Annotated in this window: 108 protein-coding genes, 1 tRNA gene and 2 pseudogenes (1 of these 111 cut by a window edge); 68 read left to right on the top strand and 43 right to left on the bottom strand. The window is 73.2% G+C overall.

Going from position 1 to position 113164, the window contains the following annotated elements:
• The first annotated feature begins 183 nt into the window (after positions 1-183).
• Both KDN32_RS13395 and KDN32_RS13390 read left to right on the top strand, forming a co-directional pair.
• Entirely contained in the window at positions 184-945 is a 762-nt protein-coding gene (locus KDN32_RS13395) for a hypothetical protein (protein ID WP_211732752.1), read from the top strand.
• A gap of 48 nt (positions 946-993) precedes the next feature.
• A complete protein-coding gene (locus KDN32_RS13390; RefSeq protein WP_211732751.1) occupies positions 994-1773 on the top strand; it encodes an alpha/beta fold hydrolase in 780 nt (259 codons plus the stop codon).
• An 18-nt stretch (positions 1774-1791) separates the two neighbouring features.
• Here the strand turns inward: KDN32_RS13390 and KDN32_RS23355 are convergent, their stop codons facing one another.
• Complete coding sequence (locus KDN32_RS23355) at positions 1792-2328, bottom strand: CGNR zinc finger domain-containing protein (RefSeq protein WP_211732750.1); 537 nt, start codon at positions 2326-2328, stop codon at positions 1792-1794.
• A gap of 32 nt (positions 2329-2360) precedes the next feature.
• On the opposite strand from KDN32_RS23355, the pseudogene KDN32_RS13380 reads away from it, so the two are divergent.
• Positions 2361-3278 (top strand): annotated as a pseudogene (locus KDN32_RS13380) (EamA family transporter); the annotation flags it as partial.
• A gap of 33 nt (positions 3279-3311) precedes the next feature.
• Here the strand turns inward: KDN32_RS13380 and KDN32_RS13375 are convergent.
• From KDN32_RS13375 to KDN32_RS13360, 4 genes are all read right to left on the bottom strand, one after another.
• The gene (locus KDN32_RS13375) at positions 3312-4403 is read right to left on the bottom strand and encodes an AI-2E family transporter (protein WP_211732749.1); all 1092 of its coding nucleotides are present in this window, start codon (positions 4401-4403) and stop codon (positions 3312-3314) included.
• Positions 4404-4606: 203 nt separating this feature from the next.
• The gene (locus KDN32_RS13370) at positions 4607-5875 is read right to left on the bottom strand and encodes a coiled-coil domain-containing protein (RefSeq protein WP_211732748.1); all 1269 of its coding nucleotides are present in this window, start codon (positions 5873-5875) and stop codon (positions 4607-4609) included.
• Between the two features lie 139 nt (positions 5876-6014).
• A complete protein-coding gene (ccrA, locus tag KDN32_RS13365; RefSeq protein WP_211732747.1) occupies positions 6015-7355 on the bottom strand; it encodes a crotonyl-CoA carboxylase/reductase in 1341 nt (446 codons plus the stop codon).
• A 127-nt stretch (positions 7356-7482) separates the two neighbouring features.
• Entirely contained in the window at positions 7483-8214 is a 732-nt protein-coding gene (locus KDN32_RS13360; RefSeq protein ID WP_307854080.1) for a GntR family transcriptional regulator, read from the bottom strand.
• Positions 8215-8285: 71 nt separating this feature from the next.
• On the opposite strand from KDN32_RS13360, the gene KDN32_RS13355 reads away from it, so the two are divergent.
• Genes KDN32_RS13355 through KDN32_RS13335 form a run of 5 tightly spaced genes read left to right on the top strand, consistent with a single transcriptional unit; the run spans position 8286 to position 12562 of the window.
• Positions 8286-9521 carry an NRAMP family divalent metal transporter gene (locus KDN32_RS13355; protein ID WP_211732746.1) on the top strand — a complete coding sequence of 412 codons (1236 nt, stop codon included), beginning with the start codon at positions 8286-8288 and terminating at the stop codon, positions 9519-9521.
• A complete protein-coding gene (locus tag KDN32_RS13350) occupies positions 9518-10282 on the top strand; it encodes a LamB/YcsF family protein (protein WP_211732745.1) in 765 nt (254 codons plus the stop codon). The genes KDN32_RS13355 and KDN32_RS13350 overlap by 4 nt, the downstream gene beginning before the upstream one ends.
• The gene (locus KDN32_RS13345) at positions 10279-10908 is read left to right on the top strand and encodes a 5-oxoprolinase subunit B family protein (RefSeq protein WP_307854079.1); all 630 of its coding nucleotides are present in this window, start codon (positions 10279-10281) and stop codon (positions 10906-10908) included. Before KDN32_RS13350 ends, KDN32_RS13345 begins: the two co-directional genes overlap by 4 nt.
• Positions 10905-11768 carry a 5-oxoprolinase subunit C family protein gene (locus KDN32_RS13340; RefSeq protein ID WP_211732744.1) on the top strand — a complete coding sequence of 288 codons (864 nt, stop codon included), beginning with the start codon at positions 10905-10907 and terminating at the stop codon, positions 11766-11768. The genes KDN32_RS13345 and KDN32_RS13340 overlap by 4 nt, the downstream gene beginning before the upstream one ends.
• Complete coding sequence (locus KDN32_RS13335; RefSeq protein ID WP_307854078.1) at positions 11765-12562, top strand: putative hydro-lyase; 798 nt, start codon at positions 11765-11767, stop codon at positions 12560-12562. The genes KDN32_RS13340 and KDN32_RS13335 overlap by 4 nt, the downstream gene beginning before the upstream one ends.
• Here KDN32_RS13335 and mce read toward each other — a convergent pair.
• Complete coding sequence (mce, locus tag KDN32_RS13330) at positions 12547-12999, bottom strand: methylmalonyl-CoA epimerase (RefSeq protein ID WP_211732743.1); 453 nt, start codon at positions 12997-12999, stop codon at positions 12547-12549. The two genes, KDN32_RS13335 and mce, sit on opposite strands and share 16 nt — an antisense overlap.
• Before the next feature lie 160 nt (positions 13000-13159).
• Between mce and KDN32_RS13325 the strand changes: the two genes are divergently transcribed.
• Both KDN32_RS13325 and meaB read left to right on the top strand, forming a co-directional pair.
• A complete protein-coding gene (locus KDN32_RS13325) occupies positions 13160-14344 on the top strand; it encodes an acetyl-CoA C-acetyltransferase (RefSeq protein ID WP_211732742.1) in 1185 nt (394 codons plus the stop codon).
• Between the two features lie 56 nt (positions 14345-14400).
• A complete protein-coding gene (gene meaB / locus KDN32_RS13320) occupies positions 14401-15315 on the top strand; it encodes a methylmalonyl Co-A mutase-associated GTPase MeaB (protein WP_307854077.1) in 915 nt (304 codons plus the stop codon).
• On the opposite strand, the gene KDN32_RS13315 is transcribed toward meaB, so the two are convergent.
• Entirely contained in the window at positions 15308-16036 is a 729-nt protein-coding gene (locus KDN32_RS13315) for an SDR family oxidoreductase (protein WP_211732740.1), read from the bottom strand. The genes meaB and KDN32_RS13315 overlap by 8 nt on opposite strands.
• Before the next feature lie 102 nt (positions 16037-16138).
• Positions 16139-16726, bottom strand: a complete 588-nt coding sequence (locus KDN32_RS13310; RefSeq protein ID WP_211732739.1) for a GtrA family protein — start codon at positions 16724-16726, stop codon at positions 16139-16141.
• 58 nt (positions 16727-16784) lie between these two features.
• Between KDN32_RS13310 and KDN32_RS13305 the strand changes: the two genes are divergently transcribed.
• A complete protein-coding gene (locus KDN32_RS13305) occupies positions 16785-17717 on the top strand; it encodes a tetratricopeptide repeat protein (protein WP_211732738.1) in 933 nt (310 codons plus the stop codon).
• 3 nt (positions 17718-17720) lie between these two features.
• On the opposite strand, the gene ppdK is transcribed toward KDN32_RS13305, so the two are convergent.
• The 7 genes from ppdK to KDN32_RS13270 all read right to left on the bottom strand — a co-directional run bounded on the left by ppdK (position 17721) and on the right by KDN32_RS13270 (position 29839).
• The gene (gene ppdK / locus KDN32_RS13300) at positions 17721-20384 is read right to left on the bottom strand and encodes a pyruvate, phosphate dikinase (RefSeq protein ID WP_211732737.1); all 2664 of its coding nucleotides are present in this window, start codon (positions 20382-20384) and stop codon (positions 17721-17723) included.
• Between the two features lie 15 nt (positions 20385-20399).
• Positions 20400-21422 carry an NUDIX hydrolase gene (locus tag KDN32_RS13295; protein WP_211732736.1) on the bottom strand — a complete coding sequence of 341 codons (1023 nt, stop codon included), beginning with the start codon at positions 21420-21422 and terminating at the stop codon, positions 20400-20402.
• A gap of 166 nt (positions 21423-21588) precedes the next feature.
• Positions 21589-22533, bottom strand: coding sequence for a type IV toxin-antitoxin system AbiEi family antitoxin domain-containing protein (locus KDN32_RS13290; protein ID WP_211732735.1), 945 nt, complete (start codon positions 22531-22533; stop codon positions 21589-21591).
• 241 nt (positions 22534-22774) lie between these two features.
• Positions 22775-24685 carry a 1,4-alpha-glucan branching protein GlgB gene (gene glgB / locus KDN32_RS13285; RefSeq protein ID WP_249217053.1) on the bottom strand — a complete coding sequence of 637 codons (1911 nt, stop codon included), beginning with the start codon at positions 24683-24685 and terminating at the stop codon, positions 22775-22777.
• Positions 24682-26064 (bottom strand): maltokinase N-terminal cap-like domain-containing protein, encoded by a 1383-nt coding sequence (locus KDN32_RS13280; protein WP_211732733.1) that lies wholly within the window; start codon positions 26062-26064, stop codon positions 24682-24684. Before KDN32_RS13280 ends, glgB begins: the two co-directional genes overlap by 4 nt.
• Positions 26061-27821 (bottom strand): maltose alpha-D-glucosyltransferase, encoded by a 1761-nt coding sequence (treS, locus tag KDN32_RS13275; RefSeq protein WP_211733181.1) that lies wholly within the window; start codon positions 27819-27821, stop codon positions 26061-26063. The genes KDN32_RS13280 and treS overlap by 4 nt, the downstream gene beginning before the upstream one ends.
• 23 nt (positions 27822-27844) lie before the next feature.
• Positions 27845-29839, bottom strand: a complete 1995-nt coding sequence (locus KDN32_RS13270; RefSeq protein WP_211732732.1) for an alpha-1,4-glucan--maltose-1-phosphate maltosyltransferase — start codon at positions 29837-29839, stop codon at positions 27845-27847.
• Positions 29840-29974: 135 nt separating this feature from the next.
• Here KDN32_RS13270 and glgP point away from each other — a divergent pair, with 135 nt between their 5' ends.
• The gene (gene glgP / locus KDN32_RS13265) at positions 29975-32557 is read left to right on the top strand and encodes an alpha-glucan family phosphorylase (RefSeq protein ID WP_211732731.1); all 2583 of its coding nucleotides are present in this window, start codon (positions 29975-29977) and stop codon (positions 32555-32557) included.
• 140 nt (positions 32558-32697) lie between these two features.
• Here glgP and KDN32_RS13260 read toward each other — a convergent pair whose 3' ends face one another.
• Entirely contained in the window at positions 32698-33252 is a 555-nt protein-coding gene (locus KDN32_RS13260) for a hypothetical protein (protein ID WP_211732730.1), read from the bottom strand.
• A gap of 127 nt (positions 33253-33379) precedes the next feature.
• Between KDN32_RS13260 and KDN32_RS13255 the strand changes: the two genes are divergently transcribed.
• Positions 33380-33979 (top strand): hypothetical protein, encoded by a 600-nt coding sequence (locus KDN32_RS13255; protein WP_211732729.1) that lies wholly within the window; start codon positions 33380-33382, stop codon positions 33977-33979.
• Between the two features lie 67 nt (positions 33980-34046).
• Positions 34047-34955: a helix-turn-helix domain-containing protein gene (locus KDN32_RS13250; RefSeq protein WP_211732728.1), complete on the top strand. Its 909-nt coding sequence runs from the start codon at positions 34047-34049 to the stop codon at positions 34953-34955.
• Positions 34956-34962: 7 nt separating this feature from the next.
• Here the strand turns inward: KDN32_RS13250 and KDN32_RS13245 are convergent, their stop codons facing one another.
• The gene (locus KDN32_RS13245) at positions 34963-35328 is read right to left on the bottom strand and encodes a hypothetical protein (RefSeq protein WP_211732727.1); all 366 of its coding nucleotides are present in this window, start codon (positions 35326-35328) and stop codon (positions 34963-34965) included.
• Positions 35329-35376: 48 nt separating this feature from the next.
• Here KDN32_RS13245 and KDN32_RS13240 point away from each other — a divergent pair, with 48 nt between their 5' ends.
• Positions 35377-35835 (top strand): MarR family winged helix-turn-helix transcriptional regulator, encoded by a 459-nt coding sequence (locus tag KDN32_RS13240; RefSeq protein ID WP_211732726.1) that lies wholly within the window; start codon positions 35377-35379, stop codon positions 35833-35835.
• A gap of 9 nt (positions 35836-35844) precedes the next feature.
• Here KDN32_RS13240 and glgX read toward each other — a convergent pair whose 3' ends face one another.
• Positions 35845-38019, bottom strand: a complete 2175-nt coding sequence (glgX, locus tag KDN32_RS13235; RefSeq protein ID WP_307854075.1) for a glycogen debranching protein GlgX — start codon at positions 38017-38019, stop codon at positions 35845-35847.
• Positions 38020-38125: 106 nt separating this feature from the next.
• On the opposite strand from glgX, the gene KDN32_RS13230 reads away from it, so the two are divergent.
• From KDN32_RS13230 to KDN32_RS13210, 5 genes are all read left to right on the top strand, one after another.
• The gene (locus tag KDN32_RS13230) at positions 38126-38902 is read left to right on the top strand and encodes an enoyl-CoA hydratase/isomerase family protein (RefSeq protein ID WP_211732725.1); all 777 of its coding nucleotides are present in this window, start codon (positions 38126-38128) and stop codon (positions 38900-38902) included.
• Positions 38903-38946: 44 nt separating this feature from the next.
• A complete protein-coding gene (locus KDN32_RS13225) occupies positions 38947-39246 on the top strand; it encodes a hypothetical protein (RefSeq protein WP_307854074.1) in 300 nt (99 codons plus the stop codon).
• Between the two features lie 46 nt (positions 39247-39292).
• Positions 39293-39952, top strand: coding sequence for an Ig-like domain-containing protein (locus KDN32_RS13220; RefSeq protein WP_249217114.1), 660 nt, complete (start codon positions 39293-39295; stop codon positions 39950-39952).
• A gap of 161 nt (positions 39953-40113) precedes the next feature.
• A complete protein-coding gene (locus tag KDN32_RS13215; RefSeq protein WP_307854073.1) occupies positions 40114-40899 on the top strand; it encodes an electron transfer flavoprotein subunit beta/FixA family protein in 786 nt (261 codons plus the stop codon).
• 13 nt (positions 40900-40912) lie between these two features.
• Positions 40913-41866, top strand: a complete 954-nt coding sequence (locus KDN32_RS13210; protein WP_211732722.1) for an electron transfer flavoprotein subunit alpha/FixB family protein — start codon at positions 40913-40915, stop codon at positions 41864-41866.
• A 54-nt stretch (positions 41867-41920) separates the two neighbouring features.
• Here the strand turns inward: KDN32_RS13210 and KDN32_RS13205 are convergent, their stop codons facing one another.
• Positions 41921-43477 carry a hypothetical protein gene (locus KDN32_RS13205; RefSeq protein ID WP_211732721.1) on the bottom strand — a complete coding sequence of 519 codons (1557 nt, stop codon included), beginning with the start codon at positions 43475-43477 and terminating at the stop codon, positions 41921-41923.
• 1 nt (position 43478) lies between these two features.
• Positions 43479-44966 (bottom strand): lysyl oxidase family protein, encoded by a 1488-nt coding sequence (locus tag KDN32_RS13200; protein ID WP_211732720.1) that lies wholly within the window; start codon positions 44964-44966, stop codon positions 43479-43481.
• 58 nt (positions 44967-45024) lie between these two features.
• On the opposite strand from KDN32_RS13200, the gene KDN32_RS13195 reads away from it, so the two are divergent.
• From KDN32_RS13195 to KDN32_RS13145, 11 genes are all read left to right on the top strand, one after another.
• Entirely contained in the window at positions 45025-46287 is a 1263-nt protein-coding gene (locus KDN32_RS13195; RefSeq protein WP_211732719.1) for a glutamate-5-semialdehyde dehydrogenase, read from the top strand.
• Positions 46288-46316: 29 nt separating this feature from the next.
• Positions 46317-46469 carry a hypothetical protein gene (locus KDN32_RS13190; RefSeq protein WP_211732718.1) on the top strand — a complete coding sequence of 51 codons (153 nt, stop codon included), beginning with the start codon at positions 46317-46319 and terminating at the stop codon, positions 46467-46469.
• Between the two features lie 5 nt (positions 46470-46474).
• Positions 46475-47104 carry a nicotinate-nucleotide adenylyltransferase gene (nadD, locus tag KDN32_RS13185; RefSeq protein ID WP_307854072.1) on the top strand — a complete coding sequence of 210 codons (630 nt, stop codon included), beginning with the start codon at positions 46475-46477 and terminating at the stop codon, positions 47102-47104.
• A complete protein-coding gene (rsfS, locus tag KDN32_RS13180; RefSeq protein WP_211732717.1) occupies positions 47101-47460 on the top strand; it encodes a ribosome silencing factor in 360 nt (119 codons plus the stop codon). Before nadD ends, rsfS begins: the two co-directional genes overlap by 4 nt.
• Positions 47457-48083 carry a histidine phosphatase family protein gene (locus tag KDN32_RS13175; RefSeq protein ID WP_211732716.1) on the top strand — a complete coding sequence of 209 codons (627 nt, stop codon included), beginning with the start codon at positions 47457-47459 and terminating at the stop codon, positions 48081-48083. Before rsfS ends, KDN32_RS13175 begins: the two co-directional genes overlap by 4 nt.
• Positions 48080-48550 (top strand): DUF4112 domain-containing protein, encoded by a 471-nt coding sequence (locus tag KDN32_RS13170; protein ID WP_211732715.1) that lies wholly within the window; start codon positions 48080-48082, stop codon positions 48548-48550. Before KDN32_RS13175 ends, KDN32_RS13170 begins: the two co-directional genes overlap by 4 nt.
• 75 nt (positions 48551-48625) lie before the next feature.
• A tRNA-Ala gene (locus tag KDN32_RS13165) sits at positions 48626-48698 on the top strand.
• A 66-nt stretch (positions 48699-48764) separates the two neighbouring features.
• Positions 48765-50390: an MFS transporter gene (locus KDN32_RS13160; protein ID WP_211732714.1), complete on the top strand. Its 1626-nt coding sequence runs from the start codon at positions 48765-48767 to the stop codon at positions 50388-50390.
• A 21-nt stretch (positions 50391-50411) separates the two neighbouring features.
• The gene (gene rocD / locus KDN32_RS13155; protein ID WP_211732713.1) at positions 50412-51668 is read left to right on the top strand and encodes an ornithine--oxo-acid transaminase; all 1257 of its coding nucleotides are present in this window, start codon (positions 50412-50414) and stop codon (positions 51666-51668) included.
• Between the two features lie 13 nt (positions 51669-51681).
• A complete protein-coding gene (locus KDN32_RS13150; protein WP_211732712.1) occupies positions 51682-52083 on the top strand; it encodes a VOC family protein in 402 nt (133 codons plus the stop codon).
• Complete coding sequence (locus KDN32_RS13145) at positions 52038-53069, top strand: DUF6226 family protein (RefSeq protein WP_211732711.1); 1032 nt, start codon at positions 52038-52040, stop codon at positions 53067-53069. The genes KDN32_RS13150 and KDN32_RS13145 overlap by 46 nt, the downstream gene beginning before the upstream one ends.
• A gap of 59 nt (positions 53070-53128) precedes the next feature.
• Here KDN32_RS13145 and KDN32_RS13140 read toward each other — a convergent pair whose 3' ends face one another.
• The 3 genes from KDN32_RS13140 to KDN32_RS22930 are packed head-to-tail and all read right to left on the bottom strand — an operon-like array spanning position 53129 to position 55716.
• Positions 53129-53890 (bottom strand): SDR family NAD(P)-dependent oxidoreductase, encoded by a 762-nt coding sequence (locus KDN32_RS13140; RefSeq protein ID WP_211732710.1) that lies wholly within the window; start codon positions 53888-53890, stop codon positions 53129-53131.
• Between the two features lie 9 nt (positions 53891-53899).
• Positions 53900-55150, bottom strand: coding sequence for an MFS transporter (locus tag KDN32_RS13135; protein ID WP_211732709.1), 1251 nt, complete (start codon positions 55148-55150; stop codon positions 53900-53902).
• Positions 55147-55716, bottom strand: a complete 570-nt coding sequence (locus tag KDN32_RS22930; RefSeq protein ID WP_211732708.1) for an ArsR/SmtB family transcription factor — start codon at positions 55714-55716, stop codon at positions 55147-55149. Before KDN32_RS22930 ends, KDN32_RS13135 begins: the two co-directional genes overlap by 4 nt.
• Positions 55717-55973: 257 nt before the next feature.
• Here KDN32_RS22930 and KDN32_RS13125 point away from each other — a divergent pair, with 257 nt between their 5' ends.
• A complete protein-coding gene (locus tag KDN32_RS13125; RefSeq protein WP_211732707.1) occupies positions 55974-56399 on the top strand; it encodes a DUF4870 domain-containing protein in 426 nt (141 codons plus the stop codon).
• Here KDN32_RS13125 and KDN32_RS13120 read toward each other — a convergent pair.
• The gene (locus KDN32_RS13120) at positions 56377-57174 is read right to left on the bottom strand and encodes a hypothetical protein (RefSeq protein ID WP_211732706.1); all 798 of its coding nucleotides are present in this window, start codon (positions 57172-57174) and stop codon (positions 56377-56379) included. The genes KDN32_RS13125 and KDN32_RS13120 overlap by 23 nt on opposite strands.
• A gap of 165 nt (positions 57175-57339) precedes the next feature.
• Between KDN32_RS13120 and leuS the strand changes: the two genes are divergently transcribed.
• Positions 57340-59850, top strand: a complete 2511-nt coding sequence (gene leuS, locus KDN32_RS13115) for a leucine--tRNA ligase (RefSeq protein ID WP_211732705.1) — start codon at positions 57340-57342, stop codon at positions 59848-59850.
• Positions 59851-59968: 118 nt separating this feature from the next.
• On the opposite strand, the gene KDN32_RS13110 is transcribed toward leuS, so the two are convergent.
• Positions 59969-60349 carry a protease inhibitor I9 family protein gene (locus tag KDN32_RS13110; protein ID WP_211732704.1) on the bottom strand — a complete coding sequence of 127 codons (381 nt, stop codon included), beginning with the start codon at positions 60347-60349 and terminating at the stop codon, positions 59969-59971.
• 88 nt (positions 60350-60437) lie between these two features.
• Positions 60438-61307, bottom strand: coding sequence for a helix-turn-helix domain-containing protein (locus KDN32_RS13105; RefSeq protein WP_211732703.1), 870 nt, complete (start codon positions 61305-61307; stop codon positions 60438-60440).
• A gap of 74 nt (positions 61308-61381) precedes the next feature.
• Between KDN32_RS13105 and KDN32_RS13100 the strand changes: the two genes are divergently transcribed.
• The 4 genes from KDN32_RS13100 (at position 61382) to holA (ending at position 66592) form a co-directional block, all read left to right on the top strand.
• Positions 61382-62248 (top strand): DegV family protein, encoded by an 867-nt coding sequence (locus KDN32_RS13100; protein WP_211732702.1) that lies wholly within the window; start codon positions 61382-61384, stop codon positions 62246-62248.
• A gap of 151 nt (positions 62249-62399) precedes the next feature.
• Entirely contained in the window at positions 62400-63302 is a 903-nt protein-coding gene (locus KDN32_RS13095; RefSeq protein WP_211732701.1) for a ComEA family DNA-binding protein, read from the top strand.
• A gap of 11 nt (positions 63303-63313) precedes the next feature.
• Complete coding sequence (locus KDN32_RS13090; protein ID WP_307854070.1) at positions 63314-65593, top strand: ComEC/Rec2 family competence protein; 2280 nt, start codon at positions 63314-63316, stop codon at positions 65591-65593.
• Between the two features lie 12 nt (positions 65594-65605).
• Positions 65606-66592 carry a DNA polymerase III subunit delta gene (holA, locus tag KDN32_RS13085; RefSeq protein ID WP_211732700.1) on the top strand — a complete coding sequence of 329 codons (987 nt, stop codon included), beginning with the start codon at positions 65606-65608 and terminating at the stop codon, positions 66590-66592.
• Positions 66593-66664: 72 nt separating this feature from the next.
• Here holA and rpsT read toward each other — a convergent pair whose 3' ends face one another.
• The 3 genes from rpsT to KDN32_RS13070 all read right to left on the bottom strand — a co-directional run bounded on the left by rpsT (position 66665) and on the right by KDN32_RS13070 (position 68985).
• Entirely contained in the window at positions 66665-66925 is a 261-nt protein-coding gene (gene rpsT, locus KDN32_RS13080; protein ID WP_211732699.1) for a 30S ribosomal protein S20, read from the bottom strand.
• Positions 66926-67075: 150 nt separating this feature from the next.
• Positions 67076-68029, bottom strand: a complete 954-nt coding sequence (locus KDN32_RS13075) for an aminoglycoside phosphotransferase/kinase family protein (protein WP_211732698.1) — start codon at positions 68027-68029, stop codon at positions 67076-67078.
• Positions 68026-68985 (bottom strand): phosphotransferase family protein, encoded by a 960-nt coding sequence (locus tag KDN32_RS13070; RefSeq protein WP_211732697.1) that lies wholly within the window; start codon positions 68983-68985, stop codon positions 68026-68028. The genes KDN32_RS13075 and KDN32_RS13070 overlap by 4 nt, the downstream gene beginning before the upstream one ends.
• 82 nt (positions 68986-69067) lie before the next feature.
• Between KDN32_RS13070 and KDN32_RS13065 the strand changes: the two genes are divergently transcribed.
• Complete coding sequence (locus tag KDN32_RS13065) at positions 69068-69595, top strand: GNAT family N-acetyltransferase (RefSeq protein WP_211732696.1); 528 nt, start codon at positions 69068-69070, stop codon at positions 69593-69595.
• Here KDN32_RS13065 and KDN32_RS13060 read toward each other — a convergent pair.
• Entirely contained in the window at positions 69574-70497 is a 924-nt protein-coding gene (locus KDN32_RS13060; protein WP_211732695.1) for a DMT family transporter, read from the bottom strand. The two genes, KDN32_RS13065 and KDN32_RS13060, sit on opposite strands and share 22 nt — an antisense overlap.
• 92 nt (positions 70498-70589) lie before the next feature.
• On the opposite strand from KDN32_RS13060, the gene lepA reads away from it, so the two are divergent.
• The 3 genes and pseudogenes from lepA to KDN32_RS23530 form a co-directional block, all read left to right on the top strand.
• Positions 70590-72464, top strand: a complete 1875-nt coding sequence (gene lepA, locus KDN32_RS13055; RefSeq protein ID WP_211732694.1) for a translation elongation factor 4 — start codon at positions 70590-70592, stop codon at positions 72462-72464.
• Positions 72464-72958: a HutD/Ves family protein gene (locus KDN32_RS13050; protein WP_211732693.1), complete on the top strand. Its 495-nt coding sequence runs from the start codon at positions 72464-72466 to the stop codon at positions 72956-72958. The genes lepA and KDN32_RS13050 overlap by 1 nt, the downstream gene beginning before the upstream one ends.
• Positions 72959-73208: 250 nt before the next feature.
• Positions 73209-73706, top strand: a pseudogene (locus tag KDN32_RS23530) (alpha/beta hydrolase fold domain-containing protein); the annotation flags it as partial.
• Between the two features lie 111 nt (positions 73707-73817).
• Here the strand turns inward: KDN32_RS23530 and KDN32_RS13040 are convergent.
• Together KDN32_RS13040 and KDN32_RS13035 are read right to left on the bottom strand one after the other, a co-directional pair.
• The gene (locus tag KDN32_RS13040) at positions 73818-74930 is read right to left on the bottom strand and encodes a DNA glycosylase AlkZ-like family protein (RefSeq protein ID WP_211732692.1); all 1113 of its coding nucleotides are present in this window, start codon (positions 74928-74930) and stop codon (positions 73818-73820) included.
• Positions 74931-74933: 3 nt separating this feature from the next.
• Positions 74934-75380 (bottom strand): XdhC family protein, encoded by a 447-nt coding sequence (locus KDN32_RS13035; protein ID WP_211732691.1) that lies wholly within the window; start codon positions 75378-75380, stop codon positions 74934-74936.
• A gap of 23 nt (positions 75381-75403) precedes the next feature.
• Between KDN32_RS13035 and KDN32_RS13030 the strand changes: the two genes are divergently transcribed.
• The 3 genes from KDN32_RS13030 (at position 75404) to hemW (ending at position 79575) form a co-directional block, all read left to right on the top strand.
• Positions 75404-76336, top strand: coding sequence for an aminoglycoside phosphotransferase family protein (locus KDN32_RS13030; protein WP_211732690.1), 933 nt, complete (start codon positions 75404-75406; stop codon positions 76334-76336).
• Between the two features lie 153 nt (positions 76337-76489).
• Positions 76490-78310, top strand: a complete 1821-nt coding sequence (locus KDN32_RS13025; RefSeq protein ID WP_211732689.1) for an AMP-dependent synthetase/ligase — start codon at positions 76490-76492, stop codon at positions 78308-78310.
• A 47-nt stretch (positions 78311-78357) separates the two neighbouring features.
• Entirely contained in the window at positions 78358-79575 is a 1218-nt protein-coding gene (gene hemW, locus KDN32_RS13020; RefSeq protein ID WP_211732688.1) for a radical SAM family heme chaperone HemW, read from the top strand.
• A gap of 109 nt (positions 79576-79684) precedes the next feature.
• Here the strand turns inward: hemW and KDN32_RS13015 are convergent, their stop codons facing one another.
• Positions 79685-80533: a DUF3097 domain-containing protein gene (locus KDN32_RS13015; RefSeq protein WP_307854068.1), complete on the bottom strand. Its 849-nt coding sequence runs from the start codon at positions 80531-80533 to the stop codon at positions 79685-79687.
• 46 nt (positions 80534-80579) lie between these two features.
• On the opposite strand from KDN32_RS13015, the gene KDN32_RS13010 reads away from it, so the two are divergent.
• Positions 80580-80843: a hypothetical protein gene (locus KDN32_RS13010; protein ID WP_211732687.1), complete on the top strand. Its 264-nt coding sequence runs from the start codon at positions 80580-80582 to the stop codon at positions 80841-80843.
• A gap of 4 nt (positions 80844-80847) precedes the next feature.
• Here the strand turns inward: KDN32_RS13010 and KDN32_RS13005 are convergent, their stop codons facing one another.
• Together KDN32_RS13005 and KDN32_RS13000 are read right to left on the bottom strand one after the other, a co-directional pair.
• Positions 80848-81207, bottom strand: coding sequence for a hypothetical protein (locus tag KDN32_RS13005; protein ID WP_211732686.1), 360 nt, complete (start codon positions 81205-81207; stop codon positions 80848-80850).
• Positions 81208-81260: 53 nt separating this feature from the next.
• Positions 81261-82112, bottom strand: coding sequence for an MBL fold metallo-hydrolase (locus tag KDN32_RS13000; RefSeq protein WP_211732685.1), 852 nt, complete (start codon positions 82110-82112; stop codon positions 81261-81263).
• Between the two features lie 70 nt (positions 82113-82182).
• Here KDN32_RS13000 and hrcA point away from each other — a divergent pair, with 70 nt between their 5' ends.
• From hrcA to KDN32_RS12985, 3 genes are read left to right on the top strand one after another with little or no spacing between them, the layout of a single operon-like run.
• Complete coding sequence (hrcA, locus tag KDN32_RS12995; protein WP_211732684.1) at positions 82183-83205, top strand: heat-inducible transcriptional repressor HrcA; 1023 nt, start codon at positions 82183-82185, stop codon at positions 83203-83205.
• On the top strand, positions 83202-84368 hold the full coding sequence (gene dnaJ / locus KDN32_RS12990; protein WP_211732683.1) for a molecular chaperone DnaJ: 1167 nt from the start codon (positions 83202-83204) through the stop codon (positions 84366-84368). The genes hrcA and dnaJ overlap by 4 nt, the downstream gene beginning before the upstream one ends.
• A gap of 3 nt (positions 84369-84371) precedes the next feature.
• On the top strand, positions 84372-85112 hold the full coding sequence (locus tag KDN32_RS12985) for a 16S rRNA (uracil(1498)-N(3))-methyltransferase (protein WP_211732682.1): 741 nt from the start codon (positions 84372-84374) through the stop codon (positions 85110-85112).
• Positions 85113-85250: 138 nt separating this feature from the next.
• Here KDN32_RS12985 and KDN32_RS12980 read toward each other — a convergent pair whose 3' ends face one another.
• The 3 genes from KDN32_RS12980 to KDN32_RS12970 all read right to left on the bottom strand — a co-directional run bounded on the left by KDN32_RS12980 (position 85251) and on the right by KDN32_RS12970 (position 87886).
• A complete protein-coding gene (locus KDN32_RS12980) occupies positions 85251-86309 on the bottom strand; it encodes a GerMN domain-containing protein (RefSeq protein WP_211732681.1) in 1059 nt (352 codons plus the stop codon).
• Entirely contained in the window at positions 86306-86836 is a 531-nt protein-coding gene (locus KDN32_RS12975; protein ID WP_307854065.1) for a SigE family RNA polymerase sigma factor, read from the bottom strand. Before KDN32_RS12975 ends, KDN32_RS12980 begins: the two co-directional genes overlap by 4 nt.
• A gap of 102 nt (positions 86837-86938) precedes the next feature.
• The gene (locus KDN32_RS12970) at positions 86939-87886 is read right to left on the bottom strand and encodes a Gmad2 immunoglobulin-like domain-containing protein (RefSeq protein WP_211732679.1); all 948 of its coding nucleotides are present in this window, start codon (positions 87884-87886) and stop codon (positions 86939-86941) included.
• Positions 87887-87958: 72 nt separating this feature from the next.
• Here KDN32_RS12970 and KDN32_RS12965 point away from each other — a divergent pair, with 72 nt between their 5' ends.
• The 5 genes from KDN32_RS12965 to KDN32_RS12945 all read left to right on the top strand — a co-directional run bounded on the left by KDN32_RS12965 (position 87959) and on the right by KDN32_RS12945 (position 92454).
• Positions 87959-88312, top strand: coding sequence for an HIT domain-containing protein (locus KDN32_RS12965; RefSeq protein ID WP_211732678.1), 354 nt, complete (start codon positions 87959-87961; stop codon positions 88310-88312).
• Positions 88309-89538, top strand: coding sequence for a hypothetical protein (locus KDN32_RS12960; protein WP_211732677.1), 1230 nt, complete (start codon positions 88309-88311; stop codon positions 89536-89538). The genes KDN32_RS12965 and KDN32_RS12960 overlap by 4 nt, the downstream gene beginning before the upstream one ends.
• Before the next feature lie 95 nt (positions 89539-89633).
• Positions 89634-90680: a PhoH family protein gene (locus KDN32_RS12955; protein WP_211732676.1), complete on the top strand. Its 1047-nt coding sequence runs from the start codon at positions 89634-89636 to the stop codon at positions 90678-90680.
• Positions 90677-91135, top strand: a complete 459-nt coding sequence (gene ybeY / locus KDN32_RS12950; protein WP_211732675.1) for an rRNA maturation RNase YbeY — start codon at positions 90677-90679, stop codon at positions 91133-91135. The genes KDN32_RS12955 and ybeY overlap by 4 nt, the downstream gene beginning before the upstream one ends.
• Positions 91132-92454 carry a hemolysin family protein gene (locus KDN32_RS12945; protein WP_211732674.1) on the top strand — a complete coding sequence of 441 codons (1323 nt, stop codon included), beginning with the start codon at positions 91132-91134 and terminating at the stop codon, positions 92452-92454. The genes ybeY and KDN32_RS12945 overlap by 4 nt, the downstream gene beginning before the upstream one ends.
• Here the strand turns inward: KDN32_RS12945 and KDN32_RS12940 are convergent.
• Positions 92435-93256 (bottom strand): class I SAM-dependent methyltransferase, encoded by an 822-nt coding sequence (locus KDN32_RS12940; protein ID WP_211732673.1) that lies wholly within the window; start codon positions 93254-93256, stop codon positions 92435-92437. The two genes, KDN32_RS12945 and KDN32_RS12940, sit on opposite strands and share 20 nt — an antisense overlap.
• 133 nt (positions 93257-93389) lie before the next feature.
• Between KDN32_RS12940 and KDN32_RS12935 the strand changes: the two genes are divergently transcribed.
• The 7 genes from KDN32_RS12935 to KDN32_RS12905 all read left to right on the top strand — a co-directional run bounded on the left by KDN32_RS12935 (position 93390) and on the right by KDN32_RS12905 (position 100672).
• Positions 93390-94070 carry a winged helix-turn-helix transcriptional regulator gene (locus KDN32_RS12935; protein WP_211732672.1) on the top strand — a complete coding sequence of 227 codons (681 nt, stop codon included), beginning with the start codon at positions 93390-93392 and terminating at the stop codon, positions 94068-94070.
• A 10-nt stretch (positions 94071-94080) separates the two neighbouring features.
• Positions 94081-94434, top strand: coding sequence for a cytidine deaminase-like protein (locus KDN32_RS12930; RefSeq protein WP_211732671.1), 354 nt, complete (start codon positions 94081-94083; stop codon positions 94432-94434).
• 94 nt (positions 94435-94528) lie between these two features.
• On the top strand, positions 94529-95857 hold the full coding sequence (locus KDN32_RS12925) for an FAD-binding oxidoreductase (protein WP_307854064.1): 1329 nt from the start codon (positions 94529-94531) through the stop codon (positions 95855-95857).
• Positions 95854-97131 (top strand): class I SAM-dependent methyltransferase, encoded by a 1278-nt coding sequence (locus tag KDN32_RS12920; RefSeq protein ID WP_211732669.1) that lies wholly within the window; start codon positions 95854-95856, stop codon positions 97129-97131. Before KDN32_RS12925 ends, KDN32_RS12920 begins: the two co-directional genes overlap by 4 nt.
• A gap of 20 nt (positions 97132-97151) precedes the next feature.
• The gene (locus tag KDN32_RS12915; RefSeq protein WP_211732668.1) at positions 97152-97928 is read left to right on the top strand and encodes a siderophore-interacting protein; all 777 of its coding nucleotides are present in this window, start codon (positions 97152-97154) and stop codon (positions 97926-97928) included.
• Positions 97929-97974: 46 nt separating this feature from the next.
• Positions 97975-99012 (top strand): GTPase Era, encoded by a 1038-nt coding sequence (era, locus tag KDN32_RS12910; protein ID WP_372446550.1) that lies wholly within the window; start codon positions 97975-97977, stop codon positions 99010-99012.
• 94 nt (positions 99013-99106) lie between these two features.
• Entirely contained in the window at positions 99107-100672 is a 1566-nt protein-coding gene (locus tag KDN32_RS12905; protein ID WP_211732666.1) for an alpha/beta hydrolase, read from the top strand.
• Here the strand turns inward: KDN32_RS12905 and KDN32_RS12900 are convergent.
• Complete coding sequence (locus KDN32_RS12900; RefSeq protein WP_211732665.1) at positions 100669-101571, bottom strand: LysR substrate-binding domain-containing protein; 903 nt, start codon at positions 101569-101571, stop codon at positions 100669-100671. The genes KDN32_RS12905 and KDN32_RS12900 overlap by 4 nt on opposite strands.
• Before the next feature lie 72 nt (positions 101572-101643).
• Between KDN32_RS12900 and glyA the strand changes: the two genes are divergently transcribed.
• Together glyA and KDN32_RS12890 are read left to right on the top strand one after the other, a co-directional pair.
• A complete protein-coding gene (glyA, locus tag KDN32_RS12895) occupies positions 101644-102990 on the top strand; it encodes a serine hydroxymethyltransferase (protein ID WP_211732664.1) in 1347 nt (448 codons plus the stop codon).
• Between the two features lie 42 nt (positions 102991-103032).
• Positions 103033-103476: a VOC family protein gene (locus KDN32_RS12890; RefSeq protein WP_211732663.1), complete on the top strand. Its 444-nt coding sequence runs from the start codon at positions 103033-103035 to the stop codon at positions 103474-103476.
• 68 nt (positions 103477-103544) lie between these two features.
• On the opposite strand, the gene KDN32_RS22920 is transcribed toward KDN32_RS12890, so the two are convergent.
• From KDN32_RS22920 to KDN32_RS12875, 3 genes are all read right to left on the bottom strand, one after another.
• Positions 103545-105191 carry a DUF222 domain-containing protein gene (locus tag KDN32_RS22920; RefSeq protein ID WP_211732662.1) on the bottom strand — a complete coding sequence of 549 codons (1647 nt, stop codon included), beginning with the start codon at positions 105189-105191 and terminating at the stop codon, positions 103545-103547.
• A gap of 336 nt (positions 105192-105527) precedes the next feature.
• Complete coding sequence (locus KDN32_RS12880; protein ID WP_211732661.1) at positions 105528-106361, bottom strand: septum formation family protein; 834 nt, start codon at positions 106359-106361, stop codon at positions 105528-105530.
• Entirely contained in the window at positions 106358-106843 is a 486-nt protein-coding gene (locus KDN32_RS12875) for a flavodoxin family protein (protein ID WP_211732660.1), read from the bottom strand. Before KDN32_RS12875 ends, KDN32_RS12880 begins: the two co-directional genes overlap by 4 nt.
• A 35-nt stretch (positions 106844-106878) precedes the next feature.
• Between KDN32_RS12875 and KDN32_RS12870 the strand changes: the two genes are divergently transcribed.
• From KDN32_RS12870 to KDN32_RS12845, 6 genes are all read left to right on the top strand, one after another.
• Complete coding sequence (locus KDN32_RS12870; RefSeq protein WP_211732659.1) at positions 106879-107637, top strand: class I SAM-dependent methyltransferase; 759 nt, start codon at positions 106879-106881, stop codon at positions 107635-107637.
• 298 nt (positions 107638-107935) lie between these two features.
• Positions 107936-109663, top strand: coding sequence for a 2-isopropylmalate synthase (gene leuA / locus KDN32_RS12865; RefSeq protein WP_211732658.1), 1728 nt, complete (start codon positions 107936-107938; stop codon positions 109661-109663).
• 67 nt (positions 109664-109730) lie between these two features.
• On the top strand, positions 109731-111128 hold the full coding sequence (locus KDN32_RS12860; RefSeq protein WP_211732657.1) for a ferredoxin reductase family protein: 1398 nt from the start codon (positions 109731-109733) through the stop codon (positions 111126-111128).
• A 5-nt stretch (positions 111129-111133) separates the two neighbouring features.
• Positions 111134-111682 (top strand): FMN-binding protein, encoded by a 549-nt coding sequence (locus tag KDN32_RS12855; RefSeq protein ID WP_211732656.1) that lies wholly within the window; start codon positions 111134-111136, stop codon positions 111680-111682.
• Positions 111679-112464, top strand: coding sequence for an FAD:protein FMN transferase (locus tag KDN32_RS12850; protein ID WP_307854062.1), 786 nt, complete (start codon positions 111679-111681; stop codon positions 112462-112464). Before KDN32_RS12855 ends, KDN32_RS12850 begins: the two co-directional genes overlap by 4 nt.
• A gap of 20 nt (positions 112465-112484) precedes the next feature.
• Positions 112485-113164, top strand: the 5' portion of a protein-coding gene (locus KDN32_RS12845) for an alpha/beta fold hydrolase (protein WP_211732655.1). The gene runs 184 nt beyond the window's last position; the window shows 680 of its 864 coding nt (coding positions 1-680); it begins with the start codon at positions 112485-112487; its stop codon lies off the right edge, out of view.

Raw genomic sequence — 113164 nt, 5'->3', positions numbered from 1 at the left:
AGATAGGTAGGACTACGGATGCTGGGCCGCAGCGTTCCGCGGGAGTGTTCTCCTACGCCGGGAGCAACGGGGCCGCACAGGGGATGGCCCCGAGCGCCGGCCGTGTCTCGGAGCGGGTCGCGCGTCGTCGGGGGTCGACGTGCGGCCCGCTCTGTGTTGCCGCCGCTGCGTACGCTGGGGGGCATGGAACTCGTGCTCGTGCTGGTCGTGCTCGGCGGTCTGACCGCGGTGGCGGTCGCGGCCGGGAGGTCGAGCAAGAAGCGCGAGCTGGCGCGCGTCGAGGCGGAGGTCGCGCCGGTCAAGAAGCTCGCGGAGGAGGACGTCACCGCCCTCGGCGTCGAGCTCCAGGACCTCGACATGGACCTCGCCGGGAGCGAGCTCGACGCGGGCGCGAACGCCGACTACCAGCGCGCGCTCGACTCCTACGAGTCCGCGAAGACGGCGGCTGCCGGGCTGACCCGCGCCGAGGACGTCAAGCACGTGACGGAGATCCTCGAGGACGGTCGCTACGCGATGGCGTGCGTACGGGCCCGGGTGGCGGGGGAGCCGCTGCCGACGCGGCGCCCGCCGTGCTTCTTCGACCCGCGCCACGGGCTCTCGGTCGCCGACGTCGCGTGGACCCCGCCGGGCGGGGCCCAGCGTGACGTCCCGGCGTGCGCGCTCGACGTCGAGCGGGTGCGTGCCGGCGCCGAGCCCGACATCCGCAAGGTGATGGTCGGCTCGCGCCGGGTGCCCTACTGGCAGGGCGGACGTGCCTACCAGCCCTACGCCCAGGGCTACTTCGGCGCCTTCTCGCCGATGGACTGGATGTTCATGGGCATGCTGTTCGGCGGCGGCTTCGACGGCCTGGGCGAGGGCATCGGCGCGATCGGCGAGGGCCTCGGCGACCTGTTCGGCGGCATCGGCGACGGCATCGGCGACATGTTCGACGGCTTCGACTTCTGACCGACCCCGGCCGGTCGCCCGCGCCCTCGCTGCTGGGAGGATGACCGGGTGAGCCTGCACCGCACCGAGCTCGGCGAGTCCGGGAGCCGCATCGTCTTCTGCCACGGCCTCTTCGGGCAGGGCAAGAACTGGACCCAGGTCGCGAAGGCGCTCAGCACCGAGCACCGGGTGACGCTGCTCGACATGCCCAACCACGGGCGCTCGCCGTGGACCGAGACCTTCGACTACGTGCACCTGGCCGACCTGGTCGCCGCCGACGTGTCGACCTGGGGAGGTGACGAGCCGGTCGCGCTCGTCGGGCACTCGATGGGCGGCAAGATCGCCATGTGCCTCGCGCTGCGCCATCCGCAGCTCGTCGAGCGGCTGGCGGTCGTGGACATCGCCCCCGCCGCCTACGACAGCGGGCGGGAGTTCATCGGCTACACCCGGACCATGCGCGGCATGGACCTCTCCTCCTTCGAACGACGCAGCGACGCCGACGCGGCCATGGCGGACGCCGTGCCCGACCCCACGGTGCGCAGCTTCCTGCTGCAGAACCTGCGCCGCACCGACGACGGCTGGCACTGGCAGCCCAACCTCGAGCTGCTGGCGCGGCACATGGACGAGCTCGCCGGCTGGCCCGACGAGGCGCTCGGCGACGCGTCGTACGACGGTCCGGTGCTGTGGATCGGCGGCTCGCGCTCGGACTACGTCACCGACGAGCACGCCCCGGAGATGGACCGGCGCTTCCCGCGCAACCGCCGGATCATCATCAAGGACGCCGGCCACTGGGTGCACTCCGAGCGCCCCGACGTCTTCCTCGAGGTGCTGCGCCGCTTCGTGTCCTGACCCGGTCCTCGGTTGGGTTCAGGACCGCTGGCGCGCGCGATAGGCGGCGACCGCCTCGCGGTTGCCGCAGGTGGTGGAGCAGTAGCGGCGCGAGCGGTTGCGGGACAGGTCGAGGACGACGTCCTCGCAGTCGTCGGCGGCACACCGCGCCAGTCGCGACATCTCGTCGGCGCGGACCACGTCGACCATCGCCATGGCGGTCTCGACCACGACGCGCTCGTCCAGCGGGCGGTTGGGGTCGACGGCGTGGAGGTGCCAGTCCCACTGGTCGTGGCGCTGGAGCTGGGGGAGCGCGCGCGCCCGCGCCAGCATCGTGTTGACCAGCGCGGCGGCCTCGTCGCGCTCGGCGAGCAGCAGCTCGCGCAGCGCCGGGCGCAGGCGACGTACGGCCTCGAGCTCGGCGGGCGTGGCGTCGTGGCGACCGGTGTAGGACCAGTGGGCGAGGAACGCGGACAGGTCGTCCACCGAGCCCAGCGGGTCGCCCGGGGTGTCGGTCGAGTTCGCGAGGGCGACCGCTGCCTGGAGGGCGGCGTCGGTGTCATCCGTGAAGAGCACGTTGACACATTACAGGACCGCCTCCTAGTGTCATGACCGTGACAGCCATGACCCATGACACCGCGACGCATCACACCCCGCGGTCCCGCACGTCGGCGGGGCTGGTCCTGGCGGTCGCCTCGGCGACGTCGTTCGGGCTGTCCGGTGCCCTCGCGCGCGGCCTGCTCGACACCGGGTGGAGCGCGGGCGCCACCGTGGCGCTGCGCATCTCGATCGCCGCCGCCGTGCTGCTCGTGCCGGGTGTCGTCGCCCTGCGCGGCCGCTGGCACCTGCTGCGCGCCAGCGCCGGGACCGTCGTGGTCTACGGCATCGCGGCCGTCGCGGGCGCCCAGCTGTGCTACTTCTACGCCGTCACCTACCTCCAGGTCAGCGTCGCGCTGCTGCTGGAGTACACCGCCCCGGTCGCGGTGGTGGTGTGGCTCTGGCTGCGCCACGGGCACCGACCCACCGTCCTCACCCTCGCCGGCGCGGCCCTGTCGGCCGCCGGCCTGGTGCTGGTCCTCGACGTGGTCTCGGGCGCGGACCTGAGCGCGGTCGGGGTGCTGTGGGCGCTCGGCGCGATGGTCGGGGCGGCGACCTACTTCGTGATCTCCGCCGACGAGGGCAACGGCCTGCCGGGCCTGACCCTCGCCGCGGGCGGGCTGCTCGTCGGCGCGGTCGTCCTGCTGGTCGCCGGTGCCGCCGGGCTGCTCCCGTTCCACGCCTCGACGCGCGACGCGGTCTACGACGGCCGCACGGTCGCCTGGTGGGTCCCGGTGCTGGTCCTCGGGCTGGTCACCGCGGCGTTCTCCTACGTCACGGGCATCGCGGCCGGGCGCCGGCTGGGCAGCCGGCTGGCGTCCTTCGTCGCGCTGGGCGAGGTGCTGGCCGCCGTGGTGTGGGCGTGGCTGCTGCTGGGTGAGCTGCCGCGACCGGTGCAGGTCGTCGGTGGCCTGCTGGTGCTCGCGGGCGTCGTCGCGGTCAAGCTGGGCGAGGGCGAGACCTCAGCGGGCGTCCTGCCGGCGGAGGAAGACCTCGCGGTGCAGGAGCAGGAGCGCGGCCGCGACCGGGACGGCGAGGAGCGCGCCGATGATGCCCATCAGGCTGCCGCCGACGAGGGCGGCGATGACCGTGATGGCGCCGGGGATGTCGACCGCCTTCTTCATGATCCGCGGTGAGATCACGTAGGACTCGAGCTGCTGGTAGGCGATGTAGTAGACGGCCGCGACCAGCGCCACCGTCGGCGACACGGTGAGGGCCAGCAGCGTCATGATCACGCCGCTGACCACCGCTCCGAGGACCGGGATCAGGCTCAGCAGCCCGACGATGAAGGCCAGCGCGAAGCTGTAGTCGCCCAGTCCGACGAGGAAGGTGAACACCAGCGTGCTGATGCCGGCGCAGGTGGCGACGAGGAACGCGCCCGAGACGTAGGCGCCGGTGCTGCGGATGATCTTGTCGCCGAGCTCGCTGACGCGCGGACGGCGCGAGGCGGGCGCCAGGCTGTAGCAGGCGTGCTTGATGCTCGGCAGGGAGGCGAGGAAGTAGATCATCAGCACCAGCACGATGAACGTGTTGGTGAGCGCCGAGAGCACGGCGAGACCCACCCCGAGCGCGCCGCCGAAGACCCGCTGGGTGAAGTCGCCGTCGCTGACGTAGTCGCGGGCCTTGTCGATGATCGAGAAGCGCTCGTCGAGCTGTTCGACGTAGCGGTTGCTCTGGAGGTCGGTGAACCACTCGGGGGCGTTGCGGGTGATGAGGGCGATCTGGTCGCTGATCACCGGCGCGACCGCGACGACGAAGAGGGTCAGCACGCCGATCACGACGGCCAGGACCACCACGACGGCGAGGCTGCGCCGCACGCCGCGCCGCATGAACCACTCGACGAGCGGGTTGAGGCCGATCGCGAGGAACATCGCCAGCACCAGCAGCACCAGGACCGACGAGATCCCCAGCAGCTGCTGGGTCAGGAAGACCGCGAACAGCGCACCGAGCGCGCCGAAGAAGCCGATGTTGAACGGCGAGTGGCGCAGCACCGACACCGGCTGGTGGCGGCGCTCGGGCACCGGCGGGTAGGCCGGTGCCTCGGGCGCGACCACCAGGTCGGTGGCGTCGTCGATCCTCTCGGCGATCGCGGCGGACGACTGGGCTGCCTCGTCGGCCGCCTCGGCGGCCTCCTGCGCGGTCTCGGCCGCGCTGTCGGCCCGGTCTGCCGCCTGCTCGGCGCGCTCCGCGGCGTCGACCGCCTCGGCCGCCGCGACCTGCTCCGCGGCGGCGTCGGGGTCGTCGGGACGGGTCCCGCTCAGGACTCGTCCTCGCCGAACCCGGCGACCACGTCACGCAGCGCCCCGAGCTGGGCCGTGATCGCGTCGCGTCGCTTGGTCACCCGCTCGACCTCGGCCTGGATGTTGGCGAGCTCGCGCTCGGCCTCGGCGGCGCGGGTGGTGCTGATCGAGTCGGCCTGGGTGCGCGCGGACGCGACGACCTGCTCGGCCTCGCGACGGGCCCGCGTCAGCAGGCCCTCGGCCTCGGACTGGGCCTGCGAGCGGTGGGCGTTGGCCTGCGCGGTCGCCTCGCGGGCGCGCTGCTCGGCCGCGGCCGCGCGGTCCTCGGCCTCCTTGACCAGGCGCTGGGTCTCGGCGGTCGCGTTGCTGTGGTGCTCGGCGGCCTCGCGGGCGAGGCGCTCCTTCTCCACCGCCAGCGTGCGGCGCGCCTCCTGCACCTCGCGGTCGGCCGCTGCGCGGGCCTGCTCGGCCTCGCGGGTGGCGGTCACCCGCATCTCGTTGGTCTCCTGCTGCGCGGCCAGCCGCAGCTGGTCGGCCTCGCGCCTCGCCGCGGCGAGCAGGTCCTCGGCCTCGGCCTTGGCCAGGCTGCGCTCGGTCTCGGCGTCGGCGGTGAGGCGGGCACGCATCTCGTCGAGCTCCTTGAGCTGGACCAGGCGCATGTCGTCGGCCTCGCGCGCGGCGTCGGCCCGGATGCTGGCGGCGTCGCGCTCGGCGCCCCGGCGGATCTCGTCGGCGTCACGCCGGGCGCCGGTGCGCACGTCGGTGGCCTCGTCCTCGGCCATCTTGAGCATCGAGGTCGCGCGGCCGCCCAGACCGGCGTAGGTCGGGTTCGCGTTCTCCTCCAGCTCGCGTCGCACGCGCTCGAGCTCGGCCTCGAGCTCGATCACGCGCTGCTCGCTGCTCGACAGGCTGCCGGCCAGGCCGGACTTCTCCGACTGCAGCTGCGCCATGCGCTGGTCGACCGCGGCCCGGTCGTAGCCGCCGCGGCGCACCTGCGGGAGAGGCGCCAGGGCCGCGGGTGCGGGGCTGGCGGCGGGAGCGGGGGTCGAGGCGGCGGGCGGCGGGACGACGCGCGTCGGCTGCGTCGCCTCGGGCTCGGGCGACGGCGCGGGCACGACCGGCACGACCGTGGTGGCCTCGGCGTCGGCCTTCTCGACGTTCTGGGCCTTCTCGGCCTGCTGGCCCTCCGGTGCGCGTGGTGTCACCGGGAGCGCCTGGGTCTCCTCGCCCGAGTCGCCCCCGGACCCCGGCTCGTCGAAGATGGACAGACCCTGCTCGCGGCTCATGCTGCGGCACCCACTCTCACGTCGTACGGACTGCGTCGGTGGCCAGTCTCTCCGATCGCCGGGGACAAACCCACCCCGGCTCGCGGACGATTCGCGAACCGGGGTGAGGGATGGGTCTCAGGTGGTGCGTGGGGCCGGGTCAGACCCCGCGGAAGCGGTTGATCGCGCTCTCGTGGCGGGCCCGCATCTCGTGGTCGAGGACCCCCAGGCCCTCCTCGGGAGCCAGGCACAGGACGCCGACCTTGCCCTGGTGGGTGTTCTGGTGGACGTCGAGCGAGGCCTGGCCGACCTCGTCGAGGGTGTAGGTCCTGGACAGGGTCGGGTGGATCTTGCCCTTGGCGATGAGGCGGTTGGCCTCCCACGACTCGCGGTAGTTGGCGAAGTGGCTGGAGATGATCCGCTTGAGGTTCATCCACAGGTAGCGGTTGTCGTACTCGTGCATGTAGCCGGTGGTCGAGGCGCAGGTGGTGATGGTGCCGCCCTTGCGGGTGACGAACACCGAGGCGCCGAAGGTCTCGCGACCCGGGTGCTCGAAGACGATGTCGATGTCCTCGCCGCCGGTGAGCTCACGGATGCGGGCGCCGAAGCGCTTCCACTCGCGCGGGTCCTGCTCGGTGCCCTCGTCGTTCCAGAACTGGTAGCCCTCCTCGGAGCGGTTGATGATCAGCTCCGCGCCCATGCTGCGGGCGATCGTCGCCTTCTCCTCGTTGGAGACCACGCAGACCGGGGTCGCGCCGCCGTTGAGGGCGTACTGCGTGGCGAAGCCGCCGAGGCCACCGGAGGCGCCCCAGATCAGGACGTTGTCGCCCTGCTTCATGTTGCCGCCGTTGGTGGACACCAGCTGGCGGTAGGCGGTGCAGTTGACCAGGCCGGGGGAGGCGGCCTCCTCCCACGTGAGGTGCTCGGGCTTGGGCATCAGCTGGTTGGCCTTGACCATCGCGACGTCGGCCAGGCCGCCGAAGTTGGTCTCGAAGCCCCAGATCCGCTGCTCGGTGTCGAGCATCGTGTCGTTGTGCCCGTCGGGACCCTCGAGCTCGACGGAGAGGCAGTGCGCGACGACGCGGTCGCCGGGCTTCCAGCGGGTGACGCCGGCGCCGACCTTGAGCACCACGCCGGACAGGTCGGAGCCGACCACGTGGTAGGGCAGGTCGTGGCGCTTGGTGAGCTCGGAGCCGCGGCCGTAGCGCTCGAGGAAGCCGAAGGTGGAGACCGGCTCGAAGATCGAGGTCCACACGGTGTTGTAGTTGATCGCGCTGGCCATCACCGCGACGAACGCCTCGCCCGGGCCGAGCTCGGGGAGCGGGACCTCGTCGACGTGGAGGGACCTGCGCGGGTCCTTCTCCCTGGTCGCAAGGCCCTCGAACATGTCCACCTCGTCCTTCTTCACGAAGGCGGCGCGGTAGGACTCGGGGAGGGTGAGGCTGGCGAAGTCCTCCGAGGTCGCGGAGTCGGACGAGATGGCGTCGAGGATGTTCTGCACGGGCGTGGCTCCTGGTGTCGGGGCTCGGGGTGCGTGAAACGTACCGACGGGTACCGGGGCTGTCACCCGAGTGTGATCTACGCCGCGGCCACGGGCGGCTTGGAACGATCCAGCCCGGACAGGAGGGTCAGCCGCGCGTCCGGAACGCCTCGACGAGCTGCTCCTGGGCGGCGGCGAGGTAGGCGTCCAGCCGCGATGCGGCGGCGCCACGGTCACCGGTGGAGAGGAGCTCCGCGATGGCGGCGTTCTCCTCGAGGTAGGGACGGTGGAAGCGCTCCGGGTCGCCCATGGAGTGGAAGAACAGCCGCATCTCCGCCAGTAGCAGGTCCATCTGCGCATCCAGGCGCGGGCTGCCCGCCAGCGCGACGACCGCCCGGTGGAAGTGCTGGTTGGCCGAGGCGACCGCGTCCCAGTCGCCGCGGTCGAGCCCGGCCCGCCCCTCGGCGACGGCCGCCGCCACCGCCGCGACCCGGTCGGGCGTGTGGGCGGCGCCGTGGGCCAGGGCGGCCGGCTCGACGAGCCTGCGCACCCGGTAGACGTCCGCGACGTCGTCGGCGTCGGGCGTCGCCACGACCACGCCGCGGTGCGGCTCGCGCACGAGGATCCGCTCGGCGACGAGCTGGCTGAGCGCCTCGCGCAGGGTGTTGCGCGAGACCCCGAGGGCGCCGGCGAGGCGCTCCTCCGGCAGGCGCGTCCCCGACCGCAGGTGGCCCTCGACGACCTGTTCGCGCACCACCCGCGCGGCACGGTCCGCGGAGGTGCTCATCACGGTGCGCGTGCGCCGCCGCTCGGCCAGGACGTGGTCCAGCACGGCGTCGAGGTCGTGCCCGGTGGGGCCCGCGGGGTCGGTGGTGCTCACGGGGCGAGCGTAGCCGGATCCGCCCGATCGAAGTATTGAAGAATTGTTGAACAATCTCTACGGTGCTGCGTATGACCCAGCACACACCGCCCACCGCCGCCGCGGAGCCGGCCGCCGCGAACGGGCTCAGCCGGACCGCTGTCATGGGTGCCGTCTTCCTGATGGCGACCAGCGCCATCGGGCCGGGCTTCATCACCCAGACCGCCAACTACACGATCAGCCTCGGCGCGGCCTTCGCCTGCGCGATCGCGATCTCGGTCGTCGTCGACATCGCGGTGCAGATGAACGTCTGGCGCGTCATCGGCGTCTCGGGCAAGCGCGCCCACGAGCTGGGCAACGCCGTGCTGCCGGGCGTGGGCTACCTGCTCGCCGCGCTGGTCTTCGTCGGTGGCGTCGTCTTCAACATCGGCAACATCGCCGGCGCGGGCCTCGGGACCAACGCGATGCTGGGCGTCGACCCGCGCGTCGGTGGCGCGGTGTCCGCCCTGCTCGCGATCCTCATCTTCCTCAGTCGGCGGGCGGGGGTCGCGCTCGACCGCATCGTCGTGCTGCTCGGGCTGCTGATGATCGTGGCGACGCTGGTCATCGCGATCACCTCCTCCCCGCCCGTGGGGCAGGCACTCGTCAACGTCGTGGCGCCCGAGGAGTTCGACTTCCTGGCCACCACCACGATCATCGGCGGCACCGTCGGCGGCTACATCACCTACGCCGGCGCCCACCGGCTGCTCGACTCCGGGCTGACCGGCCCCGACCACGTCGGCGCGGTCGCCCGGAGCTCGGTCGTGTCGATCCTCGTCACCGGCCTGATGCGGGTGCTGCTGTTCCTCGCGATCCTCGGCGTGGTGGCGGGCGGGGCGGTCCTCTCCCAGGACGCCGTGGGTGGTCCGGCCGGCGCGGCCTTCAGCGCCGCCGCCGGCGAGGCCGGCCTGCGGGTCTTCGGCGTGATCCTCTGGTCGGCCGCGCTGACCTCCGTCATCGGCGCGGCCTACACGTCGGTGTCGTTCGTGACCACGTCGGCGACCCCGGAGCGGACCCGCAGCCTGGTGACGGTCGCGTTCATCGCGGTGTGCGCGGTGGTCTACGTCGTCATCGAGCAGGCTCCCACCCAGCTGCTGATCTTCGCCGGCACGTTCAACGGCCTGATCCTCCCGATCGGCTTCGGGGTGCTGCTGTGGGTCGCCTGGCGCCGCCGCGACCTGCTCCACGGCTACCGCTACCCGGTCTGGCTGCTGGTCGTCGGCGCCGTCGCGTGGCTGCTCTCGCTCTACCTCGGCTACAACGCGCTGCTCCTGCTGGGTGACCTGTGAGCGCGCCGCGGGTCGACCTCAACAGCGACGTCGGCGAGTCGTTCGGCCGCTGGACGCTCGGCGACGACGCGGGCGTGCTCGCCGTGGTCACCAGCGCCAACGTGGCGTGCGGGTTCCACGCCGGTGACGCCTCGACGCTGCGTCGCTGCTGCGAGGACGCCGCCCGGCTCGGCGTGGTCGTCGGCGCGCAGGTGGGCTACCGCGACCTCGCGGGGTTCGGCCGGCGCTTCATCGACTACGACGCCACCGAGCTGGCCGACGACGTCGTCTACCAGGTCGGCGCGCTCGAGGCGCTCGCCCGCGTCGCCGGCACCCGGGTGTCCTACGTCAAGCCGCACGGTGCGCTCTACAACGCCACCGTCCACCACGAGGGGCAGGCCCGCGCCGTCGTGGCGGCCGTGAAGGCCTACGACGCGTCGCTGCCGGTCCTCGGCCTGCCCGGCTCCCGCCTGCTCGCCGAGGCCGAGGCGGCCGGGCTGCGCACGGTGCGCGAGGCCTTCGCGGACCGCGCGTACACCCCCGAGGGCACGCTGGTGCCGCGCAGCCAGGCGGGCGCGGTGCTGCACGACCCCGACGAGGTCGCCGCGCGCGTGGTGCGGCTGGTCACCGACGGCACGCTCGTCGCGGTCGACGGATCGACCGTGCGGGTCGAGGCCGACTCGGTGTGCGTCCACGGCGACAGCCCCGGCGCGGTCGCGATGGCGACCGCCGTGCGCGACGCGCTGGTCGCGGAGGGCATCGCGCCGGAGGCGTTCGCGTGAGCGCGGCACCCGCCCTGCTGCCCTACGGCGACCGTGCCGTCCTGGTCGAGCTGGGCTCCACCGAGGCCGCCGTCGACTACGCGGTCGCGCTCCGCGACCGCGACACGCTGCTGGTCGACGAGGTGGTGCCGGCGGCGCGCACCGTGCTGGTCGTGGCCGCCGAGGGCACGGCCCTGGCCGACCTGCGGGCGCTCCTCGCCGACGTCGCACCCGCGTCCGCGGGCGCCGCGGCGACCGACCAGCCCGTCGTGGAGGTGGCGGTGACCTACGACGGCGAGGACCTGGCCGACGTGGCCCGTCTGACCGGGCTGTCCGAGCGCGAGGTGGTGGCGGCGCACACCGGGCAGGAGTGGCGCGTGGCCTTCGGCGGCTTCGCGCCGGGCTTCGGCTACCTCATCGGGGAGGACGAGCGGCTCCACGTCCCGCGCCGCGGCGAGTCCCGCACCCGCGTCCCCGCGGGGGCGGTCGGGCTGGCGGGGGAGTACTCGGGCATCTACCCGCGCTCGTCGCCCGGTGGCTGGCAGCTGATCGGGCGCACGGACGTGACGCTCTGGGACCTCGACCGCGACCCGCCGGCCCTGCTGGCGCCCGGCACGCGGGTCCGCTTCGTGGAGGTCGGACGGTGAGCCGGGCGCTGCGCGTGCACGCCGTCGGTCCCGAGGCACTCGTCGAGGACCTCGGCCGCCGCGGGCTGTCCGGCGTCGGTGTCGGCCGGTCCGGCGCCGCCGACCGCGCCGCGCTGCGCCAGGCCAACCGGCTGCTCGCCAACCAGGAGGGGGCGGCCGCGATCGAGGTGACGTTCGGCGGCCTCGACGTCGAGGTCGTGGGCGAGGGCAGCTGGTGCTGCGTGACCGGTGCGCCCTGCCCGGTCACGGTCGACGGCCGCGAGGTCGGCTCGCACACCGTGTTCTTCGCCGAGCCGGGGGCGCGGGTGCGCCTCGGTGCACCGACCGCGGGCCTGCGGTCGTACCTCGGCGTCCGGGGAGGCGTCGAGCCCGAGGACGTCCTGGGCTCGCGCTCCAGCGACGTGATGTCCGGGCTCGGTCCGGCCCCGCTGGAGGTCGGCACCGTGCTGCCGGTCGGCTGCCCGGGGGAGCGGTTCTCCGACCTCGACACCGTCGTCGCGCCCGACCTGTCGGGCGAGGTCGTCCTGCGCGCGGTCCGCGGGCCGCGCGACGGGTGGGTGGCCGACGCCGACCTGCTGGTCGCGACCGCCTGGACGGTCACCGACCGGAGCAACCGGGTCGGCATGCGCCTCGGCGGTCCGCCGCTGGCGCATGCCCGCGACGATCAGCTCCCGAGCGAGGGGGCCTGGCGCGGGGCCGTGCAGGTCCCGCCGGACGGTGAGCCGGTCCTGTTCCTCGCCGACCACCCCGTCACGGGCGGCTACCCCGTCGTGGCGGTCGTGGTCGACGCCGACGTCGACCGGGCCGCACAGCTGCGCCCGGGCGACACCGTGCGTTTCTGCTGGGTGGAGGCGCCGTGAGCACGCGGCTGCCGTCCGACCCCGGTGCGCTGGCGCCCGGCGAGGCACGCCGGCTGTTCCGCGAGGGGCTGGTCACGCCGACCGCCGGCTGGAGCCGGGGCTGGACCCAGGCCAACCTGGTCGCGCTCCCGCGCGACCTGGCGCTCGACTTCCTGGTCTTCGCCCAGCGCAACCCGAAGCCGTGCCCGGTCCTGGACGTCCTCGAGGCGGGGGCGGTGTCCGGGCCGCTGCTCGATGGCGACGTCCGCACCGACCTCCCGGCCTACCGGGTCTACGTCGACGGCGAGCTCGTCGACGAGGTGCCCGACGCCAGCGGCTGGTGGCGCGATGACCTCGTCGCGTTCCTCGTGGGGTGCAGCTTCACCTTCGAGGCGGCGCTCGCCGAGGGCGGTGTCCCGGTGCGCCACGTCGAGCAGGGGGTCAACGTCCCGATGTACGTCACCGACCGGCGGTGCCGCCCGGCCGGCACGATGTCGGGCCCGCTGGTGGTCTCGATGCGACCGGTCCCGGCGGACCGCGTCGCGGACGCCGTGCGGATCACCTCGCGCTACCCAGCGGTCCACGGCGCGCCCGTGCACGTCGGGGACCCGGCGGCGATCGGCGTCGCCGACCTCGGCCGTCCCGACTTCGGCGATCCGGTCGAGGTGCGCGACGGCGAGGTCCCGGTGTTCTGGGCGTGCGGGGTGACCCCGCAGGCGGCGGTCATGGAGTCGCGCCCGCCGCTGGCGATCTCGCACGCGCCGGGTCACATGCTCGTCACCGACGCGAGGGACGCCGACTACCTCGTGCCGTGAGGCTCGACCAGCTCGACCAGGACGCCGCCAGCGTCCTTGGGGTGGATGAAGTTGACCCGGCTGTCGGACGTTCCCCGCCTCGGGGCGTCGTAGAGCAGGCGCAGCCCGCGCTCGCGGAGCACCGCCGCGACGTGCTCGACGTCGTCGACGCGGAAGGCGAGCTGCTGGATGCCCTGGCCGTTGCGGTCGAGGAACTTCGCGATCGTCGACTCGGGGGTCAGCGGCGCGAGCAGCTGGATGCAGGACCCCGAGTCGCCCACGCCCACCATCGCCTCGCGCACGCCCTGCTCCTCGTTGGTCTCCTCGTGGAGCACCTGCATGCCGTAGGCGTCGCGGTAGAACGCCATCGCCTCGTCGAGGTCGGGCACCGCGATGCCGACGTGGTCGATCGCGGTGAAGAGGTGCTGGACGTCGGCGGGCAGGTCGGGGGTCGTCATGGCCCCATCCTTCCCCTGCCCGAGGTGCCGCGCGAGGGGGTGTGACGTGCGCCTCACGGTGAATGACCGCTCACCCCCTGCCGGAGCCGCGGGCGCGGTGGGTATGGTCCGAAGGAGCGGCACCTGCCGCGACGACTCGCCACGCCTGGAGGAAAGACTCATGACCGGTTCCGTGATCGTTGCCGGGGCTCGCACCCCGATCGGCCGCCTGCTGGGCGGCCTGAAGGACCAGTCGGCGGCCGACCTGGGCGGCGTGGCCATCAAGGGCGCGCTGGACAAGGCCGGCGTCACGGGCGACCAGGTCGACTACGTGATCATGGGCCAGGTCATCCAGGCCGGTGCCGGCCAGATCACCGCCCGCCAGGCCGCGGTCAAGGGCGGCATCCCGATGGACGTCCCCTCGATCACCATCAACAAGGTGTGCCTCTCGGGCATCAACGCGATCGCGATGGCCGACCAGCTGATCCGCGCCGGCGAGCACGACGTCGTCGTCGCCGGTGGCATGGAGTCGATGACCCAGGCCCCGCACCTGCTGCCGAAGAGCCGCGAGGGCTTCAAGTACGGCGACACCGCGCTGGTCGACTCGATGGCCTACGACGCCCTCTACGACCAGTTCACCCACCAGGCGATGATCAACCTCACCGACGGCTGCAACGCCGCCGGCGCCAACCTCACCCGCGAGGAGCAGGACGCCTTCGCCGCGCAGTCGCACCAGCGCGCCGCCCTGGCGTGGAAGAACGGCCTCTTCGACGACGAGGTCGTGCCCGTCACCATCGCGACCCGCAAGGGCGAGGTCACGGTCGCCGAGGACGAGGGCGTGCGCGGCGACACCACCGTCGAGACGCTGGCCGGCCTGCGCCCGGTGAGCAAGGACGGCAGCATCACCGCCGGCTCCGCCTCCCAGATCTCCGACGGCGCCTGCGCCGTGGTCGTGATGAGCAAGGCGAAGGCCGAGGAGCTCGGCCTGACCTGGATCGCCGAGATCGGCGCCTCCGGCCAGGTCGCCGGCCCCGACTCCTCCCTCCAGCTCCAGCCGGCCAACGCCATCGCGAAGGCCGCGGCCAAGGAGGGCATCGACGTCGCCGACATCGACCTCTTCGAGCTCAACGAGGCGTTCGCGGCGGTCGGCATCGAGTCCGCGCGCCAGCTCGGCGTCAGCGAGGACAAGGTCAACGTCAACGGCGGCGCGATCGCCCTGGGCCACCCGGTCGGCATGTCCGGTGCCCGGATCGTGCTCACCCTCGCCCTCGAGCTCCAGCGCCGCGGCGGCGGCGTCGGTGCGGCCGCCCTGTGCGGTGGCGGCGGTCAGGGCGACGCCCTGATCATCCGCGTGCCCGGCGCCTGACCGGCCGCGGGACAGCAGGCGTGACGCGGCGGGGCACCGTCGCCGTACCCGATCTCGTGGCCCGGGCCAGGGACGGGGAGCCGGCGGCGGTCGCCCGCCTGATCTCGCTCGTCGAGGACGCCTCGCCGGCCCTGCGCGAGGTGATGGCGGCGCTGGCGCCGCACGTGGGCCACGCGCACGTCCTCGGCATCACCGGCGCACCGGGGGTCGGCAAGTCCACCTCGACCAACGCCCTCGTCGGCGCGATGCGTCGCGCGGGTCGTCGCGTGGGCGTGCTCGCCGTCGACCCCTCCTCGCCGTTCTCCGGCGGCGCCCTGCTCGGCGACCGGGTGCGGATGGGCGACCACGCGCTGGACCGCGACGTCTTCATCCGCTCGATGGGGTCGCGCGGCCACCTCGGCGGGCTGGCCCGGTCGACGCCCCAGGCGGTCCGGGTGCTCGACGCGTCGGGCTTCGACGTCGTGGTCGTCGAGACGGTGGGCGTCGGGCAGAGCGAGGTCGAGGTCGCCGGGCTCGCCGACACCACGCTCGTCCTGCTCGCGCCCGGGATGGGCGACGGGATCCAGGCCGCGAAGGCGGGGATCCTCGAGATCGGCGACCTCTACGTCGTCAACAAGGCCGACCGCGACGGGGCCGACCGCACCCGGCGCGAGCTCCGGTCGATGCTCGCGATGGCCGAGCGGCGCGAGCAGGCGTGGCGCCCGCCCGTGCTCGCGACGATCGCGAGCACGGGGGAGGGCATCGACCGGCTGCTCGAGGAGGTCGACCGGCACGCGGCCTGGCTGCGCGAGAGCGGCGAGCTGGCGCGGCGGCGTACGGCGCGGGCCCGGCGGGAGGTCGAGGCGATCGCCCTCGCCACCCTCCAGGAGCGCTGGAACGCCTCGGGCGGGACCGACCTCGACCGCCTCGGCGAGCTGGTCGCCGCGGGCGAGCTCGACCCGTTCGGCGCCGCGGACCGGCTGCTCAGCTGAGCCGGAGCGTCTGCCCGGTGATCCGGGACGCCCCGCTGCTGGCGAGGAAGAGGGTCGCGTCCGTCACCGCGTCGGTGACCCGGCTGCGGCTGCGCACCAGCGTGTCGCCGGAGACCCGGCTGCCGGCGTAGGAGGAGGGGTTCGGGGCGAACTGGCGCGGCAGCACCGAGCGCGGCGAGTGCACCACCGAGTTGACCCGGACGCCGAGCCCGGCCCACCGCTCCCCGGCGTGGGCGGTCGAGGTCAGCAGCTCGGCCTCGGCCTCCTCGGGCGTCGAGGACAGCTCCAGCCACGAGCGCACCGCGCCGGTGTTGACGACGCAGCCGCCGCCGAGCGCGGGGCTGTGGCTGAGCTTGAGACGCAGGCGGGTGGTGAGGAACATCGGACCGAGCAGGCCGGAGCGTGCGGCGCCCGCGACGAACGACTGCTCCGACGGCGGCAGCCCGTAGGGCAGCGTGCAGCCGGCGGCCAGCACGAGCACGTCGAGGTGGTCGATGCCCGCCGCGAGCTGGTCGATCGACTGCTGGCGGGCGAGGTTGACCGACTCGTAGTCGAACGCGGACAGGTCGGTGTCGTAGAGCGAGCGCAGCATCATCGTGCCGGTGACCGTCACGGCCGCACCCGACTCGGCGAACGCGCTGGCGATGGCGTGCCCCTCGCCGCGCGTGCCGCCGACGACGAGGACCTGGTAGCCGGTGAAGTCGTATGACCCCGAAGTCATGCCTGCCGCGCCCTCCCGTTGGAACCCAGGGTGTTTTCTACCACGCGGTAGGGCGGAGGGGACAGGTCGGCCCGTCCTCAGCAGGGACACAGATCGGCACGTTCAGGTCACGTCGGACCCGGCCAGCGCGTCCTCCTCGCGGAGCGGGTCGGCCAGCTCGGGGTGCCCGCCGCGCACCGCGGCGAAGGTCCAGATCTTGTTGAGCACGAAGGACAGCGGGGTCACCAGGCCGATGACGATCAGCTGCGACCAGTAGAGCCGGTTGCGCAGCCCGCTGGAGTCGTCGAAGACGTCGGTCGGCAGGCTGATCGGCGAGTGCGGGTGCATCAGGAGGGTGAGCAGGGCGAGGCCGATCGCCTGCCCGCCGAGGCCGACCACCAGGAACGGCCAGTACTCGCGCCACCAGCGCGAGTGGCCGCTGCTGTGGAAGGTCCACGTGCGGTTGAGCTGGAAGTTCGAGAGGTTCGCGACCAGGAACGCGATGGTCGAGTAGACGTGGTACCAGCGCAGGTTGAAGTCGGTGGCGCCCAGGCCCACCACGGCGTCGTCGAAGTGGGGGCCCATCCGGCGCAGCAGCACCAGCGTGAGCATGTTGACCACGACGCCCGAGGCGCCCACGATCCCGAAGCGTGCGAGCAGGCCCAGGTTGCGCCGGTGGCGCTGCAGCAGCGCGCCTGCCCGAGGTCCCATGGGGTCGAGGCTACCCACCCGTCCTGCCGCGTGCGGGCGTTCTCCCTAGGATTGGGGCATGACGCAGCAGCCGTTCAGCCGTCCAGGTGCCATCGACCTCTCCGGGCTCGGGCAGCCGCCCGCCCCGCAGGCGGGGTCGCCCGCCCCGCAGGGCGCCGCCGGTGGGGCGTACTCCGTGACGATCACGCAAGAGAACTTCCAGCAGGTCCTGCAGGAGTCGATGACCGCGCCCGTGGTGATGGTGTTCCACTCCGCCCGCCAGGCGCCGGGCAGCGAGCAGTACGCCGCCGACGTCGCCGCGGTGGCCGAGCAGCAGGAGGGTCGCCTGCTGGCGGCCCTCGTCGACGTGGACGCCCAGCCCGAGATCGCGCAGGCGATGCAGATCCCGCAGGTGCCGCTCATGATGGTCGTGCTCGACGGGCGTCCGGTCACCCAGCCCATCCCCGGTGCGCTCTCCGCCGACGAGCTCACCACCCTCTTCGGACAGCTCGGCCAGCAGCTGACCGCCCAGGGGATCACCGGTCGCCACCAGCCGCGCTCGAGCGCGGCGCCGGTGGGCGAGGACGAGGAGGAGGTCGTCGACCCGCGCTACGCGCCCGCCCAGGACGCCCTCGCGGCCGGCGACATCGACGGCGCGGTCGCGGAGTACCAGAAGCTCGTCGACGCGAACCCGGCCGACGTCGAGGCGGCCGGCGGACTCGCCATCGCCAAGGTCATGCAGCGCACCCAGGGCGTCGACCTCAACGCGGCGCGCGCCGCCGCGGCCGACGCCCCCGACGACGTCGACGCCCAGACCATGGTCGCCGACCTCGACATGCTCGGCGGCCACGTCGAGGACGCCTTCGCCCGGCTGGTCGGCCTGGTCGCGCGCACCAGCGACAAGGACCGCGAGAAGGCGCGCGACCACCTGCTCGGCCTGTTCGCCGCGGTCGGCAACGACGACCCGCGCGTGCTGGCGGGCCGCCGCAGCCTGGCCTCGGCGCTCTTCTGAGCCTCAGCGCTTCTGCAGCACCGACCGGCCGGCCTCGAGCCGGGCGACCGGCACCCGGAACGGCGAGCACGACACGTAGTTGAGGCCCACCTCGTCGAAGAAGTGCACCGACCGCGGGTCGCCCCCGTGCTCGCCGCACACGCCGATCTTGAGGTCGGCCTTGGTCTTGCGGCCCTTCTTGGTGCCCATCTCGACCATCCCGCCGACGCCGAGCTGGTCGAGCGACTCGAACGGTGAGACGTCGAAGATGCCGTGCTCGAAGTAGCGCGAGAAGAACGACGCCTCGACGTCGTCGCGGCTGAAGCCCCAGGCCATCTGGGTCAGGTCGTTGGTGCCGAAGGAGAAGAAGTCGGCCGACTTGGCGATCCGGTTCGCGAGGAACGCCGCGCGCGGCAGCTCGATCATGGTGCCGATCGCGATGTCGAGCGTGACCCCGCGCTCCTCCTCGACCTCGGCGACCTGCTGCTCGAGCTCGGCGCGCACGATCTGCAGCTCGCGGACGCTCGCGACCAGCGGGACCATGATCTCGGGGCGTGGCGCGCCGTGGACCGCCATCCGGTCGGCGGCGGCCTCGGCGATCGCCCGGCCCTGCATCCGGAACAGGCCGGGGATCTGGATGCCGAGACGTACGCCGCGCAGGCCGAGCATCGGGTTCTGCTCGTGCAGGCGCCGCACGTGGGTCAGCAGGGTGACCGCGTGCTCGTCGACCGCCCCGCGCTCCTCGGCGAGCGCGACCTCGACGCTGAGCTCGGTGAGGTCGGGCAGGAACTCGTGCAGGGGCGGGTCGAGGAGCCGGATGGTGACCGGCAGCCCGTCCATCGCCTCGAAGATCTCGGTGAAGTCCTGGCGCTGGAGAGGCAGCAGCTCGGCGAGCGCGGCCTCGACGCCCTCGTCGTCCTCGGCGACGATGAGCTTCTCGACCAGCTCGCGGCGCTCGCCGAGGAACATGTGCTCGGTGCGGCACAGCCCGATGCCCTGGGCGCCGAAGCGGCGCGCGCGGGCGGCGTCGTCGGGGGTGTCGGCGTTGGTCCGCACGCGGAGCCGACGGGCGCCGTCGGCGTGCGCCATGATCCGCGCCACCGCGTGGGCGAGGTCGTCGTCGAGCTTCTCACCCTCGAAGTGGCGCACCACGACCGAGTCGGCGACCGGCACGGCGCCGGCGAACACCTCGCCGGTGGTGCCGTCGATGGAGATGACGTCGCCCTCGCTGATCGTCTCGCCGTCGCGGACCCGGAACTGCCGGGCCTTCGTGTCGACGTCGAGCGACTCCGCACCGCACACGCACGTACGGCCCATGCCGCGGGCGACCACGGCGGCGTGCGACGTCTTGCCGCCACGGCTGGTCAGGATGCCGCGCGCCGCGACCATCCCGCGCAGGTCGTCGGGGTTGGTCTCCTTGCGGACGAGGATCACGTCCTCGCCGCGCGCGGTCCACTCGACGGCCGTGTCGGAGTCGAACACCGCCTTGCCGACGGCGGCGCCCGGTGAGGCGTTCATGCCCTTCGCCAGCAGGGTCCGCTCCGAGGTCTCGTCGAAGCGCGGGAACATCAGCTGGGCGAGCTGGTCGCCGGTGACGCGCAGCACCGCCTCGTCCATCTCGATCAGGCCCTCGTCGACCATGTGCACGGCGATCCGGAACGCCGCCTCCGGCGTCCGCTTGCCCACGCGCGTCTGCAGCATCCAGAGCTTGCCGCGCTCGACGGTGAACTCGATGTCGCACATGTCGCGGTAGTGCCGCTCGAGGCGGCTCATGATGTCCATCAGGTCGTCGTAGGACGTCTGGTCGATGTCGGCCATGTCCGCCAGCGAGACGGTGTTGCGGATGCCGGCGACGACGTCCTCGCCCTGCGCGTTCTGCAGGTAGTCGCCGTAGACGCCCTGGTTGCCGCTGGCCGGGTCGCGGGTGAAGGCGACGCCGGAGCCGGAGTCCATGCCGAAGTTGCCGAAGACCATCGCCTGGACGTTGACGGCGGTGCCGAGGTCCTCCGGGATCCGCTCCTGGCGCCGGTAGAGGCGGGCGCGGTCGGTGTTCCACGAGTCGAAGACCGCCCGGATGGCGAGGTCCATCTGCTCGCGCGGGTCCTGCGGGAAGTCGCGTCCCGTCTGGTCCTTGATGATCTGCTTGAACGTCTCCACGACGCCGCGCAGGTCGTCGGCGTCGAGGTCGAGGTCGGACTCGGTGCCCTTGGCGCGCTTGACCTCGTCGAGCGCGTCGGAGAACAGCTCGGAGTCGACGTGCAGGACGGTGCCGCCGAACATCTGGAGCAGGCGGCGGTAGGAGTCCTGCGCGAAGCGCTCGGAGTCGCTGCGGGCCGCGAGGCCGCCGACGGAGGTGTCGTTGAGGCCGACGTTGAGGACCGTCTCCATCATGCCGGGCATCGAGAACTTCGCGCCGGAGCGGACCGAGACGAGCAGCGGGTCGTCGGCGTCGCCGAGCTTCTTGCCCATCGCCTCCTCGAGGGCGGCGAGGTGGTCGGTCACCTCCTCGGCCAGGCCGTCGGGCTCACCGCGCTCGGCCAGGTAGGCGCGGCACGTCTCGGTGGAGATCGTGAACCCCGGTGGCACGGGGAGACCGAGGTTGGTCATCTCGGCCAGGTTGGCGCCCTTGCCGCCCAGCAGGTCCTTCTGGTCCTTGTTGCCCTCAGCGAAGTCGTAGACCCAGGTCATGAGAGGCATCCTGCCTCAGCGACCGGACTCCGTATACGTTCCCTCACCCGAGACGGCGGCCCGGATGCGTCGCGCGGTGAAGTCGGCTGCGAGCTCGTCGACCTCCTCGAGGGTGCAGAACCGCACGTCGCGGATCTCGCGCTCCTGCTTGACCACATCCGCGAGCGTCGCGGGGTCGAGCGTGCCGCCGTCGAAGACCAGGCACACCGCGTCGTCCCAGCCGCCCCACGGCGGGAGCCAGTCGGTCAGCACCAGCGCACCGGGGCTGATCGTCAGCCCGAGCTCCTCCTCGACCTCACGCCCGACCGCCACGCGTGGCGACTCGCCCACCTCGACGACACCCCCCGGCAGGTCCCAGTCGCGCTTGTAGGTCAGCTGGCACAGCAGCACCCGTCCCTCCGGGTCGCGCACCAGCATCTGCGCGATCGCGCGCTTGCGGGGGAGGAAGGAGTTGAGCAGGGAGCGAAACGACTCGGGGTCGCTCAGCGGCGGGTCGGTGACGAGCCGGGCGAAGACCAGGTACGAGGTGGCGTCGGGCCGGTCGCCCATGCCGGGGGTGATCCGCTGGGACCCCTCGAGCCGCAGTCCGGCCCGGGTGGCCACCCGGCGGCTGGCGTCGTTGCGCGGGTCGATCCGCGCCTCCACCCGCTGCAGTCCCCAACCTCCCTGGTCCCGGTCGGCGAACACCCAGTCGACCAGCACGCGCACCGCGCGGGCGGCGTGGCCACGACCGCGGTGGCCGGAGTAGAGCGCCCAGCTGAGGCTCGCGCCGGCGTCTCCCTGACGGGTCGCCTCGACGCTGCCCACGATCGCGCCGGCGTGCTCCACGACGAACGACGCCTGCTCGCCCGCCGCGTAGCGCTCGTGCCACCGGGTGACCGCGTCGCGGTGGGTCTGCTCGGTGACGTCGTCGGCGTCCCAGCCGAACCAGAGCGCCATCTCCTCGTCGTGCCCGGCCACCGCCTCGGCGACGTCGTCGTCGCGCCAGGCCCGCAGCGTCACGGTCCCGTCGGTCAGCGTGGGCTGTTGGTCAGGCACCGGGCCACCCTAGCCAGTCCGAGGTCACCCCGGACGGCGGTGCGTACCCCTCGTCGTTGCTCCACCATGGGATGTCGGGCACTACCGCGCATCCCTCATGAAGGAGCGTGAGGGGAGCGCACATTCGGCGACATCCCACGACAGAGCAACGGGGCGTCGGGTGTCCTCAGGAGGCGCGCGCCATCAGGCGGCGCAGGCGCGCAGCCGTGTCGTCCGGGTGGTCGAGGTCCGACCAGATGATCCGGAGCATCCAGGCTCCCGTGACCTCGCGGAGACGGTCCTCCCGCTTCTTCTCCTCGAAGACCACCTCACCCGGATGCTGGCCCGGCTCGAGGAGTCGCCCGTACTTCACCTTGCCGTCGAACTCGCCGAGTCCCTGCCGGCGGAGCTTCGGCCACCCGAAGTCGGTGCGTCCCACGAGGACCGAACGGTCATAGACCTCGAGCTGGAGCACCGGTGTGGGGATGTGCTGGGTCCAGAACAGCCAGAGACTCCGCGACTCTCCGACCGACTCGGCGCGATCGGTTGACATGCGGACCGGGACGTGGAGGTGGCGCACCCGCGGCCAGTGCGCCATCACGTCGAACTGGTTGGCGATCTCGTCGGACGTGCACCTGCGACGGAACAACGCAGAGTTGAGGACGACCAGAGCGCTCTCCGATGTGGCGACGGACCCTGCCTCGAGCGCGCAACGTGCAGGCGCCAGCACACGCATGCCGTCGATCTCCCCGACCTCGTCTTCGGTCACCAGCCCTTCATGGTGGACGACATCGCGGTCGATGCGTCCCGCGCCGCCGTCCAGCCGGGTCACGTGCACCTTGTCGAGGGACAGGCCCCAGACCTCGATCTTGGCCGCTACGCAGCCGGACGTGTGGCTCAGCGCGACCGAGTCGCCGAGAGAGTCCAGGACCGCCCGGCACCTCATGAGGTGGCGCTCCTCCGGAGAGGCCGTCTGCCAGATGTCCGGGAACGTGTAGTACCCACGGCGGATGCGGAGCCACCGTCGGGAGCGAGCGGCCGCATCGATGGCGCGCTCGTCGTAGCCCGCTTCACGGGCGTGGGCACGGGTGAAGAAGCCGAGCTCGAGGCAGATCGCACGCAAGGGGTCCATGGCGCTCACGGTCGGCGACCGGGCTCGCCCACACCAGCGTCGTACCCCATCGCCTGTGGACGACGCTCGTGCCGAGCGCGCTGTGGGCGGATTCTGGCGCGATCCCGCACCTGCGCTGCTTCACCTGGGGATGTCGAGAAGCACTGCACTTCCCTCACGAAGGAGCATGAGGGAAGTGCACACTGGACGACATCCCATGGTGAAACATCACGACGATGCGGGGTGTGTCAGGTCCGCAGGCTCAGTCCGCCTTGCGGAACCAGACCGTCGCGAGGGGCGGGACGACGACGTCGGCGTGCGCGGGCTGACCCACGTGCTCGCCCTCGACGGCGGTGATCGAGCCGAGGTTGCCGACGCCGGAGCCGTGGTAGGCCGACGCGTCGGTGTTGAGGACCTCGGTCCACGTGCCTGCCGAGGGCAGCCCGAGGCGGTAGCCCTCGTGCGGCTGGCCGGCGAAGTTCGACACGCACACCACGTCGGGCTCGCCGGGGGAGCGGCGCACGAACGAGAACGTGTTGCGGCCCGCGTCGTTCGCGTCGACCCACTGGAAGCCGGCGGGGTCGTTGTCCCGTCCCCACAGCGCACCCGAGGCGGTGTAGGCGGCGTTCATGTCGCGGACCATCGCGTGCACGCCGGCGTGCTCCGGGTGCTCGAGCAGCCACCAGTCGAGCTCGCGGCTCTCGGCCCACTCGGACTCCTGGCCGATCTCGCAGCCCATGAAGAGCAGCTGCTTGCCGGGGTGGGCCCACATGAAGGCGAGGTACGCCCGCAGGTTCGCCAGCTGCTGCCAGCGGTCGCCGGGCATCTTGCGCAGCAGGGAGCCCTTGCCGTGCACGACCTCGTCGTGGCTGATCGGCAGCACGTAGTTCTCGGCGAAGGCGTAGACCAGCGAGAACGTCATCTGGCCGTGGTGGTGACTGCGGTAGAGCGGGTCCTTGGCCATGTAGGTCAGGGAGTCGTGCATCCAGCCCATGTTCCACTTGAAGCCGAAGCCGAGGCCGCCCTCGCTCGTGGGGCCGGTGACGCCCGGCCACGCGGTCGACTCCTCGGCGATCGTGACGATGCCGGGGACGCGCTTGTAGACGGTGGCGTTCATCTCCTGGAGGAACTGCACCGCCTCGAGGTTCTCCCGGCCGCCGTGCACGTTGGGCGACCACTCGCCGTGCTCGCGGGCGTAGTCGAGGTAGAGCATCGATGCGACGCCGTCGACGCGCAGACCGTCGGCGTGGAACTCCTCGAGCCAGAACACGGCGTTGGCGTAGAGGAAGTTGCGCACCTCGTTGCGGCCGAAGTTGAAGATGTGCGAGCCCCACTCCTTGTGCCAGCCGCGCTGGGGGTTGGGGTCCTCGTAGAGCGGGGTGCCGTCGAAGCGGGCGAGCGCCCACTCGTCGGTGGCGAAGTGGCCGGGGACCCAGTCGAGGATCACGCCGACGCCGGCCTGGTGCAGCCGGTCGATGAGCCGCTTGAGGCCGTCGGGGTCGCCGAAGCGGGAGTCGGCGGCGAAGTAGGACGTGACGTGGTAGCCCCACGAGCCGCCGAAGGGGTGCTGCATGACCGGCATGAACTCAACGTGGGTGAAGCCGAGGCCGGAGACGTAGGGGACCAGCGCGTCGGCGATCTGGTCCCAGTCGTAGAGGTCGCCGGAGTAGTGCTTGCGCCACGACGCGAGGTGCACCTCGTAGACCGACATCGCCTCGTCGACCGGCTGCTTGCCGCGGCGTGCCTCCAGCCAGTCCTGGTCGCCCCACTGGTGCTGCGAGCGCCACACGACCGAGGCCGAGCTCGGCGGCTTCTCGGCCCACTGCGCCATCGGGTCGGCGCGGTCGACCCACTGCCCGTCGGCGCCGCGGATGCGGTACTTGTACTGCGAGCCGACGCCGACCCCCGGCACGTGGACGTGCCAGACGCCCGATCCGTCGAGACGGGCCATCGGGTGGGCGGAGCCGTCCCAGCCGGCCCACTCGCCGGCGACCTGGACCTCCATCGCGTTGGGGGCCCAGACCCGGAACGAGGTTCCCTCCACCTCGCCGGTCGAGCCGGTCGAGACCTGCGCGCCGAGGACCGTCCACAGCTCCTCGTGCCGGCCCTCGCCGATCAGGTGCAGGTCGAGCTCGCCGGGGGCGTGGGTGTCGGTGGTCTGCTGCTCGCTCATGCGGTGTCCTCCAGCGCTGCCAGCGGGATGGAGAGCCATCCCGGACGGTTGCGTGCCTCGTAGACGGCCTCGTAGACGACCTTGTCCGCGAGGTAGGCGTCGAGCAGGGCGCTCGCCGCCTCGTCGAGCCCGGTACCCCGCTGCTCGGTGTACGACTCGAGGAACGCCGCCCGGTTGCGCGCCGACCACTCCGCGGCGCGGTAGGCGCGCTGCTCGGTCTCGGCGTCGTCGGCGCCCCCGCCGGTGAGGGCGGTCACCCGCGGCGCGTAGTCGAAGGAGCGGATCATCCCGGCCACGTCGCGCCACACCGAGTCGGGCTCGAGGCGCTCGGCGAGCGGCTTGGCGGGCTCGCCCTCGAAGTCGACGATCTTCCAGCCCTTGACGGTGCGCAGGGTCTGGCCGAGGTGCAGGTCGCCGTGGACCTGCTGGACCTCGACACCGTCGAGCTCGCGCAGCCGGGCGTACGTGCGGCGCAGCCCGTCCTCGTAGGCCGAGAGGGCTGGCACCACCGCGACGGCGGCGTCGAGCCTGCCCTCCATCGCCGAGGCGAGGGCGTCGAGCGCCGCGGGGTCGCGCTGCTCGCGCGGGAAGTGGGCGGCGAGGTCGGCGTGGACCTCGGCGAGGGCGGTGCCGAGGCGCGAGGCCTCCCCCGCGAAGTCCCCGCCCACCTCCTCGGCGTGCAGGTCGGCCTCGGCGAAGAGGTTGCGCACGCTCGCCAGGGCCAGGTCCCAGCCGTCGCTGGCGGTGCGCAGGAACTGCTGGAGCATCGCGAGCTGGATGGTGGTGTCGGTGTCCTCGTCGACGAGGTCGAGCCAGCCGTAGAGGGCGGCCACGTGGGTGGAGCCGGCCTCGGTGAGCACGTGGTGGATCGCGATGTCCGGGTTGACGCCCGGGGTGACCTTGCGGAACACCTTCATCAGCGCGTCGTCGCCGAACGCGACCGACGAGTTGGACTGCTCGCCGGAGAAGAGGGTCGAGTGGGCCTCGAGGTCGAGGTCGTGGCCGGGCACCCGGTGGAAGTGGAGCAGGCCGCGGGTGGCGTTGGCCGCGACGTCGAACGCGCGCAGCCACAGGGCCATCGCCTCGCGGTCGTGCAGCGCGTCGTAGACCCAGGTGTGGCCGAGCTCGTCGTCGTCCCACTCGCAGACGAGCGCGTGCGCGAGGCGGTCCTGCGGCTCGGTGTAGAAGGCCAGCGGCACCTGGTAGAGCTCGGTGTCGCCGTCGGCGTAGGCCACCTCGGCCAGGTCGATGGCGACCCTCGTGCCTGCTGGCGGGTCGGGGAGCTCGCCCACCCGACGGACGTCGACGAGGGTCCAGTCCCGGCCCTTGCCGCCGAACCAGCGGGCCTCCCCGATCCAGGCTGCGATCTGCTCGGTCACTGCTCCGCCCCCATCTGGCCCATGTGGCTCGTCCCCGTGCTCGCCTCGGTGAGCCTGAGCCACAGGAAGCCGTAGCCGCCCAGGGTCAGGAGGTAGGGCAGCTCGCCGATGGCGGGGAACGGGACGCCGCCGAGGAGCTCCACGGGCACCATGCCCTCGTACTGCCGGAGGTCGAGCTCGACCGGCTGCGGGAAGCGGGAGAGGTTGTTGACGCACAGGATGACGTCGCGGCTCTCGGGCCCGCCGCCCTCGGGCGCGTGCTCGCGGACGTAGGACAGCACGCTCGGGTTGGAGCCGCCGAGGTCGGTGAAGTCGCCGAGCCCGAACGCCGGGTGCCGGCGCCGGGTGTGGACCAGGCGACGGGTCCAGTGCAGCAGCGAGGAGGTGTTCTCCAGCTGGGCCTCGACGTTGACCGACTGGTAGCCGTAGACCGGGTCCTGGATCGCCGGCAGGTGCAGCTTGCCGGGCGTCGCGGACGAGAAGCCGGCATTGCGGTCGGGGGTCCACTGCATCGGGGTGCGCACGCCGTCGCGGTCGCCGAGCCAGATGTTGTCGCCCATCCCGATCTCGTCGCCGTAGTAGAGGACGGGGGAGCCGGGCAGCGACAGCAGCAGCGCGGTGAACAGCTCCATCCGGTTGACGTCGTTGTCCAGCAGGGGAGCGAGCCGGCGCCGGATGCCGATGTTGGCCTTCATCCGCGGGTCATGGGCGTACTCCGACCACATGTAGTCGCGGTCCTCGTCGGTGACCATCTCGAGGGTCAGCTCGTCGTGGTTGCGCAGGAAGATGCCCCACTGGCAGCCGTCGGGGATCTCCGGCGTCTGCTCGAGGATCTCCGAGATCGGGAAGCGCGACTCGCGGCGCACGGCCATGAAGATGCGCGGCATCACCGGGAAGTGGAACGCCATGTGGCACTCCGTGCCGACCCAGCGGCCGTCCTCGGTCTGCTCGGGCCCGAAGTACTCGACCACGTCGGCCGGCCACTGGTTGGCCTCGCACAGCAGGACACGGCCGGGGTAGTGCTCGTCGACGAAGCGACGGCACTTCTTCAGGAAGTCGTGGGTCTCCGGCAGGTTCTCGCCGTTGGTGCCGGGACGCTCGTAGAGGTACGGCACGGCGTCGAGGCGGAAGCCGTCGAGGCCCATGTCGAGCCAGAACGCCATCGCGTCCAGCATCGCCTCGTGGACCTTGGGGTTGTCGAAGTTGAGGTCGGGCTGGTGGTGGAAGAACCGGTGCCAGTAGTACTGCTGGCGCACCGGGTCCCAGGTCCAGTTCGACGGCTCGGTGTCGACGAAGATGACGCGTGCGTCCTGGTAGAGCTCGTCGGTGTCGGACCAGACGTAGAAGTCGCCGTAGGGGCCCTCGGGGTCGCTGCGGCTGGCCTGGAACCACGGGTGCGCGTCGCTCGTGTGGTTCATGACGAAGTCGATGATCACGCGGATGCCGCGCTGGTGGCAGGCGTCGAGGAAGTCGTGGAAGTCCTCGACCGTGCCGCACTCGGGGAGGATGTTGTTGTAGTCGGCGACGTCGTAGCCCCCGTCGCGCAGCGGCGAGGTGAAGAACGGCGGCACCCACAGGCAGTCGACGCCGAGCCACTCGAGGTAGTCGAGCTTCTCGATCAGGCCCTTGAAGTCGCCGGTGCCGTCGCCGTTGGAGTCGCGGAACGACCGCACCAGCACCTCGTAGAACACCGCCGTCTTGAACCACTCGGGCTCGGCGTTGAGCACCGCGGTCGCTGCGCCGGCGTCGGCCGGCATCTGGGCAGAGGTCGGGTGCTCGGTCAACGGGTCCTCCTGACGGTGATGACGTGCGCGGGCTCCCACCCGGGATCGAGGCGTACGTAGTTGTGCGCGCTCCAGCTCCAGTCGGCGCCGGTGATCTCGTCGTGGGCGACGAACGAGTCGTGCCACTCCAGGCCGAGGGCCGGCATGTCGAGGTGGACCATCGTCTCGCGGGTGCCGTGCGGGTCGAGGTTGATGACGCTGATGACGACGTCGTCCCCCCCGTCGGGCAGGGCAGCCTTCTTGGAGAACACCAGCACCTGGTCGTCGTCGCTGGAGTGGACAGTGAGGTTGCGCAGCAGCTGGAGCGCGGGGTGCTGGCGCCGGATCTCGTTGAGACGGGTGAGGTAGGGCGCGAGCGTCGTGCCGTCGGCCTCGCGCTTGTCCCAGTCGCGGATGCGGATCTGGTACTTCTCCGAGTCGAGGTACTCCTCCGACCCGGGCTTGACCGCGACGTGCTCGAACAGCTCGTAGCCGGCGTAGACGCCCCAGCTCGGCGAGCCCGTGGCGGCGAGCGCGGCCCGGACCTTGAACGCCGCCGGCCCGCCGTACTGCAGGTAGGCGTGGAGGATGTCGGGGGTGTTGACGAAGAAGTTCGGCCGCATCAGGTGGTCGGACTCCGACGACACCTCGCGCAGGTAGTCCTCGATCTCGCGCTTGCCGGTGCGCCACGTGAAGTACGTGTAGCTCTGGTGGTAGCCGATCGCGCCGAGGCCGTGCATCATCGCCGGCTTGGTGAAGGCCTCCGACAGGAACAGCACGTCGGGGTCGGTGCGCCGCACCTCCGCGAGCAGCCACTCCCAGAAGGCCAGCGGCTTGGTGTGCGGGTTGTCGACGCGGAAGATCCGCACGCCGTGCGACATCCAGAGCTTGACGACGCGCAGCACCTCGCGGCAGATGCCGGAGGGGTCGTTGTCGAAGTTGATCGGGTAGATGTCCTGGTACTTCTTCGGCGGGTTCTCGGCGTACGCGATGGTGCCGTCGGCGCGCGTGGTGAAGAACTGCGGGTGGGTGGTCACCCACGGGTGGTCCGGCGCGGCCTGCAGGGCGAGGTCGAGCGCGACCTCGAGGCCGAGCTCGCCGGCGCGGGCGACGAAGGCGTCGAAGTCGTCGAAGTCGCCGAGGTCGGGGTGGATCGCGTCGTGGCCGCCGTCCTTGCTGCCGATCGCCCACGGCGACCCGGTGTCGTCCGGGCCGGGGGTGAGCGTGTTGTTCGGACCCTTGCGGTTGACCTCGCCGATCGGGTGGATCGGCGGCAGGTAGAGCACGTCGAAGCCCATGGCCGCGACCGCGTCGAGCCGCTGGGTCGCGGTGCGGAAGGTGCCGGTGGTGACCTTGCCGGTCCTGGGGTCGCGGGTCGCTCCCTCGGACCGGGGGAAGAACTCGTACCAGCTGCCGAAGAGCGCCCGGGTGCGGTCGGCCCGGAAGCGGAACGGCCCGGTCGCGGTGTGCAGGTCGCGCAGCGGGTGGGCGAGCAGCACCGCGGACAGGCCCGGGTCCTGCAGCGCCGCGAGCCGCGCGCCGACCGGGCGCGAGGTGTCCGCGGCCGCGGCGGCCGCGCCCCGTACGACCTCGGCGTCTGCCGTGCTCAGCGCCTCGGTGCCGGTGGCGGCGGAGACGCGCTCGAGGATCAGGCGGGCCTCGGTGAACATCAGCTCGACGTCGACGCCGGCCGGGATCTTGATCCCGGCGTCGTGCTGCCAGGTGCCGATCACGTCGGACCAGCTGTGCACCTCGAAGGTCCACTCGCCCTCGACGTCGGGCGTGACGTGGGCGACGTAGCGGTTGGGCTGGTCACCGTCGGGCACCATCCGGACGGGGTCGCGGCGGGTGCCCTGCGGGTCGATCGCCACCACCTCCGCGCCGAGCTGGTCGTGTCCCTCGCGGAACACGGTCGCGCGCACGGGCATCGGCTCGCCGACCGTGGCCTTGGCGGCCTGCCGGCCGAGGTCGACGACGGGGGAGACGTCCATCACGGGAATGCGTCCAACCATGGCCCCACACTTGCGAACCCATGGTCATGGGCGCAACCCGGGGCACGCTCGGTCTCACCCTGCGGAGCGGTGGACCGACCCGCCCGGGAGGGTGGGTCTTGGATCGATCCAAGAAATGCCCTAGCGTGCGGGACCGTGCGAGCGATCCGTCGATTCACCGTCCGTCCCGTCCTGCCCGAGCCGCTGGGGGCGCTGTCCGTCCTGGCCGGCAACCTGCGCTGGTCGTGGCACCCGCCGACCCAGGACGTCTTCGCGTCCGTCGACCCGGCGCTGTGGCGCGAGGTGGCCGGCGACCCGGTCCGCTTTCTGGGGGCCGTCGGCCGCGAGCGGCTCGACGAGCTCGTCGAGGACGGCGAGTTCCGCCAGCGCCTCGACGCGGCGCACGCCGACCTGCAGCGCTACCTCGGCGAGGACCGCTGGTACGCCCGCAAGGCCGGCGAGGACGCGCCGCGCGCGATCGCGTACTTCTCCTCCGAGTTCGGCATCACGTCGGTGCTGCCGCAGTACTCCGGCGGCCTCGGCATCCTCGCCGGCGACCACCTCAAGGCGTCGTCCGACCTCGGCATCCCGCTGGTGGGCGTGGGCCTGTTCTACCGCCACGGCTACTTCAAGCAGGCGCTCGACCGCGACGGCTGGCAGCAGGAGAGCTACCCGGTCCTCGACCCCGACGAGCTGCCGCTGACCGTCCTCCGTGAGGCCGACGGCACCCGCGCGACCATCTCGCTCGCGCTGCCTGACGGCCCCGACCTCGTCGCCCGGATCCTCGTCGCGCAGGTCGGCCGGGTGCCGCTGCTGCTGCTCGACACCGACATCGAGGAGAACAGCGCCCACTACCGCGACGTGACCGACCGGCTCTACGGCGGCAACTCCGAGCACCGGCTGCGCCAGGAGCTGCTGCTCGGCATCGGCGGCGTCCGCGCGCTCCGCGCCTGGTCGCGGATCACCGGCGCGCCGGCGCCCGAGGTCTTCCACGCCAACGAGGGCCACGCCGGGTTCCTCGGCATCGAGCGGATCCGCGAGCTCACCGTCGGCGAGGACGGCCCGCACGTCGACTTCGACACCGCCCTCGAGGTCTCCCGCGCCGGCACGGTCTTCACCACCCACACCCCGGTGCCCGCCGGCATCGACCGCTTCCCGCGCGAGCTCGTCGAGCAGTACTTCGGGGGCAGCTCGCCCACCCCGGGCGTACCGGTCGACCGGATCCTGGCGCTCGGCGCCGAGGACTACGACGGCGGCGACGCCGGCGTCTTCAACATGGCGGTGATGGGCTTCCGGCTCGCGCAGCGCGCCAACGGCGTCTCCGAGCTCCACGGCCACGTGTCGCGCGGCATGTTCAACGGCCTCTGGCCGGCCTTCGACGAGGCCGAGGTGCCGATCAGCTCGATCACCAACGGCGTCCACGGCCCGACCTGGATCGCCCGCGAGGTCGTCGAGCTGGCGGCGAGCCGCGGTGCGGACGTCGACGGCGACGACACCGACGCGCTGTGGCCGCTGGTCGACGAGATCTCCGACCGCGAGATCTGGGACCTCAAGCGCACGCTGCGCACGCGCTTCATCGACGACGCCCGCGACCGGATGCGCCGCTCGGCGGCCAAGCGCGGCTTCGCCCCCGCCGAGACCACCTGGGTCGACGGCGCGCTCGACCCCGACGTGCTGACCATCGGGTTCGCCCGTCGCGTGCCGACCTACAAGCGGCTCACGCTGATGCTCCGCGACCCCGCGCGGCTCAAGCGGCTGCTGCTCGACCCGGAGCGGCCGATCCAGCTCGTCATCGCCGGCAAGGCGCACCCCGCCGACGAGACCGGCAAGCGCCTCATCCAGGAGATGGTGCGCTTCGCCGACGACCCGGAGATCCGCCACCGCATCGCGTTCCTGCCCAACTACGACATCGCGATGGCCCAGCCGCTCTACCCCGGCTGCGACGTGTGGCTCAACAACCCGCTGCGTCCCTACGAGGCCTGCGGCACGTCGGGCATGAAGGCCGCGCTCAACGGCGGCCTCAACCTCTCCATCCTCGACGGCTGGTGGGACGAGTGGTACGACGGCAACAACGGCTGGGCGATCGCGTCGGCCGACGGCATCGAGGACGCCGACCGGCGTGACGACCTCGAGGCCAACGCGCTCTACGACCTGCTCGAGGGCGAGGTCGTGCCGCGCTTCTACGAGACCAACGACGAGGGCGTGCCGCCGCGCTGGATCGAGATGGTGCGCCACACCCTCAAGTCGCTCGGCCCCAAGGTGCTCGCCACCCGCCAGGTCCGCGACTACGTCCGCGAGCTCTACGCCCCCGCCGCGCACACCGCCCGTGCGCTCAACTCCGACTACGCCGGCGCGCGCAACCTGTCGGGCTGGAAGCAGACCGTCCGGGCCGCGTGGCCCGGCGTCCGCGTCGAGCACGTCGACTCCGAGGGCGTCGGCGACCAGGCCGAGGTCGGCGCCACCCTCGCGGTGCGCGCGTGGGTCGCGCTCGGCGCGCTGTCGCCGGACGACGTCGAGGTCCAGGTCGTGCACGGCCGGATCGGCTCCGACGACGTGCTCACCGGCACCTCGGTCTCGCCGATGCACGTCGGGGAGTCCTACGACGGCAACCGGCACCGCTTCGACACCGACGTGCGGCTCGACCACTCGGGCCCGTTCGGCTACACCGTGCGCGTGGTGCCCCGCAACGCCGCGCTCGCCTCGGTCGCCGAGCTGGGGCTGGTGGCCGAGCCGGTCTGAGGGCGGCATCTCGGCTCTTTCAGCGATCCCCGGTCAGCCGGGGATCGCTGAACATGTCAGGCCGTGCACGGCCTGACAAGTTCAGCGAGAGCCTGACAACCCCCGTGTCTCGCCGCGCTGCGAGCGACGGCCTGCGTGCGTCAGGAGCAGCTCCCGGGTCGGCTGACGACCGGGCGCCGCAGCGGCGTGCGGGACACCTGGACCAGCCGCCGGCCGGCGAGGCGGTACGTCGTGCGATCCCCGCGGCGGCTGCCGAGGTGGAACCAGTCGACGAGGAGGCGGCCGCGTCGGCAGCGGAAGCCGCCCTGGTCGCTGTCCTCGGCGTAGGTGGTGAGCGTGAAGGGGCGCCCCCGCAGCGTGACGGGCCGCAGCCGGCCGCGGTGGTGGGTGAAGAGCGCGTGTCCGCGCGTCGACATCGAGTAGACGGGCGTGCCGAGGTCGACGAGCACCTCGACGCCGCGCGAGCCCAGCGCGTCCGCCGCGGGTCGTGCGCGCACGCCGTCCGCGGTGTAGCCGTCGGGCAGCGCGCCGGTGCCCGTGAGGTCGCGGCCGCGATGGGTGGTCGAGACGACGTAGTCGCGCTCGGAGGTGAAGGTCACGGTCGATCCGGCCTGCGCGCCGGAGGACGGCGGCGCGACGCCCACCGCGCTCCAGGTGAGGGCGGTGGCGACGGCGAGCACGGGGAATCGGTTCACGACGCTCCTCGGGGAGGGGACCAGGGGCGTCGAGGCTAGGACTCCGGGCGCCGGCGGCCCCCGCCGTCGCACCGATGTCCCCCAATCGTGCGATACGGACAGGCTCGCGGTCGCCTAGCCTCGCCGCATGCAGACACGAACCCTCGTCCCGCTCCTGCTCGCGCTGGTCGTGCTGTGCGTCCCGGCCGGCACGGCGTCGGCGCGCGTGGTCCCGACCCCGGTCACGGCGAAGGACCCGGCCGGCGACGTGCGGATCTACCAGAAGGCCACGGGCCTGACCCGCGCCCAGCGCGTGTCGGTCGACCTGCGACGGGTGACCATCACCCCGCGGTCGCGGTCCGTGCGGTTCACGGTCCGGATCAAGGCGGTCCCGCGCCGCATGCCGGTCGACCAGATGGTGTTCCTGGCGCTGGCTCCCGCGTCGGGCTCGAACCCGACCGGCCGCGGTGAGGTCGGCTTCAGTCCCCAGAAGCCCCGCCTGTCCTACGCCGCCCTCGACAGCGACGGCACCGGGACCGCCTGGGAGTCGTGCGACCCGATGCGCCTGAAGGTGCGACGGGGAGCGGGGGAGCTCCGCCTCGACGTACCGCTGCGCTGCCTCCCCGTCGGCGAGGTGCGCGTGAAGGTCACGTCGCTGACCGGCTACTTCCGCTCCGACGCCGCACGCCCGTGGTCACGCGACCGGCTGAGGTTCCCGGCACCGGTCGTGCTGCGGGAGGCGTCCTGAGCCGCGTCCGTGACGAGAGCGCAAGGACGATCAAGCGCGGCCCGCGGGGCGCGGTGAGGCTGGGGTCATGACGACAGCGGCGGACACGTTCGCGGACTTCCTCGCCACCCTGGCCGAGACCCTCGACCTGGGCAGCGAGGAGCGCTCGCGGCGGCTCCACCTCTCGCGCCACCACCTCGACCGGGTCGTCTCGGCGACCGGGGGCGAGCCACCGGAGCGGATGCGCCGGCGGCTGCTGCTCGAGCGAGCGGCGTACGAGCTGGTGACCACCGACCGGCCGGTGCTCGACGTGGCGATCGGGGCGGGCTTCGGCTCCCACGAGGCGTTCACGCGGGCGTTCACCCGTGCCTACGGGGCGGCGCCGAGCCGTTGGCGTCACGCACCGACCAGCACCCGGATCCCGGGCGCCAGCGACGTGCACTTCCACCCACCGGGCAGCCTCCGGCTGCCCACGGCACAGAAGGTGACCGCCATGGACCTGATGACCCGGATGATCGAGCACCACCTCTGGCTGACCGGCGAGATGCTGGACCGCGCGTCCCGGCTGACCGACGAGCAGCTCGACGCACCGATCGAGGTGCCGATCGGCACCATCGACGACGACATGACGATCCGCTCGGTGCTCGGCCGGATCGTCGGCCAGCTCGCCCAGTGGAACGCCGCGGTCGACCAGCGGCGCTACGACTGGGACCAGGAACGCGGCAAGTCGCTGACGACGCTGCGCCGCGAGCTCGCCGACGAGGGGCCGACCTTCCTCGCCCAGGTCCGGACCACGGTGGAGGAGGGCCGGCTCGACGACACGTTCCTCGACGTCACCTGCGAGCCGCCGCGGGTCTTCTCCTACGGCGGGATGGTGGCGCACGTGCTCACCTTCGCGGCCGTGCGCCGCCTGGTCGTGCTGGGCGCCCTCGAAACCCACGGGATCACCGACCTCGACGCCGGCGACCCCGCCGCGTGGGTGGCCCAGCCGGCCTGAGCGCAGGTCAGCGGATCAGCCAGAGCCCGATCGCGGTCGGGACCAGCCCGAGCAGCAGCCAGGGGGAGAGGACCTTGCGCCCGTGGATGCCGAGGGCGACGGCGACGGCGAGCACGGTCACGACGCCGGCCATGACGTTGAGCCCCACCTGCGAGGAGTACGGCTTCTCGTCGAGCATCACCGCGGCGACGACCAGGCCGACCGACAGGTGGAGGATCGTGGTGACGGCGAGGACGGACATCACCCACCGCTGCACGCGGGCCAGGTCGCGCTCCTCCGCGGAGGGATCGGCCACGACGCGTCGGGGCGCGTCGAGGTCGAGCAGGTGGCCGCGACCCTTCTCGGTGCGGCGGGCGGGGACGCTGCTGGCCATGGGACCGTCCAGTTCCTTGTCGTGACAACTGTTGCTAGGCTAACAAAAATGTCCGGCGCACCTCCAACCGACGACCCACTCGCCCTCGAGCAGCAGGTCTGCTTCGCTCTCGCGGTCGCGGCGCGCACGGTCGTGTCGGTCTACCGCCCGGTGCTCGAGCCGCTCGGGCTCACCCACCCGCAGTACCTCGTGATGCTGGCGCTTTGGGAGCAGGAGCCGCTGTCGCTGAGCGGGCTGGGGCGCCAGCTCGACCTCGACGTGGGCACGCTCTCGCGCCTGGTGAAGCGCCTCGAGGCGGCCGGCCTGGTCACCCGCGACCGCGACCCGGACGACGAGCGCAGCCTCGCCGTCGCGCTGACGTCGCGCGGGCGGGCGCTGCGCGAGCAGGCGCTCGCCGTCCCGGGCACGGTCGTCGAGCGCCTCGGCATGGAGGTCGACGAGCTCGTCGAGCTGCGCGACCGGCTGGCCACCGTCATCGACGCCGCGAAGGCGGCCCAGCCGGGCTGACCCGACGGCTCAGGTCTGGCGCAGCACGAGGACCGAGCGCGCCTGGAGCGGCAGCGTGCTGCCGGCGACGACCGGGGTGCCGAGCGGGACGGCGGCGTTGGTCGACAGCACCACCTCGCCGTGGTGGACCCACTGGTTGTCGGGCAGCGCCAGCTCCACGTCGTCCTCGCCGGCGTTGAGCCAGATCATGAAGGAGCGGTCGCGGACCTGCTCGCCCCTCGGGCCCGGGGAGCGGAGCGGGGCGCCGTTGAGGAACATGCCGACGGTCCGGCACGTGTCGTCGTTCCAGTCGTCGGTCGACATCTCCCGGCCGGTCGGGTGCACCCACACCAGGTCCTTCATGCCGCCCTTGATGGTGGGCCGGCCCTCGAACCAGTGCCGCTGGCGCAGCACCGGGTGCTCGCGCCGCAGCCGCAGCGCAGTCTTGGTGACCTCGTAGACGTCGAGCCAGGCGTCGTCGGGACGCCAGTCGATCCACGACGTCTCGTTGTCCTGGCCGTACGCGTTGTTGTTGCCGCCCTGCGTGCGGCCGCGCTCGTCGCCGGCGGTGAGCATCGGCACGCCGCTGGAGAAGCACAGCGTCGCCATCAGGTTGGCCGCCTGGCGGCGCCGCAGCGCGATCACCTCCGGGTCGTCGGTCTCGCCCTCGACGCCACAGTTCCACGACCGGTTGTTGTCGGTGCCGTCGCGGTTGTCCTCGCCGTTGGCCTCGTTGTGCTTGTGGTCGTAGGAGACCAGGTCGCGCACGGTGAAGCCGTCGTGCGCGGTGACGAAGTTGACCGAGGCGTACGGCGAGCGCCCGTCGTCGGCGTAGAGGTCGCTCGACCCGGCGAGGCGGGTCGCCACCGTGCGTACGCCGGCCGAGCGGCCGCGCCAGAAGTCGCGGACGGTGTCGCGGAACTGGTCGTTCCACTCGATCCACGGCGGCGGGAACTCGCCCACGCGGTAGCCGTCCATCGAGGCGTCCCACGGCTCGGCGATCAGCTTCACGTGCCGCAGCACCGGGTCCTGGCCGATGGCGGTGATGAGGTGGCTGCCCATGTCGACCACCTGGTCGGTGCGGGTCAGCGCGCTCATCAGGTCGAAGCGGAAGCCGTCGACGTGCATCTCGCTCACCCAGTAGCGCAGCGAGTCGAGGATCATCCGCAGGCTCTGGGTGTGGGTCGCGTCGACGGTGTTGCCGCACCCGCTGACGTCCCAGTACGTGTCCGGCAGGGGAGGGCCGTCGGGGTCGGGCACGGAGACCACGCGCTGGTAGTAGCCGAGGTCGTCGAGCCCGCGGAAGCTCAGCGTCGGCCCGAGCGGCCCCGCCTCGGCGGTGTGGTTGTAGACCACGTCGAGGATCACCTCGAGCCCGGCGGCGTGGAGGTCCTTGACCATCTGCTTGAACTCCGAGACCTGCTGGCCGCGGTCCCCGGAGGCGGCGTAGGCGTTGTGCGGGGCGAAGAAGCACAGCGAGTTGTAGCCCCAGTAGTTCACCAGGCCCCGCGCGGCCAGCGCGGGCTCGGAGAAGAACTGGTGGACCGGCAGCAGCTCGACCGCGGTGACACCGAGGTCGCGGAGGTAGTCGGTGACCGCGGGCGTGGCCAGGCCGGCGTAGGTCCCGCGCAGGTGCTCGGGCACCCGGTCGTGCAGCGCCGTCATCCCCTTGACGTGCGCCTCGTAGATGACCGTGTCGCGCCAGCGGCGTCGCGGCGGGGTGTCCGCACCCCACTGGAAGTCGTCGTAGACGACCACGCTGCGCGGGACGTACGGCGCGGAGTCGAGGTCGCTGGCCGTCGCGGGGTCGTCGAGGGCGTGGCCGAAGATCGCGTCGTCCACGGTCAGGTCACCGGCCACGGCCTTGCCGTAGGGGTCGAGCAGCAGCTTGGCCGGGTTGAAGCGGAGCCCGGCGTCGGGGTTCCACGGGCCGTCGGCGCGGAAGCCGTACGCGGTGCCGGGGCGGACGCCGGGGATCGCGCCGTGCCACACGCCCAGCGAGTGCTCGGTGAGCCGGTGGCGGACCTCCGAGCCGTCGTCGTCGAACACGCAGACCCACACGGCGGTGGCGGCGGGGGAGTAGACGGCGAAGTTGGTCGACTCCGAGGACCAGGTGGCGCCGAGGGGGTAGTTGCGGCCGGGCCAGACCGACATGGTCTCGCCGTCGTGGTTCCAGACGGTGCTCGTCGCGGGGGGCGGGGTCACGCGGGCCATTGTGGTGGAGTCTGCGGCGCACGGCACAATGCGGCATCACGATCCGGCAACACCCGCTCACGGGAGGCGGGGCCGGCACCGACGAAGGGGAGCAACCATGGAGTTCGTCTCGATCGACGTGACCGACGGGGTCGCCGTGCTGCGGCTCGACCGTCCGAAGATGAACGCGATCAGCGTCCAGGTGCAGGCCGACCTCCGTGAGGCCGCCGCGGAGCTGACGGCGCGCGACGACGTCCGCGCGGTGGTGGTCTGGGGCGGGGAGCGCGTCTTCGCCGCCGGCAACGACGTCAAGGAGATGGCCGACATGACCTACTCCGACATGGTCAAGGTCTCCGCCTCGGTGAGCTCGGCGACCACCGCGATCGCCCGCATCCCCAAGCCCGTGGTGGCCGCGGTCAACGGCTACGCGCTCGGCGGGGGCTGCGAGCTCGCGCTGGCCGCCGACCTGCGCTTCGCCGCCGAGGACGCGGTCCTCGGCCAGCCCGAGGTGCTGCTGGGGATCATCCCCGGCGCCGGCGGCACCCAGCGCCTGGCCCGCCTCGTCGGGACCTCGCGGGCCAAGGACATCATCTTCACCGGCCGCTTCGTGAAGGCCGACGAGGCGCTGCGCATCGGGATGGTCGACCGGGTCCTCCCCGCCGACCAGGTGCTCGAGGAGTCCGTGGCGTGGGCGTCGCAGTTCAGCGGTGCCGCAGCGATGGCGGTCCGCGCCGCGAAGGAGTGCATCGACCGCGGCAGCGAGGTCGACCTCGACACCGGCCTCGAGATCGAGCGGCAGCAGTTCGCGGGTGTCTTCGCGACCGAGGACCGTACCCGCGGCATCACCTCGTTCGTTGAGAACGGGCCCGGCAAGGCAACATTCGTCGGGCGCTGACCGGTCCCGGCACCGGCCGGACACGAACTGAAGGAGATCTGACCGTGACGAAGTTCCGCTCGGGCCTGGCCCAGCTCATCTGGCTGGTCGCCGCGCTCTGCGCGCTGATCCTGGCCGTCGGCGCCCTGCTGGTCGCCCTCGACGCCAACCGGTCCAACGAGCTGGTCCACTTCCTCCTGCGAGCCGCGGACACCGTCGACCTCGGCGTCTTCTCGCGCTCCGACGGCGTCAAGCAGTTCCGCGGCGAGGGCGCCGACGTGAAGAACGCGCTCTTCAACTGGGGCCTCGGCGCGGTCGCCTGGCTGGTCGCCGGCCGGGTCCTGGACCGCATCGTCAAGCCCTGACGGGGCGGTCGTGGCCGGCATAGGATCGGTGGCGGGGGTGAGGCAGATGTCTCGGACGGCGACGCTCGGCGCCGCACTGGTGCTCGGCACGGCGGGCCTCGCGGCCGCGCCAGCGGGGGCCGCGACGCCCTCGACCACGACGCTCGCGCTCAGCACGACCACGTCGGCCTACGGGCAGACCGTGACGGCGAGCGCCGTCGTCGCGACCTCGCCCGGGCCGCCCGAGGGCGACGTCGTCTTCTCCGTCGACGGCCTGGCCTACAAGGCCAACCTCGGTGGCGACGGCACGGCGAGCCTCGTGCTCCCGCGGGCCGGGGTCGGCCAGCACGCCGTCACCGCGACCTTCGTCCCCGCCGACGCCCTGCAGCAGCAGGGCAGCACCTCGACCGCGCTGCCGTGGGCGGTCGCCCGGGCGCGCACGCGCCTGCAGGCCCGCGTGGTCGGCAAGGGGCTCCGCATCCCCACCTACGTCGCGATCACGGCGTCCGGCGACTTCGGCACCGCCCCGCAGGGCGAGGTCAGGGTCGGGCTGCGCCGTGCCGGTCGCCGGTTCGACAGCGCGACCGGGGCGCTCGCCGGCAGCGTGGTGCGGGTGTCGTTCGGCCGGCTGCCACGCGGTCGCTACCGCGCGGTGGTCCGCTACCGCGGCGACGGCTCGCACCTCCCGGCCAAGCGGGTCCTCCGCTTCCGGGTGCGCCAGCGCTGACCCGGGGAGCTCTCGCCGCGCACGACCGTGACAGTTCCACTGTGAGAGAACCCACGCCGATCACCATTCCGGTCCGGGGGCGGTGACTTGTAGCCTCCAGAGCACATCCGAGTGCACAGGAGGGGCCGCGAGGCCACACCACCATGAACATTGTTGTCTGTGTGAAGTACGTGCCGGACGCGACGGCCGACCGCAAGTTCGAGGACGACTACACCGTCGACCGCGTCGGTGTCGACGGCCTGCTGTCCGAGCTCGACGAGTACGCCGTGGAGCAGGCGCTCCAGTTCCGCGAGAAGCGCGAGGGTGAGGACATCACCGTCACCGCGCTGACCGTCGGCCCCGAGAAGGCCGTCGACGCGGTCCGCAAGGCCCTGCAGATGGGCGCCGACCAGGCCGTCCACGTCGTCGACGACGCCATCGCGGGTTCGGACTACCTCGGCACCTCGCTGGTGCTGGCCAAGGCGATCGAGAAGGTCAAGGAGACCGCCGGCTCGGTCGACCTGGTCGTGTGCGGCATGGCCTCGACCGACGCGTCGGGCTCCGTCGTGCCGGCGATGCTCGCCGAGCGCCTGGGTCTCCCGCAGGTCACGCTGGCCTCCGTCGTGGAGTCGCAGGGCGACCAGGTCCGGATCAAGCGCGACAACGAGGGCTCGACCGAGGTCATCGGCGCGACCCTGCCGATCGTGCTGTCGGTGACCGACCAGTCGGGCGAGGCCCGCTACCCGTCGTTCAAGGGCATCATGGCGGCGAAGAAGAAGCCGCTGGAGACCTACGCGCTGTCCGACCTCGGCCTCGCCGCCGACCAGGTCGGCCTGTCGGTCGCCTACACCCAGGTGGAGGACACCACCGCCCGCCCGCCGCGCACGGCCGGCGAGGTCGTCACCGACGAGGACGGCTCGGGCGCGACCGCGCTGGTCGACTTCCTCGCGTCCAAGAAGTTCATCTGAGGAGGCTTCGCACATGTCCGAGGTTCTTGTTGTCATCGACCACGCCGACGGCGAGGTCAAGAAGCCGACCTACGAGCTGCTGACGATCGCGCGCCGCCTCGGCGAGCCGTCCGCGGTGTTCTTCGGCTCGCCCGAGCAGGGCGACGCCGTGGCGGAGAAGGTCAAGAAGTACGGCGCCGCGAAGGTCTACGTCGTCGACGACGCCCAGATCAAGGGCTTCCTCGTCGCGCCGAAGGCCGAGGCGCTCCAGCAGCTCGCCGAGAAGAGCTCGCCGGCCGCGATCCTGCTGCCGTCGACCTTCGAGAACAAGGAGGTCGCCGCCCGCCTGGCGGTCAAGATCGGCTCCGGTCTCATCACCGACGCCGTCGACGTCACCGACGGCGGTGTGACCACCCAGTCGGTCTTCGCCGGCAACTACACGGTCCAGGCCAAGGTCACCACCGGCACGCCGATCATCACGGTGAAGCCCAACTCCGCCGCGCCTGAGGAGGCCGACGGTGCGGGTGCCGTCGAGGCGTTCGCGGCCACCGTGTCCGACGCCGCCCGGGGCGCGCAGGTCGTGGCCACCCAGCCGCGCCAGTCGACGGGTCGTCCCGAGCTGACCGAGGCCGCGATCGTGGTCTCCGGCGGTCGTGGCACCGGTGGCGACTTCGCGCCGGTCGAGGGCTTCGCCGACTCCCTGGGTGCTGCCGTGGGTGCCTCGCGCGCCGCGGTCGACTCCGGCTGGATGCCGCACGCCTTCCAGGTCGGCCAGACCGGCAAGACGGTCTCGCCGCAGCTCTACGTCGCCAACGGCATCTCCGGTGCGATCCAGCACCGCGCCGGCATGCAGACCTCGAAGACGATCGTCGCGGTCAACAAGGACCCCGAGGCCCCGATCTTCGAGCTCGTCGACTTCGGCGTCGTGGGCGACCTGCACGCCGTGCTGCCCGCCGCGACCGACAAGGTCAACGAGCGCAAGGGCTGAGCCCGCTCCACCCGACGACGGCCCGGCAGGTCTCCTGCCGGGCCGTCGCGCACGTCACCAGCGGTGCAGGCGCGCGGTCCAGCCGTCGGCCCGGTGCACGACGTCGACGCTCTGGCCGTGGTCGGTGCGGGTGCTCTGCATGTCGAACCGGGACGCGATGTCGTAGGACGGCTCGTAGGCCGTGCACCGACCGCGGGTCGGCGCACCGATGCGCTCGAGGGGCTCGGTGCCGGCCGCCGAGACGTGGCGCAGGCGGGTCGGCCACGCGCGTGACGCAGTACCCGCGACCAGCTGGACGGCTGCCTCCGCGCCGTCCGGCACCGCGATGGCGCAGCGGCCCGTGACGCCGACGGGCAGGGCCACCACGCCGAGCTCGGCGGACACGACCCAGGTCGTGCGCGAGCCGGGCACGGCGACGTAGCGCCCGTCGGGGGACTGGCCGAAGGACCGCGGTCCCATCCGCAGCGCCTGCCAGGCCAGTCCGTCGCGCGTGGTCAGCACGACGTGCCGACCGCCGCAGTCGGCCACCACGGCGACCACGGCGAGCGGTCGGGCGGACTCGTCGGCACCCCAGCGGCAGCGCCGCGCCGACTCGTGGACGACGCTGGGCGCCCCCCAGGACTGCGCGGCGTCGTCGTAGAGCTGGGCGCGCACCCGTCGGCCGGTGCGGGAGGCGAGAGCGACCAACGGGGTGCCGGGGGCCGAGACGAAGCGGGTGTAGAGGCCCTCGTCGACCTGCACGAGGCCGGGGGCGTACGCCGGCGCCACCCGGCTGACCGCCCACGGCGAGGACGCGTCGGGACGCGAGATCACCGCGGTGAGGGCCGGTGAGGAGACGTCGCCGAACAGCGTCGTGTCGGAGTCGGTGTTGACGAAGTCGCTGTCGGAGCAGCCGTCGGCGAGCGGCAGGTCCTGCCGCGTGGGCGCGCCGTCGCCGGTGCGGGTCAGCACGACGACGCGGCACCGCCGTGACAGCTCGGAGCTCGCGCCGTAGAGGTAGGACACCTGGGCGGTGTCGCTGATGGTGGCGGTGGCGGTGTACTCCCGGCCCGGGGTCTCGAGCCGGTGGTGGGTGAATCCCTCCGGGCCGCGGGTGACGTAGCCGCTGGCGTCGGGGTAGACCGCGTGCTGGCCGTCCGGGGAGATGCCGGGCTCGTCGTAGGCCTCGCCGTCGAGGCGGTCGGACGACCAGGTCACCGTGTCGGCCGTCCAGAGCGCACGGGAGTGGGTCGGTGCCTGGTCCTCCGACCAGCTGTGGCGGTCGCACTCCGCGACGGCTGCGACGGCGCCGCCGGCGGTCCGTGCGTCGACGTCGCCGCAGAACAGCAGCTTCCCGCGCAGCACGACACGCCGCTCGCTCCAGGCGCCGGTCGCCGCGTCGCGGCGCGTCGACCACACGGTGCGGTGGTCGCGGGCCGCCCACACGCGCAGCAGGTCGCCGTCGGCGAGCGTCACCTCGACGCCGCCCGGGATGTCGCGCGGGAGCGTCGCGGCGGCAGCGGCGGCGGTCGTGGTGGGGTCCGCCGCGACGACCGCCGGTGCGGACAGGACCGACGCGGCCGTCGCGAGCACGACGGCTGCGCCGACGACCACCCCCGTGCGACGTGCCACGTCAGTAGACCTCCGGGTCGACGATGTCGCCCAGCGGCGCCACCTTGACCCACCGGTCGGCACCCCTCCCGCCGATCCGGATCCGGCGGTCGGCCACGTTGTTGGTCGTGTCGGACTCGGTCAGGTTGCGCTCGGGGTTGCCCTCGACGCGGATGTAGTAGACGCCGTTGGGGAGGCCGTCGATCTTGAACGCCTGCCCGGCGCGGTACTGCGCGTAGGTGTCGCCGGACCCGGCCGCGAGGACCTCGCGGATCGACAGGGCGCCCTCGCTCCCGCACGCGGTGGCCAGGTCGGTGTTCTCGGGCTGCCAGTCGGCGCCGGGGACCGTGTAGTCGACCGCGTCGGTGTTGGCCAGGCAGAAGGACTGCTTGCGGGACTTCTTGACGTACGCCTTGTTCGCGTCGAGCAGGTCGTAGCGCGCGAAGTCCTCGAAGTGCCAGTGGTTGTGGTTGGCGTGGTGGAACTCCATGGTCCCGACCTGCTGGTAGCCGGTCTGGTTGCCCGACGTGTCGAAGAAGTACTGGTAGGCGTCCATCACCTCGCCGCCGGGGCGGCGGAACCCGTCGATGACCAGCGGGCTGTTGCCGGCGTTCCAGACGGTCGCGGAGAACCGCAGCGCGGTGCCCTTGCCGTTGAGCGCGATGCCGAAGGCCGGGAGCGAGCGCAGGTCGGGGACCGGTCCGGCCACGCGGCCGTTCGAGGCCGCGACCGGACGGGGGCCGGGGGCGGCGTCCGGGCCGTCCGCGGCGCCGCCGCGGTCGCCGGCGCGCTCACCGCTGGCCGGGCGTCGGCACCCGTGGCACTCGTCGGTGACGGTCATCCGCGTGGTGGCGGTCGCCGTGTCGGCGGTGAGCCCGAAGGCCGGCCAGAAGCGCTTCGCGACGCGGGTCTCCACGACGTACTTCCCGTCGGGCAGGCGGAAGGGGCGCAACCCGTTGGACTCGAAGACGTTGGCCGCCCAGCCCTTCTGGATGCCCATCACGGAGCCGACCGTGTAGGGGTTGTAGGGGCAGTAGCGCGGGTAGGGCGAGGTCGGCGCCGCGTCCGGCTGGACGCGCTCGCCGACGGCGGACAGGCACGCGTCCACCGAGCGGTGGACGAGCTTCCTGCTGCTCCCGGCCTTGCGGACGTCCATGACGATGAAGCCGGACAGGCCGGTGAAGTCGTCCATCGCGCCGGCCGGCAGCGGGGTCGACCCGCTGGGGGTGCGGACCTCGGACACGATCGGCTGGTCGTAGGAGGTGCGGTGCGACCACACCTCGACGTTGGACTGCGGCGCGATCATCCGCACCCCGATGTCGGCCCACACGCGGCCGCCGTCGCCGTAGGCCTCGACCTCGTCGGGGGCGTAGAGCTGGAGGACGGCGCCTGCCGCGGCGCGCGCGGAGGGCGCGCCGGCAGTGGCGGTGGTGGGGACGGTGGCCGCGGCGAGACCGGCGGCAGCGACCCCGAGGCAGGCGAGGGTCGACAGGAGGGTGCGAGGTGCCATGTCTTGATGGACGCGACAGGGCGCCGTTCGGTTGCCGTGACACCTAGGGTTGTTCTCCGTGAGCCCCTCCACCGCCGCCGAGGACGACGTCCGCGAGGTCGCCGCGCGCGCCCGCGAGGCGAGCCACGTGCTCGCCACCGCCACCCGCGCCACCAAGGACGCGGCGCTGCACGCGATGGCCGCCGCGGTCCTCGACGCCGCACCCGCGGTGCTGGCGGCGAACGCCGAGGACGTGGCCCGCGCCGAGGAGGCGGGCACGCCGGCCAACATCGTCGACCGCCTCCGGCTCGACGACGACCGGCTGGCCGCGATGGCCCAGGGGCTCCGCGACGTGGCCGGGCTGCCGGACCCGGTCGGCGAGGTGGTGCGGGGCAGCACCCTGGCCAACGGGCTGGAGATGCGTCAGGTGCGCGTCCCCTTCGGGGTGGTGGCGATGGTCTACGAGGCGCGCCCCAACGTGACCGTCGACGCGGCCGGGATCTGCCTCAAGTCCGGCAACGCGGTCCTGCTGCGCGGCTCGTCGAGCGCACGGTCGAGCAACGCCGCCCTCGTCGCTGCGATGCGTGACGCAGTGGCCGCTGAGGGCCTCCCCGCGGACGTCGTGCAGCTGGTGCCGGGGGAGTCGCGCGACAGCGTCACGGCCCTGATGCGGGCGCGCGGGCTGGTCGACGTGCTGATCCCGCGCGGCGGCGCAGGGCTGATCCGCAGCGTGGTCGAGGGCTCGACCGTGCCGGTCATCGAGACCGGCGTCGGCAACTGCCACGTCTACGTCGACGCGTCGGCCGACCTCGACCAGGCCCTCGCGATCGTGCTCAACGCCAAGACCCAGCGCACCAGCGTCTGCAACGCCGCCGAGTCGCTGCTGGTGCACCGCGACGTCGCCGACACGTTCGTGCCGCGGGTCGTCGCGGCGCTCCAGGACGCCGGGGTGCTCGTGCACGGCGACCCCGCGTTCGCGGTCCACGACGGCGTGCTGGCGGCGACCGACGAGGACCACGGCGCCGAGTTCCTCGCCCTCGAGATCTCCGCGGCGGTGGTCGACGACGTGGAGGAGGCCATCGCGCACGTACGCCGCTTCTCCACCGGCCACACCGAGGCGATCGTGGCGCGCGACCAGGCCACCATCCGCCGCTTCGTGGCAGCCGTCGACTCCGCCGCCGTGCTCGTCAACGCGTCCACGCGCTTCACCGACGGCGGCGAGCTGGGCTTCGGGGCCGAGATCGGCATCTCCACCCAGAAGCTCCACGCGCGCGGCCCGATGGGCCTGCCCGAGATGACCTCGACCAAGTACGTCGTCGTCGGCGACGGCCACGTGCGCTGAGCCGCGGGCGCAGGCGATAGGATCGCGCCATGCTGAGCACCGCCATCACGCTTGCCGCCGAGTCCGCCGAGCACGGTGAGCCCCTGGTCCACCCCTACCTCGTGGGTGTGATCGCCCTGGGGCTGCTGCTCGCCCTGCTGCTCGCCGTGGTCTCCTTCGGCGGCGGGCGCGAGCACAGCTGAGCGACGTGCCCGACCAGCAGGCGCCGCGCCGGGTGGGGGTGATGGGCGGCACCTTCGACCCCATCCACCACGGCCACCTCGTGGCCGCCTCCGAGGTCCAGTCGTGGTTCGACCTCGACGAGGTCGTCTTCGTGCCCACCGGCGACCCGTGGCAGAAGAGCGAGCGCGACGTCACCGCGGCCGAGCACCGCTACCTCATGACGGTGGTCGCCACCGCCGCCAACCCGCGCTTCAACGTCTCCCGCGTCGACATCGACCGGACCGGGCGGACGTACACGATCGACACGCTGCGCGACCTGCGCACCGAGATGCCGGACGCGGAGCTGTTCTTCATCACCGGCGCCGACGCGCTGGCCGACATCTTCACCTGGCGCGACGCCGAGGAGCTCTTCGAGCTCGCCAACTTCGTCGGCTGCACGCGCCCCGGCTACACGATGGACCCGGACACGCTCGCCAAGATCCCCGCCGACCGGGTGACGATGGTCGAGATCCCGGCGCTCGCGATCTCCTCCACCGACTGCCGCGACCGCAAGCGTCGCGGCGAGCCCGTCTGGTACCTCGTGCCGGACGGTGTGGTGCAGTACATCGCGAAGCACGACCTCTACACCTCTCCCAGCAGCAAGGACCCTGCATGACTGCCACCGACCACGCCCTCGACCTCGTCGCCGTCGCGGCCCAGGCCGCGCACGACAAGAAGGCCGACCAGGTCCTGGCGTTCGACGTCAGCGACCAGCTCGCCATCACCGACGCCTTCGTGCTGGCCAGCGCCAGCAACGAGCGCGCGGTCGGGGCGATCGTCGACGAGGTCGAGGACAAGCTCCGCGAGGCCGGCGCCAAGCCGATCCGGCGCGAGGGCCACAAGGAGGGGCGCTGGGTGCTGCTCGACTACGGCGACATCGTGGTGCACGTCCAGCACGAGGAGGAGCGCTCCTTCTACGCCCTCGAGCGCCTGTGGAGCGACTGCCCGCTCATCCCGCTCACGCTGACGTGAGGCGGATCGTCCTCCTGCGCCACGGGCGTACCGCCTGGAACGACTCGGGACGCGCGCAGGGGCACGCCGACGTGCCGCTCGACGACGTCGGGCAGGCGCAGGCCAAGGCCGTGGCACCGCTGCTGGCGGAGATGCGTCCGGTCGCGCTGTGGTCCTCCGACCTCTCCCGGGCCGCCCAGACGGCGACGGCGGTCGGCGCCGAGTGCGGCCTGACGCCGGTGCTCGACGCCCGCCTGCGCGAGTTCGACATCGGCCCCAACCGCGTGGGCCTGACCTCCGACGAGTACGCCGCCGCGCACCCCGGCGAGCACGCCGAGCTGCTCGCCGGCAACGTCGACGCGATCCCGGGGCGCGAGACCCGCGACGACGTGCTGCAGCGGTTCCTGCCGGCGCTGACGGAGCGTGCCGAGGGCCTGCGCGAGGGCGAGACCGGCGTGCTGGTCTCGCACGGCGCGGCGCTGCGCGTCGTGGTGCCTGCCTTTCTCGGCTGGGGCGACGACCCGGGGGAGAGCCTCGGGGTGCTCGCCAACTGCGGCTGGATCGAGCTCACCCACTCCGCGTCGGTCTGGACCGGCGGCGAGGCGCGCTGGCGGCTGACCGCGTGGAACCGGGTCGCCCCGTGACCGACCGCGCGCGTGAGGTCGACGTCGCGGCCAGCCGGCAGGTCGCCCGCGTGATGGACGACGCCGTCACGGTCCCCGGCACCAAGATCGGGATCGGGGCGGACGCCCTGATCGGGCTGGTGCCGGGCATCGGGGACGCGCTCGGCAGCGCCCTGTCCGGGATCATCGTCCGCGACGCGATCCGGGCGCGGGTCCCGATGGTGGTGCTGGCGCGGATGGGGCTCAACCTGCTCGCCGACGCGGTGCTCGGCCTGGTCCCCGGCGTCGGCGACCTGCTCGACGTCGCCCACCGGGCCAACCGCAAGAACCTCAGGCTGCTGCTGCGCGAGGTCGAGCGGCAGCCGCTGCGCGAGCCGCCCTCGGTCGCCTACGTCGTGGGAGCCGTGGCCCTGATGCTGGTCCCGGTGGTCGCCGGTGTGGTGGCGACGGTGCTCGGGATCTGGCTGCTCTGGCGCCTGCTCACCTAGACCCACCCCCGGATTTCACCTCGCCGCCGGTGTCGGCTAATGTTCTCCGCGTTGCCCCTCGCGGGCGGCGAAGTTGGGGCTGTGGCGCAGCTGGTAGCGCATCTGCATGGCATGCAGAGGGTCAGGGGTTCGAGTCCCCTCAGCTCCACCGAACGAGAAGAGCCCGGTGCACCTGCACCGGGCTCTTCTGCGTCCTGGCGCTATCTTCGCCAGCATGGCGAGTGACGCACCCGTGCAGCCCAGGTCGGACCGTCGCAGGTGGCTCGGGCTGGTGGTCATCAGCCTCGGCGTCTCGCTGATCATCGTCGACTCCACGATCGTCAACGTCGCGGTGCCCTCGATCATCGACGACCTCGGCATCACCTCCACCGAGGCCCAATGGGTGCAGGAGGTCTACACGCTGGTCTTCGCCGCGCTGCTGCTGGTCTTCGGCCGGATCGCCGACCAGTGGGGGAGACGTCGCCTCTTCGCGCTCGGCGCGCTGGTGTTCGGCCTGTCCAGCGTCCTCGCTGCGACCGCCGACACGGCCGGCTGGCTGATCGGCGCCCGCGCCCTGCAGGGCGTCGGCGGCGCGATGATGCTGCCGACGTCGCTGTCGCTGCTCAACGCGACCTTCCGCGGCAAGGAGCGCGGCATCGCGTTCGGCGTCTGGGGCGCCACGATCGGCGGCACCGCCGCCCTCGGCCCGCTGCTCGGCGGCTGGCTGACGACGAGCTTCTCGTGGCGCTGGGCCTTCGGCATCAACGTGCCCCTGACCGCGCTGGTCATCGTCGGCCTCTACCTGCTCGTCGACGAGTCCCGCGAGCGCGCCACCGGCAGGGGCGCGGACGTCGCCGGCGCGGTGCTCGCCGCGGTCGGCTTCGGCGCGCTCGTCTTCGGGCTGATCGAGGGCCGGACGTACGGCTGGGTCACCACCTCCTCGACCGACCTCTCCGTCGGCGGGTGGACCTGGCCCTGGACGGTCTCGCCGGTGCTGGTGGCGTTCGTGGTCGGCGTCGTCGCGCTGGCGGCGTTCGTGGTGGTGGAGCGACGACGCAACGCCACGGGTCGTGCGGCCATGCTCGACCTCTCGCTCTTCTCGATCACCTCGTTCCGCAACGGCAACATCGCCGCCGCGATCGTCAGCCTCGGGGAGTTCGGGCTGCTGTTCGCGCTGCCGCTGTGGTTCCAGAACGTGCGCGGCTACTCCGCCTTCGAGACCGGCCTGGTGCTGCTGGCGCTCGCCTCCGGCAGCTTCGTGGCCAGCGGGCTCGGCGCCGCGCTCGGGAGGACGCGTACGCCCGTGTTCATCGTCCGGCTCGGGATCGGGCTGGAGATCGCGGGCATCGCGGGCATCGCGCTGCTGCTGCGGGTCGACTCCGGCTGGCTGGTGACGGCGCCGCTGCTGTTCGTCTACGGCGTCGGGGTCGGCTTCGCCACCGCCCAGCTGACCGGGGTCGTGCTGGCCGACGTCCCGGTCGAGCGCAGCGGTCAGGGGTCCGGCACGCAGAGCACGTCGCGCCAGGTCGGCTCCGCGTTCGGGATCGCGATCCTCGGCACCATCCTGTTCACCGTCCTCGGCGCCCGGCTCGACGCCGAGCTGGCCGGCCAGGGCGTGCCGGAGCAGGCGCGGGTGCAGGTGGTGGAGGCGGTCAAGGGGAGTGCGGGGGCGGCGATCCCGGGCCTGGCGGCAGACCCGTCGACCGCCCAGGCCGCGCAGGACGCCCGGCAGGCGCTGACCGACGCGACGCGCGTCGCGGCGGCCGCCGCAGCCGGGTTCCTGCTGCTCGGGCTGCTCGCGAGCCTGTCGCTCGGATCGGCCCGACGAGAGGACCTGGCCGTCGACTCGGCCAATCCGTAGGGCCGGTGGCACCATGTGCCCATGACCGCGTCTGACCTCTCCACCAGCACCACCGTCGAGGGCACGTCCGAGCGCACCGCCGCGCACATCGAGACGACCGAGCGCTACGCCGCGCACAACTACCACCCCCTCCCGGTGGTGCTCGCGCAGGGCGAGGGCGCGTGGGTCGTCGACGTCGACGGCAAGCGCTACCTCGACTGCCTCGCGGGCTACTCCGCTCTCAACTTCGGCCACTCCAACGAGCGCCTCGTCGCCGTGGCCCGCGAGCAGCTCGGCCGGCTGACCCTGACGTCGCGCGCGTTCTTCAACGACAAGCTCAGCGGCTTCGCCGAGGCGCTGACCCGCCTCACCGGCAAGGACATGATCCTGCCGATGAACTCCGGCGCCGAGGCCGTCGAGACCGCGATCAAGGTGAGCCGCAAGTGGGGCTACGAGGTCAAGGGCGTCCCGGCCGGGCAGGCCACCATCATCACGATGGAGGGCAACTTCCACGGCCGCACCACGACCATCGTCAGCTTCTCCGACGACGACGTCGCGACGTCGGGCTACGCGCCGTTCACGACCGGCTTCCGCAGCGCGAAGTACGGCGACATCGAGGCGATCGCCGCAGCCATCGACGAGACGACCGTCGGCGTGCTCTTCGAGCCGATCCAGGGCGAGGGCGGCGTGGTCATGCCGCCCGAGGGCTTCCTCACGCAGCTGCGCGAGCTCTGCACCGAGCGCGACGTGCTGATGATCGCCGACGAGATCCAGTCCGGCCTGGCGCGCTCCGGCAAGACCTTCGCCTGCGACCACGAGGGCGTCGTCCCCGACATCTACATCATGGGCAAGGCTCTCGGCGGCGGGATCTACCCGGTCTCCGCTATCGCGGCCGACCACGAGGTCATGGACGTCATCACGCCGGGCTCGCACGGCTCGACCTTCGGCGGCAACCCGCTGGCCGCGGCCATCGGCACCGAGGTCGTCGCGATGCTCGAGGAGGGCACCTTCCAGGCCCGCTCGGCCGAGATCGGCGAGCAGCTCGTCGCCGGCTTCGGTCCGCTCGTCGGCCAGGGTCTCTCCGACGTCCGGGTGCGCGGCGCCTGGGCCGGCATCGACATCGACCCGAGCCTGATGACCGGTCGCCAGATGTCCGAGGCGCTGATGGCCCGCGGCATCCTCGCCAAGGACACCCACGGCTCGACCGTCCGCTTCGCCCCGCCGCTGGTCGCCAGCGACGAGGACGTCGCCGGGCTGGTCGCGGCCGTCACCGACATCCTCGCCGCCGCCCGCGCCTGAGGCCGGACCGGTCGTGGCAGCCCGCTTCGACCACCTGGTCGTCGCCGTCGAGGACCTCGACGCCGCGGCGGCCCGGTGGTCGGCGGCGGGGCTGCGGGCCGAGCGCGGGGGAGCGCACCCCGTCGGCACCGAGAACGTCCTGGTGCGCGGCCCGGGACCGGCCTACGTCGAGCTGATCGCCGCCGGCCGCGACGAGGCGAACCCGTGGCTCGACCGGATCCGCTCGGCCCGGGGCCCGATCTCGTGGGCGGTCGCCGTCGACGACGTCGAGGAGGCCCGGGCCGCACTGGTCGCGGCCGGCTTCGACCCCGAGCCGGCGGTGCCGGGGTCGCGGCGCACCCCGGAGGGCGACGTCGTCGAGTGGATCGTGTGCGACATCGGCTCGCAGCCCTACGACTGGACCTGCCGTTCCTGATCCAGTGGACGACGCCGATGCCGTCGGGCCCTGCCGACGGACCGGTCGTGGAGTGGCTGGGGCTCACCCCGCCCGACCCGGACCGCGTCGCCGACCTGCTGCTCGCCCTCGGGTTCACGCCGAGCGCGCACTGGCCGCGCCGGGTGCTCCACGACGACGCGGGACTGCAGGTGACCCTGTCGCCGGTGGGTGAGCCGGTGGCCCTGGAGGGTGCGTCCTGGTACATGGGGTGGGCCGACGAGTCCGACAAGTCCGACGTGGACGAGCCGCTGGCCTCGCTCTCCCTCGGCGTCCCGTCCGGCGAGACGGCGAGCGCCGTCCTCGACGACGTCACGGTCACCACCCGGCCCGACCGCCGCCGGTTCGCCGCGGCCTCTCTGGTCCCTGCCGTCGACGAGGCGTTCGCCCGCCTGCGGGGCGACCTCGCGGACTGGCCCGACCCGCACCCGGGCGGGGCCCCGCCCGCCGAGGAGGAGTACTCCCGCAGCGAGGACCCGGAGCGCTACCGGCTGCTCGCGCGTCGGACCGACGCGTGGGTCGAGGCGATCGTCGCCGCCGGGCTCGGCACGGCGGAGCCCACGGACCCGGCGTCGGTGGAGTGGGTGGGGGAGCAGCACCTCCCGCCCTCCGGCGCCACGGTCGTGCGCGGTGCTCCGGGCACGCTGCCGATCGTCGTGGGGACCTTCAGCGACGACACGTTCGTGAAGGTCGGGGTCGGCGACCCGGCCGAGGTCCTCACCGGCCAGCCCCACTGCGGGTGCGACGCGTGCGACGACGGGTCGGCGTCGTTCCTGCGCGAGATCGACGACGCGTTCGTCCTCGCCCTCGGCGGCGGGGTCTACGCGGTGCGCGAGGGATCGGCGTCCGTCGTCCGCTCGCTCGACGGGTGGTCGGGGACCGGCGTGCAGGACGGCGAGGCCTGGCTGGCCGACGCGGCCGCCGGACGGCGTACGGACGGGGTCGTCGCCGGCGAGCCCTGGCTCTGACCGTGACCGTCAGTGGAGCGAGGGGCCGGTAGGTCGGGCACCGGGCTCCACCGTCGGGTTCAGGCGATCGTCAGGCCGCCGTCGACCGGGATCATCTGGCCGGTGACGTAGCCGGCGGCGTCGGAGGCCAGCCACACCGCGGTCGCGGCGAGCTCGTGCGGGTCGCCCTTGCGGCCGGCCGGGACCCGCTGGAGGGCGAGGTCGAGGTAGCCGTCGGGATAGGTCTCGGTCATCTCGGAGGAGAAGAAGCCGGGGGCGAGGGCGTTGACCCGGATCCCCTTGCGGCCGGTCCACTGCTGTGCGAGGTCGCGGGTCAGGCCGCCGAGGCCGGCCTTGGACGCGGAGTACGCCGCCTGCGGGAGGCCGCCGGTCGTGATCCCGAGGATCGAGGAGATGTTGATGATGCTCGACCCGGGCTGCATCACCCGGCCGCACGCCTGCGCCATCCAGTAGCAGCCGTTGAGGTTGACGTCGATGACCGAGCGGAACTGCTCGGGGGTCTCCCGGGTGGCCGGCACCGCGGTGCCGAGGCCGGCGTTGTTGACCAGCACGTCGACCCGGCCGAACTTCTCCATCGCCGCGTCGACCAGCCGCTGGCACTGCTCGGGGTCCGCGACGTCGGTCTCGACGGTCAGCACCCGGCGACCGGTCGAGCGGACCGACTCGGCCACCCGCTCCAGCTTGTCGGCGCGGCGCGCGCCGAGCACCAGGTCGGCGCCGGCCTCGGCGAAGACGTGCGCGAACGCGACGCCCAGCCCGCTCGAGGCGCCGGTGACGATGACGACCCTGTCGTCGAGGCGGAACAGGTCCATGACTCCCATGCCGGGACCCTACGGCGTGGCGGTCGTCACCGGCGGGGCCGGGGTCGCGGGGGACCGGGGCAGGCTGCGCACGGCCTTCGAGCACAGCACCAGCGCGACGATCGCGAGGTAGGCGAACGCCGACACCACCAGCACCTCCTCGAAGCCGAACGCCAGGGCGAGGGGCCCGAAGGCGATCTGGCCGAGGGGGATCGCGACGAACGAGCCGAGCGCGTCGTAGGAGTAGGCGCGCGAGAGCATGTCGTCGTCGATGTTCTCCTGCATCGCGAGGTTCCACCCCATGCCGAAGACCTCGGTGCCGACGCCGGCGACGAACGCGGCCACGACCAGCACGAGCAGGTGGGGGGCGGCGCCGAGCACGAAGAACGGCGGGGCCAGGAACGCGATGCCGATCATGCCGAGCAGCAGCGGGCGCTCCAGGCGCACCCGGAGCAGCACGACGGTCGTGAGGAGCAGGCCGACCGCCTCGGCGGAGAGCACGTAGCCCCACCCCTGTCGGCCGATGGTGTCGTCGGCCACGGCTGGGCCGAGGGTGAACCAGGCGCCCGCGTGGATGAAGTTGAGGAACCCGAAGCCGACGACGACGGCCCAGAGCCACGGCGTGGCCCAGAAGAACGTCCACCCCTCGCGCAGCTCCTGCAGGGTGCTGGTGACCGCCTCGCCGCGCTCCTTCGGCGGCAGGGCCACCGGCACCAGGAGCAGCGCCGACAGCAGCCAGGTGGAGGCGTCGACCGCCAGGGCCCAGCCGGGGCCGACCGTGACGACCAGCAGCGCGCCGACCGTCGGCCCGAGCACCATCATCCCGTTGCGGGTCAGCGAGACGAGGGCGTTGGCGGGCTGGAGGTGCTCCTTCGGGACGAGCTGGGGCAGCACGCTGGCCATCGCCGGGAAGCCGATGCCCGACACCGCGCCGTGCACGGCCCCGAGCACCGCCAGCATCCAGATCTCGGCGTGGCCACCGAGCACCAGCAGCGCGATCGCGCCCTGGGCGAGGGCCGAGCCCACGTTGGACAGCTGGAGGACCAGCGTCCGCGGGAACCGGTCGGCGATCACGCCGCCGTAGAGCAGCAGCGCGACCATCGGGACCGTGCGGGCGGCCAGGACCTGGCCGAGCGCGGCGGGGGAGTCGGTGATGTCGAGCACCGCGAAGGCGAGCGCGATGCTCGCCATCATGGTGCCCAGGGTGTTGACGAAGCGCGACGCGAAGTACCACGCGAAGTTGCGGTTGCGCAGGGGCGCGAACGACGCCTTCCAGGTCATCGCAGGTCCTCCCGGCGCGGGATCCAGCGGGTCTCCTCGCCGGCGAGGCCGCCGGCCATCGTGAACGCCGTGGTGGTGGCGGAGACGTGCATCGTGCCGGGGGTCCCGGCCGGCCGGGCCTCGGCGTGCAGCAGGTGGGACGCCTCGTGGAGCAGGTCGAGCGCGCGGTGCCACGCCTCGACCGGCACCCACGTCTCGAGGTCGCTGGAGGAGCCGGAGCCGGGCGCCGCCTCGAGCAGGCGCCGCTCCACCTCGAGCGCGGTCGCGCGGGCGTAGGCCACCCGGTCGTCGATCCCTTGGGAGCGGTCGGCGACCTCGCGGGAGGCGTCGTAGCGGTAGCGCTTGGCCAGCCCGCCGCGCACCTTCTCCTCGCTCTCGACCACGAGCTCGCCGCTGTCGTGCAGCTGGCGCAGGTGGTAGGACGCGTTGGCGTGGGTCAGGTCGAGCGCGCGCGCCACCTCGGCGGCGCTCATCGCCTCCGCCGTCAGCAGCGACAGGATCCGCAGCCGGACGGGGTGCGCGATCGCGCGCAGCCGGGCAACGGCGCCGGTGTCGGTCTCGTCCACGTCTCACCCTCCACGAGTTGTTGGGGAGTCAGTTTGCGTCACGAGGCGTCGACTGTCAAACATCTCTTGGGCGGTCGCCTGCCGGGGTAGTCCAGTGGCGAGACGTCGTCCGGACGACCGTCGAGCAGCAGGTGGCCACTGGACTACCCCGAGGCGACCCTGAACGCACCCCGGGAACCGGTGAAATGGGGCTGCGGACGTGGTTGGCTGGAGCCATCCACCGCCCGGGTGACCGGGCCCACCGAGGAGCGAGAGAGATGTCCGAGCAGTACCCGCAGCAGCCCTACGGCCAGCCCCAGCCGCCCATGTCGCCGCAGGACGAGCGCACCTGGGGCATGCTCAGCCACGCCGGCGCACTCGTGGCGATGGTGGTCTCCGCCGGCTTCCTCGGCTTCGTCGCCTCGGTCGCGGTCTACCTGATCCACAAGGACCGCGGGCCCTTCGTGCGCGCGCACGCCGCCAACTCGATCAACGTGCAGATCTCGATGTTCGTCTGGCTCGTCGTGGCGGGCGTGCTCTACGTGATCCTCGGCATCGCCACCCTCGGGCTCGGGTTCCTCTTCCTCCTGCCGATCTTCGCGGTGCCCCTCGTGATCGCCGGCATCCTGCACGTGATCGGCGCGGTCAAGGCCTACAACGGCGAGTGGTGGAACCCGCCGCTCACTCCGCAGATCGTCCGCTGACCGGCGCGACGCCCAGCTCGGCCAGCACCTCGTCCTGCCAGGCGAACGCCGCCCGTGCGCGGGCGGCGAGGTCCGGCCCGGGCAGCAGCGCCTCGACCCGCTCGGCGGCGCCCGGCGGCAGGTCGGTACGCAGGTAGCGCAGGCCGAAGTCGTGGCGCGCCGGGCAGTGCCGGACCCGCAGCAGCATCACGAGCGGCTCGACGGCGAAGCGCATGTGGAACCACGTCGCCTCGGCCAGGTCGTCGCGGGCGATCGCCCGCTGGACCAGCCAGGCGCCGGTCTCGCGCCGCGCCGCCGCCTGCTCGACGGCGCGCCGGCGCTGCTCGGCCATCGGCTCCTCGGGGTCGTGCTCGAGGAGGAGCAGGCCGTCGGGGTCGTGCAGGACCAGCGGCGTCCCGTGGCGGCGTACGTCGATGGTCAGCCGCTCGGGCACCTCGTCGATCCAGAGGTCCACGAGCCGCGTCGGGCGGGACAGGTCCGCCGCGTCCGGCTGGAGGTGCACGAACCCCTGGGTCGCCGTCGGCCACGCCCCGGCCGCGACCCGCCAGACGTGGTCGACGTCGAACCGCTCGTGGACCAGCGCCAGTGCGGCGTCGTAGGACTCGGCGGAGGGGCCGTCGCACCACACCTGCACGTCGAGGTCGGAGTGGTCGTCGTGGCCGCCGGTCACTGCGGAGCCGCTGACCACCACCACGCGCACCTGCGGGACCAGCGCGGGCAGGCCGCGCAGGAAGTCGAGCCAGTCGTCGTACCTGCTGAGGTCTGCACCGGTCACCCGGGCAGTATCGCGCGGCGAGGGGCTACGATGGTCGTGTGCCGTCGCAGATCCTGCTCCTTCGACAGCCGCGCTGACCCACCGTCCAGGCAGTCATCGCGGCCACCCCTCCATGCGTGAGGGGTTTTTTCATGTCAGGAGCAGGAGCCCCAAGGAGCGAGAGAGATGAATCCCGAGCAGACCAACGCAGTCCCCGGCCACGGCGAGGCGACCTACGACGTCGCGGCCACCGAGACGAAGTGGCAGCAGGTGTGGGAGGAGCTGGAGCCCTTCCGCGCCGACGACGACAGCCCGCGCGAGAAGCGCTACGCGCTGACGATGTTCCCCTACCCGAGCGGCGACCTGCACATGGGTCACGCCGAGGTGTTCGCGCTGCACGACGTGGTCGCGCGCTACTGGTGGCAGCGCGGCTACGAGGTGCTGAACCCGATGGGCTTCGACTCCTTCGGCCTGCCCGCGGAGAACGCCGCGATCCGCAACGACGAGCACCCCGACACCTACACGCGCGCCAACATCGCGAAGTCGATCGAGTCGTGCCGGCGCTACGCCGCGTCGTTCGACTGGTCGCGCACCTTCAACACCTCCGACCCGGACTACTACCGCTGGACCCAGTGGCTGTTCCTGAAGTTCCACGAGCGCGGCCTGGCCTACCGGAAGAAGTCGCCGGTCAACTGGTGCCCGCAGGACCAGACGGTGCTGGCCAACGAGCAGGTCGTGGGCGGGCAGTGCGAGCGGTGCGGGGCGGAGGTGACCAAGAAGGAGCTGACCCAGTGGTACTTCAAGATCACCGACTACGCCCAGGAGCTGCTGGACGGGCTGGACGAGCTGGAGAGGACGTGGCCCGACCGCGTCGTCACTGCGCAGCGCAACTGGATCGGCCGCTCCGAGGGCGCCCACGTCACCTTCACGCTGGGCACCGCCACCGGTGAGCGCGACGTCGAGGTCTACACGACCCGGCCCGACACGCTGTACGGCGCGACGTTCATGGTGGTCGCCGCCGACGCGGCGCTGGCTGCCGAGATCGTGCACCCCGACCGCGCGCAGGCGCTGGAGGACTACCTGGTCGAGGTCCGCAAGGCCTCCGACATCGACCGGCTGGCCACCGACCGCCCGAAGACCGGCGTCGACCTGGGCATCACCGCGACCAACCCGGTCTCCGGCGAGCAGGTCCCGGTCTGGGCGAGCGACTACGTCCTGGCGGACTACGGCACCGGCGCGATCATGGCGGTCCCCGCCCACGACCAGCGCGACCTGGACTTCGCCCGCGCGATGGGCCTGCCGGTGCGCCGGGTCATCGACGTGCCGGGGGAGGACGACCCGGAGACCTCCGGCGTCGCGACGTCGGGTGACGGCACGTACGTCAACAGCGGGCCGCTGGACGGGCTTGCCGACAAGGCGTCCGGGATCCGCACGATCATCGAGCGCCTGGAGGCCGACGGGCGTGGCACCGGGGCGGTCAACTACCGCCTGCGCGACTGGCTGCTGAGCCGCCAGCGCTACTGGGGTGCGCCGATCCCGATCGTGCACTGCCCCGAGCACGGCGAGGTGGCGGTGCCGGACGACCAGCTGCCGGTGACCCTGCCGATGCTGAAGGGCGCCGACCTGAAGCCCCAGGGCACGTCTCCGCTGGGCGGCGCCACCGAGTGGGTCACCACGACCTGCCCGACCTGCGGGGGCCCGGCGACCCGGGACACGGACACCATGGACACCTTCGTCGACTCGTCCTGGTACATGTTCCGCTACTGCTCGCCGCACGAGGCCGACGCGCCCTTCGACAGCGCCAAGGTCAACGCCTGGATGCCGACCAACCTGTACGTCGGTGGTGTCGAGCACGCCGTGCTGCACCTGCTGTACGGCCGGTTCTTCACCAAGGTCCTGAACGACATGGGGCTGGTCGACTTCCGCGAGCCGTGGTCGGCCCAGCTGAACCAGGGCTTCGTGATCAACCAGGGCAAGAAGATGAGCAAGTCCCTGGGCAACGGCGTCAACCTGGGGGAGCAGCTCGCGGCCTTCGGCGTGGACGCGGTGCGGCTGACCCTGGTCTTCGCGGGCCCGCCGGAGGACGACATCGACTGGGCCAACATGTCGCCCGACGGCTCGCTGCGCTTCCTGCAGCGCGCGTGGCGGCTGTCCGGCGACGTCACCTCCGAGCCGGGGGCCGACGTCGCCGCCGGCGACGAGGCGCTGCGGCGGGTGACCGCCCGCACCGTCCACGACGCCGCGGAGCTGGTCGAGACGTACCGCTTCAACGTGATGGTCGCCCGGGTGATGGAGCTGGTCAACGCCACCCGCAAGGCCATCGACTCCGGCTGCGGCCCGGCCGACCCGGCGGTGCGCGAGGCGGTGGAGGCGGTGACGGTCCTGCTGTCGCTGGTCGCGCCCTACACCGCAGAGGAGATGTGGGAGCGGCTGGGCCGGAACCCCTCGAGGGAGACGACCGTGGCCCGTGCCGGCTGGCCGGCCGTCGACGAGGCGCTGCTGGTCGAGGACACGGTCACCGCGGTCGTGCAGGTCAAGGGCAAGGTCAAGGGCCGCCTGGAGGTGTCCCCGGACATCTCCGAGGCCGACCTCGAGGCGCTGGCCCTGGCCGACGCCGGCGTGCAGCGGGCGATCGACGGCGCGCAGGTGCGCAAGGTCGTCGTGCGCGCGCCCAAGCTGGTCAACATCGTCGTCTGACCCAGCGCTCCGCGTACGACAGCGGCCCCGGGCGTCTCGCCCGGGGCCGCTGCCGTGGTGCAGGAGGTGCGTCAGCCGACGAACAGCAGGCGGTTCGGCGAGCCGGTGCCGGCGTCGGTCACCACGTTGGTGGTGGCGCGACCGATGAGGTAGCTGCCGACGGTCGGGCGACGTCCGGGTTGCCGCGGAGCGCGTCGAGCGCCGCCGGGGTGAGGTCGGCGACGAAGCCGTCGACCACGGTCTTGTAGGTGTGCTCGACCGTCGCGCCGTCGCCGCGCGCGTCGGTCTTGGCGGCCTTCACGTCGGCCTGGGTGACCTGCTCGTCCATGACCACGATGAAGCGGTCGGCGGAGGCGGAGCCGACGAGCGGCGCCTGGTCCTGCTGCGCGGCGGTGGCCGCGGTGCTCGGCTCGGCGTGCGTGGCGGCCGGGGTGAGGGCCAGTGCCGCGGTGGCGAGCGTCGCGATGCCGGCGAGTGCCCGGCGGTGGGGGTTGCGCATGAGAGGTGTTCCTTCCCGAGAAAAGATGGACGCGCAGAATCTCGCCGCTCGCACCGCACCCCGACAAGGGGGCACGGGGCGTTAACAGTTAACTCGGGCCGACGTCCGGCCAGGTCCAGCTGATCCCCACGGAGCCCCCGGGCGCGTCCGAGCGCACCAGGTGGGCGGTGTGCGCGGGGTCGAGGTCGACCGGCCAGGTGTCGTCGTCGCAGTAGGCCGACACCGACGCCGGCAGTGCGGCCGGGTCGAACTCCACCTCGAGGCAGTACTCCCGCATCGACGTGCGCGCCCGCCGCCCGTGCCGCAGGTCGAGGGGACCGGGACCGACCGACGTGAGCTCGTGCTCGACCATCACCGTCTCGCCGCGCCGGAGCGGACGGGGGAAGACGAGCTCGGCGGCGACGACCCCCTCGGGACGACGGCGTACGACCCGGCCGAGGGTGCAGCCGCGGACCGGGCGGATGCGCGGCAGGTCGACGGCGCAGTCGCGCTGGTGGTGCAGGATCACCCGCCGGTCGGGACCGTCGACCTTGGCGCGGAGCACCTGCCGGGTGGTCATCGACACCAGCCGCCGGTCGGGTCCCACCCGGAGCAGGTCGTGCAGCACCAGCCGGTCGAGCTCGGCGTCCCACCGGGTGTCGAGCCGTGCGAGCACGTGGGCGTGGTCGGGCCACAGCGTGGTGAGGCACGGCGGCCCGTCCGGCGCGGGGCGGGTCCGGTCGAGCGCGACGCCGAGCTCGCCCGGCTCGAGGCCGAGGATCTCCTCGAGGTGCGGCAGCGCGGCGAGGGAGCCCCGCCGGGCCGGGACGCTGCGGCCCGACTGCCAGTAGCTGAGCGTGGCCACGCTGATCACCACGCCGCGGTGCTCGAGCCGGTCGCGGACCCGGTGCAGGGCCAGTCCCCGGCGGTCGATCGCCTCCCGCAGCGTGTCGGCGAAGCTCCCGATAGCGTCGGACACGAGCACATCCAACCCGGTGCCTGGTTGCGCCGTGGTCGCCGGGCCCCCTGCGAGGCGGGCGCTAGGGTCACGCCATGTCCCGCCCCCGGTCCCGCGTCGTCGTCACCGACTCGACCGCCAGCCTGCCCGCCGACCTGGCCGCGGACCGCGGGATCCGGGTCGTGCCGCTCCAGGTCGTGGTCGGCTCGCAGGTGCTCGACGAGGGACCCGACGGTGCCACGCCCGACGTCGTCGCCGAGGCGTTGCGGACGGGCGTCACGGTCAGCACCTCGCGCCCCGCCCCGGCGCTCTTCGCCGAGCTCTACCGCTCGCTCGAGGCGGCCGGCGCCGAGGAGGTGGTCTCGGTGCACCTCTCGGGCGAGATGAGCGGGACCTTCGAGTCCGCCCAGCTCGCGGCGCTCGAGCTCGACCTGCCGGTCCACGTCGTCGACTCTGGCCAGGTCGGCATCGCCACCGGCTACGCCGCGCTCACCGCCGCCGACGTGCTCGACGCCGGCGGGTCGGGGCAGGAGGCCGCGGAGGCGGCGCTCGCGCGCGGCCAGGCGGCGACCTCCCTGTTCTACGTCGACACCCTCGAGCACCTGCGTCGCGGCGGACGCATCGGCGCGGCCGCGGCCCTGGTCGGCAGCGCGTTGTCGGTGAAGCCGCTGCTGGAGATCGTCGAGGGGCGGGTGGTGCCGCGCGAGCGCGTGCGTACGACGTCGCGCGCGCTGGCCCGGCTCGCCGACCTCGCCGTCGAGGCCGCCGGCGACGAGCCGGTCGACGTCTGCGTCGCCCACCTCGCGAACCCCGAGCGGGCCACCGAGCTCACCGCGGTCCTCGCCGAGCGGCTGGTCACCGGGCTCGAGGGGCGCGAGGTGATGTGCGGTGAGCTCGGCGCGGTGCTCGGCGCGCACGTCGGCCCCGGCATGGTGGCGGTCTGCGTCTCGCCGCGCCCCTGACCGTCCTTTCAGCGATCCCCGGCTGACCGGCGATCGCTGAACATGTCAGGCCGTGCACGGGCCGACATGTTCAGCGAGAGCCTGACCGGTTCGTCCACAGATCGCTCGCGACCCCTGTCGGCGGGCGGTCCGCGCTTCCTAGCGTGGAGGCATGCGACGGTCCCAGTCCTCCTCCGAGCACGCCGAGGCGGTGTCGCGGCGGCTGGCGACCCTGAGCGCCGAGCTGGCGGCCGTGCGCAGCGAGCCCGGCAGCCACCCCGACCCGGTCGCGGGGCCCACGCACACTCGCGTACGTCAGGGGGTCGGCCCCGTCGACCCGGTGGACCTGCCCGCGCCGGTGGTGCTGCCCGTCCCGGGCCGGCACGCGTCGCGGCGGCTCCGGGTCGGGGGACTCCAGCTCGGACCGTTGCACCTGGCCGTCGTCTCGCTGCTGGTCGCCGCAGCGGTCGGGCTCGCCGCGTGGTGGGCGGTCCGCGACCAGGCCGAGCCGGTGGCGCTGGAGCCGGCGCTGGAGCCGGCGGTGACCTCGGGGGCCGGCGACCCGTCGCCGCTCGCGACGCTGCCGGACGGGGCGGCGGACGCGGGAGGCGTGGAGGGCGCCGACGGCGCAGGGGACGGACCGGACGCCGTCGAGGTGGTGGTCGACGTGGCCGGCAAGGTCCGGCGACCGGGGATCGCGGTCCTGCCGCCCGGGTCGCGCGTCGTCGACGCGCTGGAGGCCGCCGGCGGAGCCAGGCGCGGCGTCGACCTGTCGTCGCTCAACCTCGCCCGGCCGCTGGTCGACGGCGAGCAGATCCTGGTCGGCGCGGCCGCCCCGACACCTCCCACCGGTGCGCTCGCCCCGCCGCCGGCCGGAGGGGGACCGCTGGTCAACCTCAACACCGCCGACGAGGCGGCGCTCGACACGCTCCCGGGGGTCGGGCCGGTCACTGCGGGAGCGATCCTCGCCTGGCGCACCGAGCACGGAGGGTTCACGTCGGTCGACGAGCTGCTCGAGGTCGACGGCATCGGTGAGGCGACGCTCGCCGACCTCGCGCCGCTCGTCACCCTCTGACCGCGTCGGCCGTGCCCGACCTGCGAGCGCTCGCGCTCGGCGCCGGCGCGTGGGGCGGAGCACTGCTGGCGCTGCTCCTGCCGGGGCGGGTCGCGCTCGCGGTGGTGGCGCTCCTGACGCTCGCGGTGGTGGCCGCCGTCCGGCGTGGCCGCTGCGCGCCCGGGTGGCTCGGACCGCTGGCGGCCCTCGTCGCCGTCGCCGGGGTCGCCGCGCTGCAGCAGGTCGTGGTGTCCACCTCGCCGGTGGCGCGGCTGGCCGACGAGCGAGCGGTGGTGGACCTCCGGCTCACGCTCACCTCGGACGTACGTGTGGTGGCCGGGCGGTTCGGCGAGGTGCAGGTGGTCGAGGCGCGCGTGCGGAGGGTGGCGGGCCGCGGCCGGGCCTGGACGCTCGACGTCCCGGTCGTCGTGATGGCCGACGCCGACTGGCCGCGGCTGCCGCTCGGCACGGTGCTGGACACCTCGGCCCGGCTGGTCCCGGCCACCGACGGCGAGGCCGCGCTCGTACGCCCACTGGGTGAGCCGAGCGTCGTCGCACCACCGCGGGCGTGGTGGGACGGCGCGGCGGCCCTCCGCGCTTCCGTTCGCGCGGTCGTCGCCGGCCGGGACGCCGACGCCCGCGAGCTGGTGCCGGCGCTCGTGGTGGGCGACGACGGCGGCCTCGACCCCGACCTCGCCGACGACTTCCGCACGACCGGCCTCACCCACCTGCTCGCGGTGAGCGGGACCAACCTCACCCTCGTCGTCGGCTTCCTGCTGGTGCTCGGGCGCTGGCTCGGGCTCCGCGGGCGGGGCCTGCACCTCCTCGCCGCCGTCGGGATCGTCGGCTTCGTGGTCACGGCCCGCGCCGAGCCGAGCGTGGTGCGGGCCGCCGCGATGGGGACGGTGGCGCTGGTCGGGATGGGCAGCAACGGACGCTCCCGCGGCGCGCGCGGGCTCGGGGTCGCCGTCCTCGTGCTGCTCCTCGTGTGGCCCCGGCTGGCCACCACCGCCGGGTTCGCGCTGTCAGCCCTCGCCACGGCGGGGATCCTGCTGCTCGCGCCGGTGTGGCGCGACGCGCTGGCGCGGTGGACGCCGCGCTGGGTGGCCGAGGCGGTCTCGGTGCCCCTGGCGGCGCAGGTGGCCTGCACCCCGGTCGTGGCGGGCCTGTCCGGTCAGGTCAGCCTGGTCGCGGTCGTCGCCAACCTGGTCGCCGCCCCGGCCGTCGCGCCGGCGACCGTCCTCGGCCTCGCCGGCGGTCTCGTCGGGCTGGCCTGGCACCCGGCCGGAGTCGTCGCCGCGGCCCCTGCCGCCTGGTCGGCGGGGTGGATCATCGCCGTCGCCCGGGCAGGGGCGGACGTGCCGACGGCGGCGGTGGCCTGGGGCACCGGCCCCGTGGCGCTGGCCGCGCTGGTGGTGGGGTGCGTGGTGGCGGTGCTGCTGGCGCCGCGCGTGCTGGGCAGACCCGGGTCGGCGCTGGCCTGCACCGGCCTGCTCGTGGTGTCGGTGCTGGTGCGCCCGCCGACGCCCGGGTGGCCGCCGGCGGGCTGGGTGCTGGTGGCCTGCGACGTCGGGCAGGGCGACGGGCTGGTCCTGCGCGCCGGGGCCGGAGCGGCCGTCGTCGTCGACGCCGGCCCCGACCCGCAGGCCATCGACGGGTGCCTCGACCGGCTGGGGGTGACCGCCGTGCCCCTCGTCGTGCTCACCCACTTCCACGCCGACCACGTCGACGGCATCGAGGGGGTGCTCGACGGGCGGCGGGTCGGGGACGTCGAGACGACCTCGCTGCTCGAGCCGGCCGGCGGCGTGCGGGTGGTCGGCGAGACGACGGCATCGGAGGCGGGCAGCGCGCCGTCGGTGGCGGCGTACGGCCTCACCCGGCGGGTCGGCGAGGTCACTCTGCAGACGGTGTGGCCGCGGCCGGGCGCCACTCTCGGCGAGGCGGGGGAGAGCGCGCCCAACGACAGCAGCGTGGTGCTGCTGGCGGAGGTCGGTGGCCTGCGGGTGCTGCTCACCGGCGACGTCGAGCCGTCGGCGCAGGCGGCGCTCGCCCGCGACCTGCCGGGCCTGGCCGTCGACGTGCTGAAGGTCCCGCACCACGGCAGCCGCCATCAGGACCTGGACTGGCTCACCTCGCTGGGGGCCGGGGTCGCCCTGGTGTCGGTGGGGGAGGACAACGACTACGGGCACCCGTCGCCCGACCTGGTCGCCGCGCTCACCGCCGCCGGGGCGCGGGTGTGGCGCACCGACCTCTCGGGCGACGTCGCGGTCGTGGTGCGGGAGGGCGAGGTGGGTGTCGCCACCCGCCGATAGGATCGCCGCACCATGGCACGCACCCCCTCCGCCGCTCAGGTCCTCGGCCACGTCGTCCTCGTGACGGGCAAGGAGGAGTACCTGTCGGCACGCACGGTCTCCTCGGTGCGCGACGCGGTCCGGGCCCACGACGGCGACGCCGAGCTGGCCGAGTCGCAGGCCTCCGAGCTCACCCTGGCCTCGCTCGGCGAGATGTCCGCGCCCTCGCTCTTCTCCTCGATCCGCTGCGTCGTGGTGCGCGGCCTCGAGGACCTCCCGGACGAGTCGGTCGACGGTCTCCTCGGCTACTGCGCGGCCCCGTCCGACGACGTCGCCCTGGTGCTGGTCCACGGCGGCGGGCAGAAGGGCAGCGGCGTGCTGACCAAGCTGCGCAAGCTCCCGGCCGTCACCGAGGTGAAGTCCGAGGAGGTGAAGGCCTCCGGGATGCCGGCCTTCGTGACCTCCGAGGTGGCCTCCCACGGCGCCCGGATCGCGCCCGAGGCGGCGTCGTTCCTCGTCCAGGCCGTCGGCAGCGACCTGCGCTCCCTGGCGGCCGCCGCCGACCAGCTCACCAACGACTTCCCCGACGAGCAGCTCACCGTCGAGAAGGTCCAGCGCTACTTCGGCGGACGGGCCGAGGCGAAGTCGTTCACGGTCGCCGACGCCGCGTTCGCCGGACGGCGCGCGCAGGCGCTGGAGGAGCTGCGCTGGGCGCTCGACGCCGGCACCGCGACGGTGCTGGTCACCTCGGCGATGGCGGCGTCCGCGCGCAGCATCGCCCGCTACCTCGGGGCGCCGCGCGGTGCCCGCGACGCCGACCTGGCCCGTGAGCTCGGCGTGCCGCCGTGGAAGGTCCGCACGGTGCGCGACCAGTCCCGCGCGTGGAGTCCCGACGCGATCGCCGCCGCGGTGCGGGCCGTCGCGACCGCCGACGCCGACATCAAGGGACGCGCGCACGACGCGTCCTACACCCTGGAGCGGCTCGTGCTCACCGTCGCCGGTCTGCGCGAGGGCCGCTGACCCCCGGGGCCGCGCGGCCCCGAAATGCAGAACACCCGCCACGAGGGCGGGTGCTCGGCGGGACGGCTGCGATCAGAGCGCGGCGGTCTTCTTGGCGATCGACGACTTGCGGTTCGCGGCCTGGTTGGCGTGGATGACGCCCTTCGAGGCGGCCTTGTCGAGCTGCTTCATCGCGTCGCGACCGGCAGCCACGGCGGCGTCCTTGTCGCCGGCCTCGGACAGCTCGCGGAACTTGCGGACGGCGGTCTTCAGGCGCGACTTCACGGCCTGGTTGCGCTGACGCGCCTTCTCGTTCTGCTTGTTGCGCTTGATCTGGGACTTGATGTTCGCCACGTGTGGATCCTTGGGTGCTCGTCCGGTTTCGGAAAGTCTGGTGCTTGTCGGCTGCCTGGCAACCCCTCCCAGGAACCAGCGCGGGGAGGGTCGGGTGCCGGACACGCAGGGAGGAACTCTACCGGCAGGCCGTGCGGGCGCCCAAATCGCTCAGGCGGGGTGCCGACCCGTACGCCTCGCGACGGCACCCAGCATGCGCGCCGACTCCCGGATCCGGAAATCGTTGAGGGTCGGCAGGTTGACGTCGACGGCCACCGTCGAGCGGATCGCGAGGTGCGCGCCGAAGCCGGCGAGGAAGGCGGTGACCACGTCGTCGCCGGCTGCCGCGAGGGCGGGCGAGGCCGCGACGGACCGGTCGAACCCCGGGTCCTCGACCCGCTCGAGGCGGGCCATGAGCGGGTCGGCCCACGCGGGGCCGCGGGCGGCGACGCCCCAGTCGACGAAGACGATCTCGCCCGTGGGGCGGCGCAGCAGGTTGTCGACGCGGATGTCCCAGTGGACGACCTGCTCCATCGGCAGCTCCGCCTCGCGGCGCAGCACCGCGGCCCAGTCGCGACGGTCCGCGCGCAGCCAGGCCGGCACCGGCACGTCCGGCGCCGCGGTCGGCAGCGAGTCGAGCGAGTCGGCCCACCGCCCGAGGAGCGTGGGCACCTGGACGAGGTCGACCGCATCGGGCAGCTCCCGGCCGGCCAGCGCCTCGACGAGGCCGTCCGTCGCCGCCAGCACGTCGGCGAGCTCGCCGTCGTCGGTGAAGTCCGGGTGCCGGCCCTCGACGTCCTCGACCACCAACGCGACCCAGCGGCCGTCGTCGTACGACGCCAGCAGCCCGGCCCAGAGGTCGTGCGCGCCGAGGTGGGTGAGCACCCCGACCTCGCGGCGGAACAGCCCCGGCGTGTCGGGGTTGAGCTCGTCGCCGACCGCCTTGACGAAGGCGCGGGTGCCGTCGGCGCACGTCAGCCGGGTGGCGCAGCCGGGCGACATCCCGCCGACCTGCTCGGCCGTCGCGACGACGGGGGAGCCGAGCGTGGCGTCCACCCAGTCGCGGACGCGGGCGGGCACCGCGGCGTAGGGCAGGCGCACCCCGACCGCGCGGGGTGCGGTCACGACCAGCCCCGGCGCTCGCACAGCCAGTCCCAGCACACCTCGCCCTGCCAGCGCTGGTGGTCGCGCAGGTGCGGGGAGGTCGGCGGGACCGGCTGCTCGCACTGGGACAGGAAGTAGCCGACGTAGAGGGCGAGGGCGATGTCGAGGGCCTCGGCGGGCACGTCGCGCAGGAGGCGGCGCGACGCGATCACGGCGTCGACGTCGATGCCCTCGCCGCGCGGCGCGATGAGGGCGGCGAAGGAGTCGAACCAGGCCGCGCCGCGGACGGGAAAGTTCCAGTCCACGACCAGCGCGCGGCCGTCGGCGGTGAGCAGGACGTTGTCGGAGCGGACGTCGGTGTGGACGAGCGTGTCGCCGCCGACGACCTCCGCGTGGCGCCGGGCGAGGGCCTCGGCCTCGGCGAGGTGGTCGGCGTCGAGGTCGGTGCGGTGCGCACGGACCTGCGCCCAGCCCTCGGGCAGGGAGGCGAAGTCGTCGGCGGCCACGTCCAGGTCGAGGTCGGCCGGCGGCGGGGTGGTGGTGTCGGCGACGACCTCCAGGGCGTCGAGCACGGCGTCGAGCTCGTCGGCGACCCAGGGGCGCTGCGGCGGGCGGCCCCCGACGTAGGAGATCCCGAGCACCACCCAGTCGTCGTCGAGCAGCCACTGCAGCCGCGGCGCGGGCACCCCCTCCGGGAGCGCGGCGAGCTTGCGGGCCTCCTCGCGGTAGGCGTCGGCGAACAGCCGCTGGGCCTTCACCGACGCCGCCTTCACGAAGTGGCGCGAGCCGTCCTCGCAGACCAGGACCGACGCGAAGCCCGGGGTGAACCCGGTCGTCTGCGAGATCGCCTCGACCACGGGGGAGCCGCACCGGCGCTCGACGTAGGCCCGCAGGTTCGGCGGCAGGAACGCCCACTCGAGGCGGCGCGCGGTCGCCTCGTGCGGGACGGGGTACGGGGCCAGGGGCGTGCGGGACATGGGCGCATCCTTCCCCACGAGTCCCGCCACCCCCACCGGATATCGGTGGAGGCGACGTCGGGCGGGCGGGTAGAACTGCGGCATGCCCGAGCTCGTCCTGCCGACCGTCTCCGTCCGCGACTCCTTCCTCGAGGCGATGGCGGAGTTCACCGGCGAGGGCGTGGAGAACAGCCAGACTTCGGCGTGGATCGACGTCCACGGCGCGCGCTGGGACACCGAGGAGGGCTTCGCGGCGTTCGTCGAGGCGGTGCGCGCCGACGCGCTGGAGGACTCGCCGCGCCCGGAGTGGCACGTCCCGTGCACGACCGGGTGGTGGGTCGACGGCGACGCCTACCTCGGTCGGCTCGCGATCCGGCACCGGCTCACCGACTTCCTCCTCGAGGTCGGCGGCCACATCGGCTACGACGTACGCCCCTCGCGTCGGCGCGAGGGCCACGCCACCGCGATGCTGCAGGCGGCGCTGCCGTGGGCGCGGGAGCTCGGGATCGACCCCGCGCTGATCACCTGCGACGACTCCAACCTGCCGTCCGCCCGGGTCATCGAGTCGGCCGGCGGCGTGCTGGAGGACGTGCGCGGGGTGAAGCGGCGCTACTGGGTCCCGACGTCCTGAGCCGCGACCGGGACCGGCGCGCGCCGGGTCCGGGTGGCGGCGCCGACGCCGACCACGGCGACGACCAAGCCGACGAGCTGGGTCACGCTGAGCGTCTCGTCCAGGACCAGCCAGGCGAGCACCGCGGTCACGGGTGGGCTCAGGAAGAACAGGCTGGCCGCGGCGCCCGACCCGCCGCGGAGCACCAGCAGGGACAACAGGACCAGGCCGACGATCGAGTTCACGACGGCGAGGAACAGCACCGACCCCAGGGCCTGGCGGGTGTCGGTGACCGGCCATGCACCCTCGGTGAGCCAGCCCAGGACCAGCAGCGGGGGAGCCGACACCGCGAACTGCACGGCCGCCGACCACAGCAGGTCGGGCTGCGCGCCGATCCAGCGCTGCCCGAGCGTGCCCAGGCTCAGGGTGAGCATGCTGAGGCAGCCGACCGCCACGGCGACCGGTCCGCCCGCGAGGCCGAGGTCGGCGCCGAGCACCAGGAGCACCCCGAGCACGCCGACGACGAAGCCGCCGACCTGCAGCGGCGTGACCCGCTCACCCAGCAGCGCGGCGGCCAGCAGGGCGGTGAGCACCGGGCTGAGCGCGTGGAACAGGGACGCGAGCGTGGCGCCGAGGCCGAGGTCGAAGGCGACGTACATCAGCCCGAACTGGACCGCGTTCATCACGAAGCCGACGGCGGCCACCCTCCCCAGGACGGCGCGGTCCATCCGGGGCGGGCGGCGCAGCAGGCGGGCGAGGGTGGCGCCGATGACCGCGGCGAGCACGAAGCGCCAGCCCAGCACGGTGAACGGCGCCGCGGCGTGCACGGCCGCCGGACCGGAGATGTATCCCGACGACCACACCAGCACGAACGCGACGGCGGGCACGAGGGGCAGGTGCGTCGTTGCGGTCCGCGGGGTCACCGCTGCACGCTAGCGAGCGTCGTCGGTTCGGCGGGGCCGGGGCTGCGTGGAAGAATGGCGCGACCCCGCCGTCGTACTCCCGAAAGCAGTCCGTGAGCCTCACCAACGCGCCGCAGCCCGGCTCGACCGACCCCTCGGTCATCCGCAACTTCTGCATCATCGCGCACATCGACCACGGCAAGTCGACGCTGGCCGACCGGATGCTGCAGCTGACCGGCGTGGTCGACGAGCGAGCCTCGCGCGCGCAGTACCTCGACCGGATGGACATCGAGCGCGAGCGCGGCATCACGATCAAGAGCCAGGCCGTGCGGATGCCCTGGACGGTGCCCGCCGACAACGCCGAGGGGGCCGAGCCCGGCACCTACGTGCTCAACATGATCGACACCCCCGGCCACGTCGACTTCACCTACGAGGTCTCGCGCAGCCTCGAGGCCTGTGAGGCGGCGATCCTCCTGGTCGACGCCGCCCAGGGCATCGAGGCCCAGACGTTGGCCAACCTCTACCTCGCCATGGGCGCCGACCTCCACATCATCCCGGTGCTCAACAAGATCGACCTGCCCAGCGCCAACGTGGAGAAGTACGCCGCCGAGCTCGCCGGCCTGGTCGGCTGCGAGCCGGAGGACGTGCTGCTGACCAGCGCCAAGACCGGCGTCGGCGTCGAGGCGCTCCTCAACGAGATCGTCAAGCAGACCCCGGCCCCGGTCGGCGACGCCGACGCCCCGCCGCGGGCGCTGATCTTCGACTCGGTCTACGACACCTACCGCGGCGTCGTCACCTACGTCCGCGTCGTCGACGGCAAGCTCACCCACCGCGACCGGATCAAGATGATGTCGACCAACGCGGTGCACGAGATGCTCGAGGTCGGCGTGATCAGCCCCGAGCCGGTGAAGGCCGGCGAGATCGGCGTCGGCGAGGTCGGCTACCTGATCACCGGCGTGAAGGACGTGCGCCAGTCGCGCGTCGGTGACACCGTCACCTCCCAGCACCACGGCGCGACCGAGTCGCTCGGCGGCTACAAGCACCCCAACCCGATGGTCTACGCCGGCCTCTACCCGATCGACGGCGACGACTACCCGGGCCTGCGCGACGCGCTGGAGAAGCTCCAGCTCAACGACGCGGCGCTCACCTACGAGCCGGAGACCTCCGGCGCGCTCGGGTTCGGCTTCCGCTGCGGTTTCCTCGGTCTGCTCCACATGGAGATCACCCGCGACCGCCTCGAGCGCGAGTTCAACCTCGACCTGATCTCGACCGCGCCCAACGTGGTCTACCAGGTCGTCATGGACGACGGCGCCGAGCACGAGGTCACCAACCCCAGCGAGTACCCCGACGGCAAGGTCGCCGAGGTCCGCGAGCCGGTCGTCAAGGCCACCATCCTCGCGCCGTCGGACTTCATCGGCACGATCATGGAGCTGTGCCAGCTCAAGCGCGGCAGCCTCCAGGGGATGGACTACCTCTCCGAGGACCGCGTCGAGATGCGCTACACGCTGCCGATGGGCGAGATCGTCTTCGACTTCTTCGACCAGCTCAAGTCGCGCACCAAGGGCTACGCCTCGCTCGACTACGAGCGCTCGGGCGACCAGGCCGCCGACCTGGTGAAGGTCGACATCCTGCTCCAGGGCGAGCCGGTCGACGCGTTCAGCGCGATCATCCACCGCGACGCGGCGTACTCCTACGGCGTGATGATGGCCGGCAAGCTCAAGGACCTGATCCCGCGCCAGCAGTTCGAGGTCCCGATCCAGGCCGCCATCGGCGCTCGCGTCATCGCCCGCGAGACCATCCGCGCGATCCGCAAGGACGTCCTCGCCAAGTGCTACGGCGGTGACATCAGCCGCAAGCGCAAGCTGCTGGAGAAGCAGAAGGCCGGCAAGAAGCGGATGAAGAACATCGGCTCCGTCGAGGTCCCGCCGGAGGCGTTCGTCGCCGCGCTGTCGACCACGCAGCCCGCGGAGAAGGCCGGCAAGAAGTAGTGGCCCGGGTCGTCCGGAGCGACGAGGTCGCGCCGCAGCCGTGGGCCAACGGGGCAGGTACGACCCGTGAGCTGCTGGTCGCCGACGACGGCGCCTGGCGGATCAGCCTCGCCGACATCGCGACCGAGGGTCCGTTCTCGGCGTTCCCGGGCCGTCGCCGGCTGCTGACGCTCGTCGAGGGCACCGTCCTCGACCTGCTGGTCGCCGGCCAGCCGGCCGTCGTCGAGCCGCAGCGCCCGTTCGCGTTCTCCGGCGACGACGCCGTCGAGGCGCGGCTGCCCGGGGGTCCGGTGCGCGCGCTCAACGTCGTCGCCGACCCGGGGGTCTCGACCCACGTGACGGTGCTCGAGCTCGGCCGCGGCTCCGCCCTGCCACTGGCCGACGACCAGGCGGCCTACGTCCTCACCGGCCCCGACGCCCGCAGCCTCGTCGTCGGACCGGGCGAGGTCGCCGGACGCTGCACGGTCGCGGTCGTCACCGTCGAGCGCTCCTGACCCATCCGGTCCGGCCACCGCGGCGAAGACCCGGCGTGCGACTCGCCGACCGCCTCCGCGTCGAGGCCATCCGCGCCACCGCCCGCTTCACCGTGTCCTACGGCGAGGGACTGCGCTTCGCCGGGACGACCTGCCGCGTCCGGAGCGGACGACGGTCGCGACCCGTCACGGGCCGGTCCCGGTCCACCTCCACCGACCCGGTCCGGGCGACCTCCCGGTGCACGTCCACCTGCACGGCGGGGCGTGGCTGATGCGGCACCCGGGGATGGACGACTGGTGGTGCCGCTACCTCGCCGCGACCGCTGGCGTCGTCGTGGCCAACGTGGACTTCGAGGTCGCCCCGCGGGTCGCCTACCCGGTCGCCCAGCACCAGGCCCACGACGTCGCTGCCGCGCTCGCCGCCGACGGGACGCCGGTGTCGGTCGGCGGCTTCAGCTCCGGCGGCGGGATGGCGGCGTCGGTCGCGCTGCAGGCCCGTGACACCGGCTCGTTCACGCCGACGCTCCAGGTGCTCGGCATCCCGGCGCTCGACCTCTCCGCCGATCCGCGCGACGACGACCGCGGCATGATCTCGCCGGACCTGCGCCGGCTGGTGCGCCGGGTCTACCTGCCCGACCCGGCGTCCCGCCGCGAGCCGTACGCGTCACCGCTGCTGGCCGACGACCTCGCCGGGCTGCCGCCGGCGGTCGTCCTGACGGCCGAGCGCGACGTGCTGCGGGCCGAGGGCGATGCGTACGCCACCCGGCTGCGCGCGGCCGGGGTGCGGGTGGTGCACGACACCACGCCCGGGGTCGACCACTACTTCCTCACCGAGGACCCGGCCCGGGCGCGGGCCACGATGGCGCTGTCGCCGCGGAGGTCAGGGACGCGGGACGTCCTCGCGGGTGAAGGTGAGGGTGGTGACGGTGATGTCGAGCGCCGCCTCCAGCGCGGCGACCGGTGCGTCGAGCTCGTCGCGGCGCGGGCGCCGGGTGCGCGCGAACCACACGACCTCGAGCGGGCGGCGACGGGTGGTGCCGGTCGAGCGCCAGTAGCCGGTGATCCGGCCGTCCACGAGCAGCGGCGGCAGCAGCAGCCCGTTCGCGCCCGACCACAGCCGCTGGAGGTGGTGGGCCTCGGCGAAGCGCACGCGGGCGGAGGGCTCGTAGCCGCACATCAGGGCGTCGAACTCGGGGAGCAGCCGCACGCCGTCGACCCCGCGGGGTGCCGGGGAGCCGGGCAGGTCGACGTAGGTCCTGCCGTCCGGTCCCTCCTCGCAGACCAGCTCGCCGAGGTCGGCGAGCAGCCCGTCGACGACCCGGAGCCCGAGCCCGGACCACCACGCGAGGTCGTGCCGCGACGCCGGGCCGTGGCTGCGCAGGTGGAGCAGCGCGGCGTCGCCCAGCGTGGCTGCCACGTCCGGGCGCAGGGTGCGGTACTCCGGCGCGCCCTGCCCCGCCCAGTCGCCGTTGACCGGGCGGCGCACCAGCCCACCGTGGCCGAAGGCGAGGTAGCGCCCTTGCTGCGTCCCGGTCACGTCGTCGCGACCCTCGTGCTCCACCAGCCACGCGTGCAGGTGCTGCTGGAGCTCGTCGGGGGTGCGCCACGCGTCGGCGAACGCCTCGGTGTCGTCCCACAGGTCCTCGAGCCGCGACCGCTCGAGGCGCAGCAGCCGCCGCCAGAGGGTGCGCTGGCCGACGCGCGTGGCAGCACCGAGGGCGGCGTACTGCGCCGGTGTCGCGGTGTGCACGGTCCCGCGCACGGTGCTGCCGCGCACCAGCGTCCCCGCGTCGTAGGCGTCCTCGACCTCGGCCCGGGTGGTGCCGGGGAACCGGGCGGCGAGGGCGAGGAAGGGCGAGCGCGCGGTCTGGGACTGCACCGGCCCGATGAGCGCGGCGTGCGACGCGACCTCACCCGGACGGTCGTCTGCCGGGTCGTCGGGGAACTGACGCGCGAGCGCCGCGGCCGCCAGGTCGTCCCAGGTGAGCGGCACGTCTCAGCCGCGCATCGGTCCGCCGGAGCGGCCGTAGGACTCGGCGACGACCTCGGCGACCACGGACAGCGCGATCTCCCCGGGCCCCTTGCCCCCGAGGTCGTGCCCGGCCGGCACGTGCAGCGTGGTGGTGTCCACGCCCTCCTCGCGCAGCTGCTCGACCAGGCCGGCCGCACGGCGCCGGCTGGCCATCATCGCGACGTAGGCCGCCTCCGAGGCGAGCGCGGCGCGCAGCACCGCCGGAGCGTCCGGGGCGTCGTGGTCGCACAGCACCACGGCGTCGCCGGGTCGTGGGTCGAGCCCCGGCCCACCGTCGTCCTCGGCGACCACCACGACGTCACGGCCGACGGTCGCGGCGATCGCCGCGATCGCGCGGGCGATCGGGTTGTCGCTCAGCACGAGGATCCTGCCGTGCGTCGCCTGCTCGTCGGACCACGGCTGCTCCCTCATGCCGCCCAGCCTAGGCTCGCGTCGTGCCCGTCACCATCCCCGACGACCTGCTCGACCAGCGCGCGCTCGGCGAGGACTGGGGCGCCTGGCTCGACCGGCTGCCGCGGCTCGCCGCGGACCTGCTGCACGAGTGGCACCTGGCGCCGACCGGCCCGAGCCGGCACGGCTACTGCTCGCTCGTCGTCCCGGTCACCGACGCCGACGGGGTGCCCGGCGGCCTCAAGGTCACCTTCGACGGCGACGACGAGTCGCGGCACGAGGGCCTGGCCCTGCAGCGGTGGGGCGGCGACGGCGCGGTCCGCCTGCGCCGGGCCGACCCGCGCCGCCGGGCGCTGCTGCTGGACTGGCTGCCGGGGCCCGACCTCGCCGACGCCTGGGACGTCGAGGCCTGCGAGGTCGTCGGCGGGCTCTACGGCCGCCTGCACGTGCCGGCGCTGCCCCAGCTGGCGAGCGTCGCGTCGTACGTCGAGCGGTGGCTGCGCGAGCTCGACGACCTCGGCCGCGACATCCCGGTCCCGCGTCGCTACGTCGAGCAGGCGCTGTCCCTCGGGCGCGACCTGCTGGCCGACGCCCCGGACCCGGTCGTCGTGCACGGCGACCTGCACTACGCCAACGTCCTGGCCGACGACGCGGGGGAGTGGCTCGCGATCGACCCCAAGCCGATGGCCGGCGACCCGCACTACGAGCCGGCGCCGATGCTGTGGAACCGGATGGACGAGCTGACCGGGCCGCTCGCCGTCGGCTCGCTGCGTGACGGGCTGCGCCGCCGCTTCCACGCCCTCGTCGACGCGGGCGGCCTCGACGAGGAGCGGGCGCGTGACTGGGTCGTGGTGCGGATGGTCGTCAACGCCGGCTGGACCGTGCAGGACGCCCGGGCCGCCGGCCGCGCGCTCGACGCCGACGAGCAGGACTGGATCACCCGGTGCATCGCGATCACCAAGGCCGTGCAGGACTGACCTCACGGCCGGTGCGGTCCCGTCAGGCGGACGAAATGGGCGAGTTTGCTACCGCCGGGTAAACCCAGTGATCTAGGTTACAGCCCAAGTCAGCAGCCCCACCCGCAACGAGGCGTGCGCGCGCCTCGCCCCGACGGAATGAGTGAGTCACAGATGGCGGTCCCGATCGACACCAGCTTCCTCGACACGATGCCGGCCAACGTCGCCGTGCAGTTCTTCGACCGGGTCACCGCGACCCCCGACGCCGAGGCCTTCCGGTTCCCCCGCGGGGAGGCGTGGGAGTCGGTGACCTGGAAGCAGGCCGGTGACCGCGTCGAGGCGCTCGCCGCCGGTCTGATGGCACTGGGCGTGCAGCCCGAGCAGCGCGTCGGCATCGCGTCCGGCACCCGCTACGAGTGGATCCTGGCCGACCTGGCGATCATGTGCGCCGCCGGCGCCACCACGACGGTCTACCCGAGCACCAACGCCGAGGACACCGTCTACATCCTCGGCGACTCCGAGAGCCACGTCGTGTTCGCCGAGGACGACGAGCAGCTCGCCAAGCTCACCGCGCACCGCGCCGAGCTGCCGCACGTCAGCAAGGTCGTGACGTTCGACGGCAAGGCCGACGGCGACTGGGTGATCACCCTCGACGACCTCGCCGCGCTCGGTGCCCAGAAGCTCGCCGAGCAGCCCGACGTCGTGCGCACCACCTCGCAGGCGATCCGTCCCGACCAGCTCGCCACCCTCATCTACACCTCCGGCACCACCGGCCGGCCCAAGGGCGTGCGGCTGCGGCACTCGTCGTGGGTCTACGAGGGCGAGGCGATCCGGGCGCAGGGCATCTTGTCGGAGAGCGACCTGGAGTTCCGCTGGCTGCCGATGGCGCACTCGTTCGGCAAGGTGCTGATGTCGACGCAGATGGCCTGCGGCTTCGCCGCTGCGATCGACGGGCGGGTCGACAAGATCGTCGACAACCTGGGCGTCGTGAAGCCGACCTTCATGGGCGCGGCCCCGCGCATCTTCGAGAAGGCGCACGGTCGCATCGTGACCATGCAGGCCGCCGAGGGCGGCGCCAAGGAGAAGATCTTCAAGAAGGCCTTCGAGGTCGGCCTCGAGGTCGAGCGGCGCAAGCGCGAGGGGCAGTCGGTGCCGCTGGCGCTCAAGGTGCAGCACGGCCTGTTCGACAAGCTGGTCTTCACCAAGATCCGCGACCGCTTCGGCGGACGGGTCCGCTTCTTCATCTCGGGCGCCGCGGCGCTCAACCGCGACATCGCCGAGTGGTTCGGCGCGGCGGGCATCACGATCCTCGAGGGCTACGGCCTCACCGAGACGTCGGCCGGGTCGTTCGTCAACCACCCCGACGCCAACAAGTTCGGCACGGTGGGGCCGGTGTTCCCCGGCAGCGAGGTCAAGCTCGGCGACAACGACGAGATCATGATCAAGGGGCCGGGCGTCATGGACGGCTACCACAACCTCCCGGAGGAGACGTCGCGCACGCTGACCTCCGACGGCTGGCTGCACACCGGTGACAAGGGTGCGCTCGACGCCGACGGCCACCTCGTCATCACCGGCCGCATCAAGGAGCTGTTCAAGACCTCCGGCGGCAAGTACATCGCGCCGCCCGCGATCGAGTCGAAGTTCAAGGCCGTGTGCCCCTACGCCAGCCAGTTCATGGTCTTCGGCAACGAGCGCAACTACTGCGTCGCGCTGGTGACCCTCGACCCGGACGCGATGGCCGGCTGGGCCGCGGAGAACGGCATGGAGGGCGCGTCCTACACCGACATCGTCCGCTCCGACGCGGTGCAGAAGATGGTCGGCGACTACGTCGACGACCTCAACAGCCACCTCAACCGCTGGGAGACGATCAAGAAGTGGAAGCTCCTCGACCACGACCTCACGGTCGAGTCGGGTGAGCTCACCCCCTCGATGAAGGTCAAGCGCAACGTCGTCGAGGACAACCACCAGGCCCTCATCGAGGAGATGTACGCCTGAGCCACCGGGACTGCTGAGCGGGGGTGCCCGCGTGGTTGGATACCCGCGTGCCCCCCGCTCAACCCGACGGCGACGTCGCCCCCGAGGACGGCCTGCTGCCCGACGAGGCATGGGCCGAGTTCGGCCGCAAGCCGTTCGGCCTCTACGTCCACGTGCCGTTCTGCAGCGTGCGGTGCGGCTACTGCGACTTCAACACCTACACCGCCCACGAGCTGGGGGACGAGGTCGGCGCCAGCCGCTCGTCGTACGCCGAGGCCGCGATCCGCGAGATCCGCTTCGCCCGGCAGGTGCTCGGGCACCGCGACGTCCCGATCGAGACGATCTTCTTCGGCGGCGGCACCCCGACCCTGCTGAAGCCCGCCGACCTCGGCGCGATCGTGGCGAGCGCGGCCGCGGAGTTCGGGCTGGTCGACGACGTCGAGATCACCACCGAGGCCAACCCCGACAGCGTCGCCGCGTGGGACCTCGAGGAGCTGCGCACCGCCGGCTTCAACCGGATCAGCTTCGGCATGCAGTCGGCCGTCGACCACGTCCTGCGCACGCTGGACCGCACCCACGACCCGATGCGGGTCCCGGCGGCGGTGCAGTGGGCGCGGCAGGCGGGCTTCGAGGACGTCAGCCTCGACCTCATCTACGGCACGCCGGGGGAGTCGCTGGCCGACTGGGAGACCTCGGTCGACGCAGCGCTCGCCTGCGAGCCCGACCACGTCTCCGCCTACTCGCTCATCGTCGAGGACGGCACCGCGATGGGGCGCCAGGTCGCGCGCGGCGAGCTGCCGATGCCCGACGAGGACGACCTGGCCGACAAGTACCAGCTCGCCGACGAGCGCTTCGGAGCCGCCGGTCTCGGCTGGTACGAGGTGTCGAACTGGGCCACCTCGCCCGACCACTGGTGCCGGCACAACCTGCTCTACTGGACCGGTGGCCACTGGTGGGGCGTCGGGCCGGGCGCCCACTCCCACGTCGGCGGCACCCGGTGGTGGAACGTCAAGCACCCGGCGGCCTACGCCGAGCGGCTGGCCCGCGGTGTCTCCCCGGCGCTGGCCCGCGAGGTGCTCGGCTACCGCGACCAGCGCGTCGAGCGGGTGCTGCTGGAGATCCGGCTGGTCGAGGGCCTGCCGGTGTCGGCGCTCGAGGCCACCGGCCGCGCGCAGGTCGCCCGACTCGTCGCCGACGGTCTCGTCGAGCTCGCCGCCGAGCGCCTCGTGCTCACGCCGCGCGGTCGGCTGCTCGCCGACGCCGTGGTCCGGGACCTCGTCGACTGATTGCCCCCGCCGTCCCGCGGGTCTCGAGACGGGCTCGCCAGTCCCTCGCTCCGCTCGGGTCTGGCCGAGCCCTCCTCAACCTCCCGACCTCGTCAGCCCTTCGCTGCGCTCAGGGCTGGGTCGTGAAGTCGATCAGCTCCTCGACCCGGCCGAGCAGGGCGGGGTCGAGGTCGGCGTAGGAGGTCACGCGGCCGAGCACGTGCTTCCAGGCGCGGGCGATGTCGGCCTGGTCGCGGTGCGGCCAGCCGAGCTGCTGGCAGGTGCCCTTCTTCCAGTCGATGCCCTTCGGGACGTGCGGCCAGGCCGCGATGCCGAGCCGGTCGGGCTTGACCGCCTGCCAGATGTCGATGAACGGGTGGCCCACCACCAGGACGTGCTTGCCGATCGGGGAGCGCGCGATGCCCTGCGCGATCCGCGCCTCCTTGGACCCCGGCACGAGGTGGTCGACCAGCACGCCGACCCGGCGCTCGGGGCCCGGGCGGAAGTCGCGCAGGTGGTCGGCGAGGTCGTCGACGCCGCCGAGGTACTCCACGACGACGCCCTCGATGCGCAGGTCGTCGCCCCAGACCTTCTCCACGAGCTCGGCGTCGTGGCGACCCTCGACGAAGATCCGGCTCTGCCGGGCGACCCGCGCCTTCGCGCCGGCGACCGCGATCGAGCCCGACGCCGTACGGGTGGGGGCAGCCGGCGCGCCCGCGCGCACCGGACGGGTGAGGATCACCGGCTTGCCCTCGAGCAGGAAGCCGGGGCCGAGCGGGAACGTACGCCGTTTGCCGCGCCGGTCCTCCAGCGTCAGCGTGTCGATGTCGCGGTCGACGGCGACGACCTCGCCGCACCAGTCGGTGGTCACCTCCTCGACCACCATGCCCATCTCGGTGGGCACCTCGACGGCCCGGCCCTTGGCGGGACGGCGCCAGTCGGTGGAGAGCACGTCAGTTCCGTATCGGTCGGCAGGCACTGGTCTACGTTAGGCACTCGGAACTCGGACCTGGGGGTGGCACGCCGTGCAGACACGCGCGACAGCAGACGGATCGACGAGCACGACGGGTGAGGGCGCGAGCGTCGCGACGACGCCGGTGGTGCTGGACCGCGGGACGCTGTGGGAGCGCATGGTCGCGCGCCTCAAGGGCGACTACGTGGAGGACGGCGTCCCGCGCCCGGTCCGGCTCCCGTTCCTCGTCGACTGGGGCTTCGCGCTGCTGATCATCTTGTTCGTGGTGGCCTGCTGGGTCGTCTTCTTCGGCTGGCTGGCGCACACCCGGGTCTAGGGGCTCAGCCGCCGCTGATCCCGGCGCCCTCGGCGCCGTCGCCCTCGTTGGCGTCGCCCGCGGGCTCCTCGTCGTCCTCCGACGACTCGACCGGCGGCTTGCCCAGGTCCTCCTGGGTGGCGTCCATCTCGAGCTCCTCGCGGCTCTTGGTCTCCTCCGCGTCGGGGTCCAGAGGCTCGGCGAGCGGGTTGTCCTCGCCGGGCTGCAGGTCGTCGGGCAGCTGGTCGTCGGAGATCCCGCCGAGCGTGGCCTCGTCCGGGGACGCGGTGCTGCCGGAGTGGTCGTCGTCGGCCGGGCTGGTGCCGCTCGACGCCTCGGGGTTCTGGGTCGACTGGGCCGGGTCGGGGGCGTTGTCATCGCTCATCCCACCGTCCTACCGGTGCTCCCCGTGGCCGGCCAGCCCCGTGGGGGTGGGGCTCAGACGAGCGGCAGGCGCTTCTGGCTGCGCGGGAGGTGCTCGTACCCGAGCCGGACCGCGCTCTGCAGGCGCTCCGGCTCCCAGGGCCAGTCGCCGACCTCGAGCGCCTGGTCGACCGGGACGCCGCGGGACGCGAGGTCGCGGATGGTCTCGGCGATGACGCCGAGCTCCGCGCGCTGGTCCTGCACGAACGCCTTGTCGACGAGCTGCCCGTGGCCGGGGACGACCACGGTCCGGTCGGTCATCAGGCCGAGCACGAGGTCGAGGGTCGCCGGCCACTCCATCGGCCACGAGTCGTCGCCGATGAACGGCGGGTCGGACTCCTCGACGAGGTCGCCGCCCAGCACCACGTCGGCGTCGGGCACCCGCACGACGAGGTCGCCGGCCGTGTGGCCGCGCCCGGGGTGGACCAGCTCGACGGCCCGGTCGCCGAGGTCGAGCTGGACCGCGGAGGAGAAGGTGTGGGTCGGCGGTCGCAGGGTCGTGGCCAGGACCTCCTCGCGACGCGGGTGGTCGGTGGCCTGCTCGTACATCTCGAACGTGTGCCCGGCCGAGAGCTCGACGTGCTCGGCCGCCCACTCCGTGGCGTGGATCGGCATCTCGCCGAACTGCTCGACCATCGTCGCGTTGCCGAAGTGGTGGTCCCAGTGCTCGTGGGTGTTGACCAGGGCCGTGAGCGGTCCCGCGCCGAGGCGGCGTACGTCGTCGGCCACGATCCGGGCCTGCGCGGCCGAGCCGTGGGTGTCGACCATCACCAGTCCGTCGGAGCCGCCGACGAGCGTGATGTTGACGTGCATCCAGTCGTAGTGCGCCACCCACACGCGGGGCGCCACCTCGGTGAAGTCGGGCATGTCCGCGACCCTACGGCCAGCGAGTAGAGTTGGCACTCCAGTCAGACGAGTGCCAGCGAGGAGGTCCGCCGTGGTCGACGACCGCAAGCTCGACGTGCTGCGCGCCATCGTGGAGGACTACGTCGCGACCGAGGAGCCGGTCGGCTCCAAGGCCCTGGTCGAGCGGCACGGGCTCGGCGTCTCGCCGGCGACCGTGCGCAACGACATGGCGGTGCTGGAGGAGGAGGGCTACATCCACCAGCCCCACACCAGCGCCGGCCGGGTCCCCACCGACAAGGGCTACCGCCTGTTCGTCGACCGCCTGGCGACGCTGAAGCCGATGAGCGCCGCCGAGCGCCGGGCGATCTCCACGCTGCTCGACGGCGCGGTGGACCTCGACGACGTGGTGCAGCGCTCGGTGCGGCTGCTGAGCCAGCTCACCCGGCAGGTGGCGATCGTGCAGTACCCGACGCTGTCGCGCTCCACCGTGCGGCACGTCGAGCTGGTCGCCCTCACCCCGACCCGCCTGATGCTGATCCTGATCCTCAGCACCGGCCGGGTCGAGCAGCGCCTCGTCGAGCTCGACGCGCCGGTCGGCGACGCCGACCTCGGCGAGCTGCGCGCCGCGGTCAACCAGGCCAGCGCCGGCGTGCAGATCGCCGCCGCGGCCGCGGCCGTCACCGACCTCCCCGAGGCCGTGCGCCCCGAGCAGGCGGAGGTGACCCGCGCCGTCGTGCAGGTGCTGGCCGAGGCGATGTCGGACCACCGCAGCGACGAGCGCGTCGCGGTCAGTGGCGCCGCCAACCTCGCCCGCTACGGCGACTTCGACACCGCCGTGCGCCCGCTCCTCGAGGCGCTCGAGGAGCACGTCGTGCTGCTCAAGCTGCTGGGGGAGTCGGGCGTCGACGCGCTCACCGTGCGCATCGGCCACGAAGGCCCCTACTCCGAGCTCGCCGCGACCAGCGTCGTGGCCACCGGCTACGGCCCGCAGGAGCTCCACCTCGGCTCCCTCGGCGTGGTCGGACCCACCCGGATGGACTACCCCGGATCCATGGCGGCCGTGCGTGCGGTGGCGCGCTACGTCTCCCGGATCCTCGATGAAGGAAACCAGTGACCCAGGACCCCTACGAGATCCTCGGCGTCTCGCGCGACGCCAGCGCCGACGAGATCAAGAAGGCCTACCGCCGGTTGGCCCGACAGCTGCACCCCGACGTCAACCCCGACCCCGCGACGCAGGAGCGGTTCAAGGACGTCTCGCGCGCCTACGAGGTGCTGAGCGACCCCGGGAAGCGCCAGGCGTACGACCGGGGCGGCGACGCGTTCAGCCAGGGCTTCGGCGGCGCCGGCCAGGGCTTCTCGTTCACCGACATCATGGACGCCTTCTTCGGCGGCGGCGCGGCCGCCGGCGGGCAGGCCCGCGGCCCGCGCTCGCGCGCCCGTCGCGGCCAGGACGCCCTCATCCGCCTCGACGTCAGCCTCGCGGAGGCGGCGTTCGGCGTCACCCGCGACCTCAAGGTCGACACTGCGCTCACCTGCGAGGCCTGCGAGGGCAAGGGGACCGCGCCCGGCACCTCGCCGACCACCTGCGAGACCTGCCACGGACAGGGTGAGGTGGCGGTCGTGCAGCGCTCGTTCCTCGGCGAGATCCGCACCCTGCGGCCCTGCGCGGCCTGCCGCGGCTACGGCTCGATCATCCCCGACCCCTGCCGCGAGTGCTCCGGCGACGGCCGGGTCCGCTCGCGCCGTACGCTCACCGTGAAGATCCCCGCCGGCGTCGACATGGGCACCCGCGTCCAGCTCACCGGCCAGGGCGAGGTCGGACCCGGGGGCGGTCCGGCGGGCGACCTCTACGTCGAGATCCACGTCGAGCCGCACGCCACCTTCACCCGCCACGGCAACGACCTGCACACCACGGTCTCCCTGCCGATGACCGCGGCTGCCCTCGGCACCTCGCTGACGCTGCCGCTGCTCGAGGCCGACCTCGAGCCGGCCGAGGACTCCGAGACCGTCACCACCTTCGACCTCGACGTGCGCCCCGGGACGCAGTCCGGGAGCGAGCAGGTCATCAAGGGCTTCGGCGTGCCGAGCCTGCGCGGCGGTCGCGGCGACCTGGTGGTCAGCATCCGCGTCGACACCCCCACCCGGCTCGACCCGCGCCAGGAGGAGCTGCTGCGCGAGCTGGCGGCGATCCGTGGCGAGGAGACCCCCGACGGTCGCGTCGAGGCGCCCCACAAGTCGATGTTCGGCCGCCTGCGCGACGCCTTCCAGGGCAGCTGACCCGTGTCGCTGCCGGTCCACCTCGTCGAGTCGCTGGCGGGGGTCGGCGTCGGCTCGGTCGTCGAGGTGACCGGTGACGAGGCGCACCACGCCGTCGCCGTACGCCGCCTGCGCGAGGGGGAGCGGGTCGTCCTGACCGACGGGGTCGGCACCGCGGTCACCGGCGCGGTCGCCTCCACCGCCAAGCGGCTGTTCACCGTCACCGTCGAGGACGTCGAGACCTCGGCGCGTCCCGAGCCGGCCGTGACGGTCGTCCAGGCGCTGCCCAAGGGCGACCGCGGCGAGCTCGCGGTCGAGGTGCTCACCGAGGTCGGCGCGGACCGGGTGGTCCCGTGGGCCGCCGCGCGCTCGGTCGCGGTGTGGAAGGGCGAGCGCGCCGCGAAGTCGCACGCGAAGTGGCAGGCGACCGCCCGCGAGGCTGCCAAGCAGTCGCGCCGGTCGTGGCACCCCACGGTGACCTCGCTCGCGACCACCGCCGACCTGGCCGCGCTCGTCGCCGAGGCCGACCTCGCCATCGTCCTGCACGAGGACGCCACCGACCCGCTCAGCGCGGTCGAGGTCCCCGCCTCCGGCCGGATCGTGGTGGTGGTCGGCCCCGAGGGCGGCATCGCCCCCGACGAGCTGGCCGTCCTCCAGGACGCCGGCGCCCGGACCGTACGCCTCGGTGCCGAGGTCCTGCGCACCTCCACCGCCGGCGTCGTCGCGGTCGCCGCGCTGCTCGCCCGCACGCCGCGCTGGGCCTGACGCTCCCTCGGCCCCCGCCGGCGGTGCGTGAGGGGGAGTCGGGGCCGCTCGAACCCGCCTACGCCACCGCTCGCCGGCGTGTCGTGCGCCGACACGCCGGTGGGCGGTGCGTGAGGAGGAATCTGCGGCCCTTGAAGCTCAGTCGACCACCGTGATCCGGCGGGTGTCGGAGTCCACCGTCCCGTCGGCGTTCCGGACCGTCGCAATCACGTCGTAGTCGCCGGGCTGCAGGTCGTCGCCGCCGAACGACACCGAGAAGGGCGCGAGGACGTCCTGCACCGATGCCAGGTCGGGGTGGTCGCCCGTGCCGTAGAGCGTGAAGCTGCCGGCGTCGAGCACGGCAGTGCCCTCCCAGCGCTTCAGCTGCACGGAGACCGTGCCGTCGTCGCTCCTGGCGCGTCCCGTGATGTCGACCTCGCCACCGACGCGGACCACCACCCCCTCCGACGGGTCGGACAGGGAGACCGGCGCGAGCACGTCGGCGTCGGCGGAGCCGGTCAGCGGCTCGGTGGTCGGCACGCCGAGGATGGTGTCGGTCACCTTCCCCTCGACCTGCACGTCGACCGGCACCTTCCCGTCGCCGTACGCCGCCTGGGCAGTCCGGACCAGCTGCTCGAGCGCCAGGCGCGCGTCCTGCTCGCTCATGCCGGCGGGCCGGTCCACCGGCGCGCCGACCAGGATCACCTGGATCACCTCGGGGCTCGGCATCCACTGCCGCAAGGAGACGCCGGCGGGCCACGGCGAGCGGTAGTCGGGGTCGAGCGCGTCACCGTCCAGGGCGGCATGGATCCCGCGGAGCGCCCGTCCCCCGCCACCCGGGTCGTCCCCGAGGTCGGCCGTGAGGTCGGGGCGAAACTCCCGGTAGAGCCGTGGCCCCGCGGAGGTGTCGCCGACGAGGTACACGGCCACGGGGCCGGTGGCCGGACGGACCTCGGTCGCAGTGGTGCCGGTCGGGGTGGTGGCGCTGGTCGGCGCTCCGGCCGGCGCCGGCCCACCCGTCTGCGGCGCCCCGCCGTTGGTCAGCGCGAGCGCCGTGACCACGGAGGCTGCGACGAGCCCGGCGCCACCGGCGGCCCACCACCCCCGGTGCGTACGCCGGGTGGGTGCGGTCGCGGCGCGGATCGCGTCGAGGCGGTCGCCCGGCTCGACGTCGTCGGCGACCTCGTGGAGGAGGTCGCGGATCAGCTGGTCGTTCATGACGGGTCCTCCCACCAGTCGCCGAGCAGCTCGCGCAGGGCTGCGCTGCCGCGGGATGCGTGTGACTTGACCGCGCCGCGCGAGACGCCGATGGCGTCGGCGATCTGCGCCTCCGACCAGTCGAGGTAGTAGCGCAGGACCAGGACCTCGCGCTGCCGCTCGGTGAGCTGGAGCAGCGCGTCGCGCACCGCGTCGCGGCGGGCGCCGCCGACGCTCGGACCGTCGACGGTCATGTCGTGGACCGTCGACCTCCGCACGTGTCGCTCGACGACCGCGCGGTGGCGCAGCGCCGAGCGGGACCTGTTCACGACCGCCTGGCGCAGGTAGGCGAGTGCCTTCTCGGGGTCGCGCAGCCGCGACCAGCGGCCGTGCATCGCCACGAACGCGTCCTGGACGACGTCCTCGGCCGCGGCCTGGTCGTGCACGAGCAGCGCGGACAGCCGGACGAGCTGGCGCCAGTGGGCGGCGTACATCGCCTCCACCGCCGCGTCGGCATCGGCGCCGTGGAGGGAGAGGTGCTCGGCCACGGGCGCCCCTCGTCGGTGTGGTCGGGTCATCGTCACGGCAGTGGGACGCCCCAGCCTGCCAGTCGGTTGACGTGGCTTCGAGACGGTCGCTGCGCGACCTCCTCAGCCAGCGATGGTGATGGTCTTCGTGTCGACCGCAGGGCCGTTGCCCTCGGTGCCGCCGGACGGGTCGTCGGTCTCGCACTGCAGCGTCACCTCGCCGGTGACGCCGTCGAGCGGCAGCTGCGCCTCGAAGGGGTAGAGCCGGTCGAGCCAGCCCTCCGCCTGGTAGCCGCCGTCGACGAGGACGACGTCGCCGCGCAGGATCCGGCACGGGCCGGACGCCTCGAACGAGCTGGACACGCCCGTGACCGTGAGGGAGTCGCCGGTGACCGTGTCGCCCTCGGCGGGCGAGGTGATGCTGACCAGGTTGAGCGTCTGCAGCGGGTCGGCGGCCTCGTACGGCGCCTCGGTCGGCAGGCCGAACAGCGGCGCGCCGCCCTCGCGCTGCACCTGCACCGGCACCCGCTCCTGCTGCACGCCCTGCAGCGTGTAGACCAGCTGCTGGAGCGCGAGGCGCGCGTCGCGCTCCGACATGCCGTCGGGCGCGGCGGTGAAGGCGTCGGACGGCACGGTGACCAGCAGCACGCCGTCGGTGGCCTGGACCGAGGTGATCTCGACCTGCGGCCACAGCGTGCGGTAGTCGGGGTCGTCCGGGGTGCCGCCCGCGACGAGGCGGGCGGCCTCGAGCAGCGGGTCGCCCTCGACGCGGCGGAACTCGCGGAACAGGACGGTCCCGCCCGGGCCGTCGCCCGCGTAGTAGACCGGCACGGTCGTGCCCGAGGGTGACTCCGACGGGGACGCGGTGGGGGAGTCGGTCGGCTCGGACGGCGACGCGGTCGGCGCGGGCTCGGACGACCCACCCGCGGTGGGCTCGCTCGTTTCGTCGGAGACCGGCTCCGGGTCGTCGCCGCAGGCGGCGAGGGACAGGCTGCAGACGGCCGCCAGCGCCGCCGCGCCGGCCCAGCGGCGTACGTCGGGGCGCGCGGGGACGCGGACGGGGAAGGTCATGGGGCCACGGTAGGCGCGCGGCGCGGGCCGCATCGGGTCCCACGCCGCGCCGCGACGCCCTAGGCTGGCCCGATGACCTCGACGGATGCCGACTGCATCTTCTGCAAGATCGTGGCGGGCGAGGTGCCCGCCGACGTGCTCGGGCGCGCCGACCACGCCGTGGCCATCCAGGACCTCAACCCGCAGGCGCCGTTCCACGCGCTCGTCATCCCGTTCGACCACCACGAGAACGCCGCCGCGTCCGCGGCCGCCGACCCGGCCGTCCTCGGTCACCTGGTGTCGCTGGCCGACGAGGTCGCCCGGGCGGCCGGCAACGACGACTACCGCCTCATCGCCAACACCGGTGCGGGCGCCGGGCAGACGGTCTTCCACACCCACCTCCACGTGCTCGCCGGCACGTCGCGGATGACCGAGGCCCTGGTGTGAGGACCTCGAGGCCTCACCTGCGCGCCGCCGTCGCGGTGGCCGCCGCCGCCCTGCTCCTCACCGCGTGCGGTGGCGGCGGGAGCGACCGGGAGGACGGCACGAGCGGCTCGGCCACCCAGCCGGCCGCCAGCCCGACCACCGGCAGCACCGCCGAGGAGGCCGTCGACGACTCCGGGCACGCCGGCCACTACGCCCTGCCGCGCAAGGGCAAGCCGCTGCGTCCCGGGGAGACCCGGACGACGATCGCGATGCCGGGCAGCTACACCCCGTCGGCCCCCTACGGCGCCGGCACCGACGACTACCGGTGCTTCCTGCTCGACCCCGAGCTGGACCGGCCCGCCTGGCTCACCGGCACCCACGTGCTCCCGGGCAACCCTGACGTCGTCCACCACGTGATCCTGTTCCGCGTCCGTCCCGACCAGGTCGCTGCCGCGGAGGCGAAGGACGCGGCCGAGGACGGCGAGGGCTGGACCTGCTTCGGCGGCACCGGCCTCGACCCGTTCCAGGACGTCAACGACGCGTCGTGGCTCGGCGCGTGGGCGCCCGGCGGCGCGGAGTCGGTCGTCAAGCCCGGCTTCGGCACGCGCCTGGAGAAGGGCACCCGCATCGTCATGCAGGTCCACTACAACCTGCTGGCGGGCGCGAGTCCCGACACGTCGGCCGCCCAGCTGCGGCTCGCGCCCGGGAAGCGCGACTACCAGGCGCTGCACACGATGCTGCTGCCCGCACCGGTCGAGCTGCCGTGCCGGGCGAAGCACGACGACGGTCCGCTGTGCGACCGCGCCGCCGCGCTCGCCGACGTCAAGGAGCGCTTCGGGCCGGAGGGCAACACCGCGGACGCGCTCTACGTCCTCTGCGGCGGGAAGCCGGAGCCCGGCACCACGCAGTCCTGCGTGCGCAACCTCGCCGAGCCGATCACCATCCACGGCGTCGCCGGCCACATGCACCTGCTCGGCCGGTCCATCAGGATCGAGGTCCATCCCGACACCCCGCAGGCGCGCACGATCCTCGACATCCCGGTGTGGGACTTCGACGACCAGGGGAGCCGGCCGATCGAGCCGATCCACCTCGAGCCGTTCGAGCAGGTCAAGGTGACCTGCACCCACGTGCAGTGGCTGCGCGACAAGCTGCCCGCGTTCGAGGGCCAGCCCGACCGCTACGTCGTGTGGGGCGAGGGCACCACCGACGAGATGTGCCTGGGGATGCTGCAGGTCACCCGCCCCTGAGCCCCGCCCGACAACCGAGTGGGCCGTACGCCACCTGCTCGGTAGCATAGAGGGGCTCTGCCACCGACTCGGAAGGCCGCCCCACGCGGGCATCCATGACTGACTCCCACCAGCCCGGCACTCCCCAGGAGAGGCCGGCGCACACCGTCGTCGTCCCCAACAGCATCGACATGGTCTCGGTCCTCGGCCCCGGCGACGCCCACCTGCGGGTCATCGAGCGGGTCTTCAACGCCGACGTCCACGTCCGCGGCAACCGGATCACCCTGACCGGGGAGTCCGCCGAGGTCGCGATGGCCGAGCGCCTGCTCGACGAGATCGTCACCCTCGTGCGCACCGGTCAGGGGGTGAGCGACGAGACCGTCGAGCGGATCGTGCAGATGCTGCGCACCGAGACCCAGGAGCGCCCGGCCGACGTGCTGAGCCTCAACATCCTGTCCAACCGCGGCCGCACGATCCGACCGAAGACGCTGAACCAGAAGAAGTACGTCGAGTCGATCGACAAGCACACGATCACCTTCGGCATCGGCCCCGCCGGCACCGGCAAGACCTACCTCGCGATGGCCAAGGCCGTGCAGGCGCTCCAGGCCAAGGAGGTCAACCGGATCATCCTGAGCCGCCCGGCCGTCGAGGCGGGGGAGCGGCTCGGCTTCCTGCCCGGCACGCTCAGCGAGAAGATCGACCCGTACCTGCGCCCGCTCTACGACGCGCTGCACGACATGGTCGACCCCGAGACGATCCCCAAGCTGCTCGCCGCCGGGACCATCGAGGTGGCGCCGCTGGCGTTCCTGCGCGGTCGCTCACTCAACGACTCCTTCATCATCCTCGACGAGGCGCAGAACACCACGCCGGAGCAGATGAAGATGTTCCTGACCCGCCTCGGGTTCGGCTCGCGGATCGTCGTCACCGGCGACACCAGCCAGGTCGACCTCCCCTCCGGCACCCAGTCCGGGCTGCGCGTCGTCGAGGGCATCCTCGACGGCGTCGACGACATCGCGTTCTGCCGGCTCACCGGCACCGACGTGGTGCGCCACCGCCTGGTCGGGAGGATCGTGGAGGCCTACGAGGTGTTCGACGCCGAGCGCCAGCAGAGCCGGCCGACGCCGGCCCGCGACCGCGGCGACCGTGGACGGAGCAAGCGATGAGCATCGAGGTCCTCAACGAGTCCGGCCACGACGTCGACGTCCGCCGCCTGTCCCAGCTCGCGCGCTTCGTCATGGACCAGATGCGCGTGCACCCGCAGGCCGAGCTGTGCATCAAGGCCGTCGACGAGGACACCATCGCCGGGCTCAACGAGCAGTGGATGGAGAAGGAGGGCCCGACCGACGTGCTGGCCTTCCCGATGGACGAGCTGCGTCCCGGCAGGGTCAACGAGGAGCCCGAGGAGGGCGTCCTCGGTGACCTGGTGCTCGCCCCGTCGGTGGCGGAGCGACAGGGCGTCGAGGCCGGGCACGGTCGCGAGGCCGAGATCGACCTGCTGACCGTCCACGGCATCCTGCACCTCCTCGGCTACGACCACGCCGAGCCGGAGGAGCACGCCGTGATGTTCGGGCTGCAGGGCGAGCTGCTCGAGAAGTGGCGCGCGAGCCTCACGCCGTGACCGCCGACATCTGGCAGCTCGGGTCGGCCGCGCTCCTCGTGCTGCTGGCCGGACTCTTCTCCGCGGCGGACGCCGCGCTCGGCAGCTTCTCCCGCGCCCGCGCCGAGGAGCTGAGGGCCGAGGGCCGGGCCGGCGCGAAGCGCCTCGTCCAGATCCTCGACGACCCCGCCCGCTACCTCAACACCGCGCTCCTCCTGCGCCTGCTCTGCGAGATCAGCGCGATCGTGCTGGTCGGCACGTGGGCACGCGACACCTACGAGGACGCGCTGCTGCCGAGCGTGCTCACCACCGTCGGCGTGATGCTCGTCGTATCGTTCGTCGTGATCGGCGTCGCGCCGCGCACGATCGGTCGCCAGCACGACGCCCGGGTCGCCCTGGCCTCCGCGGGCCCGCTGTCGCTGGTCACCACCATCCTCGGGCCGATCCCGGCCCTGCTGATCCTGCTCGGCAACGCGATCACCCCGGGCAAGGGGTTCAGCGAGGGACCGTTCTCCACCGAGACCGAGCTGCGCGAGCTCGTCGACCTCGCCGAGGCGTCCGCGGTGATCGAGTCCGGCGAGCGCCGGATGATCCACTCCGTCTTCGAGCTCGGCGACACGATCACCCGCGAGGTGATGGTGCCCCGCCCCGACGTGGTCTACATCGAGCGCCACAAGAACATCCGCCAGACGCTGTCGCTGTTCCTGCGCAGCGGCTACTCCCGCATCCCGGTGGTCGACGAGAACCTCGACGACATCGTCGGCATGGCCTACCTCAAGGACCTGGTCCGACGGGACTTCGAGGCGCCCGACGTGGAGTTCACCCAGCGCGTCGACGAGGTCATGCGCCCGGTGCACTACGTCCCGGACTCCAAGCCCGTCGACGCGCTGCTGAGCGAGCTCCAGGCCCGACGCCAGCACATCGCGGTGGTCGTCGACGAGTACGGCGGCACCGCCGGCCTGATCACCATCGAGGACGTGCTGGAGGAGATCGTCGGCGAGATCACCGACGAGTACGACGTGGAGGAGGTCGAGGTCGAGCACCTCGACGGCGGCGCCATCCGGGTCTCCTCGCGCTACCCGGTCGACGACCTCGACGAGCTGGTGGGCTTCGCGGTGGACGACGACGACGTCGACAGCGTCGGTGGCCTGATGGCCAAGCACCTCGGCAAGGTCCCGATCCCCGGGTCCGTGGTCGAGTGCCACGGCCTGCGCCTCGAGGCCGAGCGGGCCACCGGCCGGCGCAACAAGATCGAGACCGTGCTCGTCTCGGTGCTGCCGGCCGACGGCGCGGGCGCCGAGGACGGTCCCGCGGCGGACGTCAGCGCCGCCGGCCGCTGACCAGCAGGTACTCCCACCGCATCCGGCCCTCGCCCTCGTCGGCGGACGCCGCCAGCGCGTCCAGCGCCGCGTCGAGGGCCGCGACCCGTTCCGGCTGGTCGGCGATGCCGCGGTAGGCGACGAGCGTGGGGCCGTAGTTGTCGCGGAAGTAGGTCCGGAAGTCCGTCGGGCCGCGGAACAGGTCGACCTCGACGTGCTCGCGGACGAGCGAGAGGTCCTCGACCCGGTCGCCGAGCAGCGACCGCACGTGGTCCTCGTCGCCCCACAGCGGCGGGGGCTGCACGCCCGCGGGCGGCGGCGGGACGAAGTCGCGCATCGTCGCGAAGAGCCGGCCGATGAACCCCGACGGCGTCCAGGCGACGAGGCCCAGGCGGCCGCCGGGACGCAGCACCCGCAGCAGCTCGTCGGCGGCGACCTGGTGGTGCGGCGCGAACATCACGCCGACCACGCTGGTCACCACGTCGAACGACGCGTCCGGCCAGGGCAGCGCCTCGGCGTCGGCGACCTCCCACGACACGTCGAGGTCCGGGTGGTCGGCCCGGCCGAGGTCGAGGAGCTCGGGCGTCAGGTCGGAGGCCACGACGCGCCCGCCGGCCCGCGCGGCGGGGACCGCGGCGTTGCCGGTCCCGGCCGCCACGTCGAGGACGCGCTCCCCGGGCCGGGGGTCGACCTCCTCGACGAGGCGCCGCCCGAGGCTGGGGATCACCTCCCGGGCGACCCGGTCGTAGTGGCCCGAGGCCCACATCGCGCGGTGGCGCGCCTTGAGCTCGGCGTCGGTGGGGCTGCTGGTGGTCGTGCTCATCGGTGTCTCCTCTCCGGCCCGGCCGGCCTTCTCCCGCCGGACCTCCCTCGTCGCACCGACGCTAGGAGCGGCCGCGGCCCGGGACGAGTGCACGATCTGTACCGGGCCACGGTCGCGGGCGTAGCGTGCGGCCATGGGCGCGAGCTATCGCCAGTTCTGCCCCGTCAGCAAGGCCATGGAGCTGCTCGACGAGCGCTGGACGCTGCTCGTCGTCCGTGAGCTGATGCTCGGCAGCGAGCACTTCAACGACCTGCGCCGGGGCCTGCCGCGGATGTCGCCGACCCTGCTCTCGCGCCGGCTCCAGCAGCTCGCCCGGGCCGGGGTCGTCGACCGCGTGGAGGCCGCCGGCGAGGTGCGCTACCGCCTGACCGCCGCGGGCGAGGAGCTCCGTCCGGTGGTCGAGGCGCTCGGCACCTGGGGCACCCGGTGGATCCCCGAGCTCGCCGACCCCGACCTCGACCCCAAGCTGCTGCTGTGGGACATGCACCGCAACGTCGACCACGAGCGGGCGCCGGCGCGACGGTCCGTGGTGGCGTTCGAGTTCACCGACCTGCCGGCCGGCCTGGCGCGGTGGTGGCTGGTGCTCGCGCCGGGCGACGTGGACGTGTGCGACGCCGACCCGGGCGACGAGCCGGTCGCGGTCGTGCGGACGTCGCTGCGCACCCTCACCGAGGTGTGGCGCGGCGATCGTGGCTGGTCGGACGCCGTACGCGACGGCGCGCTCCGCGTCGAGGCGACCCGCGACGTGGCGTCCGCGCTCCCCGGCTGGTTCCTGCTGTCGCCCTTCGCCGGGGTCCCGCGACCGGCTCACTAGGCTGCGTGCCATGGACGACGTGCAGGCCGACCTCCCCGCGGAGGACGCCAAGCTGGTGACCCTCGCCCGTGCCACGCGGGCCCGTGCCCGTGCCGCCGAGGGCGCCGCGGTGCGCGACCTCGACGGGCGGACCTACGCCGCCGCGAGCATCGCGCTGGAGCACCTGCGGCTCTCCGCGCTCGAGGTGTGCGTCGCGATGGCGGTCTCCTCCGGGTCGACCGGGCTGGAGGCCGCGGTCGTGCTGACCGAGGGCGACGCGGTCGACGTCGACGCCGCCCGCGACTTCGCCGGGCCGGACGTCCCGGTCCTCGTCGGCGGGCCGGACGGGCGGCTGCACACGCGCACGAGCACCGCCGCGGTCTGAGACCGGACGAACAACCCCCTCGCCGTCCGCCCCGCGGTTCGCTAGCGTGGCGAACGTGCGATTGCCGGTCGGGTGGGACGGACACGAACGTGGTGTGACGAGGCTGAGGGAGTCGTACGCCGCGCTGCCACCGGGCGCACCGGTGCGGCTGGCCAAGCAGACCAGCAACCTCTTCCGCGGCCGGGCCGAGCAGTCCGCCGGCCTCGACGTCTCCGGTCTGACCGGCGTGATCGAGGTCGACGACGAGGTCGCCGAGGTCCAGGGCATGTGCACCTACGAGGACCTCGTGGACGTGACGCTGGCCCACGGCCGGATCCCGCTCGTGGTGCCGCAGCTGCGCACGATCACGCTGGGCGGTGCCGTCACCGGGCTCGGCATCGAGTCGACGAGCTTCCGCAGCGGCCTGCCGCACGAGTCCGTCCTCGAGATGGACGTGGTGACCGGCTCGGGGGAGGTCGTCACCACCAAGCCGGGCGACGAGCTGTTCGACGCGTTCCCCAACTCCTACGGCTCGCTGGGCTACGCCACCCGGCTGCGGATCGAGCTCGAGCGCGCGCCGGGGCACGTCGCACTCGAGCACGTGCGGATCGACGACCTCGACGAGCTCGCGGCGACGATCGAGCAGGTCGTCACCACCGGCGAGCACGCGGGGGAGCGGGTCGACGCGATCGACGGCACCGCCTTCGCGCCGGGCGAGGCCTACCTGACGCTCGCGCGCTGGCGCGAGGGCCCCGCCCGCAACCCGAGCGACTACACGCGCCAGCAGGTCTACTACCGCTCGGTCCAGCAGCGCCGGACCGATGAGCTGACCACCTACGACTACCTCTGGCGCTGGGACACCGACTGGTTCTGGTGCTCGCGTGCGTTCGGCGCGCAGCACCCGCTCGTACGCCGGGTGTGGCCGCGCCGGCTGCGCCGCTCCGACGTCTACTGGAAGCTCGTCGCGCTCGACCGCCGCCTGCACGTCGGCGACCGCCTCGACCGGCGTGCCGGCCGCCCGCAGGGGGAGCGGGTGGTCCAGGACGTCGAGGTCCCGGTCGAGGCGCTGCCGGAGTTCCTGGCGTGGTTCGACCGCGAGGTCGGGATGCGCCCGGTGTGGCTGTGCCCGCTGCGGCTGCGCCGCCAGGAGGCCGGCCGGCCGTGGCCGACGTACCCCCTGACGTCCGCGACGACCTACGTCAACGTCGGCTTCTGGGGCGTCGTCAACGTCGGCCCCGACGCTCCACAGGCCCCGCGCAACCGCGCGATCGAGGCCAAGGTGACCGAGCTCGGCGGCCACAAGAGCCTCTACTCCGAGGCGTTCTACGACCCGGAGACCTTCGACCGCCTCTACGGAGGTGAGCAGCTGGCGCGCGTCAAGGCGCGCCACGACCCCGACGACCGGTTGACCGGTCTCTACGACAAGGTGGTGCGAGGACGATGAGCACGGCTGGACGGATGGCCATCGGCGACGCGATGGACCGACTGGTGAGGGGCGGCCTGCCCGTGCGCTTCACGGCCTACGACGGCAGCAGCGCCGGTCCTCCCGACGCGGAGATCGGGATCCACCTGCGCACCGAGCGTGGGCTGTCCTACCTGATGACCGCGCCCGGCGACCTCGGCCTCGCCCGCGCCTACGTCAGCGGCGACCTCGACCTGGTGGGCGTGCACCCCGGCGACCCGTACCCCCTGATGTCGCTGCTCAAGGACCACACCAACTTCCGGGTGCCGGCGCCTGCCGAGGCCCTGCGGCTCGCCCGGGGGCTCGGCCTCTCCCACCTGCGCCCGCCGGCCCCGCCGCCGCAGGAGCACCTGCCGCGCTGGCGCCGCGCCGTGGAGGGCCTGCGGCACTCCATGACCCGCGATGCCGAGGCGATCCACCACCACTACGACGTGTCGAACCGCTTCTACGAGCTGGTGCTCGGTCCGTCGATGGCCTACACCTGCGCGCTCTACGAGACGCCCGAGGCCACGCTCGAGGAGGCGCAGTTCGCCAAGTTCGACCTCGTCGCCCGCAAGCTCGGCCTCCGGCCGGGGCAGAAGCTGCTCGACGTGGGCTGCGGCTGGGGCACGATGGTGCGCCACGCGGCCCGCGAGTACGGCGTGAAGGCGCTCGGCGTCACCCTGTCGCTCGAGCAGGCCCAGTGGGCCAAGGAGGCGATCGACCGTGAGGGCCTCGGCGACCTCGCCGAGGTGCGGCACCTCGACTACCGCGACGTCGTCGAGACCGACTTCGACGCGGTCAGCTCGATCGGCCTCACCGAGCACATCGGCGTGCGCAACTACCCGTCGTACTTCTCCCACCTGCGCGACCGGCTCAAGCCCGGCGGACGGCTGCTCAACCACTGCATCACGCGACCACACAACCGGCGCACGGAGACCGGGGCGTTCATCGACCGCTACGTCTTCCCCGACGGCGAGCTCATCGGGTCGGGCACGATCATCACCGCGGCCCAGGACGCCGGGCTCGAGGTGCAGCACAACGAGAACATCCGCTTGCACTACGCCTCCACGCTGCGCGACTGGAACCGCAACCTGCTGGCCAGCTGGGACGAGTGCGTCGCCGAGGTGGGCGAGGGCACCGCTCGCGTGTGGGGCCTCTACATCGCCGGGTCGCGGATCGGGTTCGAGCGCGACGAGATCGAGCTGCACCACGTGCTGGCCACCCGCAACCACGAGGACGGGCGCTCGGAGTTCCCGATGCGCCCGGACTGGTGAGCCGCCGGTAGCCTCCTGCGGTGAGCACCCGGGCAGCACAGTTCCAGGCGCGCGTCGCACGACGCGAGCCCCTGACCGACCACCTGGTGCGGCTGGTGCTCGACGGGCTCGACGGCTTCGCGAGCAGCGGCGTACCGGACGAGTGGGTCGGTCTGGTCGTGCCCGGGCAGTTCCAGAGCCGCTACTACACCGTCCGGTCCTTCGACGGCGGCGAGCTGACCCTCGACGTGGTCGTGCACGACGTGGGCCTGGTGACCGAGTGGGCGATGCGCGACTGCGTCGGCGACACCGTCACCATCACCGAGCCCAAGGCGTCCTTCGCGCCACCGGAGGGTGCCGGCTGGCTGCTCCTGGTCGGCGACCTCACCGCGATGCCGGCCATGGCGCGGATCGCCGAGACCCGCCCCGACCTGCCCACCCGCGTGCTCGCCGAGGTGCCCGACGACCTGGCCGGCTACCTCCCGGAGCACGTCGACACCACGTGGCTCGCGCCGCCGTCCTCGGGGCAGAGCGGCCTCGCCGCCGCGGTCGAGGCGCTGGAGTGGCCGGCGGGCGAGGGCTACTTCTGGATGGCCGGCGAGTCCGCGCAGATGCGCGCGATCCGCAAGCACCTGATGCGCGAGGTGCGGCTCCCCACGAGCCACTACGACGTGATGGGCTACTGGCGCGCCACCGCCGCACGCCAGCCCCGCGCGGTCGATCCCGGTCCCATCTGGCGCGCCGGCAAGGCGGCGGGCAAGAGTGACGAGCAGATCTGGGCGGAGTACGACGCGGCGCAGGAGGCGAGCGATGGCTGAGCACGACGAGCGGGACGACCAGCACCCCGACGAGCTGGACGACGAGCTGGACGACGAGCTGGACGACGAGCTGGACGACGAGCTGGACGAGGACGAGCTCGAGGACGAGCTCGACGACGACTTCGACCTCTCGGGCGTCGCGCCGGCGGGTGCGTTCTACTCCGCGCCCGAGGGCTTCCGCAGCGGGTTCGCGTCGTTCGTCGGGCGCCCCAACGCCGGCAAGTCGACGCTGACCAACGCGCTGGTCGGGCAGAAGATCGTCATCACGTCCTCCAAGCCGCAGACCACCCGCAACGTGGTGCGCGGCATCGTGCACCGCGACGACGCCCAGCTGATCCTGGTCGACACGCCCGGCCTGCACCGCCCGCGCACCCTGCTCGGCGAGCGGCTCAACGACCTGGTGCGCACCACCTGGGCCGAGGTCGACGTGGTCGCGGTGTGCTTCCCGGCCAACGAGAAGATCGGCCCCGGCGACCGGTTCCTGGTCACCGAGCTCGCCAAGGTCCGCCGCACCGTGCGGATCGCGGTCGCCACCAAGACCGACCTGGTCACCCCCGAGCAGCTGGGCCAGCACCTGCTGGACATCCAGGCGCTGGGGCAGGAGACCTCGACCGAGTGGGCCGAGATCGTGCCGGTCTCGGCCGTGGCCGGCGACCAGGTCGACCTGCTCGCCGACCTGCTCGTCGGGCTCATGCCGGAGGGGCCGCCGCTCTACCCCGACGGCGACCTCACCGACGCGCCCGAGGAGGCGCTGGCGGCCGACCTGATCCGCGAGGCCGCACTCGAGGGCGTGCGCGACGAGCTGCCGCACTCCATCGCCGTCGTCGTCGAGGAGATGGGCCTGCGCGAGGGGCGTCCCGACGACAAGCCGCTGCTCGACATCGTCGCCAACCTCTACGTCGAGCGCGACTCCCAGAAGGGCATCATGATCGGCCACAAGGGCTCGCGGCTGCGCGCGGTCGGCACGGCCGCCCGCAAGCAGATCGAGGCCCTGCTCGGCACCCCGGTCTACCTCGACCTCCAGGTCAAGATCGCCAAGGACTGGCAGCGCGACCCGCGCCAGCTGCGCAAGCTCGGCTTCTGACCCGACCCCCTCAGGTTGGGGGTGTCGCCGGGCGGCGGGGCGGGGTGACGATGCAGAGGACGCGTCAACGCGTCCTTGACGTCGGGGGTGCCGGATGTCCGCTCGATCGCTCGTCGCAGGAGCGACGCTCGCGCTGTGCGCGGGGCTGCTGTCCACCGTAGCCCCGACCGCGTCGACGGCCACGGCCACGGCCGGGGCGGACCCGGGCGCGGATGCCGACGCCACCACGGCGCCGGGGTTCCGGGTCCGACCGATCGACTGGGGCCGCTGCCGCGAGGGCTACCTCCGCAAGGCCGGAGCGCGGTGCGGCATGCTCACCGTGCCGCTCGACCACGCGGCCCCGGACGGCCCCACGATCCGCCTCGCCGTCTCGCGGGTGCGGCACCGCGGTCGCACCGACAACGGCGTGATGCTCACCAACCCGGGCGGTCCGGGCGGGAGTGGGCTGTTCATGGCGACCTACGGTGCGCTCGTGCCGGACCGGGTCGGGCGCACGTACGACTGGGTCGGCATGGACCCGCGCGGCGTCGGGGCGAGCCGCCCGGCGCTGAGCTGTGACAAGCGCATCGTCACCCTCGGCACCCGCCCCGACTACTACCCCCGCACGCAAGCGGTGCTCGACGAGTGGGTCGGCATCAGCGAGCAGTACGCCGCCGACTGCGGCGCGTCCGCCGCCGCCCGGCTGCTGCCGCACCTGCGCACGACCGACACGGTGGCGGACTTCGAGGTGCTGCGCGAGGCGCTCGGCGCCGATCGGGTGAGCTTCTACGGCCAGTCCTACGGCACCTACATCGCCCAGGTCTACGCCACCCTCCACCCGGAGCGGATCGACAAGCTCGTGCTCGACGGCGTGGTCGACCCGCGCGGCATCTGGTACTCCGACCAGCTCGGCCAGCAGGTGGGGTTCGAGAAGTCGTTGAAGCGGTTCCGCCAGTGGGTCGCGCGGCGGCACGCGACGTACGGCCTCGGTCGCACCGCACGCGCCGTCGAACGCACCTACTACCGGCTGGTGCGCCGGTTCGCCCGGCACCGGGTCGACGGTGTGGCCTCGCCGGACCTGGTCGACCTGACCCTCGGGGCGGGCTACACCGTCGGGCTGTGGCCCAGCACCGCCGAGATGCTCTCCGAGCTGGCGACGAAGGGCACCGCGCGCATCGCGCGGCGGACCTACCGCTCGTGGTACCCGACCGTCGAGGGCGGCGACAACGGCTACGCCACCTACCTCGCGACGATCTGCACCGACGCGCCGTGGCCGACCGCCCTCGACGCGCTCTTCGCGGACGCGGCGCGGCTGGACCGGCACCACCCGTTCTTCTCCTGGCCGAACACCTGGTTCAACCAGCCGTGCGCCACGTGGCCGGCCCCGGCCGGCACGCCGGTCGAGATCGCGCCGGCGGACCGCGAGGCGCTGCTGGTGGGCGAGAGCCTCGACGGTGCTACGCCGATCAGCGGGGCCTACGAGGTGCGCCGCCGGTTCACCGGCGCGGTCCTCCTCGAGGGTGTCGGCGGCACCACCCACGCCGGCTCGCTCAGCGGCGTCGCGTGCGTCGACGACCGGATCGCCGCCTACCTCGCCGACGGCAGCCTGCCGCGTCGACGCGGGGGTGCCGGCCCCGACGTGCGCTGCCGCCCGGTCCCGGCGCCACCGGCGGGCGGCTAGGGCCGTCGGGCGCAGTCGCGCAGGGCCTCGACGAGGCGCGTCACGGCCGGGCGGCGCGACGTCGCCGTGCGCGACACCGCCCAGAACCGCCGGGTGGGCACAGGGCCTTCGAGCGGCACGACCCGCACCGAGTCGGGGAGGGGCGGACGGCCGATGCGGGGGAGCACCGCGACGCAGAGGCCGGCGGCGACCAGCGCGACCTGGGAGGCGTACTCCTCGACGCGGAAGTCGACCCGCGGACTCGGGGAGGCGGAGCGGAGCATGTCCAGGATCCAGCGCGTGCAGATGCTGTCGGACACGTCGGTGACCCAGACGTCGTCGACCGCGTCGGCCAGCGCCGCGCGACGCCGGTCGGCGAGACGGTGCCCGGTCGGCACGACGAGGTCCACCGGGTCGTCGGCGAGGTGTGCCGACTCCAGGCCCGCCGCGAGCGGGGTGCGGTCGTGCACCCAGTCGTGCACGACGGCGACGTCGACGCGGCCGGCCCCGACGGCCTCGAGGCCCGGGTCGGGAGCGAGCTCGGTGAGCCGCACCCGCAGCTCCGGCGCCTCGCCGGCGAGCACCCCCAGGGCCGGGGCCGCCAGTCCACGGATCGCGGACGGGAAGCACGCGACCGACAGGGTCCCGGTCAGTCCTCCGGTGAGCTCCTCGAGCCGGGCGCGCGCGTCGTCCTGCGCGGCCTCGATCGCATCGGCGGTCGCGACGAGGACGAGCGCCGCGTCGGTGAGGACGACGCCCCGGCCCACCGGCTCGAGGAGCCGGACGCCTGCCTCGCGCTGCAGCTTGGCGACCTGCTGGCTGACCGCCGACGGCGTGTAGCCGAGGTCGCGAGCCGCTGCGGCCACGGACCCGTGCCGGTGCACGGCCTGGAGGAACACCAGCCGGGAGAGGTCGACCATGCAGCAACGCTAACGGGTCGTGTCGAGAGATCGGCGCTGGTGCTTACGACACGTGGGCCGCAGGATGGCGCCATGACCGCCCTCGCGCCGCTGTCCTGGGTCCCCGAGCCCGTCCGGGACCACGTCCACCGCCTCGCCACCGACGCGTCGTCCCGCACCCCGCTCGACCAGCTCGCCGAGCTGGACCGGCTGGTGGCGCTCAACCGGCAGATCCACGACCGCGACTGCCTCAACCTCAACCCGGCCACCAACGTGATGAACCCGCGGGCGGAGGCGATGCTGGCCTCCGGGCTCGGGTCGCGCGCGTCCCTCGGGCACCCGGGCGAGAAGTACGAGACCGGGCTCGAGGCGATCGAGCAGATCGAGGTCGTGGCGGCCGAGCTCGCCGCAGAGGTGTTCGGTGCACGGTACGCCGAGGTGCGCGTGCCCTCGGGTGCGATCGCGAACCTCTACGCGTTCCTCGCCACCTGCGAGCCCGGCGACACGATCATCGCCCCGCCGGCGAGCATCGGTGGCCACGTCACCCACCACGCCGGCGGCTCGGCGGGCATGTACCGGCTGCGCTCGGTCCCGGCGCCCGTCGACCCCGGGCGGTTCACGGTCGACGTGGCTGCGCTGCGCGACCTGGCGCAGGAGGTCCGGCCGCGGATGATCACCATCGGCACGAGCATGAACCTCTACCCCCACCCCGTCGCCGCGCTGCGCGAGGTCGCCGACGAGGTGGGCGCGGTGCTGCTCTTCGACGCCGCCCACGTGTGCGGCCTCATCGCTGGCGGCGCCTGGCCGAACCCGCTCGACGAGGGTGCCCACCTGATGACCATGAGCACCTACAAGAGCCTCGGCGGCCCCGCCGGGGGTCTGGTGGTGACGAACGACGCGGGCATCGCCGAGCGGCTGGACGCCATCGCCTACCCGGGTCTGACCGCGAACTCGGACGCCGGTCGGGCCGCGGCGCTCGCGGTCACGCTGGTCGACTGGTCGGTCGCCGGCCGGGCCTACGCCGACACGATGGTCGAGGCCGCCGCCGCGCTGGCCGAGGGCCTGCTCGCGCGCGGGGTGCCGGTGCACCGGGGCGACGACGGTCCGACCCGCTCGCACCAGCTCGCGATCGACGCGGAGCAGTGGCGCGGCGGGCACGAGGCGGCGCGGCTGCTGCGTCCGGCCCGTCTGCTGGCCTCCGGGATCGGCCTGCCGACGGACTCGGCCACGCCGATGCCCGGCCTGCGGCTCGGGACGCCGGAGGCCGTGCGGCTGGGCATGACCGCCTCGGACATGGACGTCCTCGCGGCCCTGGTCGCCGACGGGCTCGCTGCCGGTGGCCGGGACCGGGAGGCCACGCTGGTCGGTGAGCGGGTCACCGAGCTCCGCTCCGGGTTCTCCGGCGTGCACTTCACGGCCGAGCCCCGAGTCGCCCCCTAGGGATCTGGGTCGGCTGTCCGACCCCCGTGCCAGTCTGGCCGCATGCCCGTGAACTTCCAGCTCACCGTCGACTGCGCTGACCCCGACCTGCTCGCCCGCTTCTGGGCCGCCGCCCTCGACTACGTCCTCGCGCCCCCGCCCGAGGGCCACGAGTCGTGGGACGCGTTCTACCGGTCGGTGGGCGTCCCGGAGGACGAGCTCGGAGGAGGACACGACCGCATCGTCGATCCCCGGGGAGAGGGACCGATGCTGTGGTTCCAGGTGGTCCCGGAGACCAAGCAGGTCAAGAACCGGTTCCACCTCGACGTCAACGCCAGCGGTGGCAGGTCCCACCAGCTCGACGTACGCCGCGAGCGCATCGACGCGGCGGTCGCCCGCCTCGTCGACCTCGGCGCGACCCGCGTCCGGACGTCGTTCGACGACGAGGCCGACCACTACGCCGTCGCGATGCTCGATCCGGAGGGCAACGAGTTCGACGTGTTCTGATCCGCGACGCTTCGACCCGGACGTGCCTGTGGCCCCGTCACCTGGCGGTGGCGGGGTGTGGGGCGGGGTCATGGTCGGCTGTCGCTGGGCTCGCCGGGCTCGTCGTGCTCGTTGGTCGAGGAGGGACGAAGTCCCGTCACGAGACCTGGTGGCCCGATCGTCACCGCGGGTGGGTCGAGGGCGGTCGTGCCGTGGTGGTCGCGGAGGTAGTGGTGGCCGTGGGGGCTGGTCCACTCGAAGACGCCGGGGCGCAGGTGCTCATAGCGCCAGGGGGTGTGGGTCTTGAGGCGGTGGTGTGACCTGCAGAGGGCGGCGAGGTTGGAGGTGGCTGTCGGTCCGGGTTGTGGTCGGTCGTCGGCTTCCGCACCGTGGTCGTAGGGGGTGATGTGGTCGATGTCGCAGGCCCGGGCGGGGCGGGTGCACCAGGGGAAGACGCAGGTGCGGTCGCGGAGGATCACCTGTTCGCGGATCCGGTCGGGGACGGGGTAGCCGGGGCTGGTGAGCTCGGCATTGAGGTCGATGACGGGACGGATGGTCACCTTGGTGCGCGAGGTCGCGCACCAGGTCTGGACCTGCTCGAGCAGCGCGAGCCGCTGACCCTTCTCGAGTCGTGCGGTGGGACCGAACACGGTCTCGACGACCTGACCGGTGTCGTCGGTGAGCAGCTGGGCGTCGAGGTGGACGTGGAGGACGACCTCGCGGGCCGCGGGGAGGGTGTCGCTCGCCGGCTCGGTGGGCTCAGGCTGGGTCGACTCGGGCTGCTCCGGCCGCTCGGGCTGCTCGGGCTGCTCGGTCGGCTCGGGCGGGGCCGGCTGGTTCTGGGACTGCTCGTGCTGTGGGGGCCGGCTGGTGGCCTGGTGGTGGAGGTCGAGGGCGGTCTGGGTGCGGGCGAGGTCGCCGAGCGCGGCGGCTCGTCGGGCGTCGAGGGGTGCGGTTGAGCCGAGGGCCTTGAACACCTCGGCGCGGTGGGCGAGGGCCTGGTCGAGGTCGAGGGCGTCGGCGAGGTCGAGCATCGCCTCCATGCGCATGAGGCCGTCGTAGTGGATGTGGCGGGAGTCGATGGTGGCGTGGCGGGCGTCGGTGGAGAGGTGGCGGTCGGCAGCGAAGTCGGCGTCGTCCTCGCCGTGGGCGGTGTCGGGTCGGGACGCCGCGTCGAGGTCGTGGCGCTTGATGGCCTCGGCCACGAGGCGGTCGAGCTGGGCGGTGCCGAGTTTCCCGGCGACGGCCGCGATCTGGGTGTCGACCCAGCCGGCGGCTTCGCGGGTGAGGGTGGGGACGGTGTGGATGGTGGTCTCGGCGACCATCCGGGCACGCCAGGCGGGGACGTGCCCGGCGTGGACGAGGGCCCAGAGGCGGGGGAGTCGGTGGCGCAGCTCCAATGCCTGGCCGATGAGCCGCTTGGCGGCGGTGCTGGAGATGCCGAGGACGGCGCCGAGCTCGGGGATGCAGAACTCGGCGACGAGGGGGCAGCCGTCGCCGGCGATGGGTTCGCTCTGCTCGGTGCCTGCGCCGCGGCTGGTGAAGGTCGCGGCGTGGTGGATCGACTCGGGTGGGTGGAGGTCGGCCCAGCGGGCGGCGAGGGCGAGCTGTCGAGCGGCTTCGGCGTGCTCGTGGCGGCGGGAGTCGCGGATCGAGACGAGCAGCGTCGAGGCGTCGAGGTCGGCCAGGTCGTCGTGTGCGACCTCTTCCTCGGGTGCTGCCAGCGTCTCGCTCATGTGTTCGATTGTATCGGCGGGCACCGACACTCGGCCACGGTCGGACGGCGATCTGTGGACAGCCCGGCGACCGGGGTGGGCGGGTCTCGTGACGGGACTTCGTCCCTCCTCGACCACCGGGGTGGCCGGGTCTCGTGACGGGACTTCGTCCCTCCTCGACCACCGGGGTGGGCGGGTCTCGTGACGGGACTTCGTCCCTCCTCGACCACCGGGGTGGGCGGGTCTCGTGACGGGACTTCGTCCCTCCTCGCCCACGGGGGGAGGGCGGGTCTCGTGACGGTCGCTGCGCGACCTCCTCGACCAGCGGCATGCCTCCTCGACCAGCGACCGGGAGCGTCAGGCTGGCGCCCAGCAGATCCCGTAGCGCCGGCCGGCGGACCACTGGTCGGCCGTCGGGCTCTCCTGCGACCAGGTGAGGTCGAGCGGGTCGCCCGCGCGGGTCCGGGCGGCGTCGCGGCAGGGCGCCTCCATCCGGTCGGCGATCACGGCCTCCTTCGGGAGCCGGGTGCCGGGGATGTCGACCGTGGCGACCGCGACCCACGAGTGCGGCGACTGGCAGGTCACGCGCCGGAAGCCCTTGCTGCCCGGGGCAGCGGTTGCGCACATCGCGGTGCCGGGCGCCTCCGACCAGCCCTTCGTCCTCCGCGGCAGGCGCAGCAGCGTGCGGGGTGCCGCGACGACCACGACGTCGCAGCGGAACCAGTCGGCACCGGCTTCGGCCCGTGCGGGGCTCGGGGTGAACCAGACGGCCTGCGCCATGCTGAGCCGCAGGTCGCGCGGGTCGCGCCCGAGGTGCCGGGGCAACCGCGTGGTGCACGCACGTCGCGCCTGTGCCTGCGCCGCCCGCGAGTCGGGGCGGCGGGTGTGGCCGGCCTTCGTGTCCAGGTCGAGGCGGCCGACGAAGAAGGTCTCGGCGGTGTGCGGCCGCCGGCACGGGACCGGGGCGGTGCGCCCGGCGACGGTGACGGCCTGCCGGAACGTCAGGGCGTGGCACTCACCGACCCGGGGTCGCGAGCCGGGGTCGGGCGCCGGCTCCTCGGCGGCGGTCGACTCCGACGAGGGGGCCGCCGCGGGCGTCTCCGCACCGGGGTCGGCGTCCCCGGAGGAGCAGCCGGTGAGCACCACGACCAGGGCGACCGCAGCAGTCAGCGCCCGCAGCAGCCCGCTCACGCCATCACCAGGGCGGCAAGCGTGCCGCCGAGCTCGTGCGCCTGCTCCCGCTCGGTGGCGCCGACGTCGCCGAGCACCTCCAGCACCGGCGCGGCCTGCCGCCACGGCAGCGCCCCGACGATCGCCTGCACCGAGCGCACCGCGCCCGCGGTGTCGTAGCGCCCGTGGACGTAGAGCCCGTACGGCGTGCGCCCGCCGGACGCCGCCGCGGCCGCCCCGTCGTCGGACAGCGAGCCGCCCACCCGGAGGAAGACGGTGTCGAGGAAGTGCTTGAGCGCGCCGCTCATGTAGCCGAAGTTGGCCGGGGTCCCGAGGAGGATCCCGTCGGCGGCCAGCACGTCGTCGGCGCCGGCCTGCAGGGCCGGGCGCACCACCACGTCGACGCCGGTGATCGCCTCGTCCGAGGCACCCCCGAGCACCGCGTCGGTGAGGGCTGCCACCGACGCGGTCGGGGAGTGGTGGACCACCAGCAACGAGGGCATGACGAGAGCCTACGAGGGGGGTAGCGTCGACCGTCGTGGGATTCGACGTGGCGGGTGAGGCCTACGACCGGTTCATGGGTCGGTACTCGCGACCGCTCGCGGCCCGGTTCGCCGACTTCCTGGGGGTCGAGGCGGGCCAGCACGCCCTCGACGTCGGCTGTGGTCCGGGTGCCCTGACCGAGCAGCTGGTCGCCCGGCTCGGAGCGACCCACGTGGCGGCGATCGACCCGTCCGAGCCGTTCGTCGCCGCCTGCCGCGACCGCTTCCCCGGCGTCGACGTGCGCAAGGGAGCCGCGGAGTCGCTGCCCTTCGACGACGGCGTCCACGACGTCGCCGCGGCGTGCCTGGTCGTGCACTTCATGAAGGACCCGGTCGGCGGGCTCGCCGAGATGGCGCGCGTGACCCGCACTGACGGGATCGTCGGGGCGACCGTGTGGGACCTCGCCGCCAACCGCGCCCCGATGCGGCCCGTCTGGGAGGCGATGGCCGAGATCGTCCCCGACCACCCGGGCGAGCGCGACTTCCCGGGCGGCTCGCGGGCGAGCCTCGTGGCGGTCCTCGAGGGCGCCGGGCTGCGCGACGTGGCGTCGGAGGAGCTGACCGTGACGGTGGCCCACCCGACGTTCGAGGAGTGGTGGGAGCCCTACCTGCACGGCGTCGGCCCGGTGGGCGACGCCCTCGCCTCGCTCGGGGACGGCGGGCGCGAGCGCCTCGAGGAGGTCCTGCGCCGCACCCTCGGGCCCGGGCCGTTCGAGCTCACCGCGACGGCCTACGCGGCCCGCGGGCTCGCCTGATCGTCCGGCCGGCGTGGTTTCGAGGCTCGCTGCGCTCGCACCTCAACCACCGAGAGGTCGCGCTCGCACCTCAACCACCGAGGGGTCGCGCTCGCACCTCAACCACCGAGTGGAGCCGCTCGTTCGTCCGCTCCCCGGACATCCGGCTGCGCGGCGCCCGGGCACGGCGTACCGTGGACTCGTCATGATGCGCAGCCTCCTCCTTCGCTGCCGCAGCGAGGCCTAGACAACCGGCCCCCTCGTTGCGGAGTGTGGCGCGCGCCGGTCGCCCGACACCGACCGATCTCCGAGGGACACCATGACCAACCTGAGCAACACCGCCAACAGCCAGGGCGCGAGCCCGATGCCGTTCGGCCGCTACACGCCGTTCGTGCCCGTCGACGTGCCCGACCGCACCTGGCCGACGAAGAAGGTCGAGAAGGCGCCGCGCTGGCTCTCCACCGACCTGCGCGACGGCAACCAGGCACTCATCGACCCGATGACCCCGGCCCGCAAGCTGACGATGTTCGAGCTGCTCGTGCAGATGGGCTACAAGGAGATCGAGGTCGGCTTCCCGAGCGCCAGCCAGACCGATTTCGACTTCGTGCGCAAGCTCGTCGAGGAGGACCGGATCCCCGACGACGTCCAGATCTCGGTGCTGACCCAGGCCCGTGAGGACCTCATCGAGCGCACCATCGACTCGCTGGTCGGTGCCCCCCGCGCCACCGTCCACCTCTACAACGCCACCGCTCCGCTCTTCCAGCGCGTGGTCTTCAACGTCACCCCCGACGAGTGCCGCAACATCGCCGTGCGCGGCACCGAGATGGTGATGAAGTACGCCGAGGAGCGCCTCGGCAGCATCGTCGGCACCCAGGACTTCGGCTACCAGTACAGCCCCGAGATCTTCACCCAGTCCGACACCGACTTCGCGCTGAGCGTCTGCGAGGCCGTGTCCGACGTGTGGCAGCCCGAGGCGGGCCGCGAGATCATCCTCAACCTGCCGGCCACGGTCGAGATGTCGACGCCGAACACCTACGCCGACCAGATCGAGTACTTCGGCCGCGGGCTCACCCGGCGCGAGCACTCGGCGATCAGCCTGCACCCGCACAACGACCGCGGCACGGCCGTCGCTGCCACCGAGCTGGCGCTGATGGCCGGCGCCGACCGCGTCGAGGGCTGCCTGTTCGGCCACGGCGAGCGCACCGGCAACGTCGACCTGGTGACCCTCGGCATGAACCTGTTCAGCCAGGGCATCGACCCGCAGGTCGACTTCAGCGACATCGACGAGGTGCGCCGCACCGTCGAGTACTGCACCGGGCTGCCAGTCCACCCGCGCCACCCGTACGCCGGCGACCTGGTCTACACGGCCTTCTCCGGGTCCCACCAGGACGCCATCAAGAAGGGCCTGGAGGACCTGGACCGCAAGGCCGCCGCGCTCGGCGTCGAGGTGGGCGAGCTGCCGTGGGAGGCGCCGTACCTCCCGATCGACCCCAAGGACGTCGGCCGCACCTACGAGGCGGTCATCCGGGTCAACAGCCAGTCCGGCAAGGGCGGCGTGGCCTACGTCCTGAAGTCCGAGCACAAGCTCGACCTGCCGCGGCGCGCCCAGATCGAGTTCAGCCGCGTCGTGCAGCACCACACCGACGCCGAGGGTGGCGAGGTCACGCCCGAGGAGATCTGGTCGATCTTCCGGTCCGAGTACCTCGACCGCGAGGTCCCGCTGAAGCTCAACTCGGTGCACACCTCCAGCGCCGCGGGCGAGAAGGACCAGCTCACGGTCGGGGTCTACGTCGACGGCGAGCGCCGCGAGCTCACCGGGCAGGGCAACGGCCCGATCGCGGCCTTCGTCGACGCCATCGCCGAGGTCGGCCACGACGTCCGCGTGCTCGACTACGCCGAGCACGCGCTCTCGGCGGGCGGCGACGCGATCGCCGCGGCCTACGTCGAGTGCGCGGTGGGGGACAAGGTCGTGTGGGGCGTCGGCCTCGACGCCAACATCGTGACCGCCTCGCTCAAGGCCGTGATCAGCGCGGTCAACCGCGCCTGACCACACTCGTACGCTGCTCAGAACCTCTTCACAGGAATCGCACAGGGAACGAGCCGAACCTGAGGGCATGACAACCCTCGACGCCGCCCGGGTCCCGCACCCGGCCCCCGTGCGGGCCACCCGGGCACACGCCGACCAGCTGGTGCGGACCGCGTCCACGGCGCTGCTCGGGGGCGCCCTCCTCCTCGTCACCACGTGGTGGGCGTCCGACGGCGGCGTCACCGCGCTCGGCGCCTGGTCCACCGCGCTCACCTCGGTGGGGCAGTGGACCGGGCTCGTCGCGTCGGTGCTGCTCCTCGTGCAGGTGCTGCTGATGGCGCGGCTGCCGCTGGTGGAGGGCTCGTGGGGCCAGGACCGGCTGGTGCACCTGCACCGCTGGGTCGGGTTCTCGTCGTTCACCCTGATGCTGGTGCACATCGTGCTCATCACCTGGGGCTACGCCGCGGGCCGGCTCCTGGAGACGCCGGGCATGTTCTGGCAGCTGGTCGTCGACAGCCCCGGCATGCTGCTCGCCGCGGCTGGCACCGTCGCGCTGGTGATGGTGGTGGTGACCAGCCTGCGGGCGGCCCGCCGCCGGCTGCGCTACGAGTCGTGGCACCTGATGCACCTCTACGCCTACCTCGGCGTCGGGCTGGCGCTCCCGCACCAGCTGTGGACCGGCGCCAGCTTCACCTCCTCGCCGGGGCGCACGCTCTTCTGGTGGTCCGCATGGGGGACCACCGCCGTCGCGGTGCTGGTGTGGCGGGTGCTGCTGCCGCTGGTCCGCACGCTGCGCCACGAGCTGGTCGTCGCGGGCGTGGTCCACGAGGCGCCGGACGTGGTCACGGTCCACCTGACCGGCCGGCACCTGCACCGGATGCGGGTCTCGCCCGGCCAGTACTTCAACTGGCGCTTCCTGGACCGCGAGGGCTGGACCCGCGCCAACCCGTACTCGATCTCGTCGGCCCCCGACGGCCGGCACCTCCGGGTCACCATCAAGCACGCCGGCGACGGCAGCAGCGCTGCCTCGCGCCTGGTCCCCGGCAGCCGGGTCGCCGTCGAGGGCCCCTACGGGCGGCTCACCCCGCGGGTCCGGACGCGCCGCAAGGTCGCGCTGATCGGCGCCGGCGTCGGCATCACCCCGCTGCGCTCGCTGGCCGAGGGTCTCGACTACGCGCCCGGCGAGGCGGTCCTGCTGCACCGCTGGACCACCGAGCCGCTGTTCGCCGGCGAGCTGGCCCACCTCGGCGCCACCCGGGGCCTGCAGGTCGTCGACCTGCCCGGCCGGCGACGTCACCCCGACTCGTGGCTCGGTGATGCCCCGCTCGCCGACGACACCACGCTGCTCCACCACTGGGTGCCCGACCTCGCCGAGCGCGACGTCTGGGTCTGCGGCCCCGGGCCGTGGGCCGACGCGGTGCGGCGCAGCTGCCTGGCGCTGGGCGTCCCCGCCCGGCGGATCCACGTCGAGAGCTTCGGGTGGTGAGCCCGATGGGACGCATCATCGCCTGGGCCTCGACCACCGTCACGATGCTGGTGCTGCTCTTCGGCTACCACACCTCCACGTCCTCCACCGTCGCCGGACAGGTCGCCGACACGGTGATCTCCTCCGGCACCGTGGCCGGCTCCGGCTCCGGCTCCGGCTCCGGCTCCGGCTCCGGGTCCGGCTCCGGCTCCGGCTCCGGGTCCGGCTCCGGGTCCGGCTCGGGGACGGCCGCGTCCGGCGGGACCTCCGGCTCCACCGGATCGGGCTCGTCCGGCTCGGCCACCCAGGTCACCGGCTCCGTGGTCCAGACGCGGTACGGCCCGGTGCAGGTGCAGCTCTCGGTCAGCGGCGGCAAGGTCGACAGCGTGTCGGTCCTCCAGTACCCCTCGGGCGACCCGCGCAGCTCCCAGATCAGCAACTACGCGCTGCCGGTGCTGGCCGACGAGACGGTCTCCGCCCAGAGCAGCTCGATCGACATGGTCAGCGGCGCCACCTTCACCAGCACCGGCTACGTCCAGTCGCTGCAGAGCGCGCTCGACCAGGCGGGGCTGTGAGCGCCGTGGCCGCAGCCCGCCCGCGCACCACCCGCCAGGTGGTGCAGGTGATGGGCATGCCGATCAGCCTGGCGCTGCGCGGCCGGCACGCCACGACGCCGGCCGGGGAGCGCGCCTGGCTCGAGGCCGTCGCGACGCTGCGCAACGTCGACCGGGTCTTCTCCACCTACCGTGCCGACTCGCACGTCAGCCGGCTCGGCCGCGGCGAGATCGGGCTGGCCGAGTGCCCTCCCGAGGTCGCGGAGGTGCTCGCCATCGGCGAGCTCGCCCGGATCCAGTCGGGCGGTGCGTTCGACGTACGCCGCCCCGGCCCCGACGGTCGCACCGTGCTCGACCCGAGCGGGGTGGTGAAGGGCTGGGCGGTCGAGCGCGCGGCCCGGGCGCTGCTCGCGCTCGACGACACCGACGTGTGCCTGTCCGCGGGCGGCGACATGGTCTGCCACGTCGCCGACCCGGACCGCGACCCGTGGCTGGTCGGGATCGAGGACCCCCACGACCCGTCCCGCGTGCTGGCCCGGGTGCCGATCCGGCACGGGGCGGTCGCCACGTCGGGCACCGCCCACCGCGGCACGCACATCGTCGACGCCCGCACCGGGGCGACCGCCGTCGGTGTCGCGCAGGTGACGGTGGTCGGCGCCGACCTCACGTGGACCGACGTCGACGCCACCGCGGCGTACGCCCTCGGCGCAGGAGCGCTGGCGTGGCTCGCGACCCGCACGGGCCGCGCCGGCCTCGTGGTGTGGGAGGACGGCCGCTGCGAGACGTTCGGACGGGCGGCCTGATCGGCGCTACATTCTCGAGCATGCTGGTGAGCGAGCGGATCGGACAGCTCTTCGTCGAGTCCGACGGCGGCCGCGACCGGCTGGAGTACACCGAGTACGGCTCCGGCGACCAGTGGGTCGTGCTGCTCCACGGCCTGCTGATGCCGCGCCGGATGCAGCAGCCGCTCGCCCGGGCGATGGCCGCGCAGGGCCTGCACGTCGTCACCCTCGACCTGCTCGGCCACGGCCGGTCGGACCAGCCGGCCGACCCGCTCGTCTACTCGATGACGTCGTTCGGCGAGCAGGTGGTGGCGCTGCTCGACCACCTCGGTGCCGAGCAGGCCGTGGTGGGCGGCACCTCGCTCGGCGCCAACGTCGCCCTCGAGGTCGCGGTGATCGCCCCGGACCGGGTGCGGGGCCTGGTCGTCGAGATGCCCGTCCTCAACAACGCGCTCGTGGCGGGGATCGTCGCGTTCGTGCCGATCATGTTCGCCGCCCGCTACGCCCCGTTCACCGCCAACGCGTTGCAGCGTGCCGCCCGGTCGGTGCCGCGCGGGCTGGTGCCGTTCTGGGCCGGGATCGCGCTCGACACCGTCGACCACCGCGCGGAGACCACCGCCGCGATGCTGCACGGCGTGATCTTCGGGCGCGTCGCGCCGTCGTCGCGCCAGCGGCGCTCGATCCAGGCGCCGACGCTGGTCGTCGGGCACCCCGTCGACCC

The sequence above is a fragment of the Nocardioides palaemonis genome, from assembly GCF_018275325.1.
Lineage (GTDB): Bacteria > Actinomycetota > Actinomycetes > Propionibacteriales > Nocardioidaceae > Nocardioides > Nocardioides palaemonis.
Note: the sequence above shows the minus strand (reverse complement) of the source record. Positions and strands in the feature narration are given on the sequence as shown.

Excerpts from the sequence above, each read along its gene's own strand:
- KDN32_RS12965 (WP_211732678.1), top strand. The coding sequence starts at position 87,959 with ATGACCTCGACGGATGCCGACTGCATCTTCTGCAAGATCGTGGCGGGC.
- KDN32_RS13255 (WP_211732729.1), top strand. The coding sequence starts at position 33,380 with ATGCAGACACGAACCCTCGTCCCGCTCCTGCTCGCGCTGGTCGTGCTG.
- ybeY (WP_211732675.1), top strand. The coding sequence starts at position 90,677 with ATGAGCATCGAGGTCCTCAACGAGTCCGGCCACGACGTCGACGTCCGC.
- rocD (WP_211732713.1), top strand. The coding sequence starts at position 50,412 with ATGACCGCGTCTGACCTCTCCACCAGCACCACCGTCGAGGGCACGTCC.
- KDN32_RS12905 (WP_211732666.1), top strand. The coding sequence starts at position 99,107 with ATGTCCGCTCGATCGCTCGTCGCAGGAGCGACGCTCGCGCTGTGCGCG.
- glgB (WP_249217053.1), bottom strand. The coding sequence starts at position 24,685 with ATGAGCGAGCAGCAGACCACCGACACCCACGCCCCCGGCGAGCTCGAC.
- KDN32_RS13315 (WP_211732740.1), bottom strand. The coding sequence starts at position 16,036 with ATGACTTCGGGGTCATACGACTTCACCGGCTACCAGGTCCTCGTCGTC.
- ppdK (WP_211732737.1), bottom strand. The coding sequence starts at position 20,384 with ATGACCTGGGTCTACGACTTCGCTGAGGGCAACAAGGACCAGAAGGAC.
- KDN32_RS13100 (WP_211732702.1), top strand. The coding sequence starts at position 61,382 with ATGTCCCGCCCCCGGTCCCGCGTCGTCGTCACCGACTCGACCGCCAGC.
- KDN32_RS13290 (WP_211732735.1), bottom strand. The coding sequence starts at position 22,533 with ATGGACCCCTTGCGTGCGATCTGCCTCGAGCTCGGCTTCTTCACCCGT.
- KDN32_RS13000 (WP_211732685.1), bottom strand. The coding sequence starts at position 82,112 with ATGCCCGACTTCACCGAGGTGGCGCCCCGCGTGTGGGTGGCGCACTAC.
- KDN32_RS13210 (WP_211732722.1), top strand. The coding sequence starts at position 40,913 with ATGTCCGAGGTTCTTGTTGTCATCGACCACGCCGACGGCGAGGTCAAG.
- KDN32_RS12920 (WP_211732669.1), top strand. The coding sequence starts at position 95,854 with ATGAGCACGGCTGGACGGATGGCCATCGGCGACGCGATGGACCGACTG.
- KDN32_RS13025 (WP_211732689.1), top strand. The coding sequence starts at position 76,490 with ATGGCGGTCCCGATCGACACCAGCTTCCTCGACACGATGCCGGCCAAC.
- KDN32_RS12980 (WP_211732681.1), bottom strand. The coding sequence starts at position 86,309 with ATGAACGACCAGCTGATCCGCGACCTCCTCCACGAGGTCGCCGACGAC.
- leuA (WP_211732658.1), top strand. The coding sequence starts at position 107,936 with ATGACCAACCTGAGCAACACCGCCAACAGCCAGGGCGCGAGCCCGATG.
- KDN32_RS13070 (WP_211732697.1), bottom strand. The coding sequence starts at position 68,985 with ATGTCCCGCACGCCCCTGGCCCCGTACCCCGTCCCGCACGAGGCGACC.
- mce (WP_211732743.1), bottom strand. The coding sequence starts at position 12,999 with ATGACGACCCCCGACCTGCCCGCCGACGTCCAGCACCTCTTCACCGCG.
- KDN32_RS12970 (WP_211732679.1), bottom strand. The coding sequence starts at position 87,886 with ATGACCTTCCCCGTCCGCGTCCCCGCGCGCCCCGACGTACGCCGCTGG.
- KDN32_RS13310 (WP_211732739.1), bottom strand. The coding sequence starts at position 16,726 with ATGGGACCTCGGGCAGGCGCGCTGCTGCAGCGCCACCGGCGCAACCTG.
- KDN32_RS13325 (WP_211732742.1), top strand. The coding sequence starts at position 13,160 with ATGACCGGTTCCGTGATCGTTGCCGGGGCTCGCACCCCGATCGGCCGC.
- KDN32_RS12940 (WP_211732673.1), bottom strand. The coding sequence starts at position 93,256 with ATGAGCACGACCACCAGCAGCCCCACCGACGCCGAGCTCAAGGCGCGC.
- KDN32_RS13250 (WP_211732728.1), top strand. The coding sequence starts at position 34,047 with ATGACGACAGCGGCGGACACGTTCGCGGACTTCCTCGCCACCCTGGCC.
- KDN32_RS13270 (WP_211732732.1), bottom strand. The coding sequence starts at position 29,839 with ATGGTTGGACGCATTCCCGTGATGGACGTCTCCCCCGTCGTCGACCTC.
- KDN32_RS13160 (WP_211732714.1), top strand. The coding sequence starts at position 48,765 with ATGGCGAGTGACGCACCCGTGCAGCCCAGGTCGGACCGTCGCAGGTGG.
- KDN32_RS13245 (WP_211732727.1), bottom strand. The coding sequence starts at position 35,328 with ATGGCCAGCAGCGTCCCCGCCCGCCGCACCGAGAAGGGTCGCGGCCAC.
- KDN32_RS12935 (WP_211732672.1), top strand. The coding sequence starts at position 93,390 with ATGGGCGCGAGCTATCGCCAGTTCTGCCCCGTCAGCAAGGCCATGGAG.
- KDN32_RS13395 (WP_211732752.1), top strand. The coding sequence starts at position 184 with ATGGAACTCGTGCTCGTGCTGGTCGTGCTCGGCGGTCTGACCGCGGTG.
- KDN32_RS13135 (WP_211732709.1), bottom strand. The coding sequence starts at position 55,150 with ATGACCTGGAAGGCGTCGTTCGCGCCCCTGCGCAACCGCAACTTCGCG.
- leuS (WP_211732705.1), top strand. The coding sequence starts at position 57,340 with ATGAATCCCGAGCAGACCAACGCAGTCCCCGGCCACGGCGAGGCGACC.
- KDN32_RS12855 (WP_211732656.1), top strand. The coding sequence starts at position 111,134 with ATGGGACGCATCATCGCCTGGGCCTCGACCACCGTCACGATGCTGGTG.
- KDN32_RS13190 (WP_211732718.1), top strand. The coding sequence starts at position 46,317 with ATGCTGAGCACCGCCATCACGCTTGCCGCCGAGTCCGCCGAGCACGGT.
- treS (WP_211733181.1), bottom strand. The coding sequence starts at position 27,821 with ATGCCGGCCGACGCCGGCGCAGCGACCGCGGTGCTCAACGCCGAGCCC.
- KDN32_RS13220 (WP_249217114.1), top strand. The coding sequence starts at position 39,293 with ATGTCTCGGACGGCGACGCTCGGCGCCGCACTGGTGCTCGGCACGGCG.
- KDN32_RS13200 (WP_211732720.1), bottom strand. The coding sequence starts at position 44,966 with ATGGCACCTCGCACCCTCCTGTCGACCCTCGCCTGCCTCGGGGTCGCT.
- KDN32_RS12860 (WP_211732657.1), top strand. The coding sequence starts at position 109,731 with ATGACAACCCTCGACGCCGCCCGGGTCCCGCACCCGGCCCCCGTGCGG.
- glyA (WP_211732664.1), top strand. The coding sequence starts at position 101,644 with ATGACCGCCCTCGCGCCGCTGTCCTGGGTCCCCGAGCCCGTCCGGGAC.
- holA (WP_211732700.1), top strand. The coding sequence starts at position 65,606 with ATGGCACGCACCCCCTCCGCCGCTCAGGTCCTCGGCCACGTCGTCCTC.
- KDN32_RS13240 (WP_211732726.1), top strand. The coding sequence starts at position 35,377 with ATGTCCGGCGCACCTCCAACCGACGACCCACTCGCCCTCGAGCAGCAG.
- KDN32_RS13140 (WP_211732710.1), bottom strand. The coding sequence starts at position 53,890 with ATGGGAGTCATGGACCTGTTCCGCCTCGACGACAGGGTCGTCATCGTC.
- KDN32_RS13305 (WP_211732738.1), top strand. The coding sequence starts at position 16,785 with ATGACGCAGCAGCCGTTCAGCCGTCCAGGTGCCATCGACCTCTCCGGG.
- KDN32_RS13035 (WP_211732691.1), bottom strand. The coding sequence starts at position 75,380 with ATGAGGGAGCAGCCGTGGTCCGACGAGCAGGCGACGCACGGCAGGATC.
- KDN32_RS13355 (WP_211732746.1), top strand. The coding sequence starts at position 8,286 with ATGACCCAGCACACACCGCCCACCGCCGCCGCGGAGCCGGCCGCCGCG.
- KDN32_RS12900 (WP_211732665.1), bottom strand. The coding sequence starts at position 101,571 with ATGGTCGACCTCTCCCGGCTGGTGTTCCTCCAGGCCGTGCACCGGCAC.
- KDN32_RS13110 (WP_211732704.1), bottom strand. The coding sequence starts at position 60,349 with ATGCGCAACCCCCACCGCCGGGCACTCGCCGGCATCGCGACGCTCGCC.
- KDN32_RS13005 (WP_211732686.1), bottom strand. The coding sequence starts at position 81,207 with ATGAGCGATGACAACGCCCCCGACCCGGCCCAGTCGACCCAGAACCCC.
- KDN32_RS22920 (WP_211732662.1), bottom strand. The coding sequence starts at position 105,191 with ATGAGCGAGACGCTGGCAGCACCCGAGGAAGAGGTCGCACACGACGAC.
- KDN32_RS13230 (WP_211732725.1), top strand. The coding sequence starts at position 38,126 with ATGGAGTTCGTCTCGATCGACGTGACCGACGGGGTCGCCGTGCTGCGG.
- rsfS (WP_211732717.1), top strand. The coding sequence starts at position 47,101 with ATGACTGCCACCGACCACGCCCTCGACCTCGTCGCCGTCGCGGCCCAG.
- KDN32_RS12875 (WP_211732660.1), bottom strand. The coding sequence starts at position 106,843 with ATGCCCTCGTTGCTGGTGGTCCACCACTCCCCGACCGCGTCGGTGGCA.
- KDN32_RS13125 (WP_211732707.1), top strand. The coding sequence starts at position 55,974 with ATGTCCGAGCAGTACCCGCAGCAGCCCTACGGCCAGCCCCAGCCGCCC.
- KDN32_RS12930 (WP_211732671.1), top strand. The coding sequence starts at position 94,081 with ATGGACGACGTGCAGGCCGACCTCCCCGCGGAGGACGCCAAGCTGGTG.
- KDN32_RS12955 (WP_211732676.1), top strand. The coding sequence starts at position 89,634 with ATGACTGACTCCCACCAGCCCGGCACTCCCCAGGAGAGGCCGGCGCAC.
- KDN32_RS13095 (WP_211732701.1), top strand. The coding sequence starts at position 62,400 with ATGCGACGGTCCCAGTCCTCCTCCGAGCACGCCGAGGCGGTGTCGCGG.
- KDN32_RS12890 (WP_211732663.1), top strand. The coding sequence starts at position 103,033 with ATGCCCGTGAACTTCCAGCTCACCGTCGACTGCGCTGACCCCGACCTG.
- KDN32_RS13370 (WP_211732748.1), bottom strand. The coding sequence starts at position 5,875 with ATGAGCCGCGAGCAGGGTCTGTCCATCTTCGACGAGCCGGGGTCCGGG.
- KDN32_RS13065 (WP_211732696.1), top strand. The coding sequence starts at position 69,068 with ATGCCCGAGCTCGTCCTGCCGACCGTCTCCGTCCGCGACTCCTTCCTC.